84 protein-coding genes, 1 tRNA gene and 28 pseudogenes (2 of these 113 cut by a window edge) are annotated in these 115343 nt (G+C 58.4%); 68 read left to right on the top strand and 45 right to left on the bottom strand.

The window, feature by feature from the left end; translation table 11 throughout:
• From L0Z65_RS13740 to L0Z65_RS13765, 6 genes are all read right to left on the bottom strand, one after another.
• On the bottom strand, positions 1-1357 hold the 5' portion of the coding sequence (locus L0Z65_RS13740) for a long-chain-fatty-acid--CoA ligase (protein WP_405108461.1). The gene continues 263 nt to the left of window position 1, outside the view; only the first 1357 of its 1620 coding nucleotides appear in the window; it begins with the start codon at positions 1355-1357; its stop codon lies off the left edge, out of view.
• Positions 1358-1382: 25 nt separating this feature from the next.
• A complete protein-coding gene (locus L0Z65_RS13745) occupies positions 1383-2999 on the bottom strand; it encodes a GMC family oxidoreductase (RefSeq protein ID WP_405108464.1) in 1617 nt (538 codons plus the stop codon).
• A 144-nt stretch (positions 3000-3143) separates the two neighbouring features.
• A tRNA-Thr gene (locus tag L0Z65_RS13750) sits at positions 3144-3219 on the bottom strand.
• A 71-nt stretch (positions 3220-3290) separates the two neighbouring features.
• Entirely contained in the window at positions 3291-4814 is a 1524-nt protein-coding gene (locus L0Z65_RS13755; RefSeq protein ID WP_096872994.1) for a heme biosynthesis protein HemY, read from the bottom strand.
• 10 nt (positions 4815-4824) lie between these two features.
• Positions 4825-6177: a hypothetical protein gene (locus L0Z65_RS13760; RefSeq protein ID WP_405108467.1), complete on the bottom strand. Its 1353-nt coding sequence runs from the start codon at positions 6175-6177 to the stop codon at positions 4825-4827.
• Between the two features lie 53 nt (positions 6178-6230).
• Positions 6231-6998 carry a uroporphyrinogen-III synthase gene (locus tag L0Z65_RS13765; protein WP_096872992.1) on the bottom strand — a complete coding sequence of 256 codons (768 nt, stop codon included), beginning with the start codon at positions 6996-6998 and terminating at the stop codon, positions 6231-6233.
• A gap of 41 nt (positions 6999-7039) precedes the next feature.
• Between L0Z65_RS13765 and tsaD the strand changes: the two are divergent.
• From tsaD to L0Z65_RS13790, 5 genes and pseudogenes are all read left to right on the top strand, one after another.
• A pseudogene (tsaD, locus tag L0Z65_RS13770) lies at positions 7040-8138 on the top strand (tRNA (adenosine(37)-N6)-threonylcarbamoyltransferase complex transferase subunit TsaD).
• A complete protein-coding gene (locus tag L0Z65_RS13775; RefSeq protein WP_405108470.1) occupies positions 8135-9097 on the top strand; it encodes an NAD(P)H-dependent glycerol-3-phosphate dehydrogenase in 963 nt (320 codons plus the stop codon). The pseudogene tsaD and the gene L0Z65_RS13775 overlap by 4 nt, the downstream one beginning before the upstream one ends.
• A 1-nt stretch (position 9098) precedes the next feature.
• A complete protein-coding gene (locus tag L0Z65_RS13780; RefSeq protein WP_096872989.1) occupies positions 9099-9371 on the top strand; it encodes a YciI family protein in 273 nt (90 codons plus the stop codon).
• A complete protein-coding gene (locus L0Z65_RS13785; protein WP_405108473.1) occupies positions 9371-9793 on the top strand; it encodes an EVE domain-containing protein in 423 nt (140 codons plus the stop codon). The genes L0Z65_RS13780 and L0Z65_RS13785 overlap by 1 nt, the downstream gene beginning before the upstream one ends.
• Before the next feature lie 44 nt (positions 9794-9837).
• The gene (locus L0Z65_RS13790) at positions 9838-10233 is read left to right on the top strand and encodes a DUF1761 domain-containing protein (RefSeq protein ID WP_014881562.1); all 396 of its coding nucleotides are present in this window, start codon (positions 9838-9840) and stop codon (positions 10231-10233) included.
• Positions 10234-10585: 352 nt separating this feature from the next.
• Here L0Z65_RS13790 and L0Z65_RS13795 read toward each other — a convergent pair.
• From L0Z65_RS13795 to L0Z65_RS13810, 4 genes and pseudogenes are all read right to left on the bottom strand, one after another.
• Positions 10586-10929 (bottom strand): annotated as a pseudogene (locus L0Z65_RS13795) (DUF2853 family protein).
• 251 nt (positions 10930-11180) lie between these two features.
• Positions 11181-11840: a PRC-barrel domain-containing protein gene (locus L0Z65_RS13800; protein ID WP_405108476.1), complete on the bottom strand. Its 660-nt coding sequence runs from the start codon at positions 11838-11840 to the stop codon at positions 11181-11183.
• Between the two features lie 254 nt (positions 11841-12094).
• A complete protein-coding gene (gene ahcY / locus L0Z65_RS13805; RefSeq protein WP_040179021.1) occupies positions 12095-13486 on the bottom strand; it encodes an adenosylhomocysteinase in 1392 nt (463 codons plus the stop codon).
• Between the two features lie 145 nt (positions 13487-13631).
• On the bottom strand, positions 13632-13946 hold the full coding sequence (locus tag L0Z65_RS13810; protein ID WP_096869706.1) for a hypothetical protein: 315 nt from the start codon (positions 13944-13946) through the stop codon (positions 13632-13634).
• 272 nt (positions 13947-14218) lie between these two features.
• Between L0Z65_RS13810 and L0Z65_RS13815 the strand changes: the two genes are divergently transcribed.
• Positions 14219-14815 carry an HD family hydrolase gene (locus L0Z65_RS13815; protein ID WP_096872987.1) on the top strand — a complete coding sequence of 199 codons (597 nt, stop codon included), beginning with the start codon at positions 14219-14221 and terminating at the stop codon, positions 14813-14815.
• 42 nt (positions 14816-14857) lie between these two features.
• Here L0Z65_RS13815 and L0Z65_RS13820 read toward each other — a convergent pair whose 3' ends face one another.
• Both L0Z65_RS13820 and L0Z65_RS13825 read right to left on the bottom strand, forming a co-directional pair.
• Complete coding sequence (locus L0Z65_RS13820; RefSeq protein WP_014876423.1) at positions 14858-15412, bottom strand: ActR/PrrA/RegA family redox response regulator transcription factor; 555 nt, start codon at positions 15410-15412, stop codon at positions 14858-14860.
• A gap of 81 nt (positions 15413-15493) precedes the next feature.
• Positions 15494-16114: an SCO family protein gene (locus L0Z65_RS13825; RefSeq protein ID WP_102898079.1), complete on the bottom strand. Its 621-nt coding sequence runs from the start codon at positions 16112-16114 to the stop codon at positions 15494-15496.
• Positions 16115-16502: 388 nt separating this feature from the next.
• Here L0Z65_RS13825 and regB point away from each other — a divergent pair, with 388 nt between their 5' ends.
• The 10 genes and pseudogenes from regB (at position 16503) to L0Z65_RS13875 (ending at position 29292) form a co-directional block, all read left to right on the top strand.
• Entirely contained in the window at positions 16503-17900 is a 1398-nt protein-coding gene (regB, locus tag L0Z65_RS13830) for a sensor histidine kinase RegB (protein WP_405108482.1), read from the top strand.
• A 92-nt stretch (positions 17901-17992) separates the two neighbouring features.
• A pseudogene (locus L0Z65_RS13835) lies at positions 17993-19545 on the top strand (PAS-domain containing protein).
• Positions 19546-19645: 100 nt separating this feature from the next.
• Positions 19646-20126, top strand: a pseudogene (gene tsaE / locus L0Z65_RS13840) (tRNA (adenosine(37)-N6)-threonylcarbamoyltransferase complex ATPase subunit type 1 TsaE).
• Positions 20123-21121 (top strand): aminoglycoside phosphotransferase family protein, encoded by a 999-nt coding sequence (locus L0Z65_RS13845; RefSeq protein ID WP_096872984.1) that lies wholly within the window; start codon positions 20123-20125, stop codon positions 21119-21121. The pseudogene tsaE and the gene L0Z65_RS13845 overlap by 4 nt, the downstream one beginning before the upstream one ends.
• Before the next feature lie 23 nt (positions 21122-21144).
• Positions 21145-21819: a nucleotidyltransferase family protein gene (locus L0Z65_RS13850; protein WP_405112565.1), complete on the top strand. Its 675-nt coding sequence runs from the start codon at positions 21145-21147 to the stop codon at positions 21817-21819.
• Positions 21809-24742 (top strand): annotated as a pseudogene (gene addB, locus L0Z65_RS13855) (double-strand break repair protein AddB). The gene L0Z65_RS13850 and the pseudogene addB overlap by 11 nt, the downstream one beginning before the upstream one ends.
• A pseudogene (gene addA / locus L0Z65_RS13860) lies at positions 24739-28108 on the top strand (double-strand break repair helicase AddA). Before addB ends, addA begins: the two co-directional pseudogenes overlap by 4 nt.
• A 62-nt stretch (positions 28109-28170) precedes the next feature.
• The gene (gene trxA, locus L0Z65_RS13865) at positions 28171-28491 is read left to right on the top strand and encodes a thioredoxin (RefSeq protein WP_014876414.1); all 321 of its coding nucleotides are present in this window, start codon (positions 28171-28173) and stop codon (positions 28489-28491) included.
• Positions 28492-28582: 91 nt separating this feature from the next.
• Positions 28583-28930, top strand: a complete 348-nt coding sequence (locus L0Z65_RS13870; RefSeq protein WP_096872981.1) for a Lin0512 family protein — start codon at positions 28583-28585, stop codon at positions 28928-28930.
• Positions 28927-29292, top strand: coding sequence for a Lin0512 family protein (locus L0Z65_RS13875; protein WP_014881548.1), 366 nt, complete (start codon positions 28927-28929; stop codon positions 29290-29292). Before L0Z65_RS13870 ends, L0Z65_RS13875 begins: the two co-directional genes overlap by 4 nt.
• Before the next feature lie 81 nt (positions 29293-29373).
• Here L0Z65_RS13875 and L0Z65_RS13880 read toward each other — a convergent pair whose 3' ends face one another.
• On the bottom strand, positions 29374-29568 hold the full coding sequence (locus L0Z65_RS13880) for a DUF1127 domain-containing protein (protein WP_024098903.1): 195 nt from the start codon (positions 29566-29568) through the stop codon (positions 29374-29376).
• Positions 29569-29903: 335 nt separating this feature from the next.
• On the opposite strand from L0Z65_RS13880, the pseudogene hslV reads away from it, so the two are divergent.
• The 4 genes and pseudogenes from hslV to L0Z65_RS13900 all read left to right on the top strand — a co-directional run bounded on the left by hslV (position 29904) and on the right by L0Z65_RS13900 (position 34097).
• A pseudogene (hslV, locus tag L0Z65_RS13885) lies at positions 29904-30470 on the top strand (ATP-dependent protease subunit HslV).
• A 1-nt stretch (position 30471) separates the two neighbouring features.
• A pseudogene (locus L0Z65_RS13890) lies at positions 30472-31543 on the top strand (hypothetical protein).
• A gap of 12 nt (positions 31544-31555) precedes the next feature.
• Positions 31556-32866 carry an ATP-dependent protease ATPase subunit HslU gene (gene hslU / locus L0Z65_RS13895; protein ID WP_405108488.1) on the top strand — a complete coding sequence of 437 codons (1311 nt, stop codon included), beginning with the start codon at positions 31556-31558 and terminating at the stop codon, positions 32864-32866.
• Between the two features lie 85 nt (positions 32867-32951).
• Positions 32952-34097, top strand: coding sequence for an alpha/beta hydrolase (locus L0Z65_RS13900; protein WP_405108491.1), 1146 nt, complete (start codon positions 32952-32954; stop codon positions 34095-34097).
• 21 nt (positions 34098-34118) lie between these two features.
• On the opposite strand, the pseudogene L0Z65_RS13905 reads toward L0Z65_RS13900, so the two are convergent.
• From L0Z65_RS13905 to L0Z65_RS13915, 3 genes and pseudogenes are all read right to left on the bottom strand, one after another.
• Positions 34119-34722 (bottom strand): annotated as a pseudogene (locus L0Z65_RS13905) (Smr/MutS family protein).
• A pseudogene (locus L0Z65_RS13910) lies at positions 34722-35781 on the bottom strand (murein transglycosylase A). The pseudogenes L0Z65_RS13905 and L0Z65_RS13910 overlap by 1 nt, the downstream one beginning before the upstream one ends.
• Entirely contained in the window at positions 35778-36434 is a 657-nt protein-coding gene (locus tag L0Z65_RS13915) for a Tim44/TimA family putative adaptor protein (RefSeq protein ID WP_040175100.1), read from the bottom strand. Before L0Z65_RS13915 ends, L0Z65_RS13910 begins: the two are co-directional and overlap by 4 nt.
• A 115-nt stretch (positions 36435-36549) precedes the next feature.
• Between L0Z65_RS13915 and L0Z65_RS13920 the strand changes: the two genes are divergently transcribed.
• Both L0Z65_RS13920 and secB read left to right on the top strand, forming a co-directional pair.
• Positions 36550-37056, top strand: a complete 507-nt coding sequence (locus tag L0Z65_RS13920; protein ID WP_096872974.1) for an FxsA family protein — start codon at positions 36550-36552, stop codon at positions 37054-37056.
• A 79-nt stretch (positions 37057-37135) separates the two neighbouring features.
• Positions 37136-37630 (top strand): protein-export chaperone SecB, encoded by a 495-nt coding sequence (secB, locus tag L0Z65_RS13925; RefSeq protein ID WP_014876402.1) that lies wholly within the window; start codon positions 37136-37138, stop codon positions 37628-37630.
• Between the two features lie 76 nt (positions 37631-37706).
• Here the strand turns inward: secB and dnaQ are convergent, their stop codons facing one another.
• The 4 genes and pseudogenes from dnaQ to L0Z65_RS13945 form a co-directional block, all read right to left on the bottom strand.
• Complete coding sequence (gene dnaQ, locus L0Z65_RS13930) at positions 37707-38444, bottom strand: DNA polymerase III subunit epsilon (protein WP_102898070.1); 738 nt, start codon at positions 38442-38444, stop codon at positions 37707-37709.
• Positions 38437-39031: pseudogene (coaE, locus tag L0Z65_RS13935) on the bottom strand (dephospho-CoA kinase). The gene dnaQ and the pseudogene coaE overlap by 8 nt, the downstream one beginning before the upstream one ends.
• A complete protein-coding gene (locus L0Z65_RS13940) occupies positions 39028-39861 on the bottom strand; it encodes a shikimate dehydrogenase (RefSeq protein ID WP_405108496.1) in 834 nt (277 codons plus the stop codon). Before L0Z65_RS13940 ends, coaE begins: the two are co-directional and overlap by 4 nt.
• Positions 39858-40457 (bottom strand): Maf family protein, encoded by a 600-nt coding sequence (locus tag L0Z65_RS13945; RefSeq protein WP_405108499.1) that lies wholly within the window; start codon positions 40455-40457, stop codon positions 39858-39860. The genes L0Z65_RS13940 and L0Z65_RS13945 overlap by 4 nt, the downstream gene beginning before the upstream one ends.
• Positions 40458-40865: 408 nt before the next feature.
• On the opposite strand from L0Z65_RS13945, the gene L0Z65_RS13950 reads away from it, so the two are divergent.
• The 7 genes and pseudogenes from L0Z65_RS13950 (at position 40866) to L0Z65_RS13980 (ending at position 48275) form a co-directional block, all read left to right on the top strand.
• Positions 40866-41321: a CopD family protein gene (locus L0Z65_RS13950; RefSeq protein ID WP_405108502.1), complete on the top strand. Its 456-nt coding sequence runs from the start codon at positions 40866-40868 to the stop codon at positions 41319-41321.
• Between the two features lie 129 nt (positions 41322-41450).
• A complete protein-coding gene (gene rho / locus L0Z65_RS13955; protein WP_405108505.1) occupies positions 41451-42722 on the top strand; it encodes a transcription termination factor Rho in 1272 nt (423 codons plus the stop codon).
• Positions 42723-42756: 34 nt separating this feature from the next.
• A pseudogene (mnmE, locus tag L0Z65_RS13960) lies at positions 42757-44053 on the top strand (tRNA uridine-5-carboxymethylaminomethyl(34) synthesis GTPase MnmE).
• Positions 44054-44065: 12 nt separating this feature from the next.
• Positions 44066-45940 (top strand): tRNA uridine-5-carboxymethylaminomethyl(34) synthesis enzyme MnmG, encoded by a 1875-nt coding sequence (gene mnmG / locus L0Z65_RS13965; protein WP_405108508.1) that lies wholly within the window; start codon positions 44066-44068, stop codon positions 45938-45940.
• A complete protein-coding gene (gene rsmG, locus L0Z65_RS13970; protein WP_405108511.1) occupies positions 45941-46555 on the top strand; it encodes a 16S rRNA (guanine(527)-N(7))-methyltransferase RsmG in 615 nt (204 codons plus the stop codon).
• Positions 46548-47359 (top strand): annotated as a pseudogene (locus tag L0Z65_RS13975) (ParA family protein). Before rsmG ends, L0Z65_RS13975 begins: the two are co-directional and overlap by 8 nt.
• 20 nt (positions 47360-47379) lie before the next feature.
• Positions 47380-48275 (top strand): annotated as a pseudogene (locus tag L0Z65_RS13980) (ParB/RepB/Spo0J family partition protein).
• Here L0Z65_RS13980 and L0Z65_RS13985 read toward each other — a convergent pair.
• From L0Z65_RS13985 to rph, 4 genes and pseudogenes are all read right to left on the bottom strand, one after another.
• Entirely contained in the window at positions 48265-48618 is a 354-nt protein-coding gene (locus L0Z65_RS13985; protein ID WP_096872965.1) for a YbaN family protein, read from the bottom strand. The pseudogene L0Z65_RS13980 and the gene L0Z65_RS13985 overlap by 11 nt on opposite strands.
• Before the next feature lie 3 nt (positions 48619-48621).
• Positions 48622-49779 (bottom strand): annotated as a pseudogene (gene hemW, locus L0Z65_RS13990) (radical SAM family heme chaperone HemW).
• Positions 49772-50388, bottom strand: a pseudogene (gene rdgB / locus L0Z65_RS13995) (RdgB/HAM1 family non-canonical purine NTP pyrophosphatase). Before rdgB ends, hemW begins: the two co-directional pseudogenes overlap by 8 nt.
• Positions 50385-51099 (bottom strand): annotated as a pseudogene (gene rph, locus L0Z65_RS14000) (ribonuclease PH). Before rph ends, rdgB begins: the two co-directional pseudogenes overlap by 4 nt.
• A 154-nt stretch (positions 51100-51253) precedes the next feature.
• On the opposite strand from rph, the gene hrcA reads away from it, so the two are divergent.
• Together hrcA and L0Z65_RS14010 are read left to right on the top strand one after the other, a co-directional pair.
• The gene (gene hrcA, locus L0Z65_RS14005; RefSeq protein ID WP_024098879.1) at positions 51254-52330 is read left to right on the top strand and encodes a heat-inducible transcriptional repressor HrcA; all 1077 of its coding nucleotides are present in this window, start codon (positions 51254-51256) and stop codon (positions 52328-52330) included.
• A 9-nt stretch (positions 52331-52339) separates the two neighbouring features.
• Positions 52340-52898 (top strand): annotated as a pseudogene (locus tag L0Z65_RS14010) (nucleotide exchange factor GrpE); the annotation flags it as partial.
• A gap of 109 nt (positions 52899-53007) precedes the next feature.
• Here the strand turns inward: L0Z65_RS14010 and mutS are convergent.
• Positions 53008-55631, bottom strand: a pseudogene (gene mutS, locus L0Z65_RS14015) (DNA mismatch repair protein MutS).
• A gap of 162 nt (positions 55632-55793) precedes the next feature.
• Here mutS and L0Z65_RS14020 point away from each other — a divergent pair.
• Both L0Z65_RS14020 and L0Z65_RS14025 read left to right on the top strand, forming a co-directional pair.
• Positions 55794-58050 (top strand): annotated as a pseudogene (locus L0Z65_RS14020) (NADP-dependent malic enzyme).
• A 4-nt stretch (positions 58051-58054) separates the two neighbouring features.
• Positions 58055-58927, top strand: a complete 873-nt coding sequence (locus L0Z65_RS14025; RefSeq protein WP_405108516.1) for a ribokinase — start codon at positions 58055-58057, stop codon at positions 58925-58927.
• A gap of 78 nt (positions 58928-59005) precedes the next feature.
• Here L0Z65_RS14025 and msrA read toward each other — a convergent pair.
• A pseudogene (gene msrA / locus L0Z65_RS14030) lies at positions 59006-59673 on the bottom strand (peptide-methionine (S)-S-oxide reductase MsrA).
• A gap of 144 nt (positions 59674-59817) precedes the next feature.
• Here msrA and L0Z65_RS14035 point away from each other — a divergent pair.
• Both L0Z65_RS14035 and L0Z65_RS14040 read left to right on the top strand, forming a co-directional pair.
• Entirely contained in the window at positions 59818-60726 is a 909-nt protein-coding gene (locus L0Z65_RS14035; protein ID WP_405108519.1) for a D-amino acid aminotransferase, read from the top strand.
• Positions 60726-61439, top strand: a complete 714-nt coding sequence (locus L0Z65_RS14040) for an HAD family hydrolase (protein ID WP_405108522.1) — start codon at positions 60726-60728, stop codon at positions 61437-61439. Before L0Z65_RS14035 ends, L0Z65_RS14040 begins: the two co-directional genes overlap by 1 nt.
• 88 nt (positions 61440-61527) lie before the next feature.
• Here L0Z65_RS14040 and L0Z65_RS14045 read toward each other — a convergent pair whose 3' ends face one another.
• The 3 genes from L0Z65_RS14045 to L0Z65_RS14055 all read right to left on the bottom strand — a co-directional run bounded on the left by L0Z65_RS14045 (position 61528) and on the right by L0Z65_RS14055 (position 63585).
• Positions 61528-61812 carry an SCP2 sterol-binding domain-containing protein gene (locus tag L0Z65_RS14045; protein WP_040175136.1) on the bottom strand — a complete coding sequence of 95 codons (285 nt, stop codon included), beginning with the start codon at positions 61810-61812 and terminating at the stop codon, positions 61528-61530.
• Positions 61813-61903: 91 nt separating this feature from the next.
• Positions 61904-62362 carry a DUF1810 domain-containing protein gene (locus tag L0Z65_RS14050; protein ID WP_405108525.1) on the bottom strand — a complete coding sequence of 153 codons (459 nt, stop codon included), beginning with the start codon at positions 62360-62362 and terminating at the stop codon, positions 61904-61906.
• Positions 62359-63585, bottom strand: a complete 1227-nt coding sequence (locus tag L0Z65_RS14055) for an argininosuccinate synthase (RefSeq protein ID WP_118069287.1) — start codon at positions 63583-63585, stop codon at positions 62359-62361. The genes L0Z65_RS14050 and L0Z65_RS14055 overlap by 4 nt, the downstream gene beginning before the upstream one ends.
• A gap of 134 nt (positions 63586-63719) precedes the next feature.
• On the opposite strand from L0Z65_RS14055, the gene L0Z65_RS14060 reads away from it, so the two are divergent.
• From L0Z65_RS14060 to ilvA, 3 genes are all read left to right on the top strand, one after another.
• Complete coding sequence (locus L0Z65_RS14060; protein ID WP_405108528.1) at positions 63720-64232, top strand: hypothetical protein; 513 nt, start codon at positions 63720-63722, stop codon at positions 64230-64232.
• Positions 64233-64308: 76 nt separating this feature from the next.
• On the top strand, positions 64309-64470 hold the full coding sequence (locus tag L0Z65_RS14065; RefSeq protein WP_405108531.1) for a hypothetical protein: 162 nt from the start codon (positions 64309-64311) through the stop codon (positions 64468-64470).
• 72 nt (positions 64471-64542) lie between these two features.
• Positions 64543-65769, top strand: a complete 1227-nt coding sequence (gene ilvA / locus L0Z65_RS14070; RefSeq protein WP_405108534.1) for a threonine ammonia-lyase IlvA — start codon at positions 64543-64545, stop codon at positions 65767-65769.
• Positions 65770-65781: 12 nt separating this feature from the next.
• Here ilvA and L0Z65_RS14075 read toward each other — a convergent pair whose 3' ends face one another.
• Positions 65782-66105: an Hpt domain-containing protein gene (locus L0Z65_RS14075; protein ID WP_014876374.1), complete on the bottom strand. Its 324-nt coding sequence runs from the start codon at positions 66103-66105 to the stop codon at positions 65782-65784.
• Between the two features lie 177 nt (positions 66106-66282).
• On the opposite strand from L0Z65_RS14075, the gene L0Z65_RS14080 reads away from it, so the two are divergent.
• The gene (locus L0Z65_RS14080; RefSeq protein WP_118069283.1) at positions 66283-67554 is read left to right on the top strand and encodes a PP2C family protein-serine/threonine phosphatase; all 1272 of its coding nucleotides are present in this window, start codon (positions 66283-66285) and stop codon (positions 67552-67554) included.
• A 4-nt stretch (positions 67555-67558) separates the two neighbouring features.
• Here L0Z65_RS14080 and L0Z65_RS14085 read toward each other — a convergent pair whose 3' ends face one another.
• Entirely contained in the window at positions 67559-68059 is a 501-nt protein-coding gene (locus L0Z65_RS14085; RefSeq protein WP_405108539.1) for an NUDIX hydrolase, read from the bottom strand.
• Between the two features lie 78 nt (positions 68060-68137).
• Between L0Z65_RS14085 and L0Z65_RS14090 the strand changes: the two genes are divergently transcribed.
• The 8 genes and pseudogenes from L0Z65_RS14090 to L0Z65_RS14125 all read left to right on the top strand — a co-directional run bounded on the left by L0Z65_RS14090 (position 68138) and on the right by L0Z65_RS14125 (position 77530).
• Positions 68138-69139 (top strand): Hsp33 family molecular chaperone HslO, encoded by a 1002-nt coding sequence (locus tag L0Z65_RS14090; protein ID WP_405108542.1) that lies wholly within the window; start codon positions 68138-68140, stop codon positions 69137-69139.
• Positions 69132-69729, top strand: a pseudogene (locus L0Z65_RS14095) (CoA pyrophosphatase). The gene L0Z65_RS14090 and the pseudogene L0Z65_RS14095 overlap by 8 nt, the downstream one beginning before the upstream one ends.
• A pseudogene (locus tag L0Z65_RS14100) lies at positions 69726-70881 on the top strand (CCA tRNA nucleotidyltransferase). The pseudogenes L0Z65_RS14095 and L0Z65_RS14100 overlap by 4 nt, the downstream one beginning before the upstream one ends.
• A 211-nt stretch (positions 70882-71092) precedes the next feature.
• Positions 71093-72931 (top strand): ABC transporter ATP-binding protein, encoded by a 1839-nt coding sequence (locus L0Z65_RS14105; protein ID WP_405108545.1) that lies wholly within the window; start codon positions 71093-71095, stop codon positions 72929-72931.
• Complete coding sequence (locus L0Z65_RS14110; RefSeq protein ID WP_405108548.1) at positions 72928-74796, top strand: ABC transporter ATP-binding protein; 1869 nt, start codon at positions 72928-72930, stop codon at positions 74794-74796. Before L0Z65_RS14105 ends, L0Z65_RS14110 begins: the two co-directional genes overlap by 4 nt.
• 87 nt (positions 74797-74883) lie before the next feature.
• Positions 74884-76132 (top strand): annotated as a pseudogene (locus L0Z65_RS14115) (class I SAM-dependent RNA methyltransferase).
• Between the two features lie 5 nt (positions 76133-76137).
• The gene (locus L0Z65_RS14120; protein ID WP_096790341.1) at positions 76138-76947 is read left to right on the top strand and encodes an ion transporter; all 810 of its coding nucleotides are present in this window, start codon (positions 76138-76140) and stop codon (positions 76945-76947) included.
• 64 nt (positions 76948-77011) lie between these two features.
• Entirely contained in the window at positions 77012-77530 is a 519-nt protein-coding gene (locus L0Z65_RS14125; protein WP_405108552.1) for a murein L,D-transpeptidase family protein, read from the top strand.
• Positions 77531-77642: 112 nt separating this feature from the next.
• Here L0Z65_RS14125 and L0Z65_RS14130 read toward each other — a convergent pair whose 3' ends face one another.
• Positions 77643-78134 carry a CAP domain-containing protein gene (locus tag L0Z65_RS14130; protein WP_040178959.1) on the bottom strand — a complete coding sequence of 164 codons (492 nt, stop codon included), beginning with the start codon at positions 78132-78134 and terminating at the stop codon, positions 77643-77645.
• Between the two features lie 167 nt (positions 78135-78301).
• Between L0Z65_RS14130 and L0Z65_RS14135 the strand changes: the two are divergent.
• A pseudogene (locus L0Z65_RS14135) lies at positions 78302-78946 on the top strand (L,D-transpeptidase family protein).
• A gap of 141 nt (positions 78947-79087) precedes the next feature.
• The gene (locus L0Z65_RS14140) at positions 79088-79270 is read left to right on the top strand and encodes a hypothetical protein (protein ID WP_014876361.1); all 183 of its coding nucleotides are present in this window, start codon (positions 79088-79090) and stop codon (positions 79268-79270) included.
• 99 nt (positions 79271-79369) lie between these two features.
• On the opposite strand, the gene L0Z65_RS14145 is transcribed toward L0Z65_RS14140, so the two are convergent.
• The 3 genes from L0Z65_RS14145 to L0Z65_RS14155 all read right to left on the bottom strand — a co-directional run bounded on the left by L0Z65_RS14145 (position 79370) and on the right by L0Z65_RS14155 (position 84492).
• Positions 79370-82399: an aminotransferase class III-fold pyridoxal phosphate-dependent enzyme gene (locus L0Z65_RS14145; protein WP_405108556.1), complete on the bottom strand. Its 3030-nt coding sequence runs from the start codon at positions 82397-82399 to the stop codon at positions 79370-79372.
• A gap of 73 nt (positions 82400-82472) precedes the next feature.
• Positions 82473-83534 (bottom strand): ferrochelatase, encoded by a 1062-nt coding sequence (hemH, locus tag L0Z65_RS14150; protein WP_405108559.1) that lies wholly within the window; start codon positions 83532-83534, stop codon positions 82473-82475.
• A gap of 127 nt (positions 83535-83661) precedes the next feature.
• Entirely contained in the window at positions 83662-84492 is an 831-nt protein-coding gene (locus L0Z65_RS14155) for a methyltransferase domain-containing protein (protein ID WP_405108562.1), read from the bottom strand.
• Between the two features lie 14 nt (positions 84493-84506).
• On the opposite strand from L0Z65_RS14155, the gene L0Z65_RS14160 reads away from it, so the two are divergent.
• From L0Z65_RS14160 to L0Z65_RS14175, 4 genes are all read left to right on the top strand, one after another.
• The gene (locus L0Z65_RS14160; protein ID WP_096872942.1) at positions 84507-85235 is read left to right on the top strand and encodes a ComF family protein; all 729 of its coding nucleotides are present in this window, start codon (positions 84507-84509) and stop codon (positions 85233-85235) included.
• 84 nt (positions 85236-85319) lie between these two features.
• Entirely contained in the window at positions 85320-85577 is a 258-nt protein-coding gene (gene grxC / locus L0Z65_RS14165) for a glutaredoxin 3 (protein WP_014881502.1), read from the top strand.
• Between the two features lie 38 nt (positions 85578-85615).
• Positions 85616-86446 (top strand): carbon-nitrogen hydrolase family protein, encoded by an 831-nt coding sequence (locus tag L0Z65_RS14170; protein ID WP_405108567.1) that lies wholly within the window; start codon positions 85616-85618, stop codon positions 86444-86446.
• A complete protein-coding gene (locus L0Z65_RS14175) occupies positions 86446-86886 on the top strand; it encodes a MarR family winged helix-turn-helix transcriptional regulator (RefSeq protein ID WP_027248348.1) in 441 nt (146 codons plus the stop codon). The genes L0Z65_RS14170 and L0Z65_RS14175 overlap by 1 nt, the downstream gene beginning before the upstream one ends.
• Positions 86887-87156: 270 nt before the next feature.
• Here L0Z65_RS14175 and ubiG read toward each other — a convergent pair whose 3' ends face one another.
• Complete coding sequence (gene ubiG, locus L0Z65_RS14180; protein WP_102898041.1) at positions 87157-87903, bottom strand: bifunctional 2-polyprenyl-6-hydroxyphenol methylase/3-demethylubiquinol 3-O-methyltransferase UbiG; 747 nt, start codon at positions 87901-87903, stop codon at positions 87157-87159.
• 49 nt (positions 87904-87952) lie between these two features.
• On the opposite strand from ubiG, the pseudogene pip reads away from it, so the two are divergent.
• From pip to infB, 6 genes and pseudogenes are all read left to right on the top strand, one after another.
• A pseudogene (gene pip, locus L0Z65_RS14185) lies at positions 87953-88934 on the top strand (prolyl aminopeptidase).
• A complete protein-coding gene (locus tag L0Z65_RS14190; protein WP_102898040.1) occupies positions 88931-89776 on the top strand; it encodes an ABC transporter substrate-binding protein in 846 nt (281 codons plus the stop codon). Before pip ends, L0Z65_RS14190 begins: the two are co-directional and overlap by 4 nt.
• 200 nt (positions 89777-89976) lie before the next feature.
• A complete protein-coding gene (gene rimP, locus L0Z65_RS14195; RefSeq protein ID WP_024098844.1) occupies positions 89977-90567 on the top strand; it encodes a ribosome maturation factor RimP in 591 nt (196 codons plus the stop codon).
• Positions 90567-92193 (top strand): annotated as a pseudogene (gene nusA, locus L0Z65_RS14200) (transcription termination factor NusA). The gene rimP and the pseudogene nusA overlap by 1 nt, the downstream one beginning before the upstream one ends.
• A 26-nt stretch (positions 92194-92219) precedes the next feature.
• A complete protein-coding gene (locus L0Z65_RS14205) occupies positions 92220-92840 on the top strand; it encodes an RNA-binding protein (protein ID WP_405108573.1) in 621 nt (206 codons plus the stop codon).
• Between the two features lie 8 nt (positions 92841-92848).
• Entirely contained in the window at positions 92849-95329 is a 2481-nt protein-coding gene (gene infB, locus L0Z65_RS14210; RefSeq protein ID WP_096872936.1) for a translation initiation factor IF-2, read from the top strand.
• A 405-nt stretch (positions 95330-95734) separates the two neighbouring features.
• Here infB and mutT read toward each other — a convergent pair whose 3' ends face one another.
• The 3 genes from mutT to L0Z65_RS14225 are packed head-to-tail and all read right to left on the bottom strand — an operon-like array spanning position 95735 to position 98213.
• The gene (gene mutT / locus L0Z65_RS14215) at positions 95735-96133 is read right to left on the bottom strand and encodes an 8-oxo-dGTP diphosphatase MutT (RefSeq protein WP_096872935.1); all 399 of its coding nucleotides are present in this window, start codon (positions 96131-96133) and stop codon (positions 95735-95737) included.
• Positions 96130-97359 carry a bifunctional glutamate N-acetyltransferase/amino-acid acetyltransferase ArgJ gene (gene argJ, locus L0Z65_RS14220; protein WP_405108578.1) on the bottom strand — a complete coding sequence of 410 codons (1230 nt, stop codon included), beginning with the start codon at positions 97357-97359 and terminating at the stop codon, positions 96130-96132. Before argJ ends, mutT begins: the two co-directional genes overlap by 4 nt.
• A gap of 2 nt (positions 97360-97361) precedes the next feature.
• Positions 97362-98213, bottom strand: a complete 852-nt coding sequence (locus tag L0Z65_RS14225) for a peptidylprolyl isomerase (protein WP_405108580.1) — start codon at positions 98211-98213, stop codon at positions 97362-97364.
• Between the two features lie 177 nt (positions 98214-98390).
• Here L0Z65_RS14225 and secA point away from each other — a divergent pair, with 177 nt between their 5' ends.
• The 3 genes from secA (at position 98391) to L0Z65_RS14240 (ending at position 103748) form a co-directional block, all read left to right on the top strand.
• Positions 98391-101090: a preprotein translocase subunit SecA gene (gene secA / locus L0Z65_RS14230; protein WP_102898035.1), complete on the top strand. Its 2700-nt coding sequence runs from the start codon at positions 98391-98393 to the stop codon at positions 101088-101090.
• 147 nt (positions 101091-101237) lie between these two features.
• Positions 101238-102167 carry a hypothetical protein gene (locus L0Z65_RS14235; RefSeq protein ID WP_405108585.1) on the top strand — a complete coding sequence of 310 codons (930 nt, stop codon included), beginning with the start codon at positions 101238-101240 and terminating at the stop codon, positions 102165-102167.
• Positions 102168-102191: 24 nt separating this feature from the next.
• Positions 102192-103748, top strand: coding sequence for a substrate-binding domain-containing protein (locus L0Z65_RS14240; protein WP_405108588.1), 1557 nt, complete (start codon positions 102192-102194; stop codon positions 103746-103748).
• A 4-nt stretch (positions 103749-103752) separates the two neighbouring features.
• Here L0Z65_RS14240 and radC read toward each other — a convergent pair whose 3' ends face one another.
• The 3 genes and pseudogenes from radC to dnaK all read right to left on the bottom strand — a co-directional run bounded on the left by radC (position 103753) and on the right by dnaK (position 107816).
• Positions 103753-104517 (bottom strand): DNA repair protein RadC, encoded by a 765-nt coding sequence (radC, locus tag L0Z65_RS14245; protein WP_405108591.1) that lies wholly within the window; start codon positions 104515-104517, stop codon positions 103753-103755.
• A 137-nt stretch (positions 104518-104654) separates the two neighbouring features.
• Entirely contained in the window at positions 104655-105818 is a 1164-nt protein-coding gene (gene dnaJ, locus L0Z65_RS14250; RefSeq protein ID WP_102898031.1) for a molecular chaperone DnaJ, read from the bottom strand.
• Positions 105819-105895: 77 nt separating this feature from the next.
• A pseudogene (gene dnaK / locus L0Z65_RS14255) lies at positions 105896-107816 on the bottom strand (molecular chaperone DnaK).
• Between the two features lie 213 nt (positions 107817-108029).
• On the opposite strand from dnaK, the gene L0Z65_RS14260 reads away from it, so the two are divergent.
• Positions 108030-108632 carry an alpha-ketoglutarate-dependent dioxygenase AlkB gene (locus L0Z65_RS14260; RefSeq protein WP_162894096.1) on the top strand — a complete coding sequence of 201 codons (603 nt, stop codon included), beginning with the start codon at positions 108030-108032 and terminating at the stop codon, positions 108630-108632.
• A gap of 19 nt (positions 108633-108651) precedes the next feature.
• Here L0Z65_RS14260 and L0Z65_RS14265 read toward each other — a convergent pair whose 3' ends face one another.
• Entirely contained in the window at positions 108652-109473 is an 822-nt protein-coding gene (locus L0Z65_RS14265) for an ABC transporter permease (protein WP_405108594.1), read from the bottom strand.
• A gap of 134 nt (positions 109474-109607) precedes the next feature.
• On the opposite strand from L0Z65_RS14265, the gene cysQ reads away from it, so the two are divergent.
• From cysQ to L0Z65_RS14290, 5 genes are all read left to right on the top strand, one after another.
• Positions 109608-110405, top strand: coding sequence for a 3'(2'),5'-bisphosphate nucleotidase CysQ (gene cysQ / locus L0Z65_RS14270; protein ID WP_102898029.1), 798 nt, complete (start codon positions 109608-109610; stop codon positions 110403-110405).
• The gene (locus L0Z65_RS14275; RefSeq protein WP_405108597.1) at positions 110405-111205 is read left to right on the top strand and encodes a 3-deoxy-manno-octulosonate cytidylyltransferase; all 801 of its coding nucleotides are present in this window, start codon (positions 110405-110407) and stop codon (positions 111203-111205) included. Before cysQ ends, L0Z65_RS14275 begins: the two co-directional genes overlap by 1 nt.
• 187 nt (positions 111206-111392) lie before the next feature.
• Entirely contained in the window at positions 111393-112286 is an 894-nt protein-coding gene (gene galU, locus L0Z65_RS14280; protein WP_405108600.1) for a UTP--glucose-1-phosphate uridylyltransferase GalU, read from the top strand.
• Between the two features lie 97 nt (positions 112287-112383).
• Positions 112384-113367, top strand: a complete 984-nt coding sequence (gene galE / locus L0Z65_RS14285) for a UDP-glucose 4-epimerase GalE (protein ID WP_405108603.1) — start codon at positions 112384-112386, stop codon at positions 113365-113367.
• Position 113368: 1 nt separating this feature from the next.
• Positions 113369-114430, top strand: coding sequence for a glycosyltransferase family 2 protein (locus tag L0Z65_RS14290; protein ID WP_405108606.1), 1062 nt, complete (start codon positions 113369-113371; stop codon positions 114428-114430).
• Positions 114431-114433: 3 nt separating this feature from the next.
• Here L0Z65_RS14290 and L0Z65_RS14295 read toward each other — a convergent pair whose 3' ends face one another.
• Positions 114434-115249: an ABC transporter permease gene (locus tag L0Z65_RS14295; protein WP_014876330.1), complete on the bottom strand. Its 816-nt coding sequence runs from the start codon at positions 115247-115249 to the stop codon at positions 114434-114436.
• Positions 115246-115343, bottom strand: partial view of an ABC transporter permease subunit gene (locus tag L0Z65_RS14300; RefSeq protein ID WP_040178925.1) — the 3' portion only. The gene runs 784 nt beyond the window's last position; the window shows 98 of its 882 coding nt (coding positions 785-882); its start codon lies beyond the right edge, outside the window; the stop codon is at positions 115246-115248. The genes L0Z65_RS14295 and L0Z65_RS14300 overlap by 4 nt, the downstream gene beginning before the upstream one ends.

Raw genomic sequence — 115343 nt, forward strand, 5'->3', positions numbered from 1 at the left:
CGATATCTTCCAGCTCCACAGTGGAGATCCATTCCCCCCCGGACTTGATAATATCCTTGGAGCGGTCGCGAATGATCATATAGCCGTCACCATCAATTGTGGCGACATCGCCGGTATCAAACCATCCATCCTCTGTCAGGGCGGATTCTCCGGCGCGGAAATAGCTGTCGATCACCCAATGTCCGCAGATCTGCAGGTTACCTTGGGTCTCGCCATCATGCGGCAAGACCGCGCCACTATCGTCGACGATTCGCAGATCGATGCCATACATTGGTCGCCCCTGCCCTTCGCGCAGCTTGGCCTGGGCTTCGGCATCCAACTCATTGTGTTTCTGCAGCAGCTGGTTCAGCGTTCCAATGGGGCTGGTTTCCGTCATACCCCAGGCATGCACCAAATCGACGCCATATTTGTCTCGGAAGGTCGGGATCATGACTGTCGGCAGGGCAGACCCGCCCACAATCGTGCGTTCAAGGCTTTCGGCGGTACAACCGGTTTCCTCCAGCCCCTGCAACAAGCCCATCCAGATCGTCGGCACGCCCAGCGCCACAGTCACCTTTTCCGCATCAATCAACTTGGCCAGGCTCGCCCCATCAAGGTGCGGACCCGGCAGCACCAGCTTTGCCCCAACAGCTGCGGTCATATACGGCGTGCCCCAGGCATTCACGTGAAACATCGGCACCACCGCCAACACCGTATCCCGCGCCCGCAGGGCCAGACCATCGGGTTGATTGCCACCAATCGTGTGCAGCACGCTGGTGCGGTGGGTGTATTCGACGCCCTTGGGGTTGCCGGTGGTGCCTGAGGTGTAGCACAGGCTAGAGGGCAGGTTTTCATCCAGATCGGGCCAGTCATAATCGGCGGTCTCCGCATCCAGCAAATCATCGTAGAACAGCACACCCTCAATCTGCGCTGCGATATCGGCATCTTTCGGTCCCATCACCACGATATGTTGCACAGTGGTGAACTGCGCGCGCAGCTGCGCCACAGCCGGAACAAAGGTGGTGTCAATGAACAGCACCTGATCCTCCGCATGGTTGATGATGTAAATCAGCTGCTCCGGCTTCAGACGCGGGTTAATCGTGTGGCAGACATACCCGCCACCTGACACGCCAAAGTAGATCTCAAGATGACGGCGGTTGTTCCAGGCGATGGTGCCGCAACGGGCGCCCTGAGCGATACCCAAGCGTCCCAATGCCGCTGCCAGTTTGCGGGCATTGGCATCGATGTCACCCCAGGTCACATGCTCGGTTTCACCGGACGTCTCAACCGAGGTGACCGTCGTTGAGCTGTGGAAACGCCCCGCGTGTTCTATCAGCGAGCCTATAGTCAGCTGTTTATGCATCATCTTGCCAAGCATCGTCGTCTTCTCCGAAATTGAAATGTCAGCTGCGGGCCCAAGCGCCGCGTATAATATCTGCGGCTTTTTCCGCGATCATAATGGTGGGTGCGTTGGTATTCCCGCCAATCAGGCGGGGCATGACCGACGCGTCAACCACACGTAGCCCCTGCAGCCCGTGCACCCGAAGCGAAGGATCGACCGCCGACAGCGGATCGGTGCCCATCTTACAGGTGCCAACCGGATGATAAATCGTATCCGCCCGCGCACGAATGTGCTGCTCCAAGGCCGCGTCATCCGGTTCACCGTTTATGAACAGTTCCTTGTGTAAATAGCCCGCCAGAGGCTCTGCCGCCATTATCTGCCGCGTTTTGCGCACACCCTTGATCAACACGGCCAGATCCTCTGGATCGGCAAGGAACTGCGGATCAATTCGAGGGGCAGCCTTGGGATCAGCGCTGTTGAGGCCAACAGAGCCGCGAGACTTCGGTCTCAGTACACAGATATGACAGCTGAACCCATGTCCCATATGCAGCTTGCGCGCGTGGTCATCGACAATTGAGATGACGAAATGCAGCTGTATATCCGCCCGCTTCTCATTGGGGTCAGTCTTTAGAAACGCAGCCCCTTCGGCAAACGGCGTAGCGATCATACCGCGCCCGGTCTTGCGCCAGTTCCAGATATGGCGCAGCAGCGAAACACTGCCAGGCAAGGAGATACCAAAATTATCCCGATCCCGCGACTTATAAGCCAGCGTGAAATCGAGGTGGTCCTGCAGATTCTGGCCAACTCCCGGCAGTTCGTGCACCATATCGATCCCATGCGGGCGTATGTCTTCGGGACGGCCAACACCAGACAGTTGCAGCAGCTGGGGGGAATTGAACGCCCCACCGCTTAGGATCACTTCGCGGCGGGCACGCACCATATGCGCGCGACCACCCTGACTATAGCGCACCCCAACTGCCCGCTTGCCCTCAAACGCAACGGAGGACGCCTGCGCGCGGGTGATCACCGTCAAATTTGGGCGATCCATGACCGGATGCAGATAGGCCGCCGCAGCCGAGCACCGCTCGCCATTGCGATCATCCCGGTGAAACTGCGTCACCTGATAGTGGCCGATGCCTTCGTTATCGCCTGAGTTGAAATCCTCACGGCGCCGGATTTGGAGGGACTGCCCGGCCTTCACAAAGGCGTCTGTAATCGGGCGAGGCGATTTCTGATTGCTGACCTGAAGCGGACCAGCCGCGCCATGCATCGCATCATCACCACGTTCGTTGTTCTCAGACTTTCGGAAATAGGGCAGCACCGATTGCCAGTCCCACCCCTCACACCCCAAGGCCGCCCACTCGTCATAGTCTTTGGCATGGCCACGAATATAGAGCATGGCATTGATTGCGCTGGATCCACCCAACCCCTTGCCACGTGGCTGATAACCCCGCCGCCCGTTCAGACCCGGCTGCGGCACCGTCTCATAGGCCCAGTTATTGATCTTTGGGCGACCCGGCAGCATGGCAACAACCGCGGCCGGGGCTCGAACTAACAAACCATCACCGCGCCCACCGGCCTCCAGCAGGCAAACCGTCACATCGGGATCTTCACTCAGTCGGGACGCCAGCGTCGACCCCGCTGAGCCACCGCCAACGATCACATAGTCCGCCTCCATCACGACCTCCCCGCACACCTACATCAACAGCCCTCCCAGGCTGCCAGCAGATCAGCGCCGCTTTTGTGAGAACTGTCCACTCTGACGGTACGTCATCGCGCGGGCGGAGTGGGTGGACAAAAGTCGGTCTTGAAAAAGAGAAACTGGTGCCGCTGAAGGGACTCGAACCCCCGACCCCATCATTACGAATGACGTGCTCTACCATCTGAGCTACAGCGGCGACTGGTGCAGGTGAGCCCCGCAACGGTCTGTGCGGCGCGCTTTAGCATCGGCGCACCGCTTGGAAAAGATCTATTTCACGCTTTGGGTTGTGGATTCCCTGTCACCCGTATCAGGCGTCTGGGGCACAGTTTCGCCCATATCGGACGCAGAAGTATCGTCCCCCTCCAACAGTTCCACGTCTGGAATATCGGAGGCATCCGGGCCAGCTGCGCCTTCCGGCGTGCCGGTGATCAATGGCAGAACCTGCGCCCCTGTGGCACCAACAACCTCCGGTGCCTCCGGACGGCGCCAGCTGAGGGTATCAAAGCTGGCACAGTTCTCGCAGACCGGCGCCCATTCTGCATGGATGTGGTTGCAGTTTCCACAGACCCACTGCGGCCCGCGTGGCGCATTCAGCGCCCGTGCCAGCCAGCCCTGGATCACCGCATCGCTGGCGCCCTCACCCTTTTCGATCGCCGCCATTAGGGTCAACGCACGTGCGTCCGGCTCGCGTTCAATCAGATCGCCCAGCGCGCGGCGCGCCTCTGGGAAATCCTCAGCCACGATATGCAGTTCGGCCATCAGCAAACGGGTCTCATCATGTTGCGGCGCAAGACGTGACAGCTGGGCAAACCGTTTCACCCGCTCCTGTGCAGTTTCAGTCGGCTCAACCTCTGCAAACGCGTGGGCCAGATCAGGGTGCGGCTGCGCCTCCCAGGCTTTCTTCAGCACCCGGATTGCATACCGTTTCTTGTCCCGAGCCAGATATGCCCGCGCCGCCATGGCTGCCGCCGGAACCAAATCCGGCGAAAGCCGGTTGGCTTCAATCGCCTGTTCCTGCTGCTCGACCGTCGCGCCCTCTTCAACGATCGCCTTGGAGGCCGACAGCGCCAGCACAGCATCGCGGCGTTTGTAGACATCACGTGGCAGGGTGCCGGTCTTCAGCTTGGTGGTCAGCGTCTTGCGGGCCCCAGCCCAGTCCTGCGCCCGTGCCTGAAGCGTCAGCAGGGTATCCTGCACCTCCTCATGCTTGGGCCGCAGGCTAAGCGCCTTTTCCGCCAGCTGGCGCGCGGTGTCGGTATCCCCTTCAGACAGCTTTTGCTTCATGATGCCTCGGACACCAACAAAGCGGGTCGACTGGTTGCTTACCAAGCGTTTGTAGGCCTCGGCCGCCTTCTTCGTGTCCCCGGCCAGCTCTGCTGCTTGTGCCGTCAACAAATCCGTCAGTTCCGGCTTCTCCAGATATTTCTCCGCCCGCGCAGCCTTGGCCATCGCCAGACGCCCCTCACCGGATGCCAGCGCCATCAGACCGTCGGACAGCGCCTGATAGCCCTTCCGCTCGCGACCCTTGTCAAAATAGCGCGAAATTGCGGTTTCATCTCCATTGAGGAACCGCAGCGTCGCCAGCAACAGTGACAACAGTTTGAACAGGACCCAGACTGCAAACACCAGAATGGCCAGTGCGATTACCGACTGCAGCGCACTCAGGGTATATTCAGTACCGGCGACAGTGATCTGCACGCCCCCTGCCGTCTCCGTCAGCAAGGCAGCACCAAAGGCCAGCACCGCCACGATGGCGACAAATACGAGGATCTTCAACAACGACCAGAGCATGGCAGCTTCCTTATTTGGCGTTCAGGCTTTGGGCCAGTTCATTCACGGCAGCAACAGCGGCCAGACGGGCGCGCGCAGCGGCCTCCCAATCGGCCAACGGTGCACGGGCGGTTTCCGGCAGAGCCTGCAACTCAGTCAGGGCGCCTTGCAGATCGCCGCTCTGCACAGCGGCTTCGGCGCGCGAAAGCACCGCATCGGGATCATCTCCGTCACGCGGGGCGACCGAACGCGCACCGAGCTGACGCCGCACATAGGCGGTAATGCCACCTGTTCCCTTGGTTTCCTGACGGGCTGAAGCCAGGGCCTCACGCGCAGCCGGGGCAAAACCATCACGCAGGCTGGCACGCGTGCTAACGCCCGCCTCTGCGGACCCGGTCAATGCCTCCGGCGCGGTCACGCCAACGGCCTGCAACTCTTCGATCAACCCGCCAAAGCTGGTACCCGCATCAATCGACGACCGCAGCCGGGCGACGATTGTCTGGGCGCTTGCAATACGGGCGGCTTCGGCGCTGGCCGCGTCCATCGCCCGCGCTTCCTCGACCATCTTTTCCACTTCGGCGCGCTGTTCGGCGAGGCTGTCCTGCAGCTTGCTTAGCTCAGCCTCAAATGCAGCTACAGCAGCGGGGCTGGCAGCATCCGTGATGGGGCGGCTCTCCAGAGCATCCACACGGACCGCCAGCGTCTCAATCTTCGCTGCCAATTCATCAGATCCAGTCGCCGTCTCACTGGCCCGCAGGGAGGCAACCTCTTCTGTCAACGCATCTATCTGCTGCGTGAGCGGCGCGATATCCGGGGCATCGTCAGCGGCAACCCGCTCTTCCAGCTCCGCAATCTGAGCGCTGAGGCTTTCCTTCAACTGCTCAAGCGCGGCTGCATCGACTGGCGCTGAACTGCGCCAAGAGGGCGGCATAAAATCATTCAGCACATTCGACTGTCCCGCCACAAAGCCAAGCCCGGCGGCAACGACCCCCCCTAGGAGAGCGGCTCCAAAACCACCGCGTTTTTCGACGACACGTTCGACCTCATGGACCGGTGCCGCAGGCGGGTTATCAACTGTTTGGTCCCCCGACGCATTTTCAGCAGTCTTGCCCTCAGCTGTCTCAATGGGATCGAGATCCGCGTCCCCGAGCGCCGGGTCGTCATCCGACACATTGGAGACAGCATCCTCTTCGGCAGGCGCGGGATCCGTGTTGTCCGGATCGGTCAAGTCCGCCACAGCAGCCGTATCGGATGTATCATCATCTTCAACACTCAAGCTGTCAGAGACCGCATCACCAGCAGTTGTGTCGTCGATATCCGGTTTGGAGACAGACGTCTGGCTCTCTTCTGCCTGCGTCTCATCGGATGTTTTCTTGTCAGCCACGCCGACGTCCCCCTCGATTCTCAAAATCTCTTAACAGCAACTCAGCAATAAACTTACTGTGCCGATGGTCCACCCTCAACCCGCGCCAGACCAGCTGCGGCATCACGCACCAGTGTACGCATTGTCGCCGCGGTTGGAGACTTACATATCTGTAAGCCCTTGCATTTCAAGCCTTTCAGAGGCTCTGCAACCGCCTCGCTGAATGCGATCAGATGCAGGCCTGCGCGATATGGCGCCAATTTGACAAATTGCTGAGCGGTCCGCGGTGAAAAAAGCGGCACGATCAGCGACGCTTGCGCATCCATCGCAATCCGCGCCTCGTCTTCATAGGGAAGCAAGATCTGATCATAAATCACCTGTTCCCGGCAATTGACCCCGGCCAGGCGAAGCCGCTCGGCTATGTCGCCGCGGCTATGGACGCCGCGCAAATGGATCAGCGGACCTGCAGGTGGAACCTCGGATAAGGTCTGCACCAACGCGTCCGCATCCTGACCACAGCAAATCGCGCGCCACCCTTTCGCCGCTGCGGCCTGCGTTGTGCGTTGCCCGACACAATAGGCGCTCTGCCCCGCAAACGGCGCAGGTGCATAGCGCACCCCATTGGCGGATGAAAAGATCACATCCCCTGACGAAAGCCCCTGTTCAGAGGCATCAGGTCGCGGGTTCAGCGGAATTGTTTTGATTAACGGCGCGTAGATCACCTGCACAGTCGCTCGAGTCGAGGCGGGCAGATCTTCGACAAATCGCTCTGCCACCCCACGGGGGCGCGTCATCAATAGGCCGACCATCACACGCCCCTCGGGATTGTTCGCCACTGTCATAGGTGGTAGCCCCGGCAGGGACAGGATGCAACGGTAACGCCATGGAACAAAGCCTCACCCTTCTAGGATTGGAAAGCAGCTGCGACGATACGGCGGCTGCCGTGGTGCGCCAGTCCGGGCAAGCCCCGGCAGAGGTGCTCTCCTCCGTCGTGTTTGGCCAAACCGAACTCCACAGCGCCTTCGGCGGTGTGGTGCCGGAAATCGCAGCCCGCGCCCACGCGGAGAAGCTCGATCACTGCGTCCGCGATGCGCTGACCGCAGCCAACTTGCGCTTGCAGGATATGGATGCCATCGCCGTCACCGCAGGTCCGGGACTGATTGGCGGCGTGATTTCCGGCGTGATGTGCGCCAAGGGGCTGGCGGCCGCAACCGGGCTACCGCTGGTTGGCGTCAACCATCTGGCTAAGCCATGCGCTCACGCCCCGACTGACGGATGCGGTCCCCTATCCCTATCTGATGCTGCTGGTCTCAGGTGGGCATTGTCAGTACCTGATCGTGCGAGGGCCGGATGAGTTCAAACGACTGGGCGGGACAATCGACGATGCGCCCGGCGAGGCCTTTGACAAGACCGCCCGCCTGCTCGGCCTGCCGCAACCCGGCGGCCCCTCGGTGCAGAAAGAGGCCAAAAGCGGAGATCCCCGCCGCTTCCGTTTTCCCCGTCCGCTATTGGACCGTCCCGATTGCAACCTCTCATTCTCCGGCCTGAAAACCGCACTGATGCGCATGCGGGATCAGGTGATGGCTGAGAAGGGCGGTTTGACACGACAGGACCGCGCTGATCTCTGCGCCGGTTTCCAGGCCGCTGTCGCTGACGTCCTGGCGGAGAAAACGCGTCGCGCAATCCGGCACTATCTTGAAGAAGACCCGGCGGCCCGCACCGTTTCCGTCGCAGGTGGCGTCGCAGCGAATACTGCTATTCGCGCCGCGTTAGAGACTGTTTGCACTGAGGTGGACGCACAGTTCCTTGCCCCGCCTCTGGCGCTGTGCACGGACAATGCCGCGATGATTGCCTACGCCGGGCTTGAACGGTTCCGCAGTGGCGCGCAGGACGGCATGGACCTGACCGCCCGGCCACGTTGGCCACTGGATCAGAGCAGCCCCGCCATGTTGGGCAGCGGCAAAAAGGGCGCAAAGGCATGAGTGTTTCGGTACTGGGATCCGGCGCGTTTGGCACGGCGCTGGCAATTTCTCTCGCAGGCAATGGTCCGGTTACCCTATGGGCGCGGGACGCTGATCAGGCGCGCGATATGCAGGCGACCCGGCGCAACACCCGGCGCCTGCCCGGCGCTGATCTGCCCGAAACACTGACGGTGACCAGTGATCTGGAGCGCGCTACGCAGGCTGATACCATATTGCTCGCCGTGCCGATGCAGACCCTACGGAGTTTTGTCAGCACCCATGCTGATCTGCTGCGCGACCGGGCTCTTGTGGCCTGCTGCAAGGGGATTGAACTCAAGACCTGTCAGGGTCCCTTGGTGGTTCTCCACGGCTGCCTTCCGACGGCCCGGACCGCCTTGTTGACCGGCCCCAGCTTCGCCGCCGACATCGCAAAAGGCCTGCCAACGGCGCTGACTTTGGCCTGTCGTGACCCGGAAACGGGGGCGCAATTGCAACAGCAGCTGACCACGAAAAACCTTCGGCTCTACCGTACTACGGACACAAGCGGCGCCGAAATTGGCGGCGCGCTGAAAAACGTGATGGCGATTGCCTGCGGTGCCGTCATTGGCGCTGGACTTGGCGACAGCGCCCGCGCCGCACTGATGACCCGCGGCTATGCCGAAATGCAGCGTATGGCACTGGCCTCCGGCGCGCAGGCCGATACGCTGGCAGGTCTTTCCGGGTTTGGCGATCTCACTCTGACCTGCAGTTCAGAGCTGTCGCGGAACTATCGTCTTGGGCTGGCGATTGGGCGGAACGAAACCTTTGACCCCAATATCACGGTTGAAGGCGCCGCTACGGCGCGTGCCGTCCACGCCGAAGCTCAGGCGCGAAATCTGGACATGCCCATCACCGCCATTGTCGTGGCTCTGCTCGATCAGCGCTTGACGATTGCCGACGCCACCGCTCAACTGCTTGCAAGACCATTGAAAGAGGAATGACATGCTGATTGCCCTGATCGCGCGCGATAAACCCGATCATTTGCAGACCCGGATGGACAACCGGGCGGCGCATCTCGCGTATATTGAGGAAACCGGTGTTGTGGCGCAGGCCGGTCCCCTGCTGGACCAGGATGGTGGTATGGTTGGCTCGCTGATCATCCTTGATGTCGAAGACATGGCCGCCGGTCAGGCCTGGGCCGACAACGACCCCTACGCGAAGGCAGGTCTGTTTGAGGCGGTTGAGCTGATCACCTGGAAGAAAGTCGTCGGCTGATGGCGTATTGGCTGTTCAAATCCGAGCCCTCCACCTGGAGCTGGGCTGACCAGCAAGCCAAGGGCGAGACGGGTGAGGAATGGGACGGCGTGCGCAACTATCAGGCGCGCAATTTCATGCGTGAGATGAAGCTTGGCGATCGCGGGTTTTTCTATCATTCGATGAAGGAAAAATCCGTGGTCGGGATTGTTGAAATCTGCGCTGAGATTCATCCGGACAGCACCACAGATGATCCCCGCTGGGAATGCGTTGATATCAAAGCGGTGCGCAGCTTTGCTGTGCCAGTGACGCTTGATCATATCAAGGGGGACTCCCGTCTTGAGAATATGGTTCTGGTGAAGAACTCCCGGCTGTCAGTACAGCCTGTCACCGCAGAGGAATGGGCCCATATCTGCGCGTTGGGGAAGACAGATCCTAATTGATCTGACAAAATTCTCTCACTGATGCTGGTTTCAGGGAGAGATCAATGGAAATTCTGAATGTTGTCGCCGCGGCTATCGCTGGCTTTGTTCTAGGCGCAGTCTGGTATGGCCTGCTTGCCGAACCCTGGATGCAGGCGGCGAAAGTGCCGCGTGATGAGGCTGGCAAGCCTACGGGCGGGCAGACACCAGCAGTGTTCGCCGCGACGTTTGGTCTGCAGATTGTCGTGGCCGGTATGATGCGCCATGTCTTTGCGCTCTCGGGTATCGATACGGTTGGCGGCGGTCTGGTCAGCGGTCTGGGCATCGGATTGTTTTTCATTACGCCGTGGATCATGATCAACAACCTCTACGCCGTTCGCCCATTGCGTCTCTCGATGATCGACGGTGGCTACGCGACGCTTGCCTGTGGCGCCATCGGTCTGGTCCTGACGCTATTCTAAGATCCGTGGCCAGCAGCCGTGCAATAAAAAAGGGAAGATCCGAGCATATGCCAGGATCTTCCCTTTCACCCCACGTGCTCCAATTCCACCACACGTGTTCGTAAATCTGTGATCCTGGCCATCCTGACCGATCTTTAGACGATAGTCCGGTCACCGGTGATTCCGCAAAGGCAATACAGGTAAAATGCAACACATGTACAACCTGAGACTGTCTTCTTGGCGTTGCAGCGTCCTGCGAAGCCCACTGGATCACAGACGTGCCTCCAGTGTTTCAGAGGCAAGATGGCAACGACGAAAAAAGCCCGCCGGATCCGTCCGACGGGCTTTTTCGATCGACCGTTCGGCTGATTGATCAGCCGTAGACGGATTCTTTTCCGAAGTGCTTGGTCAGCATATAATAGACGACGGCACGATATTTGTTCCGCTCTGATTTACCGTAGGTTTCAATCACGCTGTCAATCGCGGACATCAGCTCAGGCCCATCAGACAGTCCCAGCTTTTTGATCAGGAAGTTGTTTTTGACGGTTTCCAATTCCGCTGCAGCTGACTAGAGGCCACGGTCGATGCATCGGCATCGTAGATAGCCGGACCACAGCCGATGGTGACCTTTGTGAGCAGATCCATGTCCGGATCCATGCCGCATTTGGTTTTCAGATCATTTGCATATTGCTCGATCAGATCGTCGCGTTTTCCCAAAACTCTCTCTCCCATGTTACTCAACGGAACTATTGTTATCGTCAGGCCTAGCGCCTGATCGGTTCTTATTCCAACAGCTTAGCCGCAGATCGGAACAGGGCAACTGGGAATTTCTGCGACCACCTCTCATTTCTGCGAACACGCCCTGGATTACCCGCTACCAAATGCAAAAAGGCGCCCCCCACAAGAGGGGCGCCAGTTGCTTCAGCAGGCACCGTAATCAGGTGCCAGATCAAAAGATCAGAGCGTCATTAGACCCTGTTACCGATCAGGCGATCATCCTGCAGCGGCTTGATCATGTCTTCGTCGATCTCCGGCATGGAACGCAACGCCGCTTCGGTGCGGGTGCTCAGCTTCAGCTGACCATTGCGGGTGAAATCCATATCGGACAGCGGCACGGCGACAGTATATTCGTTCATACCAAGAAAGCCGCCAACACCGATGACACCTGCGATTTTGCCATCCTGCTCGATCACATAATCGATTTCACCGACGTCCTTACCAGTGGCAGAAAATACGTTTTTCCCAACCAGATCGGCGACGGTCATCTCATCCAGGGGCGGCAGTGGTTCACCCGCCGCGTCCGAGCTGTCGTATTCGCCGCGTGGGATGGTGGTGGAAGCGTCAGAACTTGCATTGACGTTTACATCGCCATCCGCAGGCATTTCGTCGTTCACGGTCTCCACGCCGCTGTCGATTTTATATTCACCACGCGGGATGGTCGTGCCCTCGGTGGTGTCAAGCGACGCGCCGCTGGTGGTGTCTTGACCGCCAACAGTCTCGATCTCGGTGTCCGACTTGCTTTCACCGCGCGGGACGGAAGTGCCCGCCTGTGCGATCCCTGCGCCCGCCATCAACGCAGCAGCAGTAACACCAGCCAGAATACGGGTTTTGGTTTTCAGTTCGGTCATGTCGTTTTCTCCTTCGCTTGAAGTACGCCAACCAAACGTCACCAACCTTGCAGACGTTCCAAGATTTCCGCGGAATTTCGTCCCTAAATTTTTGGAACTTCTGCGTGCAGGATTGCGTTGCGCGTCCGCAGCGCGCGTTAGATCAATCCAGCCAAAAGGCAATTAAAATACAGTCACATAACCGAAAACACCCCGCCAATGGCGGGGTGTTGCTTTGCTCACTCGACTGCGCAGTTGCACAGGGTGACTGATGATCAATACCGGTAGTGCTCAGGCTTGAACGGGCCTTCCGGTGTGACGCCGATATAGGCGGCTTGTTCAGGCGCCAGTTTCGACAGTTTTACACCGATCCGCTCCAGATGCAGGCGGGCGACTTTCTCGTCCAGATGCTTGGGCAGAATGTAGACATCGTTTTTGTAGGTCTCACCACGGGTCCACAGCTCAATCTGGGCCAGAACCTGGTTGGTGAAAGAGGCCGACATCACAAACGACGGGTGCCCGGTTGCGTTGCCAAGGTTCAACAGGCGACCTTCGGAGAGCAGGATCAGACGGTTGCCCGAGGGCATCTCGATCATGTCGACCTGCTCTTTAATGTTCGTCCACTTGTGGTTCTTCAGATTGGCAACTTGGATCTCATTGTCGAAATGGCCAATGTTGCCAACAATCGCCATATCCTTCATCTCGCGCATATGCTCGATCCGGATGACGTCTTTGTTGCCAGTCGTGGTGATGAAGATATCGGCGCTGTCGACAACATCCTCCAGCAGTACCACCTCAAAACCATCCATGGCCGCTTGCAGGGCACAAATCGGGTCGACTTCGGTAACCTTGACGCGGGCGCCAGCACCACGCAGCGACGCGGCGGAGCCTTTGCCCACATCGCCATAACCGCAAACCACTGCCACCTTGCCAGCCATCATCGTATCGGTGGCGCGGCGGATCCCGTCGACCAGAGATTCCTTACAGCCGTATTTGTTATCAAACTTCGACTTGGTGACCGAATCGTTCACGTTGATCGCTGGGAAGGGCAGTTGCCCCTCTTTCACCAATTCATACAGGCGATGGACACCAGTTGTGGTTTCCTCAGAAACGCCTTTGATCGCGTCGCGGGTCTTGGTGAACCAGCCCGGGCTTTCGGCCATGCGCTTCTTAATCTGGTTAAAGATCGCCTCTTCCTCTTCCGAGGTGGGAATTTCGATCAGATCCGTTTCACCCGCCTCAACGCGCGCACCCAGCAGCACATAGAGGGTGGCATCACCACCATCGTCCAGAATGAGGTTGGCACCTTCGGGGAACTGGAATGAGCGATCCAGATAATCCCAATGTTCAACAAGGGTCTGACCCTTGATCGCAAACACGGGCGTGCCACCAGCGGCGATGGCGGCTGCGGCGTGATCCTGTGTCGAGAAGATGTTGCAGGAGGCCCAGCGCACATCGGCGCCCAGCGCCACCAGCGTTTCGATCAGAACTGCGGTCTGAATGGTCATGTGAAGCGACCCGACGATCCGGGACCCTTTCAGCGGCTTGCTGTCGCCGTATTCGTCACGCAGGGCCATCAGCCCCGGCATTTCTGTCTCAGCGATATCGAGTTCCTTGCGGCCAAACTCGGCCAGCGCGATGTCCTTGACGATATAATCCCCGGGCATTGCGTGCTCCATTCCGGTTACATTTTGTCTACCGCAGCAGGTAACACCGCAATGGTTTATAAGCAACGAAGATGCCCCAAGAGCGCCGGGGCGCGGTGACCAGCGGTCATGCGCCCCGGCCTTCCCAACGGTCCGGGGGGACAGGTCAGCTGGGTGTGCCTTGCGGTTCGGGGTCATCCGTCACTTGGAAAAACCCCGTACCGGAGGCCACAACACAGCTGAGCCCGTTGGGATGGGAAACCAGCACCGTGAAGGTGCCGGTTGTCGCAGAAGCCCAGAATTCAATCACGGTGGATACTGGCTGGCTGGCTTGTAGCCCGCCAGCGGTCAGACGTTCCGCGTAGGAGGATTGCAGGCGATCCACAAGATGATCGCGCGGACTACACCCCGACGCCAGCGCAGGTGGTGCGGTCGCGAGCATTCCAAAGACAAGCGAGGTACAGGCTAGACGTTTAAACATGGCAATCTCCTTTCGTGTGCGTCTCAGCGACGAAAGAGGCTTGCCAAGGGAGCAAGAGCCCCTGTCGTACCTATAAATATGGGGTCATGGCATGGCGTTATCAAATGCCAGGCGGTCAACTGTTTGTGGTGATCCACGTGATCGGGCTGAGGCGACCAACCCCATTTTCTGAGAAACCGCACCGTTGATCACCGCCCACTGCACCGCAAGCAATTGCGCGACCTTCCCCCAGCGGCTAGTCAGAGGGCACCGTCAACAAGAAGGGACAGACCATGCCCCCCAAACCTCCGCGCGCCTGGCAACGGATGCTTTCCGGACGTCGGCTGGACCTGCTTGACCCAACGCCAGTTGATGTCGAGATTGAGGACATCGCCCACGGTCTGGCCTTCGTGGCGCGCTGGAATGGTCAGACCATCGGTGATTTTGCGTATTCCGTCGCAGAGCATTCGCTGTTGGTTGAGACGATCTATGGTCGCCTCAACCCCAAGGCTCCGGTGCGCTGGCACTTGGCCGCACTGCTGCATGATGCCCCGGAATATGTCATCGGCGACATGATCTCACCCGTGAAAAACGCAGTCGGCCCCAGCTATGGCGAACTCGATCAGAGGCTGACGGCTGCGATTCACATCCGCTTTGGCCTGCCTGCGGCCCTGCCCAAAACAGTTAAAGCACAGATCAAAAAGGCAGACCGGATCAGCGCCTGGATGGAAGCGGTCGAAATTGCCGGATTTTCCCGTAGCGAAGCAGACCGCCTGTTTGGCAAACCGGATCAAACCCTGCTTGAGGGGCTTTCGATCCGCCTGCGGCCGCCGGTTGAGGTGCGTAGGGATTACGTGACCCGTCATGCCAATCTTCTGGCGCAGCTCTGATCCCAAGAAAAAAGCCTCTCCTGATCAGGAGAGGCTTTGATGTTATTTGGGGCTGCGCTTGGCGAGAATACGCTGCAACGTGCGCCGATGCATATTGAGCCGCCGTGCGGTCTCGGAAACGTTGCGATCACAAAGCTCGTAGACCCGCTGAATATGCTCCCAACGGACACGATCCGCGCTCATCGGGTTTTCCGGCGGGGGCGGCAGCTCTTCCTCATTGGCGAGCAGCGCATTCATGATGTCCGACGCGTCCGCAGGTTTTGACAGGTAGTCAGTTGCACCAATCTTCACTGCCGCGACGGCGGTCGCAATCGCCCCGTAGCCGGTCAGTACAACCACACGACTATCCGGGCGGCGTTCCCGCAGGATCTCAACCACATCCAGCCCGTTGCCATCTTCAAGCCTGAGATCCACCACCGCAAAGGCGGGTGGGCGCGCTGTGGCAATCGCACTGCCTGCCGCGACGGAGCCAGCGGTTTCAACCTCAAAACCCCGTTTTTCCATAGCTTTGGCCAGGCGCCGCAGAAAGGGCTCGTCATCATCGACCAACAAGAGTGTCTTGTCTGGTCCTATCTCCTGCATAGCAGCTTCGCCCATACTGTCGGTCCCCCGCAATGTCGTCAGGTCGTGAGGCTTGATATTACGTCTCACCCCGGAAACGTCAAACCTTCATCCAGGTTACAGATTTTCCAGGAAGCAACCGACCTTATCGGCAACCTGCTCTGGCGTCTCATCGCGGCGGAAGAATTCGACAAACCCCTGCTCTGGCAAGACCAGATAGGAAAAGGTCGAATGATCAACAAGATAGTAGTCTTCATCACCATCCTGTTTCTTGTAGTAGGTCTTGTAGGCACGGCTGGCGGCCTTGACCTGCTCATGCGATCCGGTGAGCCCGATCATACGCTCATGCAGATTGGCCGCGAAGTCGCCGACCACTTCAGGCGTATCGCGATCCGGGTCGATGGAGATGAACACCGGCGTCACATCCTGCCCGCGTTCATCCAGCAGATCGATGGCCTCCGCATTGCGTGCAACATCCAGCGGGCAGACGTCAGGGCAGAAGGTATAGCCGAAGTAGACCAGCGACGGCTTGGCGATCACATCCTTCTCAGTCACGGTTTCACCCTTGGCGTTCAACAGCTCAAACGGGCCGCCAATGGTATCCGAGCCGCCAGCGATCTGACTGGCGCGGCATTGCGCGAAGTCATCGCCCGCGCCGCCACCTCGTGTGGCAAACCAGGCGCCGCCCACCAGGGCAGCAACAACAACAGCAGCAAGGATAGCGTAGAGACGGGTCATGAGATCACACTTTGCGCAAGGAATAGATTTGTCGACAGGTTGCGCCAGACCTACCAAGAATTTCAGGCGATGCAACGGGCGGAGCGACGCAACCGCCGCGCATCAACCAGACCGGATCATGGCGATTCTGCGCGGGGTCGGACCTATCGCAGGCCACCCCCCAATGACCAGACGGACAAAACAGCGCAGCCGGGGTTAATACACAGGGTTTCACGCCAAAGAAGGGCCTATAAATCTGCTGATCAATTGTCTGTGAGCGCCAGGAGTGCGAGACTACCGCGACGGTTCTGCTTCGTCGTTTTCGGTTTCACCTTGCTAGGGACCGGCCTGTATGCAAGCAGATTCCAACAAGACCAACAATGCCCCCCTTTTCGCCATGGAGTGCGAGATGAGCGCGACAAATATCGATCTGCTGAGCGGTCAGGAACGCAGCCACTGGATCCGCCTACGCACCTTGATCCTACTACGCTGGGTGGCGATTGTTGGTCAGGTTTCAGCGATCACCGTGGCCCAGCAGCTGTATAACCTGCAGCTGGAACTGGTGCTGTGCTATATCGCTATCGGTGTGTCCGTACTCGGCAACCTGATCGCCATTATCCTGTTTCCTCAGAACAAACGCCTGTCGGAGTTCGAGAACTTTCTGATGGTTCTGTTTGATCTCTTACAGCTGAACTTCCTGCTGTATCTGACCGGCGGGCTGAACAATCCCTTCGCGCTTCTGGTATTGGGCCCTGTGACCATTTCAGCCTCGATGATGCGGCTCCGCTCTACGCTGATCATTGGGGCAACCGCGATCATTCTGGTGACACTGCTGGCAGAATTTCATCTGCCATTGCGCACACCGCAAGGTTTTGTGCTGCGGGTGCCGGACATCTTTGTCTTCGGCAACTGGACCGCCATTGTGATCGCGGTACTGTTCATCGGCGCCTATTCCTATCGCATCAGCGCCGAGATCCGGTCGATGTCTGATGCGTTGGCCGCAACCCAGATGGCCTTGTCCCGCGAACAAAAGCTCACCGATCTTGGCGGTGTGGTTGCTGCCGCAGCGCATGAGCTGGGCACGCCACTGGCCACAATCAAACTGGCCAGTGCAGAGCTGATTGATGAGCTGGATGACCGACCGGATCTGCGCGAAGACGCTGCGTTGATCCGCGAGCAGGCAGACCGCTGCCGCGATATCCTGCGCAGTATGGGCCGCGCTGGCAAGGACGACCTGCATCTGCGTCAGGCCCCCCTCTCCACCGTGATCAACGAGGCGGCTGAGCCCCATATGTATCGCGGCAAGACCATCCAGTTCGAAGAGGCCCCCGAAAGCGATGGCGATCCGCAGCACCCGACTATCCTGCGCCAGCCAGAGATCATTCATGGGCTGCGCAATCTGGTTCAGAACGCCGTGGATTTCGCCCGGTCAACTGTCTGGATTGATGCCAGTTGGAATGATGAGACGATCACACTGCGCATCTGCGATGACGGGCGCGGATACCCGTCGCACCTGCTGGGCCGAATTGGCGATCCCTTCGTGCGCCGCAGACGCAGCGACAGCGACCGGCGCCAGCGGCCGGAGTATGAAGGTATGGGTCTGGGATTGTTCATTGCCAAAACTCTGCTGGAGCGCAGCGGCGCTCAGCTGACCTTTGCAAACGGCTCAGATCCAAATCAGACGATGACCCGTGATCCGGCGCGGCGCGGCGCATTGGTGCAGGTCAGTTGGCCCCGGAGCAAAATTGACGCTCTGACGGGCGAAAATGCCGTTCCCATCGGAGAAAATAAACGTATAGAAATTTAACTATTCACTTTTAGGCAACCAATTAAACTTCATTTAACCATTATCAGGAAACATCGGGGGCAAGAGCGAAACACTTGTGGGTAACGGACATCATGCAGCAGATCTTATCGACCGACTGGCTTGTATTGGCGACGCTTTGTGCGGCAACGGCAGCGACCGCTGTCTGGTGGCTGTCTCCAAACCCCAAACCCAAGGGGTTTGAGCAGGACCTGCTGCAGGGGGATGGACGGTCTGACGCCGTGTTTCTCTTTGATGATACAACGCTGATCGGCTGGTCCTCCGGCGCGCGCCGTTTCATTGGTGAACAGGCCGAAACCTTCAGCTGGGCGAACCTGCGCGAACAACTGGCCCGCAGTTATCCCGGCTTGCCGCAGTCCCCCGGCTTCCTGAAGGATGTCGGCCCGCTTGTGCTCTCTGGCACAGCCAACGCCGAAAGCCGCGAAGCGCTTTGCGAATGGATCGACGGTGTGACCCGCGTGCAGCTGCGCAGCACCTCATCCGAAGAGCACAATCACAGCATCGACCAAGAGCTGACCACCCTGCGCTCCGCCGTGCATCAGGCGCCCTATCCGGTTTGGTTGCAATCCGATGACGGTGCCGTCACCTGGTCCAACCTCGCCTATGATGATCTCAGCCAGAAGATCCGTGGTCGCAATGTCGATTTCTCCGAACCTTTGTTCACTGATCTCGATGACCCGATGGCCAGCGGCAAGCCTGAGCGGATCTCGATCCCGCTGCCCGAGAGCAAGAAAAAACTCTGGTACAATATCTCGACCACCGAAACCGAGTCTGGCTGGCTCTGTCATGCGGTCGATGTAAACGCGGTTGTTGACGCCGAGATCGCCCAGCGCAACTTTGTGCAGACACTGGCAAAAACCTTTGCCCAACTGTCCATTGGTCTTGCGATCTTTGACCGCAATCGCCAGCTGGTTCTGTTCAACCCCGTGCTGATTGATCTGACCGCCCTGCCCGCCAACTTCCTCAGCTCGCGCCCAAATCTGCTGACCTTCTTCGACCGGCTGCGCGATCAGCGCATGATGCCGGAACCAAAAAACTATTCCAGCTGGCGTCACCAGATGGCTGATCTGCTGGAAGCAGCGGCTGAGGGGCGCTATCAGGAAACATGGTCGCTGCCATCAGGATCGGTCTATTCTGTTTCTGGTCGCCCGCACCCCGATGGGGCCATCGCCTTCCTGTTTGAGGATATCACCGCCGAGATCACCCTGACCCGACAGTTCCGCTCGGAGTTGGAAATGGGTCAGTCGATCATGGATCAGATGGACGAAGCCATCGCGGTTTTTGCCAATGATGGCACGATGACCTTCTCCAATGCGGCCTATCATCATCTCTGGCAGATGGATCCCGACGGCAGCTTTGCCAAGATCACCATCATGGACTCCAGCCGCGTCTGGCAGGACATGTGTGCTGCAACGCCTGCCTGGGGCGAGATCCGGGATTTTGTTGCTTAAGCAGCGAGAATCGCACAGCCTGGTGGGCCGATGTACAGCTGCGCAGTGGCACGCCTCTGGTCTGCAAAGTCAGCGCCATTCAGAACGGGGCAACCATGGTCAGCTTCCGCTCCCCGGAGCCAGCCCCCGCCCCGGTTGATCAGCAACGGTTTGCGATTACCAAACAAGGCAAATAGAACAGCCCTCATTGTCTGAAATCAAAGAGATTGCCCGGTTCGATGCCGGGCTTTTTCGATCCAGCTTGCAGCGCCGCGCGCAGGGCGGCATTGTCGCGCCATGACAATCCAGAAGACCCTCGTAATCCCCCTGCCCTCGCCCGAAGCGACTGCCGATCTGGCCACCCGTTTGGGCGCAGAACTGAGCAATGGTGACTGTCTGCTTCTGTCGGGCATCATCGGCGCTAAGCAAAACGCATTTTGCCCGCAGCCTGATCCAGTCGCAGATGACGGTGCCTGAGGATGTTCCCTCACCGACATTCACCCTTGTTCAGACCTATGATCTGCCAACTGGCCAATTGTGGCATGCCGATCTCTATCGCCTGTCGTCGCTGGATGAGATTGAGGAACTTGGCCTGATCTCCGCCTTTGAGACCGCCATATGTCTGATCGAATGGCCGGATCGGCTGGCCGAACTGACGCCAGCTGCCGCTTTGCATATATCGCTGGCCTTGGATCCGGAAGAAAACGACGCCCGTACCGCTACGCTGCGCTGGAGTGATGCGCGTTGGGAGCCCCTGATGAAGCAGATTGCCGCATGACCGACCGACAGAACCTCATTGCCACCTTCCTCACCGATACCCCATGGCACAGCTGGACCCGCGTGCCGCTCGCTGGGGACGCCTCCAACCGGCGCTATGAGCGGCTTCGCGATGCAAATGGCGCCACGGTGGTGCTGATGGACGCACCACCGGATCAGGGAGAGGACGTCGCCCCATTTGTCGCGATTGCGACCTACCTGCGGGAGCAGGGTCTGAGTGCGCCGGAAATTCTGGCCGAGGATCATGACAATGGCCTCCTGATCATCGAAGATCTGGGAGACGCGTTGTTTGCGCGCGTGATGCGCGACACCCCGGCGCAGGAGCGTCCACTATATCAGGCGGCGACCGATGTGCTGGTCGCGTTGCATGAGGCCCCGATGCCGGAACTGGAACCGCTCGGACCACGGTTGATGGCGGAACTCTCCAGCCTCGCCTTTGCCAAATACCGCGATGTGATACGTGAGGAGGCCTCACCGGAACATGCCGCCCGCTTCACTGATCAGTTCGAGGATATTCTACGCCGCACGATCAAAGGCGACGTGGTGCTGGTTCAACGCGATTACCACGCCGAAAATCTGATCTGGTTGCCGGAGCGCAGCGGCGTTGCACAGGTCGGTCTGCTGGATTTTCAGGCCGCGCGCGCCGGTCATCGCGCCTACGATCTTGTGTCACTGCTACAGGACGCCCGCCGCGATGTCCCTGCGGTGATCGAAATGCAGATGATGGAACGGTATATCGCTGCAACCGGTGTCGATGAGGGCAGCTTTCGCGCCGCCTACACCGTGCTGGGCGTGCAGCGCAACATGCGTATCTTGGGCGTTTTTGCCCGCCTCGGACGTGACTATGGCAAACCGCATTACGTCGATCTGATCCCCCGGGTCTGGGACCATTTTCACCGCGGGTTGGATCACCCGGCGATGGCACCACTGGCGGAATTCCTGCATCAGGAAATGCCTGCGCCCACCCCCGATGTACTGGACCGGTTGCGCGGCTGATGGCAGAGATCGCTTATCCCGTTATGATCTTCGCTGCCGGATTTGGCACCCGGATGCGGCACCTGACCAAACACCAGCCCAAACCGATGATCCCGGTCGCCGGTCGCCCCCTGATCGACCATGCGCTGGATCTGGCGCGAGAGGTCACACCGCCGGTGATCGTGGCCAACAGCCACTATAAGAGTGACGTTCTGGCTGACCATCTTGCAAACAGCGAGGTGGCGATCAGCCGTGAGGATCCTCAGATCCTCGACACCGGTGGTGGGCTGCGACATGCGCTGCCGCTGCTCGGAACGCAATCGGGACCGGTCTATACCGTGAACCCCGATGTGGTCTGGCGCGGGCCGAACCCGCTTTGCCTGTTGCGCGACGCGTGGGACCCTGCGCGCATGGATGCGCTGCTGACCTGTATTCCCATCAGCCGAACTGTCGGACGCAGCGGCGGTGGTGATTTCCACACGGACGAAGACGGGCGACTGCATCGCGGCGGCGACCTTGTCTATGGCGGTGTTCAGTTGCTGCGGACCAACAGGCTGGACGAAGTCAACGAGACCGTGTTTTCGCTGAACACCCTGTGGGATTTGATGGCTGCCAAAGGACGCCTGTTTGCGCTGGAATATCCCGGCCATTGGTGCGATGTCGGCACCCCCGAAGGGATCCCCCTGGCTGAGGACCTGATAGCCCAAGATGAGATTTGAGCCGCAAGACACGCCACGCCTTTTTGCCGTTCCCTGCGGCGTCGATTTCCCACGCGCTCTGGTCGACGGGCTGGTTGCCCGCAGTCGGAACACGCCGCCAGAAGCCCTGGCCAAGGTCGAACTGATCGTCAACACCTCCCGCATGGCACGCCGGGTGCGGGATCTGTTTGATCAAGGGCCAGCTCTGCTTTTGCCGCGGATCTCGCTGCTGAGTGATCTCGACATGCGCGCCACCTTACGGGGTCTGCCGCCAGCCCTGCCGCCATTGCGGCGACGGCTGGAGCTCTCACAGCTGATTGCCAAATTACTGGAAGCACAGCCAGATCTGGCCGCCCGGTCCTCCCTCTATGATCTCTCAGATAGTCTCGCAGCATTGTTTGATGAAATGCAGGGCGAAGGCGTCAGCCCGGAGACGATCCGCTCGTTGGATGTCTCCGACATGTCCGGCCATTGGGCGCGCGCGCAGCAGTTCATCGCCATCGCCGACGACTTTGCCGAGACCCACGAACACGCAATGGATGCACAGGCCCGTCAGCGACAGGTTGTGCTTGATCTGATCGAAGAGTGGCAGGACTGCCCACCGCAACACCCGGTCATCCTGGCTAAGCTCCACCGGATCGCGTGGCACCACGCTGATGCTGATGGAGGCAATTGCGCGCCTGCCGCAAGGCGCGGTGATCCTACCCGGTTTCGATGACCAGCAGCCGGGCCACGTCTGGGAACATCTAGATGATCCGCTGATGTCAGAAGACCACCCGCAATATCGGTTTTTCAAGATCATGCGCGATCTAGACATGACCCCGGAACAGGTGCGTCCATGGGTCGATGCACTACCAGCCTCCACGGCGCGCAATCGGCTGGTCTCTCTGGCGCTGCGCCCGGCGCCTGTTACGGATGCCTGGATGCGCGAAGGGCCGGAGCTGCGCGATATCGATCAGGCCACCGCCGATGTGACCTTGGTGGAGGCCCCCAATCCCCGCGCCGAGGCGCTGACCATTGCCCTGCGACTGCGCAAGGCTGCCGAGGATGGACAGACAGCCGCGCTGATCACACCCGATCGTATGCTGACCCGCCAGGTGGCGGCCGCGCTGGATCGCTGGGATATTCTGCCGGACGATTCCGCCGGTCAACCACTGCAACTGTCACCTCCGGGCCGGTTTCTGCGCCACATCGCGGAACTGTTCTGCAAGCCGCTGGCCTGCGATACGCTGTTGACGCTGCTGAAACATCCGCTTTGTCATGATGGGGCAGGGCGCGGTGATCACCTGCGCCACACCCGCGAGTTGGAGCTGCGGCTGCGCCGCTACGGCCCCCCTTTCCGGATGCCGACAGTTTTGCCGCGTTTGAAATTGGGCGGGAGCTGATGCCCGGGTGGACCGCCTGGCTGACGCAGTGTTTTGCCGACAAACCCATCCGTGGCACGCGGCCCCTGTCACAATGGGTTGATGCCCTCAGGAACCTCGCCGAAGCAATCAGCCGTGGCAGTCAGGAGGCCGCTGAGGGTGGCCTGTGGGACAAGAAGGCTGGGCGCAAAGCACTGGAAATCATGAATAACCTTCAGGCGGAGGCTGGCTATGGCGGTGAGATGACCGCCCGCGATTTTGCCGATCTTCTGCGCGCGCTGCTGTCACAGGGTGAGGTGCGGGACCGCGATGCGCCCTATGGCTCCATCCTGATCTGGGGAACGCTTGAGGCGCGCGTGCAGGGGGCCGATCTGGTGATCCTTGGCGGCCTGAACGAAGGCAGCTGGCCGGAAGCTGCTGCACCCGATCCCTGGCTGAACCGACAACTGCGCCATCAGGCGGGGTTGTTGTTGCCGGAACGTCGCATCGGGCTGTCGGCGCATGATTTCCAACAAGCCATCGCCGCACCCGAAGTCTGGTTGACCCGCTCCGAACGGTCGGATGAAGCAGATACAGTGCCATCACGCTGGCTCAACCGGATGACCAACCTTCTGTCCGGCTTGCCGGGGCAGGGCGGCCCTGAAGCGCTGACAGATATGCGGACCCGTGGTCAGGAATGGTTGGGCTGGGCGGAGGTGTTGGAGGCACCTATCTCTCTGCCCCCCGCCAAACGACCGGCACCTCGGCCCCCCATCGCCGCGCGCCCCCGCCGCCTGACGATCACAGAAATCCCACGTTTGATCCGCGATCCTTATGCGATTTACGCCAAACATGTGTTGAAGCTGCGTCCGCTTTATCCGCTTGTACAGGAACCCGACGCCTTGCTGCGCGGCATCGTGCTCCACAAGATCCTGGAGGATTTTATCAAGGCAACCGTCGCTGACCCCAGTAAACTGACAGCGCAGGATTTCCTTGCGACAGCGGCAGCCCATCTGGAGGCAAAGGTTCCATGGCCCATAGCACGCAGCCTCTGGCTGGCCCGGCTTGAACGCATTTCAGATGACTTCATCAATGGAGAGCGCCAACGGCAGGCAACCGCGCGCCCGACTGGTTTTGAAGTCTCCGGTGCCGTGCGCGTTGCGCCGCTTGATTTTGAGATTGCAGGCACCGCCGATCGAATTGATGTGGATGAACGCGGCGGCCTGCATTTGTTTGACTACAAAACCGGCGATCCGCCAACTGAAAGCCAACAGAAAACCTTTGAAAAACAACTGCTGATCGAGGCCGCCATGGCCGAACGCGGTGCGTTTGAGCGCTATGGCGAGGGCAGGGTGGAACGGGCGCTGTTCCTTGGCCTCAAAAGCCCGCTGAAAGAGGTCGCAGCCCCGCTCATGGATGAGCCGCCGGGTAAGGTTTGGGAAGAATTGACCAAGCTGATTTCAGCCTATTTCGAGCCAGATCAAGGGTATAGCAGCCGTCGCATGGTGTTTCAGGACACCCAGACGGGCGATTACGATCATCTGGCACGCTACGGAGAATGGGACCGAAGCGATCAACCGGCATCGGAGCTTTTGACATGACCGCCCGCGACGCCGCCTCAGAGGCGCAGTTTCGCGCCGCGCGCCCCGATGCCTCAACCTGGCTGGCCGCAAATGCTCGGCTCTGGCAAGACCAAGGTGCTGACAGATCGCGTGGCCCGTCTGTTGCTGCGTGGGGTCCAGCCGCAACACATCCTGTGCCTGACCTACACCAAGGCCGCTGCCAGCGAGATGCAGAACCGCCTGTTCAAACGGCTCGGCGAATGGGCCATGCTGGGCGACGATGCGCTCACTTCTGCACTGACAGATCTGGGCGCCCATGATGTGATCTCGGCCGAGGGCATGGCGCAAGCCCGCACCCTGTTTGCGCGTGCGATTGAGACGCCCGGTGGCTTGAAAATCCAGACCATCCATTCCTTTTGCGCCTCGCTGCTGCGCCGGTTCCCACTAGAGGCTGGCGTCAGCCCACAGTTTTCCGAAATGGACGACCGCGCCGCAGTGTTGCTGCGGGGCGAGGTGGTAGAAGCCATCGCAAACAGCGAAAACCCGGAGGAGGCCGGTCTGATCGCCAGACTGGCCCGGCAGGTGACCGATAGCGATTTTGAGACGCTGACCGCCGCAATCTGTCAGCGCCGCTCCGATTTTGAGGTGCCACTGGACCGCGCCGGATTGCGCAGGTTGTTCGATCTTCCGACGGACTTCGATGCCAAAATGTTGGAGCAAAGCGTCTATCTGGGCGGCGAGGGGGACCTGCTGACGCGCACCTGTACCATGTTGGAACAGGGTGGCAGCACCGATGCCAAAGCCGCTGCGAAGCTGCGCAAAATCACCGATCCGACGCTTGCGGATTTACCCGTTCTTGAATCGGTGTTTCTGACCGGGGCCTCTGCCAAGGCGCCTTTTACCGCCAAAATCAATGCCTTTCCCACCAAGAAACTGCGGGAAAGCAATGTCGCGCTGATGGATCAGCTGGAACCACTGATGCGACGGGTAGAGGCGGCCCGCGCCCAGCGCCTCGCGTTGGCCGCAGTTGAGAAATCGCTGATCCTGCATGACTTCGCCGCCGCATTCCTGCCGGAATACGATCGCCGTAAACAGCTGCGTGGCTGGCTCGACTTTGACGACTTGATCCTGAAGGCACGTCAGCTGCTGAATGATCCGGCGGTGGCTGCTTGGGTTCTCTACCGGCTGGACGGCGGCATTGATCACATACTGGTGGATGAGGCGCAGGATACCAGCCCGGTGCAATGGGATGTGGTTGAGAAGCTGGCGCAGGAGTTTACCGCCGGAGAGGGCGCGCGATCCGAGGTCGAACGTACGATTTTTGTCGTCGGCGATAAGAAACAGTCGATCTATTCCTTTCAGGGGGCAGATCCGGACGCCTTTGACAGGATGCAGGCCGAATTCGCCGACCGGCTGGCGGAAACCGGCAGTGCGCTACAGAACGCGGCGCTGGAATTCTCGTTCCGGTCCTCCGCGGCGATCCTTGGGCTGGTTGATCTTGTGTTCAAGGATAGCCCCGGCGCCGGGTTTCACCGCGATGCCCTACACCGCGCCTTTAAATCGGAATTGCCGGGACGGGTCGATCTCTGGCCTGTCGTGGACAAAGTTGACTCCGAAGAAGAGCGTGACTGGACCGATCCGGTGGATCGCCCCGGCGCGCGCCATCACACTGTCATTCTGGCTGACCGGATCGCGACCACGATCAAGGAGATGATAGACAGCAAGGTTACCCTGCCGGAGGATGGGCCCGAGCGTGGCAGCTTCCGCCGTCGCCCGGTACAGGCTGGTGATTTTCTGATCCTCGTGCAGCGCCGGTCCGAGCTGTTCTCGGAAATCATCCGCGCCTGCAAAGCTGCAAGACTGCCTATCGCCGGCGCGGACCGGTTGAAGATCGGCGCGGAACTGGCGGTGAAGGATCTGGCGGCGCTGCTGTCCTTTCTGGCCACGCCTGAGGATTCCCTGTCGCTGGCTGCAGCGCTGAAATCGCCGCTGTTTGGTTGGGACGAACAGACCCTGTTCGATCTGGCCCACCGGCGCGAGGGCGGCAGTTATCTCTGGACCGCGCTGCGGGATCGCGCAGCGGAATACCCTGACACGATGGCCATCATAGATGACCTGCGCAGTCAGACCGATTTCCTGCGTCCCTATGACCTGATTGAGCGGATCCTGACACGTCACGGCGGACGTCAGCGCCTGCTTGGCCGGTTGGGACCGGAGGCGGAGGATGGCATTAACGCTTTGCTCAGTCAGGCACTGGCCTATGAGCGCACAGATATTCCCAGCCTCACTGGGTTCTTAGTCTGGATGCAGGCCGACGATCTGGAAATCAAACGCCAGATGGGCGCGGCGGGAAATATGATCCGGGTGATGTCGGTGCATGGGTCAAAAGGCCTGGAAGCACCGATTGTGATCCTGCCTGATACCGCAAAACGCAAACCTCCACGCGATGATGAGATCATGCGCGCCGAGGCTGGGCCGATGTGGAAACTGCCCAGCGCCCAGATGCCCGATGTGATGCAAGCCGCCCGTGAGACTGCGCAGGAGAAGGCACGGAATGAACGTCTGCGGCTGCTCTACGTGGCGCTGACACGCGCAGAAAAATGGCTGATTGTTGCCGCTGCGGGTGAGCTGTCCAAGGATGGGGACAGTTGGTACCAGATGGTTGAGCGCGCGCTGCAAGAGGCCGGTGCCAACCCTTATGAGACCGGCAATGGCGAGGGCCTGCGGTTGCAGCATGGGGATTGGGACGGGCTGCCGTTTCACGCAGATCCCCCAGTGATCACGTCCACGCCGCAACTGCCGGAGGTGTTCAAACAGTTGCCACCGCCCTATCAGCCACCAACCTCAACACTCAGCCCGTCGGAATTGGGCGGGGCCAAGGCTTTGCCGGGGGATCTGGGACAGGACGAAGATATCGCCAAGGCACGCGGCAGTCGGCTGCACAGCCTGCTGGAACATCTGCCACTGGCGGATCAGGATAGCTGGCCCCAACTGGCGGAGGCTTTGCTCGCAGGACATGAAGACACCGCAGATCTGCTGGCTGAGGCAACACGTGTTCTGACCAATTCGGACCTGGGTACGATCTTCGCTCCTGACACATTGGCGGAGGTTGCGATAACCGCAGATCTGGATGGCCGTCGCATCCACGGCGTGATTGACCGGCTGATCGTGACGCCGGACCGGGTTCAGGCGGTTGATTTCAAATCGAACGCCACCGTTCCCACCAGCGTGGAGGCCTGTCCGGAGGGGCTGTTGCGGCAAATGGGGGCCTATGCCCATGCGCTGGCAGCCCTCTACCCTGATCGGCGGATTGACACTGCGCTGCTTTGGACCCGTACCGCGACGTTGATGGACCTGCCACACGATATTGTGTCATCCGCCCTTAAGCGCCGCCAGATACCTTGACGATCCGTTAAGGCGTTCATAGGTTCACAGCCGAACTGCCACACTCTTAGGGAGACATTCCAATGTCCACCGTCGCCGTAACCGATGCCACTTTCGATGCCGAAGTGAAGAATTCCGAAGTCCCCGTCGTGGTGGATTTCTGGGCCGAATGGTGCGGTCCCTGCAAACAGATTGGCCCCGCTCTGGAAGAGCTGGCGGCTGAATACGGCGATAAGGTCAAGATCGCCAAGGTCGATGTCGACAGCAACCCCAACGCAGCTTCGGCCATGGGTGTACGCGGCATTCCTGCGCTGTTCATTTTCAAGAACGGCGAGGTTGTCTCCAACCGCTCTGGTGCCGCGCCCAAGGCTGCGCTGCAAAGCTGGATCGACGAGTCGATCTGAGCCAGACAGACGATCAGAAATATCGGAAGGCGTCCCATTGGGGCGCCTTTTTCACAACTGGCTTCAGAGCGACAGAATTGGAGGAGGGATCATGGCTGAAACGCGGGTGTTGGTAGAGTTCGGGATGGGGACGTCGCTGCGGCGACAGGACTATACCGAGGCTGCAAAACGGGCGATCAAGGACGCGCTCTGGCACAACTCGGTCAATGTTGCCGAACTGTTCGATTTCCCAAAATCCGCCATGCGCATCCGTGCTGAAATCGGCGTGCAAAACCCCGACGCCATCGACCGCGACGCGCTCAGCGCGGTCTTTCCCTATGGAACAGCGGAGATTCATGTGGCCAAGGGCGGCCTTGATATCGACAAACCCGGCATTGGCCACACGGTGATCGCCAATGCAGCCATCATCGTCTCATTTGACATGGAGCCGACAGAATGACCGAAAAACGCATTATTCTGGAAATGGGCACCGGCAACGATCTTTATGGGCAGGATTACACCAAGGCGGCCCGCCGCGCGGTGCAGGATGCGCTGCACCACTCCTCGATCACGCTTTTTGCGAAACTGGGTATAGACCATACCGAAATGCGGGTTGAGGTCACAATCGGTGTTCAGGAACCTGACAAGGTAGACTGCGATCTGGTCGCCGCCGATCTGCCACGTGGACGCGCCACTGTGCGGGCGGTTTTCGGCGGGTTGAATGTGGATGATCCTGCGGACGGCGGCAAACATGTGGTCGCCACAGCTGCAGTAGAAGCCTGGTTACCGGATCAGGCAGGGCGCTATCAATTGCGCACCTGATCGAAAAAAACAGGCTCTAACAAAAGAAAAAGCCGCCCTGAAAGGAGCGGCCAAATCATCTTGGTGCTGAGGAACCTATCCTCAGATCTTTGCGATATCCGCGCGTGTCAGGCCGATGTCTTCCAGCTGGGTATCGGTCAGCTCGGACAGGGCGTTGCGGGTGTCGCGTGCTTCTTTCCACGCCAGGATCGAAGACTTGGCGTTGAAGACTGCGTCCACCAGGCGGAGTACGGTCACTGCACCGATCGGCGCATGGATGTTTGCTGTGGTAGCCATTTGCGCATTCCTTATGAGAACCAGCCGACACCGTGTCGGTTGTGAGCCTCATGTAGGGTGGGCTGCCGAGTCTCACAATTGCCGGTTCGACAGCCCCGAATTGCAGTTTTTGCATAGCACGTTTTTTAGGCAGCCTGCCCGCATACCGGGCACAAGTCTCTTCTCAGCCATCGTCGGCGAACGGTCGTCGTCCACTCGACAGGCGCTTGTCAGATGGGTCGGCGCAAGGCGCCGGAGGTGGCTATTCACTTGATCCCCGGCCCCCGCACCGGATAGCACCCGGTTGAGGTATAAATGGCCAGTGCCCATATAGGCCTGGAAACGAGGAGAACATGATGGCAGACGATCAATTTCCGGGCTGGCACGGCACCACGATCATTGGCGTGAAAAAAGACGGCGAAGTCGTCATCGCTCGACGACGGGCAGGTGTCCCTGGGCCAAACCGTGATCAAGGGCTCTGCCCGCAAGGTGCGCCGCCTGTCGCCTGGTGGATTTGATGTCGTGGCAGGGTTTGCCTAGCTCCACCGCCGATGCCTTCACTCTGCTGGAACGGCTGGAGGCGAAACTGGAAGCCACTCCGGGGCAGCTCGCCCGCGCCAGTGTTGAACTGGCCAAGGACTGGCGCACCGACAAATACCTGCAAAAACTGGAAGCCATGCTGATCGTGACCGACGGGGCGGATATGTTCGTGATCACCGGCGCCGAGCGATGTGCTGGAACCCGAACATGATGTTGCCGCCATCGGATCAGGCGGCAACTTCGCGCTGGCGGCCGCACGCGGCATGATGGACAGTGACCGCAACGCCGAGGCTGTGGCCCGGGATGCCATGGCGATTGCCGCTGATATCTGCGTCTATACCAACGGTCGTCTGACAGTTGAAAGCATCAGCCAAAAGGACTGACATGAGCCATATCGATCAAAACGATATTCGCGCAGCGGTTGGCTCAGGTCTATTGAGCGAGGCCCAGGCGGCCTCTCTCATGGCCTTGGCACATAGCCGACGGGGCGCGCGTGAAAATCTCGCTCCCGGTGATGAACCTTTTGAGCTGTTCAAAGGGTTCAACGAGATCTTCATTGTCATCGGTTTGATCATTCTGGCCACCGGATGGGCCGCCGTCACCGGCATTTCCATGGCCGAAGGGTTGGGTGGTCTGGTTCAAAAGGCGACCATGTCCTCCCTGGTTGGGGCCGTGGTATTATGGGTGCTGAGTGAGTATTTCATCCGCCGTCGTCGTATGGTCGCGCTCAGCGATTGCGCTTTCGATCCTTTGGACCCTGAATGCCGGCGTCGGACTTTCGGCGGAATATTCGCAGGTGTTCATGGTCGCGCAGGGCGACTATTCCAGCCTGCCGCTGGCTGTTGCGCTGACCACCATCTCAATTGCGATCTACTGGCTGCGGTTTCGCGTTCCCTTTGCGATGGCGCTGATCGCGCTTGGCGTGTTCACGCTGGCGCTGATGCTGGCTGCAAACCAATCCGGCAGCCTGACCGGCATGAGTGATCTGTTCCTGCTGTCAGCCTCCGGCCCCTTTGCCTGGGTAACCCTGCTGGTTGGCGCTGGCGTCTTTGCGGTGGCGATGCTGTTTGATCTGAGCGATCCGCACCGGGTGACCCGGCGCTCTGCGCAAGGTTTCTGGCTGCACGTGGTCGCCGCCCCCGCCTTGGTCAACACCATCGCTCTCAGCCTGCTGGACAGCGGCACATCCAGCGCAAATCTGGCGCTGATGGCCGTGCTCTTCGCCTTCGCGCTGGTTGCCATCATCATTGACCGTCGGTCATTTCTGATTGCTGCGATCGGTTACAGCGTTACTTTGGCGGCCACAGTCTTCGACGGCGACGGCGCCGCGACAACCATTCTTGTGCTGGGCCTGTTCCTGGTGATCCTTGGTGCCTTCTGGGCGCGGATCCGGGCCTTGCTGATTTCCCCTCTCTCACGGGTGTTGCCGCTTGACCGGCTGCCGCCCGCTCATTGAAACGGACCTCTCATGACTGACCTCACCCCCCGCGAAATTGTCTCAGAACTTGATCGCTTCATTATCGGCCAGACTGATGCCAAACGCGCGGTTGCCGTGGCGCTACGCAACCGTTGGCGCCGCAAACAGCTGGGCGATGACCTGCGCGACGAAGTCTACCCCAAGAATATTCTGATGATCGGGCCCACCGGTGTCGGCAAGACCGAGATCTCTCGCCGACTGGCAAAACTGGCCCGCGCGCCCTTCATCAAGGTGGAGGCCACCAAATTCACCGAGGTCGGCTATGTCGGTCGCGACGTGGAACAGATCATCCGGGATCTGGTGGATATCGCCATAGTCCAAACGCGCGAACACATGCGCGATGACGTAAGGGCCAAGGCCCGTCAGGCTGCTGAAGAACGGGTGATCGATGCCATCGCCGGCACCGATGCCCGAGATGCCACCCGCGATATGTTCCGCAAGAAGCTGAAAGCCGACGAGTTGGATGATACCATCATCGAACTGGATGTTTCTGACACCTCCAACCCGATGGGGGGCATGTTCGAAATCCCCGGCCAGCCGGGTGGCAACATGGGCATGATGAACCTCGGCGATCTATTCGGGAAAGCGATGGGCGGACGCACCACGCGCAAGAAGATGACTGTTGCTGACAGCTATGATGTGCTGATCGGCGAAGAAGCGGACAAGCTCTTGGACGATGAGACCGTGACAAAGGCGGCGCTTGAATCTGTTGAACAGAATGGCATCGTGTTTCTCGACGAAATCGATAAGGTCTGCACCCGCCAAGACGCGCGTGGCGGCGACGTCAGCCGCGAAGGGGTGCAGCGCGATCTGCTGCCTCTGATTGAAGGCACCACAGTGTCGACCAAGCACGGTCCGGTTAAAACCGACCATATCCTGTTTATCGCTTCGGGTGCATTCCATATTGCCAAACCGTCAGATCTGCTGCCCGAACTGCAGGGCCGCCTGCCGATCCGCGTCAATCTGCGCGCGCTTAGCGAAGAGGATTTCGTGCGTATCCTCACCGAGACGGACAATGCGCTGACGCTGCAATATACTGCTCTTCTGGGTACTGAGGAGGTGACTGTCAGTTTCACGGATGACGGGATCGCATCGCTGGCAAAGATTGCAGCTGAGGTCAATCAGACCGTTGAGAACATCGGCGCACGGCGCCTTTATACGGTGATCGAACGTGTGTTCGAGGAACTGTCCTTCAGCGCGCCGGATCGCTCGGGTGAAACGGTCACCGTGGATGCCGCATTTGTCCGCAAAAACCTGGGTGAGCTGACCAAATCCGCAGATGTCAGCCGTTATGTGCTCTGATCGCCGTTAGGGCACCTGCGCAATCAGTGGACATGGCGGTGGGCGCCCAGTAGCCTGCCGCCATTGTCAATTGGTGGTCCGAAACATGCGTTTTTCACGAGTCCTTTCCCGTCTTTGCATTGTGTTGATTGTTGCGACTGGGTGCACCGACAGGTCCTTTACACCAACCGTTCCGGACGCGTTGGAGGTTGGCAAAGCCAAAACCATATTCGGCGCAACCACTCGTGAGCCGCTGCCCAATGGCACCTTTGGCCCGGAACGATCTGATACTCTGCGCCTGCTGGAACTGACAGTATCCATCCCGCCCACTCATTCGCCGGGGCAGTTGGATTTTGCCTATGCCGAGCCCAACCCCGAAACCCAGTTCACCATGGCCGGTCGGCAGCGGCTGGATGGGATGGCTGAGCTGAACCGTCGGATCGCTCAAGAACTGTCAGCCTATCCTGTCGGGGAGCGCGACATTACGGTGTTTGTGCATGGGTTCAACTCAACCCAGGCCGAGACTGCATTCCGGGCCGCACAGCTAACCAATGACATTAACATTCCCGGCGCCACGATCATTTATTCCTGGCCCAGTCAGGGCAATCCTCTGGGCTATGCCTACGACGGCGACAGCGTGTTATTTGCACGCGATGGCTTGGAACAATTGCTACGCAATCTGAAACCCGGTGTGTCCAACCGCGTGGTTCTGGTGGCACATTCCATGGGATCGCAGCTGGTGATGGAAACCATGCGCCAAATGGAGATCAAGACACCCGGCTGGAGCAGCAAAAACCTTGGTGCGGTGATCCTGATGTCACCGGATCTGGATGTCGAAGTCTTCCGCAGCCAGATGCGCAGGATCGATCCGGTACCGCAGCCATTTGTCGTAATGGTCTCGCGCAAGGACAATGTGCTGAACCTGTCGCAGCGCCTGCGTGGAACCCACAACCGGGGTCGGCTCGGCAATCTGAAATCACTGGATGACGTGTCTGAGCTGCCCATCGAAGTGGTCGATACAACGGCCTATGCCGATACCGCGGAATCCGGGCATTTCGTGGCTGCAACCTCACCGGCGGTGCTGTCCATCCTCAATTCAGCCCGCCAGACTGCTGCGGCCTTCGACCGCGAGGCGCTCTCGATCCAGCGACTTTTCCCCGGCCGACTGGTCGTCGACAAGGAGGACAACGCCGTCGAGATTACACTGTCAGAAAACTATCAAGCAAATGTCTATCGCGGCGAAGATCGCTGAGCCAAGGGCCTTGAACCGGTCTCAGCGGTGGCGGCGCAGATAGACGTAATACGCCCCACCGCCACCATGGCTGACATGGGCTGAGCGTCACCTGAAGCACCACCTGCGACAATGGCGGCAGGGACAACCACTGCGGCACCTGATGCCGCAACACGCCACGGGGAACCGGCATCGGGCCGGGTTCGTCGCGATCCTTCCCCTTGCCGGTGATCACCAGCACCAGCCGCTTGCCGGCAGAATGCGCTGACAGGACAAAACCAACCAGCGCCGGATGGGCGGAATCAACCCGCATTCCATGCAGATCCAGCTTACCCTCTGGCTTCAGTTTGCCGCGTTTCATCTTACGGTAGGCCTTGCCGTCCATCTGCATCGGCGCGGCGATCAGACCACTGGTGACACTGGGCTTCAGATCATGCCTGGCTAGCTTTGATCCCGCCTTGGACCCCAACTCGAACAGCTCTGGCGTGAACCGCTCTTGCGGCGGAAGCGGCGATTTTGTCGGCTTTGGTTTTGGCAAATGGGCAGTGGCAGGAGCGGTGCGTGTTTTGGGGTGTAGCCGCTCCGCCTGTTTGGCGACGCGGTGCCAGAGGTCGATTTCCTCAGATGTCAGTTTGCGGCGGGTCATCAATCGTCTCCCGGTAGCAACGCATAGGCACGCTGAATAGGCAGAAGCACCACCATGCGGCCGGGATCTCGCAGCTTGCTGGCCTCAATCCCGGCTTCGTCACCGCTGCCAAAAAACACATCGGCCCGCTGCGCGCCCTTGATCGCTGATCCGGTATCCTGCGCAATCATCAGCTTAGCGCATCGGCTTCGCTCCGTCTTTTTCCAACCAGACCGGCGCACCCAGCGGCGTGAAACGTGGATCAACTGCCAGACTGCGCAGGGTGGTCACAGAACGGTTCATTGCCCCCAGCGGGCTAAGCAGAGGCGGGGATGCGGCTCACCTCGCGGAAAAACACATACGAGGGGTTGTGCATCAGGAGATCCTCGCTGCAGCGAGAGGGTTGCGCCGCACCCAGCGTTTGATCACTGCGGCGCTGACCTGATGGATATTGTAGATACCTCGACGGACCAATTCGGTACCGATGGACCGGTATTCATGGCCGTTTGCACCACCGTAGCCGACACGGATCGACGACCCATCAGGAAGGCGAATTCGCCCAGATCCCTGAATTTGCAGAAAAAACAGCTCTACCGGATCGTCGACCCAGGCGATTTCCAATCCGCGCCCCTCCATCACGCCGCTTGTCAGCATCTCGCGTCGTGTCAGCCACTGGCTGATCTTGCGCGCCTCCGGTGGCTGGCGATAAACCGGGTACCGGTAGCGCGAGCTGGGTCGGCGCGCACCCGAGAGTTCGGGTTCAAAATAGCCGGTGAACAGCGCTGGCGCGCCGTCTTCAATCAGGACTGGGCGAAAGAACAGCTGGAAGAAGCCGCGCGCGGCCTTTGGGTCTTGTTCGTTGGCCAACGCACAGAGCGCACGCCAGTCGGGATCATTCAGATCCCGGCAAGTCTGCAGAAATGCACCCAGCGCCGCTTTGTGGTCATCCTCTGCCCAGCCCTCCAGCTGAGAGAACGACAGCATGGTGTAGCTGGTTTCCGCCTGTCCGCCCTGCGGAAACAAATATGCGCCAGCTCCAAGAGCCAGCGCACAAAGTGCCCGCCGAAGCCCACGCATCATGCGTCCGTGGCGACCAGATGCCAGTTCGGGTCCGCGCTGCCCATGGTACGGCCAAAGACCCAAGTGTCTTTCTGGCGTTTCACCGCCTTGGGATCACCCTCAACAATATCTCCACCGCGATCACGCACAACCGAGGTCAACTCAGCGACAAACCGCATCGTAATCTGTGCATCGCCAGTTGCCGGATCAAAGCTGGTGTCGGTCAACGTCGTCTCGCGGACACCGATAAATTCCGCCTCAATCGTCAGCCCCTGATCCTCACGGTGGGCAACAGCGGTGACAAAACTGTCAAAGACGTCCGGCGCGAGGAAAGCTTCAATATCATCCAGCTCGCCGCGTTCAAAGGCCATCAGGATCATTTCATAGGCGCCGCGGGCACCCTGCACGAACTCGCGCACCTCGAAGGATGGTTCGGCCTTCTTCATCGCGGCAAGATCGCTGGCCTGGGGGCTGTCCTCGGGGACGTAGTCAACGATGTCGTGATCCGGCCCGCCTTCGATCACCTCAAGTTCGGGGCGTCGGTTCTGGCGATCAGCCTGCGGCACAGCCGGCTTTTCAAACCCTTCACGGGTGCCCAAAACGCTTTTCAGGCGTAGGATCAAAAACACGGCAATACCGGCCAAAACCAACAGCTGAATCACGGGCGACTCCATAACAACCTCTACGGTAGATGTTCATGCTTCGTTTGAAACTAAAGCGTTCCAACCTTATGTAGGTGACGGGTCGGCGCAAGTCCACCGTCCCGCGCAAGTTCTGAGGAAACCCAGCATGTATCTCTTTCTCGCCTTTCTGATGGTTCCGATCATTGAAATCGCACTTTTTATTCAAGTCGGTGGCGCGATCGGCCTCTGGCCAACGCTGGCCATCGTGGTGCTGACAGCCGTGTTGGGAACCTGGCTGGTTCGAACACAGGGGCGGTTGGCCCTCGGCCAGCTTCGTGCCTCTTTCGAGCAGTTGAACGACCCCACCGAGCCGCTGGCGCATGGCGCCATGATCCTGGTGGCCGGTGCCCTGCTGCTTACGCCCGGGTTTTTCACAGACGCGGTTGGCTTCGCCCTTCTGGTCCCGCAGATACGTATTGCCGTCTATCGCTACCTCCGCTCAAAAGTGACGGTGGCCCGGTTCCAGATGGGCCCCGGCAGCATGCACGGCCGCAGCTATCCGAGCGACAATTCCCCTAAACCGCAGGGCGATATCATTGATGCAGACTATGAAGATGTCAGCAAGGATCGACCGCGAAAAGGCCCCTCCGGCTGGGTTGATGGGCAGGGCTAGGCGGGTGGCGCGACACCCCCGTTGAGGTACCGCCGCCAAGCTGATAAGCACGGGCAAAACATAGTTTAGGAGTAGCTTCATGGCCGAAAACGGCGCAACAGAAGGCGTGCAGCAGCCGCAAGTCCAGATGAATATCCTGGGCCAGTTCATCCGCGATATGTCGTTCGAAAACGTCATGGCACAAAAAGGCGTCGGCGCTGACGTTCAGCCCGATGTCAGCGTGCAGGTTGCCCTTGATGCAAAGAAGCGTCAGGCGGAAAACCAGTATGAGGTGATGACCAAACTGAACATCGAGTCCAAGGACAAAGAAGGCAATGTCGTTCTCTTCGTTCTGGAACTGGAATATGTCGGGATTTTCAACATCTCCGGCATTCCCGAAGATCAGCTGCACCCGTTCCTGCTGATCGAATGCCCGCGTATGCTCTTCCCGTTCCTGCGTCGCATCGTGTCCGACGTCACCCGCGACGGTGGTTTCCCGCCGCTGAACCTCGACAATATCGATTTCGTCGCGATCTATCGCAACGAACTGGCGCGCCGTCAGCAGGCCGAGGCCGCAGAACAGCCGCAGCAATAAGAGCTCGCCAAATTCGAATATGAAAAACGCCGCTGTTTTCAGCGGCGTTTTTGCATTCTGGGCCTGAAGTCAGGGATCAGCTACCGGCGCCGTTCCACAGGGCGTCATCCCCCATTTTCGCAACAAACTTGGCATGCGCTTCCTGTTCCTGCTCTGTCAGCCGCGACGGCAGCGGGGAGGGCCGGGCGGTCGGGCGCCAGTCATCTGTCACCGTCGCCCCGCTGCTAGCCTTGTCATTGGAGGTTGAAAGGCCAAAATCAGGCTGCCGCCCCCCGATCAGTTCCAGATAAACATCGGCCAGGATTTCGGAATCGAGCAACGCGCCGTGCAATGTTCGATTGCTGTTGTCGATATTGAAGCGGCGGCAGAGCGCATCCAGCGTCGCCGGCGAGCCGGGAAAGCGTTTGCGGGCAATCGCCAGCGTATCAACCGCCTGTTCCATCGGCAGCTTTGGCAGCCCCATCCAATCCAGCTCCGCATTGAGGAACTTCATATCGAAAGCCGCGTTATGGATCACCATTTTGGAATCCCGGACGAAATCCAGAAATTTCTGCCCCACTTTCGCGAACACGGGCTTGTCGCGCAGTGTTACAGCGCCCGGACCGGGTTGCTGTGGCGGCTCCAGAAGATCCGGCCCGATGCCGTGCACCTTAAACGCATCCTGCGGCATGGAGCGTTTGGGGTTGATATAGACGTGAAATGTCTCGCCCGTCGGCATGTGATTGAACAGTTCAACCGCACCGATTTCGACAATCCGGTCACCAGAAAACGGATCAAAGCCGGTGGTTTCCGTATCAAGAACGATTTCACGCATCTGCGATCTGCCTTCTAATTTGTGCGAGGATGGACCGTACCTGTGCTTTGGCGTGGTTCGGGGTGTCAGTCTCGATCAGATAATCGGCCCGCGCTTTCTTATCCTCTATCGGCATCTGTTTTTGCAGGATTTGTTCAAATTGCTCAACCGTCATCGTCTGGCGCGCAAGGACCCGCTGGCGCTGGGTCTCGGCATCGATCCAGACACAGGCGACGGCATCCATTCCTGCGTCACCACCAGTTTCAAACAGCAGCGGGATATCAAACACCAGAACATCATGCGACGACGACGCTCTGAAAGCCTCGCGGTCAGCCGCGACAAGCGGGTGCACGATTTTCTCAATCCGGGGCAGGGCGCTGCGATCGCCGCACGATGATGTCACGCAAGCGACCCCGATCAACCCGTCCTTCGATAACGGCCGCTGGCCATGCATTCCCGATGGGGGCAACCGCTGCGCCGCCCACATCATAAAGACGGTGAACCGCAGCATCCGCGTCCCAGACTGCGCAGCCTTCGTCGGCAAAGATTTGCGCAGTTGCGCTTTTCCCCATGCCGATGGATCCGGTTAACCCTAACGCGTAGCTCATGCCAATGCGGCCTCCCGCGTTGCGGCGTCAACCTCAGGTCGTTTGCCAAACCAGCGCTCAAACCCCGGTACGGCCTGATGTAACAGCATTCCCAGACCATCAACGGTGGTACAGCCGATATCCTCGGCCCATTGCAGCATATCCGTTTTCAGCGGTGTATAGACCAGATCCGTCACAACAGTGCTGGAGCGCAACCCGTCCAAGGGCACACGCAAACGCGGCTTTCCAACCATCCCAAGAGAGGTTGTATTCACCAGGAGTGCAGCCTGTTCGATCACATTGCCAACCTGCACCCAGTCGACGACCTGAATGCGGGAGCCAAACTCACTGCGGAACTGATCCGCGCGTTCCCGCGTGCGATTGCTCAGCAGAATCTCTGGTACGCCTGCCTCTAGCAGTGAAGCGATCACCGCGCGACTGGCGCCGCCTACCCCAAATACTACGGCAGGACCGGTGGCAGGATCCCAATCCGGCGCGGCCTGGTGTAGATTGGTGATAAACCCGTAACCATCTGTATTATCAGCAAGAATTGAGCCGTCGGGACGGAAGATCAGCGTATTGGCAGCCCCAATCAATGTCGCACGATCCGTCACCTGATCGGCGATCTCCATGATCTGTTCTTTATGCGGGATGGTGATGTTGGCCCCGACAAACCCCATCTTGGGCAGACTGCGGACAACCTCCTCCAACTGACCGGGTTCGACATGCAGCGGCACATAGTGACCAGCAATCCCATAAGTCTGGAGCCAATGGCCGTGCACCAATGGCGATCGGGAATGGGCCACCGGGCTACCGATCACGCCAGCCAGCGGAATCCGAGTATCATTCATTGCTCAATCACTCCCTGAAGGGCCAGATAGTTCAGCAGCTCCAACAACGGTAATCCAAGCACGTTGAAATAGTCTCCCTCGATGGCGCTGAACAATCGAACCCCTTCTTCTTCCAGCTTATATGCGCCAACTGCATGCTGAATGCTGTCCCAGTTTCGCGCAACATAACTGCGCAGATACGCATCCGAACTGGACCGCATCCTAAGCCGCACCTGGCCGATATGCCGCCACAGCGGCTCATTGTCGCGATAGATGACCGCAGCGGACAATAACATATGTCGCTTACCGCGCATCATCTTCAGCTGAGCAAAGGCGTCATCCGAATCTTTTGGTTTTGATAACAATTTTCCATCAAACTCGAGGACCTGATCACAGCCCAACACCAGGGCACCGGGGAACTTGGCGCTGACCTTGCGCGCCTTCGCCTCTGCCAGCGTATCGGAGATATCACGCGGCGTGGCCTCCTCAGCCAGAAGCGCCGCCTTGATCGCCGCTTCGTCGATACGGGCCGCGGCGACCTCAAACGGAACGCCAGCCTGCCGCAGCAGCTGGGCGCGTATCTGCGATCCGGAAGCCAGAACGATGTGGGTAGACATGTGGAAAACCCCGTGGGCAAGAGTGTGATGATCTTAGGATGGTTTGTATGAAATTTCGGCCATTTCGCAAGCCGTGGAGAACCTCAAAATCCCCATTTGCTTGCTAAGCAGATTCGCCCTGAGAGGATAGGGATAACTTAGAAATCGTGGATATCTCAGTTGCTCCGATTTCACCCCAGGTTTATCCCCACATCCAAACCCCAAAGTGAACGTGATATTTCTCATGTTTTTATAGCCTGCCTAAGCAAGGGGCATCATGTCGCTGGGGGTAAAGCTGGTAAGTTATCCCAAGCGGGGATAAGCCGGTGGACGAGTCAGTTATCCACTGTTTTTAGGGTGCACTACTAAAACATCATCCTTTTAAAATACTTATATTTTAAGGGGAGAGAGGGAACCGAGAGGCCAGCCATGGATCTGAGCGATCTGCTCTTTGAAATTTACCCCTACGCCAAATCTCTGCACATCATGGCAGTGATCAGCTGGATGGCAGGTCTGTTCTACCTCCCGAGGCTTTTCGTCTATCACGTGGAGCAGGCAGAGAAGGTGCCGGACAGCCTTCCTATCTTTGTCATGATGGAAGAGAAGTTGCTCCGCATCATCATGAGGCCCGCTATGTACGTCAGCTGGGCTGCAGGGGCGTTAATGGTGCTGACGCCGGGGTTGGTCGACTGGAGTAGTCTTTGGCCCTGGACGAAGGGCCTGAGCGTTCTGGGGATGACCTGGTTTCACCACTGGCTGCTGATCCGTCACCGTGACTTCGCAAATGGGAAGAACACCCGCAGTGGTCGCAGCTATAGAATGATGAACGAAGTCCCGACACTGCTGATGGTGGTCATCGTCATATCGGTCATTTTCAAGTTCTGAGCGGGGATTTGACTCAGCAGGGTGGACCCCTTATGTATGCGGCTAACGGGCCCGTCCGGGCACTCGTGTCTTCCTTATACCTATGACACCGCTCCCCAGATTTCAGGGGAGAGTAAAGGCCGTATATATATGACCGTTCAATCCCTGAACCTTTCCGATCTTAAGGCCAAGAGCCCTAAGGACCTGCTGTCCATGGCCGAAGAGCTGGAGATCGAAAACGCCTCCACCATGCGCAAGGGCGAGATGATGTTCCAGATTCTGCGCGAACGCGCGGATGAGGGCTGGGAAATTGCTGGCGATGGTGTGCTTGAGGTTCTTCAAGATGGCTTCGGGTTCCTGCGCTCGCCTGAGGCCAACTATCTGCCGGATCCCGACGATATCTATGTTTCGCCCGATATGATCCGGCAATATGCGTTGCGGACCGGTGATACGGTTGACGGTCAGATCAAATCGCCGCTGGAAAACGAACGGTATTTTGCGCTGACGAATGTCACCAAAATCAACTTCGAAGAGCCGGAGAAGGCCCGTCACAAGATCGCTTTTGACAACCTGACACCGCTTTATCCTGATGAGCGCCTGAAGATGGAGATCGAAGATCCGACCATCAAAGATCGCTCTGCCCGCGTGATCGATTTGGTCTCCCCGATTGGTAAAGGCCAGCGATCCCTGATCGTGGCGCCACCGCGGACCGGTAAGACAGTGATTCTCCAGAATATCGCGCATTCCATCGCGAAGAATCATCCGGAATGCTATCTGATCGTTCTCCTGATCGACGAACGTCCGGAAGAGGTCACCGATATGCAGCGCTCGGTTAAGGGTGAGGTCGTGTCCTCCACCTTCGACGAACCTGCGACCCGCCACGTTGCGGTGTCCGAAATGGTGATCGAGAAGGCCAAGCGTTTGGTGGAGCATAAACGAGATGTTGTTATTCTTCTCGACTCGATCACAAGACTTGGTAGGGCATTCAACACAGTCGTGCCGTCTTCTGGTAAAGTCTTGACCGGCGGTGTTGATGCAAACGCGCTGCAACGCCCCAAACGATTCTTTGGTGCGGCCCGAAATATCGAAGAAGGCGGCTCTTTGACGATCATCGCGACAGCTCTCATCGACACCGGTAGTCGGATGGACGAGGTGATCTTTGAAGAATTCAAAGGGACGGGTAACTCTGAAATCGTCCTGGATCGGAAGATCGCAGACAAACGCGTGTTCCCAGCGATCGACATCCTCAAATCCGGTACACGGAAAGAGGATCTGCTCGTCGATAAAGGCGATCTCGCCAAGACATTTGTGTTACGCCGGATTCTGAACCCAATGGGTACCACCGACGCGATTGAATTTCTTTTGTCTAAGTTGAAGCAAACAAAGACAAATTCTGAATTCTTCGATTCAATGAACACCTAGTAGACTGGCCTAAGCACGAAAGGAAGGTCACCTGATGGACACGATCTTTGCGCTGGCCTCCGCCCAAGGGAAGGCTAGGCGTTTCGGTTATTCGCCTCTCTGGCCCGAAGGCTATCAGCACCGCTTCTGTTATCAGTGGCGGTGCTTTGCCCTGTCCTGGTCGGGCGTTGCGCGTTCTGTCTGATCGCAGCGAGGCGCGTATCGACGAAGCCTTGGTGCTCACTTTCGCTCAGCCCGAATAGCTTTACTGGTGAGGACACCGTTGAATTTCAGGTCCACGGCAGCACGTCGGTTGTCAGCGCCATGCTTGATCTATTGGGTCAGTTTGAAGATGTCCGGCTGGCAGACCCAGGTGAGTTTACCCGTCGTGCGCTTGAAAATGGTAAACTGGACCTCTCCCAGGTTGAGGCATTGGCGGATTTGATCGATGCAGAGACCGAGGCGCAGCGGGTACAGGCGCAAGCCGTGCTTGCCGGTGGGCTTTCTGATTTGGCTGAGCGCTGGCGAAAAGACCTTATTCGTGCTGCATCCCTGATTGAGGTAACAATCGATTTCGCCGATGAAGATGTCCCCGTAGATGTCACTGAGGAAGTCAAAGAGCTTTTGGCTAAGCGTGACAGCAGATTTGGAACCTCAAATTTCTGGCGTACAGATGGCTGAACGGATTCGCAGCGGGTTTGAGGTTGCAATCATCGGCGCGCCAAACGTTGGCAAGTCAACACTACTCAACGCTCTGGCTTAGCCGCGAGGCTGCTATCACATCGGAATATGCCGGGACGACCCGGGACGTGATCGAGGTAAGGATGGATTTGGCGGGTCTGCCTGTCACTCTTCTTGATACCGCTGGCCTGCGCGAGACTGACGATCATGTCGAAGGGATCGGCATCAAAATAGCGAAGAAACGGGCAGAGGCGGCAGACCTTCGCGTGTTTTTGACCAAGGATCGACATGCAATTGATATCGATATCCTTGAGGATGATATTGTTGTTACCCCAAAGGCGGATCTGATCGGCAATGATACTTCTGAAAAAGCGGTTTCCGGACAAACCGGGCAGGGCATAGACGTGCTGATCGCGGATATCACCAAAGCGCTGAAAAATCGTGCTGGTAAAGCAGGTATTGCGACGCGTGCACGGCATCGAGAGACAATGAAGACGGCATATGACCGCCTGAAAGCCGCGCAAGATGTTCTAAAATACGGCCCAGAGTTTTATGATGTTGCTGCTGAAGACCTGCGTTCGGCCATTCGCGCCCTGGAGATGCTGGTTGGCCGTGTAGGGGTAGAGAACCTGTTGGATGAAATCTTCTCCAGTTTTTGCTTGGGAAAGTAAGGAGTGTTTCACGTGAAACATCCAGATTACGACGTCATCGTTGTTGGTGGTGGTCATGCAGGGACAGAGGCCGCCCATGCGGCCGCCCGTATGGGGGCCAAGACAGCTCTTGTCACTCTTACGAAGGAGGGCATTGGCGTGATGTCGTGCAATCCTGCAATTGGCGGATTGGGTAAGGGGCATCTGGTTCGAGAGATCGACGCACTCGATGGCGTTATGGGGCGTGTCGCTGATAAAGCAGGCATACAATTCCGCCTCCTTAATAGGCGCAAAGGGCTGACTGTGCAGGGCCCAAGGGCGCAGTCAGATCGGAGGATCTATCGTCGCGAGATGTTGGCTGAGACAGAAGCCCAGCCGAACCTCGATATTATACCAGGCGAAGTCACCGATTTTCTTATGACTGCTAACAAGGTCAATGGCGTCTGTCTGGCTGACGAAAGCCAGATCAAAAGTCACGCCGTCATTCTGACATCCGGAACCTTTCTGAGGGGCGTTATTCACATCGGTGATGTGACTAAGCCGGGCGGCCGTATGGGAGATAAGCCTTCAATCCGACTTGCAGAGAGGCTCGACAGTTTCGATTTACAACTTGGTAGATTGAAAACAGGAACGCCACCTCGACTGGATGGCCGTACCATCGCATGGGAAAAGCTGGAGGGTCAGCCCGGAGATGATGATCCTACGTTCTTCAGTTTCTTGACAACATCTACATCGGCAGCTCAAGTCGTTTGTGGGATTACACATACCAACACGCAGACACATGATATTATTCGGGAGAATCTCGGAAAATCGGCCATGTATGGCGGGCACATCGACGGCGTCGGTCCGCGCTATTGCCCGTCAATTGAAGATAAAGTGGTACGATTTGCTGACAAAGAAAGTCATCAAATTTTCCTCGAACCGGAAAGTGTAGATGATCATACCGTCTACCCAAATGGTATTTCGACAAGTCTGCCACTAGATATCCAAGAGAGTTATGTTCGCTCCATTTTTGGTTTGGAAGACGCCGTGATCTTGCAGCCAGGGTATGCAATTGAGTATGACTATGTGGATCCGCGCGCTTTGGGATTAGATCTGGCCCTAAAGTCGCATCAGGGTCTATATCTTGCGGGGCAAATTAACGGTACCACAGGATATGAGGAGGCTGCGGCACAGGGGCTCGTAGCAGGATTGAATGCAGCACGGTATTCAAAAGAGATGGAACCGGTCACGTTTAGTCGCTCCGACAGCTATATTGGCGTGATGATCGATGATCTCACAACAAATGGGGTGACGGAGCCTTATCGGATGTTCACGTCTCGGGCTGAATTCAGGCTGTCTCTGCGTGCCGACAATGCTGATCAGAGGTTGACCGGTATCGGGCTAGATCTGGGGTGTGTCGGTGAGACGCGTCGTGAGTTCTTTTCCCAAAAAATGGAAAAACTTGAAGCGGCCCGATCCCAAATGGACAGCCGACGGTTCACCCCAAAGGAGATCAATGAAGCTGGTATCACGGTAAATCAGGACGGAAACCGACGGACGGCGACCGACGTATTGGCATTTACTGATGTGGTGTTCGAAGATATCTTGCGCCTGCTACCCGATCTTGGAACCTGCGAAGACCCTATACGACGTCAAATCGAGCGAGATGCCCTGTACGCGAACTACATCATTCGCCAGAAACGGGAGATCGAAGCGCTGAAACGCGACGAGGGGTATCGTATTCCATTTGACTTTTCCTACGATTTTGAGGGCTTGTCGAACGAGCTGCGTGGAAAACTGGAAAAATCCAGACCTGAAACCCTGGCCCAAGCGGGGAGGGTCGATGGAATGACACCAGCGGCGCTGGCACTGATCCTGGCAAGGCTACGCCGCGGCGATACCACGAGCCATGGGAAGACTGCATAAATGGGTGAGATCAATATCGGAGAGTCATATGTTTCACGTGAAACATATGAGCGACTTAAGCACTACGAAGCTCTTGTTAAAAAGTGGTCTCCGAAAATCAACCTTATCGCCAAATCCACATTGGCCGATGTATGGGATCGCCACATCGTAGATTCGGTGCAGATTTGCCAAGGGATTGATTTTCCGCGGTCCTGGCTTGATATCGGGAGTGGCGGTGGCTTTCCAGGTGTTGTTGTCGCGATTCTGGCCGCGGAGCGAGCACCAGATTGCGCTATTACTCTGATCGAAAGTGATCAGCGAAAGTGCGCATTTCTTCGTACGGCTATTCGTGAATGCGGTGTAAAGGCAACGGTGGTATCTGAGCGCATCGAAAAAGTCCCGCCGATGGCGGTTGATGTCATCTCAGCACGCGCACTGGCCGATCTTTCGACGCTGCTTGGCTTTGTCGAACGGCATCTCCACCCGGAGGGAATCGCGCTTTTTTCCAAGGGGCTACAATGGAAAAAAGAAGTGGATAACGCGCGGAGCCAATGGCAATTTGACCTGAAATCCACTAAGAGTTGGACTGAACCCGACGCGGTTGTTTTGGAAATCAGGGGAGTGACGCGTGTCTGATTTGTCCCGGCTTAGCTGGGCCTCGAATTATAGCAGTGGCCAATCAAAAGGGTGGGGTCGGCAAGACAACAACCGCAATCAACTTGGCGGCAGCTTTAGTTGAGACTGGATATCGGGTCCTTGTTGTTGACCTGGATCCGCAAGGTAATGCCTCAACCGGTCTTGGAATCGAAGCGACAGATCGCACCCGTACAACCTATGATCTTCTTGTAGATGATGTTGCGTTGAATGATGTCATTCGGGAGACGGAGATTGAAGATCTTTGCATTATCCCGGCGACGGTTGATCTGAGTTCGGCGGATATTGAGCTTTTTACAAATGAGAAGCGCAGCTTTCTATTGCACGATGCGTTACGTCAGCTCGGCGATGGATGATTATGATTGGGACTATGTCCTGATCGATTGCCCTCCATCTTTGAACCTATTGACCGTCAACGCGATGGTTGCGTCCCATTCTGTGCTGGTCCCATTGCAAAGCGAATTTTTCGCACTCGAGGGGGTCTCACAACTGATGCTCACAATCCGTGAGGTGCGCCAGACAGCAAACCCGAACCTTCGGATTGAGGGGATTGTGCTGACGATGTACGACCGGCGGAATAACTTGTCTCAGCAGGTAGAGCAGGACGCCCGTGGGCATCTGGGGGAATTGGTCTTTGAAACGAAGATTCCTCGGAATGTGCGTGTCAGCGAGGCGCCGTCGTATGCGTTGCCCGTGTTGAACTACGACACGAACTCGCTAGGGGCGAATGCGTATCGCGCCCTTGCAGAAGAACTGATTGCGAGACATCAGAAACTCGCAGCCTAACCACAGCTGGAGGCGCAGTAATGTCAGAAAAGAAAAACAAACCCAGAGGATTGGGAAGAGGCTTGTCAGCTCTAATGGCGGATGTGAACCCGGAACCTGTTAGCACAGAAAAACAGGCAGTCAGAAGCACCGAAGTCATGGTGCCAATCGAGAAAGTTATCGCGAACCCGGATCAGCCGCGTCGCCAGTTTTTACAGGAAGATCTGGATGACCTGACCGCGTCGATCCGGGAGAAAGGGGTTCTTCAGCCCCTTATCGTGCGACCGCGTCCGGGTGGACAGTATGAGATTGTTGCTGACGAACGCCGCTGGCGTGCTGCGCAAGGCGCAAAACTGCACGAAGTGCCGGTCATCATTCGGGACTATTCCGATGTCGAGATGATGGAAGTTGCCATCATCGAGAACATTCAACGCTCTGACCTCAACGCGATGGAAGAGGCGCAGAGTTACAAACAACTGATGGATAAATTCGGCCATACGCAAGAGAAAATGGCAGAAGCGCTTGGTAAGAGCCGGAGCCATATCGCGAATCTGGTCAGGCTGCTGCATCTGCCGGATGATGTACAGTCTCTGGTTCAAGAACGTCGTCTCTCAGCGGGTCATGCCCGTGCTCTTATCACTTCTGACAATGCGTCAGATTTGGCGAGGAAGATCGTTAAAGGTGGTCTATCAGTACGTGCGACTGAGGCATTGGTGAAAAAGGATGCCGCTGCAGCCTGCAAGTTGCAACAGCGCGTTCGGCAAAGAAAACAGCCGAGAAAGATGCGGATACGCGCGCCTTGGAAGCAGATCTCTCAGCCGCGCTGCGTATGAAAGTGACGATTGATCATCGTGCTGGTGGTGAAAATGGCGTTCTTTCAGTCAGCTACGCATCTCTGGATGAGTTGGATGATCTTTGCGGGCGTCTTAGCCGTTAGGGCGTGACCAGATAAATATCATCACGGCACCAAGTGTGATGGCCTGAATGATCAGGACGTGGCTTGGTGCCGAGAAAATAACTGACAAACCGAATACGGCGGCAACTGAAATGGTTGCCGCCTTTTTTGCGGCGGGTCGAATGGCGCCTCGTTCCTGCCAATCCTGGATCATAGGGCCAAACAGGCGATGGTTTATGATCCACTCGTGCAGCCGCTCGGAAGAATTGGCAAAGAAAAAACTGGCGAGCAGCAAAAATGGAACGGTGGGTAAGAGAGGAAGGACGACACCGATAAGCGCCAATCCAACACACAGAAGCCCAAGCGCAGCGTAGAGAAGACGCATAAGCTACTCCACTAGAAGATCGCGGAGGACGGCATTTAGGACCGCGCGGCTTAGCGTCAGTTGCCTGAATACGATTTTCAGAGAGCTCTAACATTCCAATTTCGCAGAGGTTGGAGATCCGCTCGGAAGAGAGAGCATGACCGGACAAGGCACGGAACCGATCTAATTCGAGCCCCTCGACCAATCGCATCCCCATCATAAGGTATTCAGCACTCGCATCTTCAGGAGTAAGTGGCGTGCGTGAAGACTCCCCGGTTTGGCCTTCTGCAGCTGCCAGCCAGGCGCCAGGTTGCAGATAGGTTTCCGTGGCGTACCGGGTGCCGTCCAAAGTCAGGCGCCCATGCGCTCCTGGCCCAATACCAAGGTAGTCGCCATAGCGCCAGTAGATCAGATTGTGCCGCGACTCCGCGCCGGGGCGCGCGTGGTTGGAGACCTCATAGGCGGGCAGACCATGCTTGTCGCATATGTCCTGGGTGGCGAGATACATATCAGCGGCGTTGTCGTCGGTAGGAAGATCGCGCAACTTGCCTCGCGCGTATCTATCGCCGAACGCTGTGCCCTCCTCAATGGTCAATTGATAGAGGGACAGGTGGTCAATCGCCATGGACAAGGCTTGATCGAGTTCCTGTTGCCAGCTATAGCCAGTGTCTGACCCTGACGCGCATAGATCAGGTCGAAACTGACTCTGTCAAAGCAGTTCCGAGCCACATCAAAGGCCTTTTGTGCCTCAGAAACACTGTGCATCCGCCCAAGACGGCGCAGGTCATTGTCGTTAAGCGCCTGAATACCCATAGAAATTCTGTTGACGTCAGCATCCCGGTATCCCGTAAAACGACCAGCCTCGACTGAGGTTGGGTTTGCTTCAAGAGAGATCTCTATGTCATTGGAAAAAGGCCATATTTCCCTAGCAGTCTCAACAATTGTGGCCACAGTATCGGGATGCATCAGGGACGGTGTCCCACCCCCGAAAAAAATCGTATTCAGAACGCGTCCCGATAGAGACGGGGCCGCGCGCAGCATGTCCGCTCGATAGGCTGCAGCCCAACGGTTTTGGTCGATCTGCGCGGTGACATGACTGTTGAAATCGCAATAGGGGCATTTGGCCTGACAGAAGGGCCAATGCACATAGAGACCAAACCCCCCGTTGCGCCAATCATCCACCGAAACACGCCTCGACAAATTTTGCGACGGCCTGACCGCGATGGCTGATTTTGTTTTTGGCCCAACGATCCATTTCGGCACAGGTCTGATCATGTCCATCTGGCTGGAACATTGGATCATAGCCAAATCCATCCTTGCCGCGAATAGGCCAGACCAGTTGGCCGGGCATCACGCCTTCGAACACCTCATCATGACCATCGGGCCAGGCGAGAACAAGCGTGCAGCGAAATTGGGCAAGGCGGGGGTGGGCTGCACTCTTGGCTTCCAGTTCATTATGGGCGCGGGTCATGGCCATCATGAAATCGCGCCCATCACCGGTTTCCGCCCAGTCAGCGGTGTAAACGCCGGGGGCGCCATCTAGCGCATCAATGGTGATTCCGGAGTCATCGGAGAGAGCTAGGCAAACCAGTCGCCTTGGCGGCGGCATGGGCCTTGATCCGGGCATTCCCGACAAATGTATCTTCGGTTTCGGCGGGTTCAGGGAGTTCCATCTCACCGGCACCAACGACACTTACGCCAAAGGGTTGGAGGAGATGTTTCATCTCCTCCAGCTTGCCTTTGTTATGGGTGGCGACCAGCAACCGGTCGCCGAGCAAATTTGCGGGTCATGCGCAGGCTGCCTTCTGCAGTTCTGCCAGTTCGGCGGTGCCCTTGGTTGCGAGATCCATTAGCGTGTCCATCTGCTCGCGGCTGAACATGGATCCTTCAGCGGACATCTGCACTTCGATGAGTTGGCCAGAACCTGTCATGATGAAGTTGCCATCGACGCCAGCCTCTGAATCTTCCGGGTAATCGAGGTCCAGCACTGGCTGACCCGCGTAGATACCGCAGGAAACTGCGGCTACGGGATCAACAAGGGGATCAATCTTGACCTCACCGGTTTTCATCAGCTTGTTCACCGCAAGACGTAGGGCAACCCAGCCGCCGGTGATGGAGGCACAGCGGGTGCCGCCGTCGGCCTGCAGCACATCACAGTCAATGCTGATCTGCCGCTCGCCGAGTGCAACGCGGTCGACAGCCGGCGCGCAGTGCGCGTCCGATCAGGCGCTGAATTTCGACGGTGCGGCCGCCCTGTTTGCCCATCGCGGCTTCGCGGCGCATACGGGTGTTGGTCGCGCGGGGCAGCATGCCGTATTCAGCGGTTACCCAACCTAGACCTGAGCCTTTGATAAACGGCGGCACACGATCCTCAATGGTGGCGTTGCAGAGCACATGGGTATCACCCATCTTGATCAGGCAGGATCCCTCAGCGTGTTTGGTGAAACCGGTTTCGATGGAAACGGCGCGCATTTGGTTCAGATCTCGTCCGGAGGGTCGCATGGGTCATCCTTTGTTTGGTTACCCATCGGGATAGCGTCCGCAGGGTCGGCGATGCAAGCATGATTGACCTTTTGGTGCTGCGCTCTTTAATGACAACTGTAGGACAGGGAGCCAAGGCTTGCGGAACTTCGGCAGTGACCACACATAGAATGCGATGAACAGCAGTACCGACATATTGAAGGATATGAACGACCGGTCACGGGATGTGTTCCGTGCGGTCGTGGAATCCTATCTGGAGACGGGAGATCCCGTCGGCAGCCGTACTCTGACGCGATCGCTGAATGAGAAGGTGAGCGCCGCGACTGTGCGCAACGTGATGCAGGATCTGGAGCATCTTGGATTGCTGAACAGTCCGCACACCAGCGCCGGTCGGGTTCCCACGCAGGTCGGATTGCGGATGTTTGTGGATGGTCTGCTTGAAGTTGGGGATTTGAACACCCAGGACCGCCAGAAAATTGATGAAACCATGGGCGGGACTGCTGGCGGTGGGGCTGCGGGTCTGGCCGGTATGCTGGATCGTGTCGGATCGGCCCTGTCGGGGGTGACACAGGGGGCATCTCTGGTGCTGACCCCGAAACATGAAGCCGAAATTCGCCATATTGAGTTTGTCACACTGGCCCATGATCGTGCGCTGGTCGTTCTGGTGTTTTCAGATGGTCACGTGGAAAATCGCCTGTTTACGCCGCCGCCCGGGCAGACGCCCAGTTCAATGCGGGAGGCAGCGAATTTCCTCAACGCGCTGATCGAGGGGCGCACATTGGGCGACGTGCGCGGTGCCATTCAGGAAGAGATCAAGGCCCGGCAGCAGCAGATCGATGTTCTGGCCCGTGAAATGATCGAAAGCGGTTTGGCCGCTTGGGAAGATGACGGCAGCGATTCTGCGCGGCTGATTGTGCGCGGTCGGGCGAATCTCCTGTCGGACGGAGGGGCTGCGGAGGAGCTGGACCGGATCCGGAACCTGTTTGATGACCTGGAACGCAAACGCGATATCGAAGAGTTTCTTCAGCTGACCGAAGATGGCGAAGGTGTGCGCATTTTTATCGGTTCGGAGAACAAACTTTTTTCACTTTCGGGTTCCTCTTTGGTGGTGTCTCCCTATATGAACGCGGATCGAAAGATCATTGGTGCGGTGGGCGTGATTGGCCCGACCCGCCTGAATTACGGCCGGATCGTGCCGATTGTGGACTATACGGCGCAACTGGTCGGGAAGCTGCTTTCCGACCGGAGTTAGAGGTGAAATATGGCAGAGCCCAAGAACGACGATTTTTTGGACGACATCACAGAAGCCGAAGCAGAGGAGCTCTCTGCGCAGACTGAAGAATTTGATGATGCAGCGCTGGAGCTGGACAGCCTGCGGGCTGAACGGGATGAGCTGAAAGATCGGTTCATGCGGGCCCTGGCTGATGCGGAAAACGCACGTAAGCGTGGCGACAAAGCGCGCCGTGAAGCTGAGCAATATGGCGGCTCCAAGCTGGCGCGGGACATGCTGCCGGTTTACGACAATATGAAACGTGCGATCGAAGCTGCCAGCGATGAACAGCGCGAAGTTTCCGCCGCTTTGATTGAAGGCGTGGAACTGACCATGCGCGCGCTGCTTGGTGTGTTTGAAAAGCACGGTATGCAGGTGATCGCGCCGGAAGTTGGTGAGAGATTCGATCCGCAGGTGCATGAGGCGATGTTCGAGGCCCCGGTGCCAGGTACCAAAGCCGAGCGATATCATTCAGGTTTCTGCCGAGGGCTTCATGCTGCACGACCGTCTGCTGCGCCCGGCGCAGGTTGGTGTTTCCTCGACGCCGAGCGGGCTGAACCGCAGCAGTGACGGGCCTTGTGGCCCGTGCCTGCGGCGCGAGTATTTTTTGAAAGATGACAAGCGGCCCCGTGGTGATCCACGGAGGCCGCTTTTCTGTATCAGCTCGCGGCTTCTTTCAGACGATAAAGCGCTTCCAGTGCTTCCCGTGGTGAGAGATCATCAGGGTGGATGTCGTCCAGAAGCATTTCGACTGGTGAGGGGCCGACCGGTGCTGATGGTTGCGGCGGTGGGGCGGCAGCGAAGAGGGGAAGATCGTCGATCTGGATTTTGCCTAGCGCCACTGCGGCTGCCCTCTTCCAGCATGTCCAGAACGTCCCGAGCCCGTGCAACAACCGATCCGGGCAGGCTCAGCAAGCTGCGCGACCTGTACCCCGTAGGAGCGATCTGCCGCGCCTTTCTTGACCTCGTGCAGAAAGATGACTTCGCCTTCCCATTCCTTGACCGAAACGGTGGCATTATCGACGCCGGGCAGCTTGCCGAGCGAGCTGGGTGAGTTCGTGGTAATGTGTCGCAAACAGCGCGCGGGCGCGATTGACCTCATGCAGATGTTCCAGCGTGGCCCAGGCGATCGACAGCCCGTCATAGGTCGCAGTACCGCGCCCGATTTCGTCAAGGATAACCAGTGCGCGATCATCTGCCTGATTGAGGATGGCTGCGGTTTCAACCATCTCAACCATGAAGGTCGAGCGCCCGCGTGCCAGATCGTCCGATGCCCCAACCCGGCTGAACAACTGGCTGATCAGTCCGATATGGGCGCGGTCGGCTGGGACGTAGCTCCCCATTTGGGCGAGGATGGCAATCAGGGCATTCTGGCGCAGAAAGGTTGATTTACCGGCCATGTTCGGACCTGTCAGCAGCCAGATGGCGGCCCCTGTATCGGCGGTGAGGTCACAGTCGTTGGCAACGAAGCTGCTGCCACCCTGTTGCCGCAGTGCCTGTTCCACAACGGGGTGTCGCCCCCCTGAAATACTGAACTCGCGCGAGGTGTCTACCGTTGGACAGGACCAGTTTTCGCCTAGAGCGAGATCGGCCAAGGCGGTGACCAGGTCAAGTTCTGCCAGTCCCCGCGCTGCTGCATTCAGCAAGGCCGCATTTGCCAGAATAGCGTCTGCTAGCCTGGTATAGAGCCGCTTTTCAATCTCCAATGCCAGATTGCCGCAGCATTCAGAATACGGGTCTCGATTTCGCTCAACTCCACCGTTGTGAACCGAACCTGATTGGCTGTTGTCTGGCGGTGAATATAGGTCTCCGACAGGGGGGCGGAGAGCATTTTCTCGGCATGGGTCGCGGTGGTCTCGATGAAGTAGCCGAGCACATTGTTGTGCTTGATTTTCAGCGAGTTGATGCCCGTGTGATCGGAGTATTTCTTTTGCAGCGCTGCAATGACGGAGCGACCTTCATCACGGAGTGTGCGGGCCTCGTCCAGCTCGCTGTCGTAGCCCCCTGCAATAAACCCGCCATCGCGGGCCAAGAGGGGGGCTCTGCAATCAGCGCGGCATCAAGCAGGGGTAGCAGATCGTCAAATCCGGTGAGCCCGGAGAGCGCCTGTTGTAGAAGTGGCGGCATCTCTGCCCTGTCACAGAGGTCCGAAATAGCTTCGGACTGGATCAGGGTGTTGCGTACCGCAGCGAGATCCCGAGGGCCGCCGCGATCCAGGGCAAGCCGGGACAGGGCCCGGTCCAGATCGGGTGTCTTGCGCAGAGCAGCGCGCAGAGATTGCGCGAGTTGCGTTTGCTCCACCACGAAGTCCAGCGCCGTCAACCGGGATCGGATCACATCGAGGTTGCGCGATGGGCTGGACAGCCGCTGTTCAAGAAGCCGACCATGCCGGCATGGGGGTTACGGTGCGATCCACCACCGCAAGCAGTGAGCCGCCGCGCCCACCTGTTAGTGAGCGGGTGAGTTCTAGGCTACGACGGGTCGCTGCGTCGATCTGCACAACCCTGTCCTCGGCCTCTTGTTGTGGGGGCTGAAGCAGTGGCAGCTTACCCTTCTGTGTGATGTCGAGATAGTCGATGACCGCGCCCATGGCCGAAATCTCTGCCCGGTTGAAGGAGCCGTAAGATTCCAGTGTTGAGACTTTGAAGAGATCACAGATGCGTTTTTCAGCGGCGGTGCTGTCGAAGCTGGATTTCGCCAGAGGGGTCACCGGGATCTGGTGGTCCTCTGCAATGGCGCGCAGCTGGTCCAAGGCAGGGCCATCGGGGACAATCAACTCCGATGGCGCCAGCCGGGCCAGTTCAGGGGACACCCGGACGGACGCGACGGGCATCACATGGAACGCGCCTGTGGAAATATCTGCCCAGGCGAGGGCGGACTGATCGCGCATCTCGCAATAAGCGGTGAGGAAATTGTGACGGCGCGCCTCCAGCAGGGAATCTTCGGTGATGGTGCCGGGGGTGACCAGTCGCACGACATCCCGTTTCACAACCGATTTGGAGCCACGCTTCTTGGCCTCTGCCGGGCTTTCCAATTGTTCGCCGACCGCGACGCGAAACCCCTTTCGGATCAGGGTCAACAAATAGCCCTCGGCGGCATGGACCGGGACACCACACATCGGAATGTCGTTGCCATCGTGTTTGCCGCGTTTGGTCAGCGCGATGTCGAGGGCCTCTGCCGCGTTGACGGCATCGTCAAAGAACATCTCGTAGAAATCGCCCATGCGGTAGAACAAGAGGGCATCCGGGTACTGCGCCTTGATGTCGAGGTATTGGGCCATCATCGGCGTGACTGTGGACAAAGTTCGGCTCCGTAAAATGGGGGATTTCTTTGGCGCGACCTTACAAATCAGGCGACTGCGACGAAAGGTGAAAACGCAACTTCGTTGAGAAGAGGCGCGCGCTGGGCTATGACGCTTGGGACAGTGAGAGGACACCCTAAGCCAATGCCCAAAGCGAAGATTACCAACGAAGAGGCGCTTGCCTTCCATCTGGAACCGACCCCCGGCAAATGGGAGATCAACGCAACGGTCCCGATGACCACGCAGCGGGATCTGTCGCTGGCCTATTCCCCCGGTGTTGCGGTGCCCTGCGAGGCGATCGCGGAGAACCCGGAAACCGCTTATGACTATACAAACAAGGGCAATCTGGTTGCGGTCATCTCCAACGGGACTGCGGTTCTGGGGTTGGGCAATCTTGGGGCGTTGGGCTCCAAACCGGTGATGGAGGGCAAATCTGTCCTGTTCAAACGGTTTGCCGATGTGAATTCCATCGATATTGAGCTGGATACCGAAGACCCGGATGAGTTCATCAAGGCGGTGCGCCTGATGGGGCCAACGTTTGGCGGGATCAATCTTGAGGATATCAAGGCGCCGGAATGTTTCATCATTGAGCAGCGCCTGAAAGAAGAGATGGACATCCCGGTGTTCCACGATGACCAGCACGGTACAGCGGTGATCTGTGCGGCCGGTCTGATCAATGCGCTGCATATCTCCGGCAAGAAGATCGAGGATGTGAAAATCGTCCTCAACGGAGCCGGTGCCGCAGGTATCGCCTGTATTGAACTGCTGAAGGCAATGGGCGCGCGGCATGAAAATTGCATCGTCTGCGACACCAAAGGCGTGATCTATCAGGGCCGTACCGAGGGGATGAACCAGTGGAAGTCCGCCCATGCGGTCAAGACGGATCTGCGCACGCTGGAAGAGGCGATGAAGGACGCGGATGTGTTCCTTGGCGTATCTGTCAAAGGGGCGGTGACACAGGACATGGTGAAATCCATGGCCGACAATCCGGTGATCTTTGCGATGGCAAACCCGGATCCGGAGATCACCCCGGAAGAGGCGCACGAGGTGCGTGTGGATGCGATTGTCGCCACCGGCCGGTCTGATTATCCCAATCAGGTCAACAACGTCCTTGGCTTTCCCTATCTGTTCCGTGGCGCATTGGATATCCACGCCCGCGCCATCAATGACGAGATGAAAATTGCCTGCGCCCATGCGCTGGCCGGTCTCGCACGGGAGGATGTGCCGGATGAGGTGGCGCTGGCCTATGGCAAATCGCTGTCCTTTGGCCGGGATTACATCATCCCGACACCGTTTGACCCGCGCCTGATCCACCGGATCCCACCCGCCGTGGCAAAGGCAGGGATGGACACCGGCGTTGCGCGTCGTCCGATCATCGACATGGATGCCTATGAGCATGGGCTGCGTGGCCGGATGGATCCGACCCAGTCGATCCTACGTGGTCTGAACGCCCGTGCCCGTGCTGCACAGTCGCGTATGATCTTTGCCGAGGGCGACGACCCTCGCGTTTTGCGTGCGGCGGTGATGTATCAGCGATCTGGCTTCGGCAAGGCGCTGGTTGTTGGTCGTCCGGAGGATGTCCGCAGCAAGCTGGAAACAGCGGGCCTCGGCGATGCGGTGCGTGAGCTGGAGATTATCAACGCGGCCAATACCCAGCATTTCGAGACCTACAAGGACTTCCTCTATGAGCGGCTGAACCGCAAAGGCTTTGATCGTAAGGATGTTCACCGCTTGGTTGGGCGCGACCGACATGTGTTTTCAGCGCTGATGTTGGCGCATGGGCATGGCGACGGTCTGGTCACCGGAGCCACCCGGAAGTCGGCGCATGTGCTTGATCAGATCAACCATGTATTTGATGCCGATGCGACCAATGGATCGGCTTAGCGTCACGGCGCTGCTGCACAAGGGGCGCATTGTGTTGATTGGCGATACGCTGGTGCATGAATGGCCGGATGAAAATGACCTCGCCAATATCGCTGAACATGCCGCAGGCGTGGCCCGGCATATGGGGCTTGAGCCTCGGGTGGCGTTTGTCAGCTTCTCGACCTTTGGCTATCCAGTGTCGGAGCGTGCGGAGAAGATGCATATCGCCCCCACGGTGCTGGACCAGCGCGGTGTCGATTTTGAGTATGAAGGCGAAATGACCGTCGATGTGGCGCTGAACGCCAAGGCGCAGGAGGCCTATCCCTTTCAGCGCCTGACCGGTCCGGCCAATATCCTGATCGTACCCGCGCGCCACTCCGCGTCGATTTCGGTCAAGCTGATGCAGGAAATGGGGGGGGCAACTGTTGTTGGTCCGATCCTGTCTGGTGTCGATAAGCCGATCCAGATCTGCTCGACCACCTCGACGGCAAATGATGTTCTGAACATGGCGGTTCTGGCTGCCTGCAATATCGGGTGATCTAATGGCGTTCTGGAACCTAGGCTCAATCAATGCCGACATGATTTATGCGCTGCCTCATATGCCGACCGCGGGGGAAACCCTCGCGGCGAGGGGGCTGGAGCAGTTTCTGGGCGGCAAAGGCGCCAATATGTCGGTCGCGGCGGCGCGTGCTGGCAGCCATGTTTGTCATTTGGGTGCCGTCGGGCCGGAGGGAGGCTGGGCTGTCACGCGTTTGTTGGAATACGGTGTCGATACGCGGCATATCGCCCAGTTGGAGGTGCCGACCGGCCACGCCATCATTGCCGTGGATCCAACAGGTGAGAACCAGATCATCCTGTTCCCGGGTGCAAACCGTGAGATCAGTGCGGATCAGGTTGGCGCCGCGCTGTCTGCCGCAAGTGCTGGTGATATTCTGGTGATGCAGAACGAAACCAACATGCAGGCCGAGGCAGCCCAAATGGGGCGTGACCTGGGATTGAAGGTGGCTTATGCCGCGGCGCCGTTTGATGCCGCGGCGGTTCAGGCGGTCCTGCCCTACCTCGACTATCTGTTCCTGAATGAGGTTGAGGCCGAACAGCTGCGTGATGCGACAGGCAAAACGCCTGAGGCGCTGGGCGTTGCGGATGTGATCGTCACGCTGGGCGCCAAGGGCGCGCGCCACTACGATACGACGGCGGGAACCACCCATGATGTCGCGGCGCATTCCGTTGTCCCGGTTGATACAACAGGGGCTGGTGATACCTTCACGGGCTATGTGCTGTCCGGTCTGGATCGTGGACTGCCGATGGCGCAGGCGTTGGCGCAGGCCAATCGCGCCGCGGCATTGATGGTGACGCGTAAAGGCACCGCCGATGTGATCCCTGACCTGAAGGAGGTTCAGGACGCAAGTTTTTGATCCTGCCAACAGGGTCCGCATAGGAAAAGGCGCGGTGTCATCCGCGCCTTCTTCATTTCAATCGCCTTAGGTCCGTTGTTAGTGCCCTTTTGCAAAAGGCGCAGAATCCCCCCAAAGCTGCAACACACGGGCATCCCGCCCACAGGCCTTTCGATAGCGCTTATAGGCCTCTGACTGACGTTTGGGGCCAAAGCGTGTGAGAACCAGTTTGCGACCCTTGTAGTAGTCCTGATGGTAGGCTTCGGCCGGGTAGAAGGCCGTTGCTGGCAGAATGGGCGTGACAATAGTCTGACCGAGTGCCGACTGCGCCTCGGTCTTTGCGGTCTTGGCGATGGATGTCTGATCTGCGCCAGAGACAAATATCGCGGTTCTGTAGCTGTCGCCACGATCACAGAACTGACCACCCGCATCCGTCGGATCAACGGAGCGCAGGAACATCGACAGCAGTTGCTTGCGCGTCACCTTGGTCGGATCAAACCGGATCTGGACCGCCTCAAAATGACCAGTTCCACCGGCGGTGACCTGTTTGTAGGTGGGTGATTTGGTGCTGCCGCCGGTATAGCCGGATACTGCCGAGAGCACGCCGGGGACGCTTTCGAAATCACTCTCAACACACCAGAAGCAACCGCTGCAGCGACGGTGAGTGTTTCAATATTCTGGGCATGGGCCTGATGTCCCTTCAGCGCTACGGCAAGCAGCATGAATAGGGTCAGGACAATTGGTCTTGCGGTGTTTGTCGAACGCATCATCGCCTCCATCGTTGCGCTACATTGGCCCGTGGGTTGTTCAGGCTCAATCACATGACATGGTTTGTCACGGCTTGGTGACGGGAAGTTACCGCTTGGAAATAGGATCCAATCCTTCTAGCGTGCGCCTCGCAGGAGGAGCAGATGACCGAAAAAATGAGCACGCATCAAGCGCAGGAAGATCAGCGCAACGAAGAGATCCTGATCTATCTGAATGGTGAGATTGTTCCCAAAGCCGAGGCCAAGGTCAGCGTCTATGACAGTGGTTTCATGCTGGGGGATGGCGTCTGGGAGGGGCTGCGGCTCTATAACGGGACCTGGACGTTTATTGACGAACATCTCGACCGCTTGTTCGAGGCTGCGAAGACTATCGATCTGGACATCGGGATGGACCGGGATCAGGTCAAACAAGCTGTGTTAGACACACAAAACGCCAATGACATGATCAGCGATGCCCATGCGCGCCTGATGGTGACGCGGGGGGTGAAGTCCCGCCCGTTCCAGCATCCATCGCTGTCGCAGCAGGGGCCAACCTTCACCATTATCATGGAGCATTCGCGCCCGAACCTGCCGCGCCCGATCCGGCTGGCGACAGTGCCGCATCTGCGCGGACTGCCGATGACACAGGATCCGAAGCTGAATTCGCATTCCAAGCTGAACTGCATTCTGGCCTGTATCGCGGCAGAGAAAGCTGGCGCCGATGAGGGGCTGATGCTGGACGTGAACGGGTTTGTGAATACGACCAATGCCTGCAATTTCTTTATCGTGCGCAAGGGGGCGGTTTGGACCTCGACCGGCGACTATTGTATGAACGGGATTACCCGGCAGAAGGTCATCGATTTGTGCCGTGCCAATGACATTCCGGTGTTTGAGCGCAATTATTCCTTGGTGGATACCTACGGCGCTGATGAGGCGTTTCTGACCGGCACATTTGGGGCACAGACGCCGGTGGGTGACATTGACGGACGGCAGATTGGCGACGGCGAGATGGGGCCGGTGACCAAGCGTCTGCGCGCGCTCTACAAGGATCTGATCGCGCAGGAGTGTGCCTGATGCGGATTGCCATGTGGTCTGGGCCACGCAACCTGTCGACTGCAATGATGTATGCCTTTGGCAACCGTGGCGATTGTGCTGTGGTGGATGAGCCGTTCTATGCCGCCTATCTGGCAAAGACCGGGCTGGAACACCCCATGCGGGCTGAAATCTTGGACAGCCAGCCAAGGGATGCTGAAGTTGTTGCCGCATCTCTGCTGGGGCCAGTGCCCGCTGCAAAACCGTTTTTCTATCAAAAACACATGACCCAGCATATGATAGACGGGGTGCCGCGCGCCTGGATGCGGGAGGTCACAAATGTGTTTCTGATCCGCCATCCGGCACGGGTCATCGCCTCATACGCCGAGAAACGGGAGAATCCGACGCTGGATGATATCGGGTTTCGTCAGCAGGCGGAGCTGTTTGATCTGGTGACACGCTGGGGTCAGTCGCCCGTGGTGGTAGACAGCGATGATATCCGCAGCGATCCCGCAACGGTATTGGAGCGGCTCTGTGAGAGCCTAGGTGTCCCGTTTTCCCCGAAGATGCTGTCATGGCCAATGGGTGGACATAAGGACGATGGAATCTGGGCCGCGCATTGGTACGGGTCCGTCTGGCAGTCGACCAAATTTGCAGGACCCGAGGGGCCGTTGCCTGAGGTTCCTGCAACTTTGCAGCCGGTTTTGGACGCCGCTATGCCCTATTATGACCGGTTGAAAGCGCAGAAAATCTGATCGCGTCGGGGGCGCTGCCCCCTCGCGCCTCTGGCGCTTCACCCCCGGAGTATTTTCGGAAAGATGACACACGTAGAGTGCGTTTCGCCTAGCTGATCAGCTTGCCCAGCTTCATCGCCACGCCCATATCACCTGAAATTTTCAGCTTACCCATCATCACGCCGGTCATCGGGTTCAATTTCCCGGTCAGCAGCTTTTTCAGATTTTCGGTGCTGATGCGGATGGTGCAGTCAGTATCGCGATTTTCCATTGAAGCATCGCCATCCGCAAGGACGATGACACCATCATCACCGCAGTCGAATTTCAGCGATCCGTCAAAGGTTTTCCCGGTCAGCCCGGCGCGGATGCCTTCTGCCAGTGGTTGTAATGCCATGATGTCCCCCTCGGTGTCTTCCTTTACGCCAAGGGTTAGGCACCGGGGTGTCAGCGGGCAAGGGTGACCAAAGGGGAGGTCGCGTCAACTGTCAGCCAAGCGCATCATGGGTGAGGGGGCAGGGGGCGCCATCGAAAAACGTCTTCAACACCGCGTCGAACACCAGTGGAGCGTCGGGCACAGCGGTGAAAAGCGTCATGGAGGAGCGCAGTTTCTTGGCATCGGTTTCGCCCAAGATATCCTCAGCGCTGCGGTCGGTGTGGCTTAGCAGCAGCTCGCTGGCTTCGGTCAATCGTGTGCGCAGAACGGGGTGGGCAAGGTAGGCGGTCGCCTCTGTCAGGTCCTCGATCCCGTAAAGCTGGGCCATATGGGATTGACCAAGGTCGGCCAGTTGCGGAAAGACGAACCACATCCAGTGGCTCGTCTTTTTTCCCGCAGAGAGTTCGGCGCGGACATCGTTCCAGACGGTGTCCTGCGCTTCGACGAACATCTCCATCTCTTCGGTCAGATCGTCGTCTATATCGTCTGTGATATCGACGCGGTCGCTCATTTTTTCAACCGACGCTCGCGGGCGGCAATGAGCTTCAGTCGCAGCGCGTTCAGCTGGATGAAGCCAGCAGCGTCTTTCTGATCGTAGGCGCCCGCGTCATCTTCAAAGGTCACATGGGCCTCTGAATAGAGCGAGTGATCAGACCAGCGACCCACGGTGGTTGCGGAGCCTTTGTAGAGTTTCACGCGGACCGTGCCAGTCACATGCTCCTGGCTGCGATCAATGGCGGCCTGCAGCATTTCACGCTCTGGCGAGTACCAGAAACCGTTGTAGATCAGTTCAGCATATTGCGGCATCAACTGGTCTTTGAGGTGCATCGCGCCGCGATCCATGGTGATGGATTCAATGCCGCGATGGGCCTCAAGCAGGATGGTGCCGCCGGGTGTTTCGTAGATGCCGCGGGATTTCATGCCGACAAAACGCCCCTCGACAAGGTCGAGACGGCCGATGCCGTGTTTGCCACCGTATTCATTGAGCTGGGTCAGGATGGTTGCAGGCGACATTGCTTCGCCGTTGATGCTGACCGCGTCGCCTTTTTCAAAACCGATCTCGATGAATTCGGCCTCGTTCGGGGCGTCTTCCGGGTGGACGGTGCGCTGGTAGACGTAGTCGGGCGCCGCCACGGCGGGATCCTCCAGTACTTTGCCCTCAGAAGAGGTGTGCAGAAGATTGGCATCAACAGAGAAGGGAGCTTCGCCGCGCTTGTCCTTGGCCACCGGGATTTGATGAGCCTCTGCGAATTCCAGCAAGCGAGTCCGCGACGTCAGATCCCACTCACGCCAGGGGGCAATCACCTTGATGTCGGGGTTAAGCGCATAGGCGGCCAGTTCAAAACGGACCTGATCGTTGCCTTTGCCGGTGGCGCCATGGGCGACCGCATCAGCACCGGTGGCTTCGGCGATCTCAACAAGGCGTTTGGAGATCAGCGGCCGGGCGATGGAGGTGCCCAGAAGATAGAGGCCCTCATAGACGGCGTTGGCGCGGAACATCGGGAACACGAAATCCCGCACGAATTCCTCCCGCACATCTTCGATGTAGATGTTTTCCGGCTTGATACCCAGAAGCTCGGCTTTCTGGCGTGCGGGCTCCAGTTCCTCACCCTGACCGAGATCGGCGGTGAAAGTCACAACTTCGCAACCGTATTCGGTCTGCAGCCATTTCAGAATGATTGACGTATCAAGACCGCCGGAGTAGGCGAGGACAACTTTCTTGGGCGCGGACATTGGATTTCCTCTTGATCAGAACGCCTGCGGCCTACCCGGTTTTTGTCAGAAGGGCAAGGTTTTCCCCGGATCGGAACCTGAGCGTGCGCATTATGGTCACGCGCGACGATTGAGCAGTATTGGAGCATGAATAAATGATTGGCTGGAAGCTATTTCTACACTCGGTCAGCATGGTGCAGCGGAACGTGCCGCAGTTGTTGCGGATCTTCCTTGTGCCCGCGCTGATAGCGTTGGCGATCGCCTATTTGGCCATTGGTGGCCTGCTTGGCGATGTCGGACTTCAGGCGCGAGGGTTTGACAGCGATATGTTCTTTTCAGTTCTCTGGCGTATCGTTGGACTGTGGCTGGTGATTGGACTGATTGGCGCGTGGACCGTGGTGGCCTGGCATCGCTACGTCCTACTGGAAGAACATCCGCAGGGGTGGATTCCGGCATTTCGCGCGAAGGAGGCTCTCTGGTATTTTCTGCGTCTGCTTCAGCTGGTCGTAATCGGTAGCGTTGTTTACGGCGTGGCGATGTTTGTTGGTATCGCCCTGATCAGCGGCATGGGGATGGTTGGCCTCGCTTTCTTGCTCGTGATCGCCGCACTGATTGCTGTTTTTATGTATCGGCTTGTTCTGATCTTGCCGAGCGGCGGCGCTGGGTAAACCCATTGGGGTCAGTGAGTCGCTGGAACTGACAACAGGAGCTTTTGGAACGCTGTTTGTCCTTGCGCTTTGCCTTTTGGGTCTGCAACTGCTGTCCGAACTGATCCTGTATCTGCTGATCGATGCCGTGCTGATTTCGACCGTCCTGCAACTGATATTCTCTGTTGTGCTTGCGGTCTTGAATATCAGCGCTCTCACCACGCTTTACGGCTACTACGTCGAGAAACGGCCGATCTGATCGGCGGTATTCTTCCGTATGCTTTGACCTTGCCCCCTTGTCTTGGGGGCGGGGTTGGGTCACTCAAGTGACATGAGTGATTTTCAGACCCAGGCCCGGGCCGCCGAACAGGCCATGCGCGCGATTTTCCCTGCCACACCGCTGCAGCGTAGCGCGCTATTGTCAGAGCGGTTTGGCGCTGAAATATACCTCAAGCGCGAAGACCTGAGCCCGGTGCGATCCTATAAGATCCGCGGCGCCTTCAATGCGATGCGCAAGCAGCTGGAGCAATCGCTGTTTGTCTGCGCGTCAGCAGGCAATCACGCGCAGGGCGTCGCCTATATGTGCCGCGAGTTGGGTAAGCGGGGCGTGATCTTCATGCCGGTGACCACGCCGCAGCAGAAGATCCAGAAAACCCGGATGTTTGGTGGCGACAGTGTCGAGATCCATCTGATTGGCGATTATTTCGATGACACTTTGGCTGCGGCGCAGAAGTGGTGCGCGGATGAAGGTGGCCATTTCCTCTCGCCGTTTGACGATGACGATGTGATCGAGGGGCAAAGCTCTATCGCGGTCGAGATTGAGGCCCAGCTGGGTGCGGCTCCGGACCATGTGATCCTGCCAGTTGGTGGCGGGGGTATGTCGTCAGGTGTGGCCCGTTGGTTTGGGGATCGGGTGCATTGCCTGTTTGCGGAACCTGCTGGCGGGGCATGTCTGCGGGCGGCGCTGGCTGCAGGGCATCCCGTCGCATTGGATCATGTTGATACATTTGTTGACGGCGCGGCCGTTGGGCGTGTTGGCGCACGGCCGTTTGAGGTCCTGAAACAGGTCCCCTTGCCCGATGTGCTGTCGATTGCCGAAGATCGCATCTGCACAACAATCCTCGAGATGCTGAACGTCGAAGGTGTGGTGTTGGAACCTGCCGGGGCGCTCGCGATCGAAGCCCTGCGCGATGTGCGCTCCTGGGTTCGCGGCAAAACCGTGGTCTGTCTGACGTCTGGCGGCAATTTTGATTTTGAACGCCTGCCGGAAGTGAAGGAGCGCGCGCAGCGCTACATGGGGCTGAAGAAGTATTTTCTACTACGCCTGCCGCAGCGGCCCGGTGCGCTGAAAGAGTTTCTGGGCATTCTGGGGCCTGAGGATGATATCGCCCGGTTCGAATATATGAAGAAATCCGCGCGCAACTTTGGCTCGGTGCTGATTGGTATTGAAACCAAGCGACCTGAGAACTTTGCGGATCTCTATGCCCGTCTGGACGCCGCAGGCTTCGCCTATACCGATATCACCAGCGACGAAACCCTGGCACAGTTTGTGATCTGAGCCGGTGTCGGCTCAGAGTTGGCTGCTCATATCGCGTAGAAACTCTTCCTTGGAGTTTTCATAGCTGGCAATGATGGCACCGGTGTCGACGTCTTTGGCTTCGCCTTGGGCCGAGCGACGCTCGCCCTCTTGGCAGAGGCGGGAAAACTGACGGAACCCCAGATTCAATGCGCTGCCCTTCAGGAAATGGAGGTCCTGTTCCAAAGTTGCCAAATCGGGGGATCGCAGCTTTTCGATGACACCTTCGACCTCCTCCAGGAAAATTTCGACAACCTCAGAGAAGTCTTCAGCGCCGACTTCCTCGTGCAACTCTTTCGCGCGTGACCAATCAATCATCTTTGCAAACCTTGTTTTGATATCGCATTTTACGATTGCTTTACTTATAAACTCGTAAATCACCGATTAACGCGAGGCTAGGCCGATAATTCGCAAACTTCACCTCCTGTTAAGCGAAGAGCGCGATAGTGACTTGCGTTTAGGGTATCTTGCGCCGTTTTTTGTGGGGTTCACTCGGTGTTGCCAGACAGTTCGATCGAAATAAACCAAGAGGTTGCGACCAATTCGATCCGCCGTGTTCTGGTGGTCGATGACAGCCGTCTGCAACGGCGAATCTTGGTCGCATCGCTGAAAAAATGGGGATTCGAGGTTGTCGAAGCCGAAAGCGGCGAGGCCGCGATGGAGATTTGCGAGAGCGATCCACCGGATTTGATTCTCAGCGACTGGATGATGCCGGGGATGAACGGTCTGGAGTTCTGCCGGGCGTTTCGGACCCAGTCTCAGGACAACTACAGCTATTTTATCCTGCTCACCTCCAAGAGCGAAAAGAATGAGGTGGCACAGGGGCTGGATGCGGGTGCGGATGATTTCCTGACCAAGCCGGTCAGTTCGGACGAGCTGCGCGCCCGGATTTCCGCAGGGGAGCGCATTCTGCGGATGCAGCGTGAGCTTTCCGAGAAAAACCGGATCGTATCAGACACGCTGGATGAACTGCAGCGGGTCTATGACGCGATTGACAAGGATCTGATTCAGGCCCGGAAAATTCAGGAGTCTCTGGTCCCCGAACTTTCCCGCGATTTCGGGTCCTCCACTGTGAGCCTGTTGTTGAAACCCTGCGGCCACATCGGCGGCGATCTGGTTGGTATGTTCTCACCCGGAGTGAACCGGATCGGGTTCTATTCGGTCGATGTCTCCGGGCACGGCATTACGTCTGCGATGATGACGGCGCGGCTCGGTGGGTATCTGTCGTCGACCTATTTTGATCAGAATGTCGGGATGGAAAAGCGGTTCAACCGCTTTTATGCGCTGCGCCAGCCGGAAGAGGTCGCCAGCCTGTTGAATGCGCGACTGATCGCGGACACCGGGATCGAAGAATATTTTACCATGGCCTATTGCATCGTTGATCTGCGCAGCGGCGTGCTGAAGATGGTGCAGGCAGGTCATCCGCACCCGCTGTTGATCCGCAAAGATGGCAGCACGGAGTTTATCGGCAAGGGTGGCGTTCCGGTTGGTCTGGTGCCGGATATCACCTATTCGCAGGAAGATGTGGTGATGGAGAAGGGTGACCGCCTACTGCTGTACTCCGATGGCTTTACCGAGGCCCGTCTGGAAAATGGCGAGATGCTTGAGGCGGAAGGTCTGGTTGAGCTTATTGGAAAGTGCAACGCGGAGCAGACCGGCCAGGAATTCCTGGATGACCTCTATTGGAACCTGACACAGGTGATGTCCTCGCAATACGGGCTGGAGGATGATGTCTCCGCGACCTTGTTTGAGTATGAAGGCCCTTAAAACGTCAAGCGGCGCGCCACAGACGCCCGCTTTTGCACGTTTTCTGATAGGTTAGGTCTGCCCCATCCATCGCGCTATGATGCTTAGCGAAATGTCGATCACCCGCATTCCCAAGGATTTCGCATGCGACGTCCGCGCGCACCCACATCGCATCATGCAACGGTTCGGTAGGTGCGCAGATCCGACGTGCCGGACGCGCGATATAGATGTGGCAGAGTTTCTCTGCCCAGAGATCATACTCGGGCATATAGGCAAATCGGCGAAACGCGCCCAGCTTGCGTGGCTGAGAGATGGTCCAGCCGGTTTCCTCCATCACCTCACGGTGTAACGCCGGAATGGGCGACTCTCCCGGGTCAATTCCCCCTCCGGGTAGCTGAATATCTGGGCCGGGTTCACGTTGACAGGTCAGCAGCAGTTCGCCATCGCGTGGCAATAGCGCATAGACCCCTGGCCGTCGCCAATAGCTTTGCGATTTTTTCGGTGTATCGCCAAAACGTCTGATCACGGCGCTGACCTCTTCACTCTGATGATGTAAACCCTATATAGGCCCGATATGCCAATCCACGGCGCGTAAGGAAACCCCATGACACTTGTATCGAAAATCGCGTGGGACGATACCGTCCTGCCCTTCCAGCTTGATGTATCGGACATGCGCGGCCGCGTCGCGCGGTTGGATGGTGTGCTGGATGGCATTCTGAAGCAGCATAACTATCCGCCCGTTGTCGAAGCCCTGGTCGCTGAAATGGCGTTGCTGACGGCGTTGATTGGTCAGACCATGAAATTGCAGTGGAAACTGTCGTTGCAGGTCCAGTCCAAAGGGGCCGTGCGCATGATTGCCACCGATTATTACGCGCCCGCAGCCGAGGGCGAGCCAGCGCGTATTCGTGCCTATGCAAGCTATGATGATGCGCGGCTGACCAATGGGGCGCCGTTTGATCAGGTGGGCGAGGGGTATTTTGCCATTCTCGTCGATCAGGGCGAGGGCATGAAGCCCTACCAAGGGATCACACCACTTGCTGGTGGGTCTTTGGCGTCCTGTGCCGAGGCGTATTTTGCACAGTCCGAGCAGCTGCCGACACGTTTCTCGCTCAGCTTTGGTCGCTCGGCTGAGCCTGGGGTTCCGGAACACTGGCGCGCTGGCGGTATCATGCTGCAGCAGATGCCAAAGGCCTCTCCGTTCGTTGCGGATGGTGAAGGCACTGGTGCGACGCTTGCCGCAGAGGATCTGGTCAGCGGCGAAGAGGGCGAGAACTGGAACCGTGTAATGCACCTGCTGGCAACCGTAGAAGACATGGAGCTGATCGGCCCGTCCGTGACGCCGACAGATCTGCTTTTGCGATTGTTTCACGAGGAACAACCGCGGGTCTTTGATGCGCAGGCGGTCAAGTTCGGCTGCACATGTTCCACTGATCGCGTGCGCGAAAGCCTGTCGATCTATTCGGCCAAGGATATTGCAACCATGACAACCGACGAGGGGCGCGTGACAGCCGATTGCCAGTTCTGTGGTGCACATTACGACCTCGATCCGGCAACGCTGGGTTTTGAGGCAGATGTAGGCGACAGCGAACAGGGTAAGAGTGCCTGATCTTCGGGCACAGCTGACCGCCGCGCTGGGCACGAAGGGGGAGGGTCCTCGGATTTCGACCTGAATCCCGACGTGGTCCTGCCCGCTGACCGCAAACTGCGGCCAGCAGGTGTCCTCGTGGCGATCAGCACCGCGGCGGGCGCGCCGCGTGTTATTCTGACCAAACGCTCGTCTGCATTGAAGCACCATCCGGGTCAGATCGCCTTCGCCAGCATGGAAAGCAGGACGCTGCAGACGCGAGCGTGACCGATGCCGCCCTCAGGGAAGCCTGGGAGGAAATCGGCCTGCCGCGCCACCTGCCGCAGATTGTCGGGGCACTGCCGATACATGAAACTGTCACCGGGTTTACGGTGACACCGGTTGTAGCGCTGGTTGACCAACCGTTTGATATCGTGGCCGAAGCGGGCGAGGTGGCCGAAGTGTTCAGCGTGCCGCTCTCGCATCTTTGCGATCCGTCGAACTATCAGATTCAATCCCGGCGTTGGCGGGGAATACGGCGGCATTACTTTGCTGTGCCCTACGGCCCCTATTACATTTGGGGCGCCACCGCACGCATGTTGCGCGGCCTTGCCGAACGGATGCAGGGATGACCCATATACAGGCCAAATGGCTGGAGGATCCAGCTGTGCAGCACGTCTGCGACATCCTGACAAAGGGCGGGGCAGAGGTGTATTTTGTCGGCGGCTGTGTGCGCAACGCGCTATTGGGAGCGCCGGTTTCGGATCTTGATCTTTCAACCAACGTGCCACCGCAGCGTGTCATGGCGCTTGCTGAAGGGGCCGGGATCAAGGCCATACCAACAGGCATTGACCACGGCACCGTGACATTGGTCCATCGCGGGATCCCTTACGAAATCACCACGTTTCGCCGTGATGTCGCCACCGATGGCCGACGCGCTGTTGTGGCATTTGCCGACCGGATCGAGGAGGACGCTGCGCGGCGCGATTTCACCATGAATGCGCTTTATGCCCGTCCCGATGGGGGGCTGGTTGACCCGCTGAATGGCCTACCGGATCTGTGCGCAAGACTCGTCCGGTTCATTGGCAGTGCGGCGCAGCGCATTCGTGAGGACTACCTACGCTCGCTGCGCTATTTCAGGTTTCATGCCTGGTATGGCAACCCAGATGCCGGATTTGACCCGGACGCCCTATCGGCCATCGCTGAAAACCTGGATGGGATTGGCAGCCTCTCGCGTGAACGGGTTGGCAGTGAGGTGCTGAAGCTGCTTTCGGCGCCGAATCCGGCGCTCAGCGATTGCGGTGATGCGGCAGGTCGGGCTGCTACCTCTGATTCTTCCGGGAAGCGATGATCGCGCCCTGGGGCCGCTCGTCCATCTGGAAGCGGGTAGGCTTGCCGACCCGCTTTGCCGTTTGGCCGCGCTGGGCGGAGATGCGCCATGGCAGGCCTTGCGCCTGAGTAAAGCCCAAGCTTCGGATGTGCGTCTGCTGCGCGCAGCTGCCGAAGGTACGGATGGACCGGCGGCACTGGCTTATCATCACGGCGCGACCACCGCGCGCAACGTGATGCTGCTGCGATCTGCTTTGTTCGAGGTACCGGTTGCCCCTGATTTAGAGGCTGAAATTACCAAAGGAGCCGCAGCTGTATTCCCGCTTTCCGCCAAGGATTTGATGCCAGACCTGCAAGGCCCGGCGCTGGGTGCAGCACTCAAATCCTTGCAGAAGGACTGGATCAAATCTGGGTTCATGCTTGACCGCGATGCGTTGCTGAAACGGCTGCTCTAACCTGCCCGATTGGTCGCGCCCCATCAAAAGGGGTGACAGAGCGGATTTTTTTTCCTACCCATAGGGGACCATCTTATGACGGGAGGAATACGCATGTACCACGGGATCTGGCACGACTGACGCCTGACCTGTCCGACCCATGTCGGGGGGGCCACGGCGATGGCCTCTATTCGCATGACTATTCCCTACGCTCAATTATTGGAGCACCCGTATGTTTCGTTTTTTCGAAAACCTCATCGACCCTTATTGTGACTATCCGGAAACGGACACGCCGCCGCGGCAGCTGTGGCAGTTTCTGAAGGATTACTCGCAGCCTTTCAAAAAAGTGTTCGCAGTGACCGCGCTGATGTCGGTGATTGTCGCTGGCGTCGAAATTGGCCTGATCCATTACATGGGGCGGGTGGTTGACCTGTTGTCTGGTGAACCGGCCAAAGTGTGGCAGGACCACGGCACGGAATTCATCCTGCTGGCGGTTTTCATTCTGACCGTGCGCCCGCTGTTGCAGCTGTTCGATGTGCTGTTGCTGAACAATGCGATCCTGCCAAATTTCGGCACGCTGATCCGTTGGCGGTCGCATAAACATGTTCTGCGTCAATCGGTTGGCTGGTTTGAGAATGATTTTGCCGGACGGATCGCCAACCGGATTATGCAAACCCCACCCGCCGCCGGGGAGGTGGTGTTTCAGGTTTTCGACGCGATCACCTTCGCGCTTGCCTATTTGGTGGGGGCTGCGCTGTTGCTGTGGCTTGCGGACGTCCGGCTGTTGCTGCCGCTCTTAATTTGGTTCGCGCTCTATGCGGTGTTGATCCGCTGGACCGTGCGCCGGGTTGGACCGGCCAGCCAGGCGGCATCTGATGCGCGCTCCACCGTAACGGGCCGGGTTGTGGACAGCTATTCCAATATTCATTCGGTGAAGATGTTTGCCCATCACAACACCGAACTGACCTATGCCAAAGAAGCCATCGAAGGCACGCGCAAGACGTTCCAGGCTGAGATGCGGCTCTACACTATTATGGATGCGGCATTGGTGACGTTGAACGGACTGTTGATCGTCGGTGTTGTCGGTTGGGCAATCCTGTTGTGGATGCAGGGGCTTGCCTCGGTCGGGGTGGTTGCGGCTGCGACTGCGCTTACGCTGCGCCTCAATGCGATGACGGGTTGGATCATGTGGGCGCTGACCACTTTCTTCCGCCAGCTGGGTGTTGTGGCGGAGGGGATGGAAACCATCGCCCAGCCGATCGATCTGGTGGATGCGGCCAATGCAACACCGCTTGATCTGCGTGACGGCGCGGTGGAACTGCGTGAGCTTTCGCATCACTACGGGCGCGGCTCTGGTGGTCTGGATCGGATCAACCTGAACATCCGCGCAGGCGAAAAGATCGGCCTGATCGGGCGCTCCGGTGCGGGGAAATCTACACTGGTGAAGCTGTTGCTGCGGTTCTACGATCCTGAAGGCGGGGCGATCCTGATCGACGGTCAGGATATTCGCATGGCGACGCAGGATAGCCTGCGCAGCCAGATCGGCATGGTGCAGCAGGATAGCGCATTGCTGCACCGGTCAGTCCGGGACAACCTGCTTTACGGTCGGCCCGATGCCACCGAGGCGGAGATGATCGAGGCGGCCAAGCAAGCGCGGGCGCATGAGTTCATCCTTGATCTGGAAGACCCCGAAGGCCGTCACGGCTACGACGCACATGTCGGGGAGCGCGGGGTGAAATTGTCGGGTGGCCAGCGGCAGCGGGTTACCTTGGCCCGAGTCATTCTGAAAGATGCGCCCATTCTGATCCTGGATGAGGCCACATCTGCTCTGGATTCTGAGGTGGAGGCTGAAATTCAGCAAACGCTTTATGGGATGATGCAGGGCAAAACGGTGATCGCGATTGCGCATCGCCTGTCCACCATTGCTCAGATGGATCGCATCCTGGTGCTGGATGATGGGCGGATTGTTGAAGAGGGGACGCATGACGTGCTTTTGCGCTCAGAGGGCCTATATGCCCAGTTCTGGGCACGTCAATCCGGCGGGTTCCTGAATATCGAGGCAGCAGAATGAAACTCGGCAATCTGATCGACGCATTTCAACCCGCCAAAGGTCCGCCGCCCAATCGACTGGGGGGCTTTCTGCGCTGGTGCCTTTCAGGTGCCTGGCCAATGCTTGCGCTTGCTGCGTTCTGCTCGGCGCTGGCTGGCGGGATGGAAGCAGGGACGGCCTATATATTGGGTCTGGTGATTGACACCGCGATTTCCAGCGGGCCGGGGCAGTTTTTCTCTGCCGGTAATCTTGTGATTATTGCCGGGGCGCTGGGATTTTTCCTTCTGCTGCGGCCGATCCTGTTTGGCCTGTCTGCGGCATCCAATGCAATCATCGTCCAGCCAAACGTCAACCCGCTGGTGCTGTCGCGGCTTAATCGCTGGACCATGGGTCAATCGGTGCGCTTTTTCGACGATGATTTTGCAGGTCGTATCGCGCAGAAGCAGATGCAGACAGCCAATGCCGTGACCTCGGTTGCGGTTGAGATGATCAACGTGGTTGCCTTTGCGCTGGCCTCGCTTCTGGGGGCACTGGCGCTCTTGGGGGCGATTGACTGGCGGATTACTGGCCTGTTCGTGGTTTGGCTGGTTGGCTATTTCGCCACCATCCGCTGGTTTCTGCCACGTATTCGCAAACGCTCCGCTGCGCGCGCTGGGGCGCGGGCAATGGTGTCGGGGCAGGTGGTTGATACGATCACCAACATCAAAACGGTGAAGCTGTTTGCGCATGCCGATTTTGAGGAACGTACGGCGCAGGATTCCATGGCGGATTTCCGCACCAAGGCACTGCATTTCGGGTATCTGTCGGCGAGTTTCCGGTTTTGTCTGATGACGCTGGCGGGTGTGCTGCCGGTGTTGCTGATTGGTGCGACGCTGGTGCTGTGGCGCGATGGGCTGGCGAGCGAAGGTGATATCGTCGCAGCAGGTGCGGTGTCCGTGCGCATTGCCCAGATGACCGGGTGGGTCAGTTTCACCCTGATGGCGATCTATTCCAACATTGGTGAGATTGAAAATGGTATGACGACCCTGACCCGTCCCGACCGGGTTGAGGATCAAACCGAGGCTGAGGTGCTGACAGTCACCGAGGGGCAGATTGAGTTTCGTGAGGTCGGTTTTGCCTATGGGCGCGATATCGGCGGTATTCAGGATGTATCGCTGACCATTGCGCCCGGGGAAAAACTGGGGATCGTTGGCGCTTCCGGGGCGGGGAAGTCGACGCTCGTTTCGCTTTTGCTACGGCTCTATGATGGGGAATCTGGTCATATCCTGATCGACGGAAAGGATATAGCAGAGGTCACCCAAAACTCGTTACGCAGTCAGATTGGCATGGTCACGCAGGAAACTGCGATGTTCAATCGTTCGGCGCGGGACAACATCCTATATGGTCGACCTGACGCCAGCGAGTTGGAGCTGATCGCCGCCGCGCAAAAGGCCGAAGCGCATGAGTTTATCCTTGATCTGGAGGATGGGCAGGGTCGCACCGGCTATGATGCTCATCTTGGCGAACGCGGAGTGAAGCTGTCTGGTGGTCAGCGGCAGCGTATCGCCCTGGCGCGCGCGATCCTGAAAGATGCGCCTATTCTTGTGCTGGATGAGGCAACCTCGGCCCTGGACTCAGAGGTGGAAGCAGCCATTCAGTCCGCGCTTGAGCGGGTGATGCAGGGGAAAACCGTTCTGGCGATTGCGCACCGGCTGTCCACGTTGAGCGAAATGGACCGGATCATCGTCATGGATCAGGGCCGCGTCGCGGAAGCGGGCACGCATGACGCATTGCTGGAACAGGGCGGTTTGTATGCCCAGTTCTGGGCGCGGCAGTCTGGTGGTTTCATCCGGACGGAGGCTGACGATCAGGCCGGAAGCTCACTGCCGCGGGATGCTGCGGAATAGGCGCCGTATGACCCACCGCAGCCGTCGTTCCCGCGAGGGCTGCGCATTTTTCTTTTGCATGCGGCGGTCGCAGGGTATGCAGCGGCCATGACACATGCAGCTAGAACCACAGCCACAATCATTCGTCTGGGCCATCAGGGCGACGGGGTCGCCGAAGGCCCGCTTTTTGCACCGCGCACGCTACCGGGAGAGACCGTCAGCGGTATTCGCGACGGGCACCAGCTTAGCGATATTCGCATCGAGAGCCCGTCGGAGATGCGCGTCCAGGCGCCCTGTCGACACTATAAATCCTGCGGTGGTTGCCAGCTGCAACATGCGACAGATGATTTTGTCGCGAACTGGAAAGTCGACATCGTTCGTAATGCGCTGGCGGCGCAGGGGCTTGAGGCGGAGTTCCGCCCGATCCACACCTCACCACCACAATCGCGTCGCCGCGCCACCCTGTCCGTGCGCCGCACCAAGAAAGGGGCGATGGCCGGGTTCCATGGGCGCGCCTCCGGGGTGATCACGGAAATTCCTGACTGCCAATTGCTGGCGCCACGGCTGCTGTCCGCCATCCCCATGGCTGAGGCACTGGCCATGGTTGGCGCCAGTCGCAAGGCGCCGCTCTCGGTGACCGTGACTCTGTCTGAGGTTGGCGTGGACGTGCTGGTGACCAATGGCAAACCGCTGGACGGTCCCTTGCGTATTGCGTTGGCCCAAGTTGTTGATGCCCATCATATCGCACGTCTGACCTGGGAGGATGAGCTGATCGGTATGGAGCAGCCACCAACCCAACCGTTTGGACCGGCCCATGTTTGCCCGCCGCCCGGTGCGTTTCTGCAGGCGACGCGCGACGGTGAAGCGGCCCTTCTTGCGGCGGTTAAGGACTGTGTGGCCGGTGCGAAACGCATCGTGGATCTATTCGCTGGCAGCGGCACCTTCACCCTGCCACTTGCGAAACATGCAGAGGTGCACGCGGTCGAGGGCGAAGGCAGCATGCTGCGCGCGCTTGATGTCGAGCTGGCGACAGGCCAAGGGGTTGAAAAAGGTCACAACCGAAACCCGTGATCTGTTTCGTAATCCACTGCTGGCAGAGGATCTCAACCCTTTTGGGGCGGCGTTTGATGTCGCCGTGATCGACCCGCCCCGTGCAGGTGCCGAAGCACAGGTAACGCAGTTGGTTGCCGCACGGACCAAGCGGGTGGCCTATATGTCCTGCAATCCCGTCACCTTTGCCCGCGATGCCAAAATCCTGACGGATGGCGGCTACCGTCTGGATTGGGTACAGGTGGTTGATCAATTCCGCTGGTCTTCGCATTGCGAACTGGCGGCCAGCTTTTCCTACGTGGGGTGAAACCGGTGAGCATCAGCGCAAAACAATCCCTGACCCAGCGGCTCGGGACGCTTATTTCCAGCGATGGCTTTGGCAACTTCATCACGGCGGTGATCCTGATCAATGCGATCACGCTGGGGATGGAAACCTCCGATACGATCATGTCCCGATTTGGGGCCGCTGTCCTATTCGTTGATCAGCTGTGCTTGGCGATTTTTGTTGTCGAGCTGCTGGCGAAACTTTGGGTGCAGCGGCTGCGGTTTTTCCTGCGCGGCTGGAACATCTTCGACTTTGTAATTGTCAGCATCGCCTTTTTGCCTGGTGCACAGGGAATTTCGGTGCTGCGGGCGCTGCGTATCCTGCGGGTGCTGCGCGTCATCTCCGTCGCGCCGCGCCTGCGCCGCGTGGTCGAAGGGTTTATCACCGCTTTGCCGGGCATGGGATCGGTGTTCCTGCTGATGGCGATCATCTTCTACATCGGGTCAGTTATCGCGACGAAGCTCTTTGCGGAGAGTTTTCCTGACTGGTTCGGCAATCTTGCACTAAGCGCCTATTCTCTGTTCCAGATCATGACCTTGGAAAGCTGGTCCATGGGGATCGTGCGCCCGGTGATGGAGATCTACCCCTACGCCTGGGCTTTCTTCGTGCCATTTATCATGGTGACCACCTTTGCGGTTGTGAACCTGCTGGTGGGTCTGATCGTGAATTCCATGCAGGATGCCCATCACGAGGAAGAAGGCGAACGCACCGATGCCTACCGCGATCTGGTTTTGGCCCGGTTAGAGGCAATTGAGCAGCAAATCGCAGCCTTGCAACCGCCGCACGAGAAGAAGTGATTTTGTTTTTTCCGACGAAGATAGTAGTTGGAAATTGAGGCAAATCAGGCAGAGACCTAATATAATGGACAGACGTACATTCGGACTGGGCGCTGCGGCGACCCTTGGGTTGGCAGGGTGCAGCTCCGGTCCAAGCAAATTTCGCAGCTATAACGGGCCCGAGGTCACCTCGGTCGTCGTGAACAAGGGCGCGCGCAAGGTCTATCTTCTTCATCATGAGGATATTCTGCGCGAATATGATATGGAGCTGGGTTTTGCTCCGCTTGGTCATAAGCAGATTGAAGGTGACGGTAAAACACCCGAAGGCACCTATCTGATTGACCGGCGCAACCCCAATAGCCGCTATCACCTCTCAGTCGGGATCTCTTATCCCAACGGGCAGGACCGGGCCAAAGCTGCGGCGATGGGTAAAAAACCGGGAGGTGAGATTTTCATCCACGGTGAGCCTAATATTGCAAAAGAACGCAAGCGCGCGGCGCGCGTGGACGACTGGACCGCGGGCTGTATTGCCGTCACCAATGATGAGATTGAAGAGATCTACGCGATGGTTCGCGATGGTACGGTGATCACCCTACGCCCGTAACCGCGTGGACAGCATGTCCATCACCGCAGGTTGCAGCTCAATAGAATAGGCCCGATTGCCTGAATGGCAGATCGGGCCTTTTCCATTTTTGGTTTTAGGCGAAAGCGCTGGATCAGCTGCCCATCACCAGGGTCCACCAGATCTTGCCGTTGGATTCCTGAAACCAGGAAAAGCCCATTGTGCGCGCTTTGGGATCCATAATGACTGACCGGGTTGCGGATTGTTCCATCCAGGCCGTGAGTGTCTGCAGCTCGGATTCATAGGTTTCCGAAATCGTCTCGCCGATCATGGTGCCGGTGAAGCCTGCTCGGGCCACACGGTCCAGCGGCGACGAGCCATCGGAGCCAAAATGCCAGGGACGGTTCTGCACGGACATATCGCGTGAATGGGTGGCCGCCGCAGCGGTTAGCTGCGGGTTCAGCTGGACAGTGGGGCGACCTGCTGCTTCGCGGAGGGCATTGACCGAGTCGAGCATCCGCAGCTGCACCTTGTCGGCGTTACGGATCCGGTACACGTTGCCGCCTGTGCTGCCATCGGGAGCAGGGGCACAGGCCGCGACGAGGGTCATCAGCCCGGCGATAAGGATCAGAAATACACGTGTCATACTACACCTTGCTTCATTTGCTGGCTGCTCCAATACCCCGGCTGTGACATAGGCGCAAACCTGTCAGCGGTGAATTGATCATCGCCGGATTGTTTGATTTGCGACTGAGGCATTCGCGCCATAAGATACGGCATAACGAATGCATATCTCCGCAGTTTGGAAAAGTCATGACCCGCAGTCCCTTCGATCCTCTCTCAAGACGGCAGTTTATTGCCGGTTCCGCGTTCGCTTAGGCGCCTCGCTGGTTGGTGGTGGTGTTGCCAGCACAGGCTGGGCCCAGGATGCAGCGGATACCGTCGCGGAGGGGTTTGACCCCCTGCGCCCGCCGCCTGAGCCCGAGCCGCCGGTGCAGCGTAATATCTCCGCCTTCCGATCCAAGGACTGGCGCCCCTATTTCGACAGCCTGCGCAATGGTGCGGTGCTGGTTGATATCGACAGCCGTGCCCTGCATTTCTGGTCTGAAGATCAAAGCGTCTATAAGCTGTTCCCATCTTCGGTACCGCTTTCGGATGATCTGACGCGGCGCGGCCGGACAAAGATCATTCGCAAGGTTGATGGGCCCGGCTGGGCGCCAACTCCGAATATGCGCAAACGCAATCCTGAGTGGCTAAGCCTATATTCCGCCGGGGCCGGACAATCCGCTCGGAACCCACGCTTTGTATCTCAGCTGGAAGTATTACCGAATTCACGGAACCCACGACACACGCAAGATCGGACGCAAGTCGTCCAATGGCTGTATTGGCCTTTATAATGAGCATATTTCAGAGCTATTTGGGCTGACGAAAGTGGGCACTCAAGTGTTGCTAATTTGACGACATCGGCCCATTCCGGGGGCCGAATCATGCAACAAGCAATTGCAATGCCGGGATTTTGCTGATTAGAAAAATATCACGAGGTAAGTCTTGGGCGCGTGGTTCAGGTGGACTGAACTGCGCATATTTTTGGAGGTTAACATGAAAAAACTCGTTATCGCTGCTGCTCTGACTGCTGCTGCTTCGACCGCTTCCGCGGGCAACCTGGCTGAGCCGATCGTTGAGGCGCCGGTTATCGTTGAGCAGACCGAAAGCTCCTCCAGCGGCATCCTTCTGCCGCTGCTGCTGCTGGTTGTTGTCGGCGCGGCTGTTGCAAGCAACTAATTGCTTGTATCAGAACGTTAAGAAAGGCGGTGGATTTCCACCGCCTTTTTTCGTGGGAACTGATGGCATCGGAACAGGCCGATGCCGTCTGCGCGTGACCTAGTTTTCAGACAGCTCTGACAGGATGCTGTCCAGTGTTTTCAGGATCATCTCAATCCCCTCTGCATCTATCGTCAGCGGCGGGCGGATTTTCAGAATATTGTCTTTGGGACCTTCGCTGCCAATCAGGATGCGATGATCGCGCATCCGGTTTTTGACATAGGCGCAGATCTCGGAGGCCTCTGATCCATCGGCGCGGATCAACTCGACCCCGACAAAAAGCCCCATACCGCGCACATCACCGATTGCCTGATGGCGCGACTGCAGGTCACGCAGACCAGTGATCAGATCTGCCCCGCGCTGGCGGGCGTTTTCCTGCAATCCTTCGTCGTCGACAATATTCAACACTTCGGTACCGATGCGGCAGGACAGGGTGGAGCCACCAAAGGTTGAGAAAAACTCCGGCCCCTCGGCAAAGCTATCGGCGATGGCGCGGGTGGTGACGAGGACGCCAAGCGGATGGCCATTGCCAATCGGTTTGCCCAGAACAACGATATCCGGTGCAGCCCCCTGGTGTTCAAAGCCGAAGTAATAATCGCCTAAGCGCCCAAGCCCGGTTTGCACCTCATCGGCGATACAAATCCCGCCTGCAGCCCTGATTTTCTCATAGACTGCTGGCAGATACCCTTTGGGCGGGATGATCTGCCCGCCCACCGAGGGGAAGGTTTCGGCGATAAAACCAGCAACACCGTGACCGCTGGCCTGTAGCTTCGTAATGGCGGGATCAACCAGATCAGCGTATTTCTGCGCACGCTGCGGATCATCACGACGGTAGGTGCCGCGATAGTCATCGGCGACCTCTACCAGCTCAACCCAATCGGAGGGGCCAACCCCGCCTTTGGCATTGAACTTATAGGCCGAGATGTCGATGACACCGGTTGTATTGCCGTGGTAGCCGTGGTCGGGGGTCACCATTCCCTTGGCGTTGGTGTGCGCCCGTGCCAGCCGCAGGGCCAGCTCGTTTGCTTCAGTGCCGGAGTTGACGAAGAAGCAGACCTCCAGATGATCCGGCATTTTGGACAGTATTTTATCCGCAAAAGCGGTCTGTGCCGGATGCAGATAGCGGGTGTTGGAGTTCATTCGTTTCAGCTGGTCGGCTGCGACCGCCTGAATGCGCGGATGGGCATGCCCGACATGCGGGACATTGTTATAGGCGTCCAGATAGGGGCGTCCCCATTCATCAAACAAATGATGCTTCCAGCCGCGCAACAACATCACCGGGTCGCGGTATGTCAGGCTGAGGTTGCCACCAAAATGAGCACGCCGCCCGGCCAGAACCGTTGCTTTATCGGCTGGTTGATAGCTGACCCGAGCGGTGGGCAGGTTCAAGAGTGGCGCCGGGTTGGGGCAGAGCGCGGTCCAGAGTGCGAGGTCGTCCGGGTCCGCAACCCCGGGCCAGTCAGCTTCGATGCCTTCTGTTGACAGGGCAAGCTGGAAATGAACATGCGGCGCCCATCCCCCGTTTTGGTCAGCCGTGCCGAGCTGGCAAAATGGTGCGCCCTTGGCAATTTTGTCGCCAGCAGACAGACGCGTGCTGCACTCCGGATCAAGGTGACCATAGAGCGTATAAAACGCGTCGCCGCTGTCTGTGTGGTGTTTCAGGATCACAACACCACCGTAGTCCAGGTGATTGGCGCGATCTTCAACAACCAGCACTTCCCCTGCCAATGGGGCATGAAGCGGTTGTCCGGCGGGGGCGAAAACATCCACTGCTAGATGCACGGTGCGCCGATCGCTGGCTTTATACTCGCCGTTGCGGAAGGCAGGCGCAGTGTAGATCAGACGGGGCTCGCCGTAGTAGCCAAGCCACCAATCGCGGCCATCCTCGCCGGAAAACTCACGTCCAACCTCCGCAGCCTCGGCCAGTGGCATGTCAAACGGGTTCTGCGGCCAAGTGGACTCTTCGACAGAGAGGGATCCCATTGGCAGATCCGCCAGATCCCGCCCCATCAGGGGGGCGAAATCAGCTGAATGTTTCTCTAAATAGGCCAATACGCGGTCTGCGCCATCGACGACCGTCAGGCCGCAGGTTGCCCGCAGTCGCGCTGTGATCAGGGCGGGATGTTCACTCGGCTGGTCCAGAAACCGCCACGCCGGTTCCTGCGATATTGTGACATAGGGATCATCAGGATTGTCTTGAGCCTCCAAGGTGGAGTTGACGACACTGACGGCCAGCCGCATCCGCAGCAGCGGCCAGAGAAGACCCAGTTCTTCTGCCGTTAGCGGGGTCACAGTGTGATATCCCGACACCAGCGCCGCAAGCGCTCTCTGCGGTTGGGGGTGGTCAAGCACGATATAGGCAGCCGCAATGGCGAGATCACAGATCCGCGGTGCGGCACACATATCGCCAAGGTCGATCAGGCCGCTGACGGCGCGTGGCTCCGACAGTGCACCAGTGACCAGGATATTGTAGTCATTTGCATCATTGTGGATCGCCTGTTTTGGCAGAGCATTGAGCTGCGGTTTCAGGGATGCAAAATCGGCGTAGATCTCCGCAATCACCTGCTGCCTGCGGTTATCCGTGATGCAGGTTATGTCATCCTTGATCCAGTCTGCGGTCATCAAATCCCATTTGAACCTGCGCTCCAGTGCGGGATGCGCAAACTCTTTGAGCGCGCGGGTGGTTCCGGCAAGGGTCGCGCCGACCTCGCGGATCAGCTCTAGGGATTTTGGCGCGCTTTTGGCATAGCAGCGGCCGGGCAGCAGGGTTTGCACCCACACCAGCCGGTCTTCGCCGGTATCATCCTGGAGACTGAGGCACAGCTCTCCGGTGGTTGCAGCAACGGTGCGGGGGACCGGCAGACCAGGATCAGTTTTGTGGATATGCGCCAGTGCCGCGATTTGCATATCGACAAGATCGGAGGCGCAGCCGGGGCGCATGGCTTTCAGGATATAGCCCCGGCCGTCAGACGTGAGCGCGCGATAGTTAAGGTCATATTCCCCGTCCAACCGGGACAATTCGGCACGGATGCCCCAGTGGTCGTGCAGGACGGCGGCCCAGTGATCTTCGGCCAAACGGATTGCGGTCATGAAATGCCCCTGTTCAAAACTCCCAAGCCCCGTTGGCCGGGGCGTTTGGGCTATTTGGACCGGGGCGTGGCGATTAGTCCAGCCACCCTTTCAAATTGCGTTCGATCACACCGGACAGCGCGTCGATATGCTCCGCATCGTCGTTCAGACAGGGGATATAGAGAAACTCCTCTCCGCCTGCATGCTCAAAGCTCTCACGGATTTCCTCGTTGATTTCTTCAAGTGTTTCAATGCAATCGGCCGAGAAGGCCGGGGCGATCACGGCGATATTCTTCTTCCCATCCTTGGCGAGAGTGGCGACGTGATCCACGGTGTAGGGTTTCAGCCATTCCTCAGGCCCAAAAACCGATTGGAACGTGGTTGTGATCTCGGTGTCGGTCCAGCCGAGACGCTCTTTCAGAAGGCGTGTCGTTTTCTGGCACTGGCAATGGTAAGGATCACCCTGCATCAGATAGCGTTTTGGCATGCCGTGATAGGAAACCACGAGGATTTCGGGCTTTTTCTCAGCGGCGGCGTAGGCCTTCTCGACCGAGCGGGCCAGCGCGTCGATATAGGCAGGATCGTCAAAGTAGGGGGCTACTGTGCGCGCAGTCAGCTGCCAGGTCTCCTCCATCAGGGCGCGGAAAAACTGGTCATTGGCAGTTGCTGAGGTGGCGCCCGCGTATTGCGGATAGAGCGGCACGAAGAGGATTTTCTGGCAGCCCGCCTCAATCATTTCGCGGACCTTCGATTTTGTCGACGGATTGCCGTAGCGCATACAGAAATCCACCATAACCTCGTTGCCGTAGCGGTCTTGCAACGCTTCCGCCATAGCAGCGGTCTGGTCTTTGGTAATGGTCATCAGGGGGCTTTCGCCCTTGTCGTGGTTCCAGATGGATTTATAGGCCGCCCCCGATGTGAAGGGCCGTTTGGCCAGAATGATCAGCTGAAGCAGCGGCTGCCATTTCCAAGCCGGATAATCGATCACCCGTTTATCAGAGAGAAACTCGCTGAGATACCGGCGCATGGGCCAGTAACTGTAGTCGTCAGGCGTGCCGAGATTGGCCAACAGAACGCCAACTTTCGCCGGGGCGATTTTTGGGTGATCTGCCGGAGCGTGAGCGGGGCAGGTGGCGGGGGCAGTGGCGTCCAGCATCTGTCAGGGTCCTGTGCGGTAATCGGTCAGCGGATCGTGGTCCGCCCTAGCAATATGAAGATACGGCGGAAATAGCCAATTGGATCATTCCACCAGAGCCATAGGATAGACCTATGACCGGGACTGTCTACTTGGGCAGCGGTGTTTCTGGCACCTTAAGCGCATCTGCCAGACGGGCCTTCGCCGATCCAGGGCGCAGCGGTTTCTGCTGGGTTTCCGATGGCGACCAACCGGTCAAGCAAATCAGTTCGAATGTAGCGGGCAAAAGACCGTCCGCAGTGGCGTAAGTGGTGCGATAGATTTCTTCTGCTTCTGCAAAGAGACGGCGCGAGGGCGGCATCTTCTGTCGTTGGGTCATCGCATTGGTTTCGCCCATGCCACGCAATTCATGCATTAAATGTCGCAGGTCGCGGTATTTTGCCGTCAGCGGCACCACATCCGCAACGGGCAGCGCAAATCCGGCCCGCTGCAACAAGGCGCCCAGATCACGCACCTCGGCCATTGGGGCCACACGTGGGGAAAGCCCGCCTAGAAGCCGTGTTTCGGCGGTTGCCAGGGCGCTGCGCAATTCATGCAGGGTTTGCCCACCCAACATCACTACCAGCAGCAGCCCATCTTCGCGCAAGGCGCGGTGACATTGGATCAGCTGACCCACCGGATCATTGGCCCAATGCAGAGACATTGCATGGACCACAAGATCATGCGCGCCCACCGCCAGATCCAAGGTTTCGTCATCGGCCACATGTTTCGCATCGGGCAGACAACTCTCCCAGCCTTCGGCGAAAGGCGCCACCAGCGCTGGGCTGGTAAAGCTTCTGTTAACCATGGATAGCCGATCCTCAATCTCATCGCGGGCGATGTCATGCAGGAACAAGGCCTGAGGCGTCAGGCGGTTGCGATGGGCGGCGATGGCGCGGCGGTCGAACAGCTGCGGGCGGGGCGTCGTGGCTTGGGTCATGAGGGCTATTTAGGATGTTGAAGGCGCGGATACAAACGGCTGTTTCATTGATCTACCCCCCGCGTTGTCTGGCCTGCGGAGATTGGGTCGACAGTGACTTCGGACTCTGTGGTCCCTGTTGGCGCGACACCCCTTTCATCAGCGGAACCTGCTGTGACGGTTGCGGCGTTGCACTGATGGGAGAAGAGGACGGTTTCCGGCTTGAGTGTGATGACTGTATGGAACATCCGCGCCCTTGGCAGCAGGGGCGCGCGGCATTGTCTTACGACGGCACCGCGCGGCGTTTGATTCTGGCCTTGAAGCACGGAGACCGCACAGAAATCGCACGGCCTGCGGCGCGCTGGCTGGCGCGGGCCGCAACTACCTTATTGGCAGATACCCCGCTGGTGGCGCCGGTGCCGTTGCATTGGTCGCGGTTTTTGCGCCGTCGCTACAATCAGTCTGACCTATTGGCAAAAATCATAGCCCAAGACGCCGACTTGGACTATTGCCCGGATCTATTGCGTCGGACACGGCGTACCCCTTCGCTGGAGGGGCAGAGTCGCCATCAGCGCTACACGACATTGACGCAGGCGATCGCTGCGCATCCCAAACATGCCGAGCGGATCAGTGGCAGAATTGTCCTGTTGGTGGATGATGTGATGACCAGCGGCGCGACGCTCAGCGCGTGTAGCGAGGCCTGTCTTGACGCCGGGGCGACGGCGGTGCGTGTCGCGGTGCTTGCACGGGTCACGCACTCGTGATCTGAACGCGCTGGGGCTGGCAATTTCATCATGGACTGCCCAAGTTCGTGCCAAGCCAACAGATATGTTCAAACGGAGACCCGAATGAAACCGGTCGAAATCTACACATCCCCGCTTTGCGGGTTCTGCCATGCCGCCAAACGCCTTCTGACGCAAAAAGGTGTAAGCTTTGATGAAATCGACGTTTTGGCAAACCCGGACCGCAAGGCTGAAATGATTGAGCGTGCCAATGGCGGACGCACAGTGCCGCAGATTTTCGTGGGTGAGACCCATGTGGGCGGATGCGACGATCTTTATGCGCTGGACCGCTCCGGGAAGTTGGATCCGCTGCTCGCAGCCTGAGTTGCGGTATATAAAGTGATAGCCTGAGGAGGTGACAGATGCGTGCTGCTCTGCTTCAAATGACGTCAAGCGACCAACCCGCCGATAATCTGGCGATGGTGCAGCAGATGATCGCCGATGCTGTCGCGGGCGGCGCGGGGTTTGTGCTGACGCCGGAGGTGACCAATTGCCTGTCCGGCAGCCGCAGTCATCAGCAATCCGTCCTGCATCACGAGGCTGATGATCCGATATTGTCGGCCTTACGGGACACGGCGGCGCAGCATGGCATCTGGCTGTCGCTGGGGTCACTGGCGCTGAAGACGACGGACGCAGACGGGCGCTTTGCCAACCGCCAGTTTTTGATTGATCCGAAGGGTGAAATTGTCGCCCGTTATGACAAGATCCACATGTTTGATGTGGACGTCACGCCTGAGGAAACCTACCGCGAATCCGATGGATACCGTCCCGGTCACGAAGCGGTGGTTGCAGAAACCCCTTTTGCCGCGTTGGGGATGACCATCTGCTATGATGTGCGCTTTCCCTATCTGCATCGGCGACTGGCCAAGGCAGGGGCGCAGGTTCTCTTGGCGCCTGCGGCGTTTTCCCATGTCACAGGCGCCGCCCATTGGCACGCCCTGCTACAGGCGCGGGCCATCGAAACCGGCTGCTACGTGCTGGCTGCGGCACAGACTGGTACACATCCGGCCGCTCGTGGGCCGTCACGTCGCACCTATGGGCATTCGCTTGTTGTTTCGCCTTGGGGGGAAATCCTTGCTGATGGTGGCACGGATATCGGCATCACCTACATTGATCTTGACCTTGAAAAAGTGGCACAAGCGCGCCGACAGGTGCCTTCCCTGTCGCATGATCGAGAGTTTGACGGCCCCTGATGGATGATACAAATTCCCTTGCGGTTTCGCTGTTTAGCGAAATCCTGATGGCAGATCAGCTGGCGCGAACGCGGCTGGGACAGGTGCTGCCCAAGGGAATGGAGCTGTCGCATTTTTCCGTACTGAACCATCTGGCACGTACGGGCGTGGAGCGTTCCCCCGCGCAGCTGGCGAAGGCGTTTCATGTGACCCGTGGCGCGATGACCAACACGCTGGGCAAGCTGGAGGCCGCCGGATATGTCCATATTCGCCCGGATTGGGACGATGCGCGGCGTAAAATGGTCGCCATCAGCCCCGCCGGGCGGCAGGCACGCGATGCGGCGCTGGCGAGCATTGTGCCGATGATCTCCGAAGTGGTGGAGGAACTGGGCGGTGACCGGGTCAAATCCGCACTGCCAATTCTGCGAGAATTTCGCATCAAACTGGGCAGTCGCGACTGAACAGAGATATTTGCGCTGGGCGCGGCTCCCTCACAACGGAAAAGGACGCCTGCGAACAGACGTCCTTGGTGCCCCCCGTCAGGCTGGTCCGTGAGTGGTAGGCTTAACGACAGGGCGGCCCGGAACAAGGGCCTCTGTGCATTCACTCGGTGACAGGTCGGAACTTTTCGACCCTTGCCACTGGTTTACCACGGGTGGCGTATCGGCCCAACGGCGCAGAAGGATGATCACCTATCCTTAAGTATAGGAGCAGCTGGTTTTCGGTGCGTATCAGCGTGGTTTTGTGCTTGCGGTGACGTAGTTAACGCTGAGATCTCGGTCCGAAAGGGACCATGTCCAAAATACCGGGTTGAAGACAAATCCCTTGCGATCGACCGGCGTCAGTCCAGCCTTTGCCAGCAGGTCGAATAGCTCATCTGGGGTGATGAACTTCGACCATTCATGGGTGCCGCGCGGCAGCCAGCGCATCACCACTTCTGCACCAAAGATGGCCATCGCATAGCTCTTGGGATTGCGGTTGATGGTTGAGCAAATCTGCAATCCGCCGGGTTTCAGCAATTGCCGCGTGGCGGTTAGATAGCTGAGCGGATCGGCCACATGTTCGACCACTTCCATGTTGAGAACCACATCGAATTGTTCGCCCGCCTCGGCCAGTGCCTCAGCTGTGGTATGGCGATAGTCTATATCCAGCCCGGATTGCTGGGCGTGGACCTGCGCCACCGGGATATTGCCCGCTGCGGCATCCGCACCGACGACCTCCGCGCCCAAGCGCGCCATGGGTTCGCTCAAAAGACCACCGCCACACCCGATATCAAGCAGGCGCAGACCTGAAAATGGCGCATCTGACGACAGGTCACGGTCGAATTCTGCTGCGATCTGCTGCGTGATGTAATCAAGGCGGCAGGGGTTCAACATATGCAGAGGCTTGAATTTTCCGGTCGGATCCCACCATTCAGCAGCCATGGCTTCGAATTTTGCGATCTCGGACGGATCTACCGTGGATTGAGGCGCTTGCATTCCTGTCTCCGTGTGTTCTTTTATCAGTCAGGACTAAGTTAGGTCAGTAATGGACAAATACCCGTATCAAAAGCGCGCAGTGCAGTATTTGTACCCGCCCATCGAACCCTTCGACCAGCGTATGATCGATGTTGGGCAGGGGCACCATATCTATATGGAGCAAAGCGGCAATCCGGATGGCATCCCTGTGGTGGTCTGTCACGGGGGGCCGGGTGGCGGATCCAGCCCGGCGATGCGACGGTATTTTGATCCGGAGCGTTACAGGATTATCCTTTTCGATCAGCGGGGGTGCGGGCGGTCGCGGCCACATGCCTCCTGCGAGGACAATACCACCTGGCATCTGGTTGCGGATATGGAGATCATTCGACGCCTGATCGGAGTGTCGCAATGGATGGTGTTCGGTGGCAGCTGGGGGGCGACGCTGTCGCTGATCTATGCCCAGACCCATCCAGAGAGAGTGCGCCAGCTGATCCTGCGCGGCGTTTTCCTGATGACCAAGTCGGAACTGGACTGGTTCTACGGAGGCGGCGCCGGTCGGTTCTGGCCGGAAACCTGGTCGCGATTTGTCTCGCTGATCCCCGACGATGAGCGCAGCGACCTGATCGCGGCCTATAATCGGCGGTTGTTTTCGGGCGATATGGCAGAGGAGATCCGGTTCGGGCGGGCTTGGTCCGCGTGGGAGAATGCTCTGGCCTCTATCCACTCCAACGGCGTCTCAGGGGAAAGTCCCGGCGACTACGCCCGTGCCTTTGCCCGGTTGGAGAATCACTACTTCATCAACGGCGGCTTTCTCGACTACGACGGCCAGATCTTCGCCAATATGAGCCGCATATCGCATATTCCGGGCATCATCGTGCAGGGGCGGTATGATATGATTTGCCCGCCAACCTCGGCCTGGCGATTGAAGGAGCTGTGGCCAAATGCAGAGTTGAAGATGGTACGCAATGCTTAGCCATGCTCTGTCGGAACCGGGAATCAGCGCGGAACTGGTGCGCGCGATGGACCAGATTGCCGAGGAGCAGGAGCCATGACACGGATCGACAGACGTGCGCTGTTCACATCGGGGGCCGCCGCAGCCTTGTTGGCTGCCACAGGTGCGGCGCTTGCGGATGCCCCGCGGCCGGGCGGAATCCTGCGATTGGCTGTGCCGCGGGATGGTGATCTGATGGATCATGTGGCTCGTGGTGCTGTCTTTGATACGTTGACGGAAATTGGCCCGGATGGGTCATTGCGCCCTGAGTTGGCCACCCGGTGGAGCAGCAGCCCGGATGCGCGAATCTGGCGATTTGATATCCGGTCCGATGTGGCATTTCATAGCGGGGCGCAGCTGCAAGCCCAGGATGTGGCCGCCAGCCTGCGCAATAGCATTGTTGAGGCTGGTCATGTGGCGCGGGTTGAGGTGCTTTCCAAGGAGAGTATTCAGATTGTGCTGGGCGCCTCGAACCCGCATCTGCCTTATCTCTTGGCGGATGGCCGCTTTTCCATCGCTGCGGGGGGAGAGGTTTCATGCGATCTTTCTGCCGCAGATGGCACCGGATGCTACCGGGTGGAACGCGCACGCGCTGGGCGCGATTTTCGGGCGACGCGGGTGATGGATCACTACAAATCCGGTCAGGCCGGTTGGGTCGACACGGTCGAGCTGATTGTGATTCCGGATGCAGAGGTTCGGGCAGAGGCCCTGCGGGAAGGCTACGTTGATGTTGCGGCCTTACCTGCGCCCGATGGGGTGTTGTCGCGCGGCAGTTTTCACTACCATCCGTCGGCGAGTGATATGGCCTTGGCGGCGCGCCGGGATGTCGGCCTTCCCCGCAGGATCGGCGCCCGCTCAGCGCTGGATGATGGCCGTATCGCTGAACGCTGGTGGCGTGTCTGATCTGTGAAATTGCGATGTCTGGCTTGCGGGCCGCCTGGCCCCTGGCAGGCGACTGGGATCTGCCCCTTGCAGTTTGACCTGATACGGCGTATATGCCTTTCGTAACAGCGGCGCGTCGGGTTTTCCCCACAGCTCCACCGGAAAATTCAACGGGCCGCGCGCCCGTTTTTTTGTGCCCGAATCACAGATCTGGAATTCGTATGACCAATGACCTGATAGCCAAGGCAGCCATCGACCGTCGGCTTGCCGAGATCATCACTCCGGTGATCGAAGATCTCGGTTTTGAGCTGGTGCGTATTCGGCTGATGTCTGGCAAGACCACCACGCTGCAAATCATGGCGGATAAGCCGGACGGCGGCATTGAGGTTGATGGCTGTGCCGAGATCTCCAATGCGGTTAGTGCGACGCTGGATGTAGAGGATCCGATCCTCGACAGCTACGCACTGGAAGTGTCCAGCCCCGGCATCGATCGTCCTCTGACTCGCCTCAAGGATTTCGAGATGTTCGAAGGCTATGAAGCCAAGATTGAAACCAGCGAGCTGATCGATGGCCGTCGCCGTTTCAAGGGCGAGCTAGCGGGTGTCGAGGATGACGAAGTTCTGATCAACATCGAAGAACATGGCGAGACTGTCACCATCGGCTTGAAATTCGATTGGTTGAGCGACGCCAAGCTGGTTCTGACCGACGATCTGATCAAAGAAATGCTGCGCCAGCGCAAAGCTGCGGGCACCCTGAACGAAGACGCATTCGACGAAATCGAGGCCGATGGGTCCGAAGAGGAGAAAAAGTAATGGCTATCACATCAGCAAACCAGTTGGAGCTTCTGCAGACCGCAGAAGCCGTGGCGCGCGAAAAGATGATCGACCCTGGTTTGGTTGTCGATGCGATGGAAGAGAGCCTGGCGCGGGCCGCCAAGAGCCGCTACGGCAGCGAAATGGACATCCGTGTATCCATCGACCGCAAGACTGGTCGTGCGACCTTCACCCGCGTCCGCACCGTGGTCGAAAATGACGCTCTGGAAAACTACCAGGCGGAAATGACTGTTGAGCAGGCCAAGCAATATATGGCCGATCCGTCGGTTGGCGATGTTTTTGTCGAGGAAGTGCCTCCGGTCGAAATGGGCCGTATTGCCGCCCAATCCGCCAAGCAGGTGATCCTGCAGAAGGTGCGCGAAGCTGAGCGTGATCGTCAGTACGAAGAGTTCAAGGATCGTGCCGGCACCATCATCAATGGTCTGGTAAAGCGCGAAGAATACGGCAATGTTATCGTAGATGTGGGCGCTGGCGAAGCCATCCTGCGCCGCAACGAGAAAATTGGCCGCGAGAGCTACCGCCCCAATGATCGGATCCGCTGCTTCATCAAGGATGTGCGCCGCGAGCCCCGTGGCCCGCAGATCTTCCTGTCGCGGACCGCGCCGGAATTCATGGCTGAGCTTTTCAAGATGGAAGTGCCGGAAATCTATGATGGTGTCATCGAGATCAAGGCCGTGGCCCGCGACCCCGGTTCGCGCGCGAAGATCGCTGTGATCAGCTATGACGGGTCCATTGATCCGGTCGGCGCCTGTGTCGGTATGCGCGGTTCGCGGGTGCAGGCCGTGGTCAATGAGCTGCAGGGTGAAAAGATCGACATCATCCCGTGGAACGAAGATCAGCCGACCTTCCTTGTGAATGCGCTGCAACCTGCTGAAGTGTCGAAGGTTGTTCTGGATGAAGAAGCTGGCAAGATCGAAGTTGTCGTGCCCGAAGAGCAGCTGTCGCTGGCCATCGGCCGTCGTGGTCAGAACGTGCGTCTGGCGTCCCAGTTGACTGCGCTGGACATCGACATCATGACCGAGGAAGAGGAATCGGCCCGCCGTCAGAAGGAATTCGAGGCGCGCACCAAGCTGTTCATGGAAACCCTGGATCTGGATGAGTTCTTCGCCCAGTTGCTGGTCTCCGAAGGCTTCACCAACCTCGAAGAGGTTGCCTATGTCGAGCTGGACGAACTGCTGGTCATCGACGGTGTTGACGAAGGCACCGCCCAAGAGCTGCAGGCCCGTGCTGCGGACTATCTGGAAGCGCAGGCAAAAGCAGCAATTGACGCGGCCCGTGCCTTGGGTGCTGAGGACAGCCTGATTGACTTTGACGGTCTGACGCCCCAAATGGTTGAAGCGTTGGCCAAGGATGGCATCAAGACGCTGGAAGATTTCGCCACCTGCGCGGATTGGGAACTGGCTAAGCGGCTGGACCACCAACAAAGGTGAGCGCGTCAAGGACGATGGTATTCTTGAACCCTTCGATGTGTCGCTGGAAGACGCCCAGACGCTTGTCATGACTGCCCGCGTTCTGCTGGGTTGGGTGGATCCCACCGAACTGGAAGCAGACGCTGAAGAAGACGCCGACATCGAAGACGGCGAAGCAGAAGAAGGCGAAGCCTGATATCAGGCCTCGCAGCGAGGGTAGCAATGGCACGCGGTGGCAGTGACAAAGACCGGTCCGACGGACCGGAGCGAAAATGTCTGGCGACAGGCGAGATTCAGCCCAAGGAAGGGCTGATCCGCTTTGTTGTTGGTCCTGAAGGTCAGGTCGTCCCTGACGTGATGGGGAAGTTGCCCGGGCGCGGGGTCTATGTGACCTCAACCGAGACTGCGCTTCGCACCGCGATAAAGAAGAAACTCTTTGCGCGCGGCTTCAAGGCGCCGGTAACGGTGCCTGATGGGCTGGAAGATGAAATCAAAGGTCAGGTGCTGCGGCGCCTGATCGAACTGATCAGCCTGGCGCGCAAGTCGGGCGATGCGGTCTCTGGCTATGAGAAGGTCAAGGACTGGCTGGCTAAGGAACATGCTCGTGTCTTGATTCAGGCTTCGGATGGATCGGGACGGGGCAAATCAAAATTAAGCACGCCGCACCGTGGGAAATTCATCGGATGCCTCACTGCGGATGAGCTGGGCATGGCCTTTGGGCGCCAAACTGTGATACATGCGGCGCTGGCCTCTGGTGGACTCGGCAAACGTGTTGTAGAGGAAGCGCAACGACTACAAGGTTTGCGCGAAACGGTGGGCGGCAAGGGCCGCACGGAAGGATAAAGAGCTTTATGAGCGATAGTGACGGCAAAAAGACGTTGGGTCTTCGTGGTGGGTCCCGGCCCGGGAATGTGAAACAGAGCTTCAGCCACGGTCGGACCAAGAATGTCGTGGTGGAAACCAAGCGCAAACGCGTTGTGGTCCCCAAGCCGACCGCGGCAAAAGGGGGCTCCGGTGCGACGCCCTCCGGCGACGCATCGCGGCGTCCGGCTGGCATCAGCGATGCAGAGATGGCGCGCCGCCTGAAGGCGTTGCAGGCCGCCAAGGCCCGCGAAGTGGAAGAAGCGGCACAGCGCGAAGCTGAGGAGAAGGCCCGCGCTGAAGAGCGTGAGCGCCGCCGGGCTGAGCAGGAAGCCAAGGAACGCGAACAGCGCGAAGCTGAAGAGCGCGCCCGTCAGAAGGCCGAAGACGAAGAGCGCAAGCGCGTCGAAGCCGAAGCCGCTGCAAAACGCGCAGCCTCTGACGCTGAAAAGAAAAAATCTGAACCAGCCTCGGCACGCCCGGCCCCCGGCCCGTCCTCGCAGCCCCGCAAGGGCGACCGCGATCGCGACGACCGGCAGAACCGCAATGCCAAAGGTCGCAATGATGGTGGCGGTCGCCGCTCCGGGAAACTGACACTTGGTCAGGCCACCGGTGGCGAAGGCGGTCGTCAGCGCTCCATGGCGTCAATGAAGCGTAAGCAGGAGCGTGCGCGTCAGAAGGCGATGGGCTCGGTTGAGCGTGAGAAGGTAATCCGTGACGTTCAGCTGCCTGAGGCGATTGTTGTCTCTGAGCTGGCCAACCGGATGGCGGAGCGTGTCGGCGAAGTTGTGAAATCGCTGATGAACATGGGCATGATGGTCACGCAGAACCAGACCATTGACGCCGATACCGCTGAGCTGATCATCGAAGAATTCGGCCACAAGGTTGTGCGCGTTTCCGATTCGGATGTCGAAGACGTCATTAAAGAGGTCGACGACAAAGACGAAGATCTGCAGTCGCGTCCGCCTGTGATCACCATCATGGGTCACGTTGACCACGGCAAAACCTCGCTGCTGGACGCAATCCGTGATGCGCGGGTTGTTGCTGGTGAGGCCGGTGGCATCACCCAGCACATTGGTGCCTATCAGGTGAAAACCGAAGGTGGCGCCGTGCTGAGCTTCCTCGATACACCGGGTCACGCGGCCTTTACCTCCATGCGGTCGCGTGGGGCGCAGGTCACGGATATCGTGGTCTTGGTTGTTGCTGCGGATGATGCTGTGATGCCTCAGACGATTGAAGCGATCAACCACGCCAAGGCGGCGCAGGTACCGATGATTGTCGCGATCAACAAGATCGACAAACCGGCAGCTGACCCGAACAAGGTCCGTACCGATCTGCTTCAGCACGAAGTGATCGTGGAAGCCATGTCCGGTGAGGTTCAGGATGTCGAAGTCTCTGCCGTCACCGGCCAGGGTCTTGACGAGCTGCTGGAAGCGATTGCGCTGCAGGCGGAAATTCTGGAACTGAAAGCCAACCCTGATCGTGCCGCGCAAGGTGCCGTGATCGAGGCGCAGCTGGATGTGGGCCGCGGCCCCGTTGCCACCGTTCTGGTTCAGAACGGGACGCTGCGTCAGGGCGATATCTTCGTTGTGGGTGAGCAGTACGGTAAGGTCCGTGCGCTGATCAACGACAAGGGTGAGCGCGTGAAGGAAGCTGGTCCCTCGGTACCGGTTGAGGTTCTTGGCCTCAACGGGACACCCGAAGCGGGCGATGTTCTGAACGTGACCGACACTGAGGCGCAGGCCCGTGAGATCGCCGAATATCGTGAGCAGGCGGCGAAAGACAAACGCGCTGCTGCGGGTGCTGCGACCACGCTGGAACAGCTGATGCAGAAGGCCAAGGAAGACGAGAACGTCTCCGAGCTGCCCATTCTGGTCAAGGCTGACGTGCAAGGCTCCGCCGAAGCTATCGTTCAGGCGATGGAAAAAATTGGCAACAACGAGGTGCGCGTACGCGTGCTGCACTCAGGCGTGGGTGCGATCACCGAGACCGATATCGGTCTGGCCGAGGCCTCCGGCGCGCCGGTCATGGGCTTCAACGTCCGTGCCAACACATCGGCGCGGAACTCCGCCAACCAGAAGGGTGTGGAGATCCGTTACTACTCGGTCATCTACGACCTTGTGGACGACGTGAAAGCTGCTGCCTCTGGTCTGCTGTCCGCAGAAATCCGCGAGAACTTCATTGGCTACGCCGAGATCAAGGACGTTTTCAAAGTGTCCAACGTGGGCAAGGTTGCGGGCTGTCTGGTCACCGAAGGTGTGGCACGCCGCTCCGCCGGGGTTCGTCTGCTGCGCGACAACGTCGTGATCCACGAGGGCACACTGAAGACCCTCAAACGCTTCAAGGACGAAGTGGCTGAGGTTCAGTCGGGTCAGGAATGCGGCATGGCGTTTGAAAACTACGATGATGTCCGCAAGGGCGATGTGATCGAGATCTTCGAGCGCGAGGAAGTGACCCGCACGCTCGACTGATCGGCAGTTCGACGATGAAAATAAAAAAACCCCGGCCAATCTGGTCGGGGTTTTTTGTGGCAGGTTTGGGGGAGGACAAACCCGCCAAGGAGGGGCTGTGTTGGTGCCGTCAGGCCGCGCGGCTGACGGGTTCACCTTCGTAGGTTTTGTTGCCGACGCGGACTGAGATCTTCCCATTGGGCAGGCTTCGGACAAACGTGCCCTGTATAAAAATGAACGCGCCCTGTTTGATTGTTCGGATCATGATCGCTGCCACCTTTGGTCGCCAAGACTTCAGTAAGTTACTCCCGCTTGGCTCTCAGGGTTGACGAAAAACGTTAACGATTGATTGACGCGAGGATCGAAGCCCCGCCACAGAAGCTGGCGGAGCCACGCGATCGCGACATGAAACAGGGGAATTCCGAGCTACAGCCAGTCGCGCAGAATCGGGATCAGTGGAATGTCGGCGGCTGGCATCGGGTAGTCCCGCAGGTTCTGCGCGCGCACCCACTTCAGGGTTTGCCCTTCTTTGGCTTGTGGGATGCCTTCCCATTTTCGGCAGGCAAACAGGGGCATCAGCAGATGAAAATCATCATAGCTGTGGCTGGCAAACGTCAGCGGCGCCAGGCAGGATTCCCAGGTGTTGATGCCAAGCTCCTCTTCCAGTTCACGGATCAATGCGGCCTCTGGGGTTTCGCCCGCTTCCACCTTGCCGCCTGGAAATTCCCATAGGCCTGCCATGGATTTCCCTTCCGGGCGTTGCGCGAGCAGCACACGACCTTCGACATCAATCAGGGCGACGGCGGATACAAGAACCATCTTCATGACCGGTAATCCGCGTTGATGGAAATGTACTGATGGGTCAGGTCGCAGGTCCAGACGGTACTCTTCCCTTCCGCCAGTCCCAGATCAACCTTGATGACAATCTCTGTTTTTGCCATCTCGGCGGCGCCGTCGGCCTCTTTGTAGTCAGGCGAAACCCAGCCTTTTTCAGCGACCAGCACCTCTCCGAAGGAGATCGACAGTTTGTCCCGGTCGGCAGCAGCTCCGGATTTACCGATGGCCATCACCACGCGGCCCCAGTTGGGATCCTCTCCCGCGATGGCGGTCTTCACCAAAGGTGAATTTGCAATCGAGAGGCCGTGGACCTTGGCGTCGTGATCATTCATCGCGCCTGTGACTTGGATTTCGACAAATTTGGTCGCGCCTTCACCATCACGAACCACCTGATGCGACAAGTCCAGCATCACGCCGTCCAGCGCGAGGGCGAAATCTGCATTGCCGGTTACATCAACGCCAGCGGCGCCAGAGGCACAGAGCATCAAACTGTCAGAGGTCGAGGTATCGCTGTCCACAGTGATGCAGTTGAACGTGCGATCGCAGATCTGCGACAGGAGGGCTTGCAGGTCTTCCTGTGCGATCTTTGCATCAGTGAAAATGTAGACAAGCATGGTGGCCATATCTGGCGCAATCATGCCGGAGCCTTTGGCAATCCCCGCAATAGAGACTGTTTTACCGTCGACCTCAACCGTGGCGCTAGCCCCTTTGGCGAAGGTGTCCGTCGTCATGATGGCTTCGGCAGCGCCTTCAATCGCGGACCCGTCCAACCCGTCGTTCAGGGTCGCAATCTGCGACACGATCCGATCATGGGGCAGCGGTTCACCAATGACGCCGGTGGAGGCGGTGAACACCCGTGCTGCCGGAATACCCGTGATATCCGCAACCGTGCGGGTAATCTCAGCAACGGAGGTCTGGCCATAGTGCCCGGTAAAGGCATTTGAATTGCCTGAGTTAACCAGAATGGCAGCGCCATGCGCGGTGTCATTGTCGTTTGAGGCCAGTTTTGCCTGACAGTCCAGAACCGGGGCAGAGCGGGTCGCGGACCGGGTGAACACGCCTGCCACGGCGCTGCCCGGATCCATCACGGCGAGCATCACATCTGTGCGATCTTTGTATTTTACACCAGCCGCAGCGGAAGCAAATCGAACCCCAGCGATTTGCGGAAGCGTGGGAAAATGATCCGGTGCAAGCGGAGAACGGGGCAATGCCATTGTCAGTTCCTTACCAGATCGAGGTTTTTCAGGATTGAGGGATCCAGATCTTCGATTTCCGGGCGTTCAATGGTGGCGGCTGTGGTCAGAGAGAGCACGCGCTCTTCTACCGCGTCCTGACGCATCTGCGTCGCCAGTTCTTCGCGAACCTCATCAAAGGTTGGCGCAGCGGAAGTACGCCGATCATTGAGCTTGATCACGTGCCAGCCAAATTGGGTCTGAACTGGAGCGGAGACATCGCCCGCCCCCATCACCAGAACCGCTTCCTCGAATTCCGGGACCATGCGGCCCTTGCCGAACCAGCCCAGCTCACCGCCGTTGGGACCGGACGGGCCGGTGGAGCGTTCGCGCGCCAGTGTGGCGAAGTCTGCGCCGGCATCCAGTTCAGCGCGAATTTCGGCGGCATCTTCTTCGGTCTCGACCAGAATATGCGAGGCGTTGAATTCATCGCCGCCTGTGCCGTCGGTATATTTCTCATCATAGGCCGCGCGCAGATCTTCGTCCGAGGCTGCGTTTTCCATGACCTTTTCAATGACATCTGCCGCCAGCAGGGACCGCGCCTCGTTCTCCAGCGACAGAGCCACGTATTTCGGCACCTCGCCATTCAGCTCCTGCTTCAGACTGGTCTGCTGGATCAGCTGATCCAGGATTGCATCATAGAGAACATCATCGGGCAACTGCTGATACTGCTGGGGCAATGTCGCACGGGCAATGATCATGTGACCGATTGTGATCTCTTCACCGTTTACCGTAGCCACCACCGTGTTGGCATGGGGTTCAGCAGTTGCGGACATGGGCAGTGTCAAAGCGGCTGCCAGGGCCAGTCCTGACAAATAAGTGAGACCTTTGCGCATTGAATTCTTCCTATTATCTGGCCACGGCGAGGCGTAGCGTTGACACTGTATTTGCGGGACCTTACATCGCCATGAGGCCTTTGGCAGGACCGCTGTTCCATCATTGTTTATGGGTTGCGAGCGGGGCGGGCAAGCCTGCCAACGCCAGGGGTCAATGACAGGACGGTTGGAGAACACATGCTGGGTATCGGAACACTCGCCAAAAAGGTTTTCGGCACGCCGAATGACCGCAAAATCAAGGCGACACGGCCGCTGATTGCCAAGATCAACGCGCTGGAGCCCGAGTTCGAGAAACTCAGCGATCAGGATTTGCAGGACAAGACCGCCGAGCTGCGCAAACGCGCGCTGGACGGGGAAAGCCTGGATGACCTGCTGCCAGAGGCGTTCGCCAATGTACGCGAAGCGGCGCGCCGGGCGTTGGGTCTGCGGGCCTTTGACACCCAGCTGATGGGTGGCATCTTCCTGCATCAGGGCAATATCTCTGAGATGAAGACCGGCGAGGGTAAGACCCTTGTTGCGACCTTCCCGGCCTACCTCAATGCGCTGACCGGCAAGGGTGTGCATGTTGTCACGGTCAACGAATACCTAGCCAAGCGCGACAGCGAATGGATGGGCAAGGTGTTTGCACAGCTGGGCATGACCACCGGTGTGATCTGGTCGGGTCAGCCTGACGCCGAAAAAATGGCTGCCTACCAGAGCGATGTCACCTATGCGACCAACAACGAGTTGGGCTTTGATTATCTGCGGGATAACATGAAGCCGTCGTTGGATCAGGTGTTCCAGAAACATCATAACTTCGCGATTGTGGATGAGGTAGACTCCATCCTGATCGACGAGGCCCGCACGCCGTTGATCATCTCCGGCCCGGCGGAAGACCGTTCCGAACTCTACTCTACCATCGACAAGCTAATCCCGCTGCTGAGTGATGATCACTACGAGCTGGACGAGAAAACCCGCGGCGTCACCTTCACCGAGGATGGCAACGAATATCTCGAACAGCAGCTGATCGCCCATGGTTTGCTCGAAGAGGGTGCGTCGCTCTATGATCCTGAGAGCACAACAGTCGTGCATCACGTCAATCAGGCCCTGCGCGCGCACAAGCTGTTCCAGCGCGATAAGGACTATATCGTGCGTGATGGTGAAGTGGTCTTGATTGATGAATTCACCGGACGGATGATGGCGGGCCGCCGTCTCTCCGAGGGTCTGCATCAGGCCATTGAGGCCAAGGAAGAGGTGAAGATTCAGCCAGAAAACACAACGCTGGCTTCCGTGACCTTCCAGAACTACTTCCGCCTGTATGGCAAGCTGTCCGGCATGACCGGTACCGCAATGACCGAAGCCGAAGAATTTGCCGAAATTTACGGGCTTGGTGTTGTCGAAGTGCCAACCAACCGTCCGATTGCACGCAAGGATGAGGACGATCAGGTCTATCGCACTGCGATGGAAAAATACCAGGCGATGATCAATGAGACCAAGAAAGCCCATGAAAACGGGCAGCCGGTTCTTCTGGGCACCACCTCGATTGAGAAATCTGAACTGCTCAGCCAGCTTCTCCAGAAGGAGGGCATCAAACACAACGTGCTGAACGCCCGCCACCACGAGCAGGAAGCACAGATCGTCGCTGATGCCGGTCGTCTGGGGGCGGTGACCATCGCCACCAATATGGCGGGCCGGGGCACCGACATCAAACTGGGCGGCAACGTTGAGTTTAAGGTGCTTGAGGCGATCGCAGAGACCCCTGATGGGGACCATGAGGCCATTCGCGCCCGCATCGAAGAGGCGCATATCGCCGATGAGGAAGCCGTCAAACAGGCCGGTGGTCTGTTCGTCATGGCCTCTGAGCGTCACGAAAGCCGTCGCATCGACAACCAGCTTCGGGGTCGTTCTGGCCGTCAGGGGGATCCGGGCCGCACGGTGTTCTACCTCAGCCTTGAAGATGACCTGATGCGGATCTTTGGGTCTGAGCGGCTGGATAAACTGCTCTCAACCCTGGGCATGAAGGAAGGCGAAGCGATTATTCATCCGTGGGTGAACAAATCTCTGGAGCGCGCGCAGGCGAAAGTCGAAGGCCGCAACTTCGACATGCGCAAGAACGTGCTGAAATTCGACGATGTCATGAACGACCAGCGCAAGGTGATCTTTAACCAGCGTCGTGAAATCATGGCGGCTGAGGATCTCTCGGAAATTGTCGCTGACATGCGCCACGAGGTGATCGACGACCTGCTGGATGTACACATGCCCGCCAAGACCTACGCGGATCAGTGGGACAGCGAAGGGCTGCAGGAGCAGGTTCGCGAGAAGCTGGGTCTGGATGTTCCAGTTGTGGATTGGGCCGCTGAAGAAGGTGTCGACGACGAGCAAATTCGCGAACGTCTGGTAGAAGTCAGTGACGCAAAAATGGTTGAGAAGACCGAAGCCTTTGGCCCGGAAACCATGCGCAACATCGAAAAACAGGTTCTGCTGCAGACAATTGATGCGAAATGGCGCGAACATCTGCTGACGCTGGAGCATTTGCGCTCCGTCGTGGGTTTCCGTGGCTACGCGCAGCGCGATCCGCTCAACGAGTATAAGAACGAGAGCTTCCAGCTGTTCGAGAATATGCTTGATACGCTGCGGGAAACCGTCACTCAGCAGCTGGCCCATGTACGCCCGATCAGCGAAGACGAGCAGCGCCAGATGATGATGCAGATGGCCACGCAACAGGCCGAACTGCAGAAGGCTGCGGCGGGTGGTAGTGCTGCAGCAGCGCTGCAAGAAGCACCAGCAGATGGTTTTGTCGAGGACGATCCGTCCACTTGGGGCAATCCATCACGTAACGATAAATGCCCCTGTGGCTCCGGCAAGAAGTTCAAACACTGTCACGGCAGCCTCAGCTGAGGTTTCGAGGCGGAAGTATTTGGCGACAAAATTCGGAGAAATCAGTGACAATTGCACGGTTTCGCCAGATTCTCTGCAAGGGGCGGCCATCAATTGGCCGCCTTTCTGCGTCACGGTTCCTTAACCTTTTTGGGTAAGGAGTCGGTAATGATCAGCAAACGCACAGCCCTGATGAGCGCGGCGACCCTCTGTAGCGCCCTGGCGATTGGTCTTGCTATGCAGCATACCGCTGGCCCGTCGCGGACGGCGGCAGCGATGGTAATTCCTACTCCCGATCCAGCAGGCATTGCGGAAACAGCGCTACCTGAACTGCCGACGGATGCTCCGCTTCAGATTGACGCCATCAGCCTGACGGCAGCAACACCCGAGGCAGATGACAGCGACGCTCGGCAACTCCTGCGTCAGGATCCCGAAACCTCCTGCGAGATGACGGCTGAGGCGGTGCCCAGTCCGATGGCTGAGGTTCGGTTGACGGTGTTGTCACTGTGTCGGCCGGGCGAACGTTTGACCATTCATCACAATGGGATGATGTTCTCCAGCCGGCTGGATGCAACGGGCGCGCTGACGGTGCAGATCCCAGCTCTGTCGTCTTCCGCGGTGTTTATCGTTGAACCCAAAAGCGGTCGTGGCGCGGTGGCGACAACATCGGTTCCGGATCTGGATCTTGTCAGCCGGGTCGTGCTGCAATGGGCGGGCAACAGCGGGTTTGAATTGCACGCGCGGGAATTTGGCGCGGGCTATGGCAGTGCCGGTCACGTTTGGCATGGCGCCGATCTGACGGCGGGGCGTGGAAGCGTCGTGCAGCTTGGTGACGCCACGCAGTTGGCCCCGCGTTTGGCGGAGGTCTATAGCGTGCCACGTCTTGGCGGCGAGCAAAGCGGTGCGATTGATCTGACGGTGGAGGCCGAGGTGACAGCAATCAATTGTGGTCGTGATGTTTCGGCGCAGACGCTGGAATTGCGCGATGGGAGATTGCGGACCCGTGACCTGACCCTGGCAATGCCGGATTGTGCTGCCACAGGTGACTTTCTTGTGTTGAATAATCTTCTGGAAACCCTGAAAATCGCCGCAAATTAACTCGCGGTTTATTCAGGATTTCTCATGGCTTTGTTTCGTGCGGCAATATGCGCTGCACTCTTTCTTGTCACCGGGATCCTGCCGCTGAAGGCGCAGGACGTGACACTTTCGTCGCCGGATGGAGCTGTTGAGATCACCGGGAATATTCTGGGGTTCGATGGCGAATTCTATCGCGTGGATACCAAATTTGGAGAGCTGACAGTCGACGGCTCCGGGGTGAGCTGCGAGGGGCCGGGCTGCCCCAGCCTGTCAGATTTCGTAGCAGAGATCAGCCTGTCGGGATCCTCGACCATGGCAGAGGTCCGCTTGCAAGCCCTGATCGAGGGGTTTGCGCTGCGAAACGGGTTTCAGACACGGCGCGATCCGATGCCTGACAATAATTTCGACTATGTCCTGCTGCGTGATACTGGACGGGTTGCGGCGAGGTTCAGCTTCTTTGTCAGCAACACGGACGAGGGATTTGCCGACCTCCTCGCAAATGAGGCCGACATTGTCATGGCCTTGCGTGAGATTCGCAGTGCCGAGCGTGAGCGGGCCCGTGAGGCGGGGATGGGCGACATGACCGGCGCGCAGCGTAGCCGCGTTCTGGCTCTGGATGCGATGGTGCCGGTTGTGGCACCGGGCAATCCCGTCCGCTCAATCTCGGTCGCAGATCTCGCAGGGGTGCTGTCTGGTAACCTCAGCAATTGGTCGGAGCTGGGGGGGCCGAATGCGCCGATTTCACTTCATCTGCCGGTGGCAGGCTCCGGCCTGGCGCAGGCTATCTCGGACCGGTTGGAGACGCCGAACATAGCGGCACTGGGGACCCGCCTGCGGCGCCACGATCGTGGCAGTACTCTGGTGCGCGTGGTTGCAACGGATCCCTTTGCGCTTGGGCTGGCCAGTTTCGCCGAGACATCGACTGCGCGGGTCCTGACCTTACGAGGCGCCTGCGGGTTTTCGCTGCGCGCCAACCGCCGTTCGATCAAGACCGAAGATTATCCGCTGACCGCGCCCATGTTTCTTTACCTGCCGTCCCGGCGGCTGCCCAAACTGGCGCGGGATTTCCTAAGCTATGTGCGTGGTCCCGGTGCGCAGATCGTGATTCGCAGGGCTGGCTTCGTCGATCAGGCGCCCGAGCGCATCTCCATGAACGTACAGGGCGACCGCCTGGCCAATGCGATCACCGCGGCGGGGTCGGAGGTGCCGCTGGAGGAGCTTCAGCGGCTTGTCTCTCGTTTGGATGGCTTACAGCGTCTGACCACGTCTTTTCGGTTTGAGCCGGGCTCGACCCGCCCGGATGCGCAATCGAGGAGCAATATCACGCAACTGGCGCGCTCGCTGGAGGCGGGTGCTTATGATGCGCGGGAACTGGTTTTTGTTGGCTTCTCAGACGGGGATGGACCGGCGAGTGGGAATAGAGCCATCGCCATGAAACGTGCAGAGGCGGTGCGTGACGCTGTGATTGCAGCTGCGGAAACGGCGAATTTGGAGCGTACAGAAATTGAGATTGCAGCATTCGGTGAAGCGCTGCCAATGGCCTGCGAGGATCAGCGGTGGGGCCGTCAGGTAAATCGCCGGGTTGAGGTCTGGGTGCGTTAGCCAGCTATAGGTACCCCGCCGACCGAAAGCTGAGTTCGCTGGATTTGCCGATGATCAGATGATCATGCAGCACGATATCCAACGCGGCGAGGGCGCGGGCAACCCGGTCGGTCATTTCAATGTCGCTGGGCGATGGTGTCGGATCGCCTGATGGATGATTATGCACCAATATCAGGGCACTGGCGCTGATCTCCAAGGCACGCTTTGCGATTTCGCGTGGGTAGACAGGCACATGGTCGACGGTGCCTTTGGCCTGTTCCTCATCCGCAATCAACGTGTTCTTACGATCAAGATATAACACCCTGAATTGCTCAGTTTCGCGGTGGGCCATGACCGTATGGCAATAATCCAGCAATGCGTCCCAGGAGGACAGGATGTGGCGTTGCAGGGCCTTTGCGCGGGCCATGCGATGGGCGGCGGCCTCCAGCACCTTAAGATCGGTGATCACCGCGTCGCCAACTCCTGCAATCTGGGAGAGCCGTTCGGGGGGCGCTGTGATCACGCGGTTGAAATCGCCAAAACTGTCAAGCAACTGACGCGCTAGCGGTTTCACATCCCGGCGCGGGATAGAGCGGAACAGCACAAGTTCCAGCAACTCGTAATCCGGCATCGCGGCGGCACCCCCTGTCATGAACCGGTCTCGCAGTCGGGCGCGATGATCCTTGATGTAGGAGGGGGGCGATGGTGGTTTTGCGGAAGGTGCAGTGAGTTCTGCGCTGTCTGGAAACAGCGGCAGAGAGACGTCCTCGAATGCGGGCTCCTTGGGCATGACGCAATGCTCGCGCCATCAGGGTTGCGAAAGGGTTAATCCGTCAGGTCAAAGCAGTCCGGTACCAAAAAACCATCAAAAAAAGCGCCCCTTTTGAGGGCGCTTTATCTTGGTCTAATGGGGTGAGCGAGCTGGTCTTAGCCTTTCATCCCGTCCCAGAAACTTTTGACTGAGGAGAAGAAACTCCGCGATTCCGGGTTGGTGTTGTCCTCGGAAAGATCCTCGAATTCCCGCAGCAGCTCTTTTTGCCGGGAGGTGAGGTTCACCGGGGTTTCCACCGCCAGTTCGATGAACATGTCGCCGGTTGCCCCACCGCGCAGCGCAGGCATACCTTTGCCGCGCAGGCGCATCTGGCGGCCAGATTGACTGCCTTCGGGGATCTGAACCCGCCCGCGACCACCGTCGATGGTGGGCACTTCGATCGCTCCGCCAAGGGCGGCCTTGGCCAAGGATACCGGGACGCGGCAATAAAGATTGTTGCCGTCGCGTTCAAACAGTTCATGCGCAGCCACTTCTACGAAGATGTAGAGATCACCGGGCGGGCCGCCACGCATACCGGCCTCACCTTCGCCAGCAAGACGGATGCGGGTGCCGGTTTCCACGCCAGCAGGGATATTCACCGACAGGGAGCGATCTTTCTCGACGCGACCGTGGCCCTGGCAGGATTTACAGGGATTCTTGATGATCTGGCCAAGGCCGGAACACGTGGGGCAGGTGCGCTCCACCGTGAAGAAACCCTGTTGCGCGCGCACTTTGCCCATGCCGGAGCAGGTCGGGCAGGTGGTTGGCTCCACGCCGCCTTCGGCGCCAGTGCCCTCGCAGGACCCACAGGCCACAGCAGTCGGCACGTTGATGGTTTTGTGCATCCCTGCAAAGGCATCCTCGAGCGAGATGCGCAGGTTATAGCGCAGGTCGGAGCCGCGCGCGGCCCGTTGCCGTCCGCCACCCTGACCACCACGACCACCCATGAAGTCGCCGAACAGATCGTCGAATACATCGGAGAAAGCAGAGGAGAAGTCACCGCCGCCAAAGCCCTGGCCGCCCTGACCACCGCGCTGACCGCCGCCCATGCCGTTTTCAAAGGCCGCGTGGCCGTAGCGGTCGTACGCGGCCTTCTTCTCTGGATCTTTTAGAACATCGTAGGCCTCATTGGCCTCTTTGAACTGCCCCTCGGATTCGGGATTGTCCTTGTTCCGATCGGGGTGCAACTCTTTGGCCTTCTTGCGAAAGCCTTTCTTGATTTCATCGGCGGTGGCCCCTTTGGACACCCCGAGAATGTCATAGTAATCTCGTTTGGACATCGGAATACCCTTCTTGCCGCAACGAAAGCGGGCTAGGCCCGGAGTTCGGACCGGCCCGCTCTGGCCAAAATCAGACCTTAACGCTTGTTGTCGTCCAGATCTTCGAATTCGGCATCGACAATGTCATCATCACCGGGGCCTGCCGCATCGTCTGCGGCGGTAGGTTCATCCGCAGCCTCTTCTTGGCTCGACTTGTAGATCGCCTCACCCAGCTTCATCGCAGCTTCGGTGACGTTCTGAACGCCGGATTTGATCTTCTCGGCGGTGGACTTCTCATTCTCGAGATCGTCCTTCAGTGCGGCAATCGCCAGTTCGATGGCTTCGATGGTGGTCGGATCCACCTTGTCGCCATGCTCTTCCATCGATTTCTCGGTGGAGTGGATCAGGCTTTCGGCCTGGTTCTTGGCTTCGATCAGCTCGCGGCGTTCCTTGTCCGCCTCGGCATTGTCCTCGGCATCCTTGACCATCTTTTCGATATCGTCATCGGACAGACCACCGGAGGCCTGAATGGTGATGTTCTGCTCTTTGCCGGTTGCCTTGTCCTTTGCGCCGACCGAAACGATGCCGTTGGCGTCGATGTCAAAGGTGACTTCGATCTGCGGCATGCCGCGCGGTGCGGGCGGGATGTCTTCGAGGTTGAACTGGCCGAGCATCTTGTTGTCAGCCGCCATCTCGCGCTCACCCTGGAACACACGAATGGTCACGGCGTTCTGGTTGTCTTCCGCGGTAGAGAACACCTGGCTCTTCTTCGTCGGGATGGTGGTGTTGCGGTCGATCAGACGGGTGAACACACCGCCGAGGGTTTCGATGCCCAGCGACAGCGGCGTCACGTCGAGCAGAACCACGTCTTTCACGTCACCCTGCAGAACAGCCAGCCTGAATGGCGGCACCCATGGCAACAACCTCATCCGGGTTCACACCCTTGTGCGGCTCTTTACCGAAGAATTTGGTGACCTCTTCGATGACCTTTGGCATGCGGGTCATACCGCCAACCAGAACAACTTCGTCAACGTCAGATGCGGAGAGGCCCGCATCCTTCAGCGCAGCGGCACAAGGCTTCATGGAGGCTTTGATCAGATCGCCAACCAGGCTTTCCAGCTTCGCACGGGTCAGTTTCATGACCATGTGCAGCGGCTGGCCCGAGGACGGATCCATCGAGATGAACGGCTGGTTGATTTCGGTCTGGCTGGAGGAGGACAGCTCGATCTTGGCTTTTTCAGCGGCTTCTTTCAGACGCTGCAGGGCCATCTTGTCCTTGGTCAGATCGACGCCGTGCTCTTTCTTGAACTGCTCCGCCAGATAGTTGACGATGCGCATGTCAAAGTCTTCACCACCGAGGAAGGTGTCACCGTTGGTGGATTTCACCTCGAACAGGCCGTCGTCGATTTCCAGGATGGTCACGTCGAAGGTACCGCCGCCAAGGTCATAGACCGCGATGGTTTGGGTTTCTTCTTTGTCCAGACCATAAGCCAGGGCGGCGGCAGTCGGCTCGTTGATGATGCGCAGCACTTCAAGGCTGGCAATTTTGCCTGCATCCTTGGTGGCCTGACGCTGAGCGTCGTTGAAGTAGGCAGGCACGGTGATGACGGCCTGGGTTACTTCTTCGCCGAGGTAGGATTCGGCGGTCTCTTTCATTTTGCCCAGGATGAAGGCGGAGATCTGCGACGGGGAGTATTTCTCACCCTTGGCTTCGACCCAGGCGTCCCCGTTGCCGCCGTTGATCACGGCGAAGGGCAGGTTTTTCTTGTCTTTGGCCAGATCGCTGTCGTCGAACCGGCGACCGATCAGGCGCTTCACGCCAAAAACGGTGTTGTCCGGGTTGGTGACGGCCTGACGTTTGGCCGGTTGGCCCACCAGACGTTCATCGTCGGTGAAGGCTACGATCGACGGCGTGGTACGGGCGCCCTCAGCGTTTTCGATAACGCGAGGCTGCGAGCCGTCCATGATGGCCACACAGGAGTTGGTGGTCCCGAGGTCGATTCCGATAACTTTGCTCATGTTCGATCCCTTTTTTACTTTCTAAGGCGATTACCCGAGGTCTGAACCCATTTTGGCATTCCGGCCCCGATTCAGTTGCGGTTTGGTCTGCACCTCACCGCTTCCCGGCGTATATAGGGAGCGTAAATGCCCCCTGCAACCGCCAGATCGCGTCCTGTTTCGCGAATTACAGCGGTTTTTGACAGGGGAGCGGTTAAGAACGGGCTAACAGTGATGATGAAGTTGCGATTGCGGGGGTTTGAGCTGACAAAACCCCTTCTGGATATGGACGGGCAGCAGCGGCTGATTGAGTGCCTGCGTCCGGTTCTGCGCGCCGCACCGCTGTTTTCACCCGAGGTGCCCGGTGGTGGGAAGATGTCTGTGCGGATGACGTCGGCCGGGGACTATGGCTGGGTCAGTGACCGGGACGGGTACCGGTACGAAGAGCGCCATCCGGCCGGGCGCCGCTGGCCTGAGATCCCAACAGAGATCCTGGACATCTGGCACGCGACGACCGGTTTGGAGCGGCGCCCTGATTGCTGTCTGATCAACTATTATGGCGAAGGGGCTCGGATGGGCTTGCATCAGGATAAGGATGAGGCGGATTTCTCCTATCCGGTGGTGTCAATCTCTCTTGGCGACGATGGTCTGCTGCGGATTGGCAATCAATCGCGCGGTGGCAAGACTGATACAGTCTGGCTGAATTCGGGCGATGTGGTTGTGATGGGCGGGGATGCCCGGCTGACTTATCACGGGGTGGATCGCATTCGGTTCAAATCCTCACGTCTGCTGCCAAAAGGCGGGCGGATCAATCTGACCCTGCGCGTGGTGACCTGAATGGTGGGCTCTCCGTGGTCTAGCGCTTAGCTCCCCAACTGATCGAGGCACGGCGGCGCGTGTAAAACTCCCCCATCAGGCCAATCATGATCAGTATCAGGGCGACCCAGCAGGCATATTGCCAATTGCTGAAATGCGGATTGTAGTTGATGAACACAAACCCGCGGGCCTGATCAATGCAGTGAAACAGCGGGTTCCAGTCAAACATCGACAGCATGAAACTGGGCAGGGTATTGGCCAGAAACATCTTGCCCGAGGCGATCATATTGGCTCGCTGATAGATCGTGGAAATAATGCCCACGGTCCCTGGTGACCATGGTTTCATCACCAACAGGATCAGGCCAACAGCCGCACCTGTAATCCACGACAGCAAGACCATGCCAAAGGCGGCGATGGGCTCTTCGATTTCAATCGGGGTGAAGGCGACGTGATAAACAAACAGGATGATCAGCATCGACAGCACCTGAATGTAGAGAGAGCCGAGCGCTGCTGAAAGAATGGCAACAATTGTGTTCATTGGCGCATGTTGCATCATTGGGCTGCTCGGCCCCTCGGCGCCTGAGACAGCCGCGACAGCCTTGGTGTGGGTCAGAAACAGAAAGACGCCTGACATGACATAGAGCAGGAAATCACCACGAATGGCTGCGCCGCGCAAACCAAGCAATGAGAACATCAGATAAAAGACAACGACGAACATCACGGCCTGCGTCAAATTAAGGGCAAGCGCCATGAAGGCATTGTTATGCTTGGACCGCACACTGCGCGCCACGGAATGAAACACCACCTCACCCATGGCGATGAGGCTGCTGAGGGGGGACCGTTTGTGGCGCTGCTCGAACATAAAGTTGCTTAGCCTGACCTGCTTTAGGTGAAACTCTGCTTATCGTTACCACGGAAATCTTGCTGTTCCCTTTCCCCGCGACCATAAGGGGGACAACTGCTGTAATCAACCAAACCCGGTCAGGGAGAGCGTTTGTGACATATGATGACCTTATTCCGGTGATCCGCCGATTGGCGATCGAAGCCGGAGAGAAGATCATGGAGATCTACAACTCGGATGAATTCGAGGTGAAGGTGAAGTCGGATGAAAGCCCGGTCACCGCCGCCGATGAGGCCGCAGATGCACTGATCTCCGCCGGGCTTCGGGCGGCATTTCCGGATGTAATGCTGGTCACCGAAGAACAGGCCGACTCGCATAGCAAGAGCGGCGACACCTTCCTGATCGTTGACCCCTTGGATGGAACCAAGGAGTTCATCCATCGCCGCGGTGACTTCACCGTCAATATCGCACTGGTCGAAAACGGCGTGCCGACCCGCGGTGTGGTCTATGCTCCGGCGCGGTCGCGAATGTTCTTCACCTTGGCGGATGGCTCTGCGGTTGAGGAAACCGGTGCGTTTGATCCCACAGCCATTGGAGAGATCAAACCCATTCGCGTTGCAGATAGCGACAATGATGCATTGATGGTGGTTGCCTCCAAATCGCACCGCGATCAGGCGACTGATGACTACATCAATAAATATGCGGTGAAAGACAGCAAAAGCGCAGGCTCGTCGTTGAAGTTCTGTCTGGTCGCCACCGGGGAAGCCGATCTGTACCCACGGGTTGGCCGCACCATGGAATGGGACACCGCAGCTGGTCATGCCGTTCTGGGGGGCGCCGGTGGTCAGGTGGTGCGTTTCGATGACCACAGCCCACTCACCTATGGCAAGGAAGGATACGCAAATCCCTTCTTTATTGCCTATGCGCCGGATGTGGAGCTGAAGAAAGCCTGATGTCCGTTCTGATTGTCATCCCCGCCCGTTTCGCCTCCACACGGTATCCTGGCAAGCCGCTTGTTGCCTTGACCGGTGCCAGCGGAGAAAGCCAAACGCTGATTGAACGATCCTGGCGCGCTGCCATGGCGGTCAATGGTGTCGACCGTGTTGTGGTGGCCACCGATGATGAGCGGATTCGCGACGCTGCGACAGGGTTTGGCGCTGAGGTGGTTATGACTTCCGAAAGCTGCGGCAACGGGACCGAGCGCTGTGCGGAGGCGTTGGCCAATCTTGGCGGTGGCTATGATATCGTCGTGAACCTGCAAGGGGACGCGCCGCTGACGCCGCATTGGTTTGTTGAAGATCTGATCTCGGGTCTGCGCGGTGCCCCTGACAAGGGGCTGGCAACACCGGTGTTGCGTTGCGATGGGGCGACGCTGAACAGCCTGCTGGCCGACCGTAAGGCCGGTCGCGTCGGAGGCACCACGGCTGTGTTCGGGCGGGATAACAACGCGCTCTACTTCTCGAAGGAAGTGGTGCCGTTCACCTCGACGACGTATGAGGCCGATCAGGACACCCCGGTGTTCCATCACGTCGGGGTCTATGCCTACCGGCCAGACGCGCTGAGTGCTTATCCAGGGTGGCCTGTCGGTCCCCTTGAGACGCTGGAGGGGCTGGAGCAGCTGCGCTTCCTTGAAAATGGTCGCAAGATCCTCTGCGTTGAGGTCGAGCCGCGCGGACGTGAATTCTGGGAGCTGAACAACCCCGAAGACGTACCGCTGATTGAGGCGATGATGAAAAAGATGGGTCACAAATAGGCCTGAATTGTCGATAAAATGAAACATCTTATGGAAGGTCGTGAGCGAAATGTGACTGGGGGTATATTTTCTGAATTGCCTGCGGAATACTTGGGCTTAGCCTTTCGAGGCAGGTTTTGTCACCAAATCGGCCACCACTGACAAACCGCATCAGAACGGTTTGAGAATTAGACAATGAGAGTGCGATATGCGTAAAAAAGTAACGAAGGCAATTTTTCCGGTGGCCGGTCTTGGAACGCGGTTCCTGCCAGCCACCAAATCTGTTCCCAAAGAAATCATGACGCTGGTAGATCGTCCGTTGGTCCAATACGCCATTGATGAGGCGCGTGAAGCTGGGATCAAGGAATTCATCTTTGTCACCTCGCGTGGCAAAGGCGCGCTTGAGGACTATTTCGACCACTCGCCCATGCTCGAACAGGAGCTGCGCAAGAAGGGCAAGGACGACCTGCTGGATATCCTGAAGGCGACCAATATGGACTCCGGTGCGATTGCCTATATTCGTCAGCATCAGGCGCTGGGTCTTGGCCATGCGGTCTGGTGCGCGCGCCGCCTGATTGCGAATGAGCCCTTTGCGGTGATCCTGCCCGATGACGTGATCGCGGCGGAAACGCCCTGCCTCAAGCAGATGGTGGAAGCCTATGAAGAAACCGGCGGCAATATGGTTGCGGCCATGGAGGTTCCGCCGGAGCAGACATCCTCCTATGGCGTGCTGGATGTGCGCGATGACATGGGATCGGTCGTGTCCGTGAATGGCATGGTCGAAAAACCCAAATCTGAAGAGGCGCCATCCAATCTGGCGGTGATTGGCCGCTATATCCTGGCGCCTTCTGTGCTGCGCAATCTCAACAAGAAAAAACAGGGCGCTGGCGGTGAGATCCAGCTGACTGATGCCATCGCGGAAGACATTGCCGCTGATGTTCCAGTCTATGGCTACCGGTTTCGTGGTCAGCGATTTGATTGCGGGTCCAAGGCGGGCTTTTTGCAGGCAACGGTTGCTTTCGCGCTGGCGCGCGAGGAGCTGCGTGATGATCTGATGTGCTATATCAATCAGATTGCCCAAGTCGATAAGGCGGCGCAATAAGACCTGCCACTTCGCCGCGATGGGCGAGGATTGGTGACATGTGAATTTTGGGTGGCCGGGCAGCAACGTCCGGCCTTTTGATCAGGAAAACGCTGTTTTGACATATGTTCTGGTGACCGGTGGGGCTGGTTATATCGGCTCCCACGCTTGCAAGGCGCTGCGCGCGGCTGGGTTCACGCCCGTGACCTACGACAATCTGGTAACAGGCTGGCAGGACGCGGTGAAATTCGGTCCCTTCGAGAAGGGGGATCTGAGCGATCGCGCGCGATTGGACGAAGTTTTTGCCAAGTATCAGCCTGCGGCGGTTATGCATTTTGCCGCGCTGAGCCAGGTCGGCGAAGCCATGAGTGAACCTGGCCGCTACTGGGCCAACAATGTAGGTGGCTCGCTGACGTTGATTGAGGCTGCGGTCGCAGCCGGTTGCCTCGATTTCGTCTTTTCCTCCACCTGTGCGACCTACGGTGAGCACGACAATGTGGTGCTGGACGAAAGCACACCGCAGGTGCCTTTGAATGCCTACGGTGCCTCCAAACGCGCGGTTGAGGATATTCTGCGCGACTTTGGCGCGTCGCACGGTCTGCGATCGGTGATCTTTCGGTATTTCAACGTGGCGGGTGCTGATCCGGAGGCTGAGGTGGGCGAATTCCATCGCCCTGAGACTCACCTGGTGCCGCTGGTTCTGGATGCGATTGACGGCAAACGCGATGCGCTGACCATTTTCGGAACCGATTACGACACGCCGGATGGGACTTGCGTACGCGATTACGTGCATGTTTGCGATCTGGTTGATGCCCATGTTCTGGGTCTCAACTGGCTGAAAGATGGTAAGGGCAGCCAAGTCTTCAATCTGGGGACAGGCACCGGGTTTTCTGTGCGCGAAGTGATGGACAAGGCCGAAGCGACAACCGGCAAATCTGTGCCGCATTCCATCGGGCCGCGGCGTGCCGGGGATTGCACCAAACTGGTCTCAGGCTCTGTGCGGGCGGCAACGCTGCTGGGGTGGGAGCCGACCCGGTCCGACCTTGAGACGATGATTGCGGATGCCTGGGGCTGGCACAAAGCTGGCGCATACGAGCGCTAGGGTGACGGGGCCTGTTTTGGCTCCGGGCTCTGTGCCGCTGCCGGAGATTTCACTGGCGGCGGCCTATCGATTGAGGTGGCAGCGCCGTCGGCTTCTCTGGCGGGCATTTCGATCACGCCACCAACTGCACAGGGTGACGGATCATACCGCCATCCTGCCAGACAACGCGCTGATCGCCATCACAGTGCTGCGGAACGAGGCGACCCGGATCCCCTTTTTCCTGCAGTATTACCGTGAGTTGGGTGTTGATCACTTCCTTATTGTCGACAACGACAGCGACGATGGGGGCGCGGAATATCTTGCCGCCCAGCCCGATGTCTCGCTCTGGCACACGACCGCCAGCTACCGTGATGCGCGGTTCGGTCTGGACTGGGCGACCTGGCTGCAGATCCGCCACGGTCACCGTCGTTGGTGCCTGAGCGTTGACGCAGATGAATTGCTGGTGTTCGGCGGCGATGCGCAACACGGTTTGCGCGGATTGACCCATTGGCTGGACCGTCAGGGCAGAATTGGCTTTGGCGCGCTGATGCTGGATCTTTTCCCCAAGGGGCCGCTGGGAAAGGTGAACTACTCGCCCGGCGATGATCCCCGCACTGTGTTGCCGTGGTTTGATCCCGGCCCTTATCGCATTACGCGTCAGGCACCGCGCGGCAATCTGTGGGTGCAGGGCGGCACGCGGGACCGGGTGTTTTTCGCTGCTGAGCCGCAGCGGGCACCGACGTTGAACAAAATCCCGTTGATCAAATGGGATCGCCGCTACGCCTACACCAATTCCACCCATGCGGCGCTGCCGCGACGGCTTAATGCGCTCTATGATGGACCGAACGGTGTGCTGCCATCCGGGGCGCTTCTGCACAGCAAATTCCTGCCCGAGATCGCGGAGAAAGCGCGGATCGAAAAACAGCGCGGTCAGCACTTTGGCCAGCCGCATCAGTTCGAAGGCTACTACGATCAATTGGCGGCTGGGCCGGACCTCTGGCACGACAAGGCGTTGCGCTATGAGGGGCCGGATCAGCTTGAGGCGCTGGGGCTGGCCCGCGCCCCGGAGTGGGACGCGGACTGATGCTTAGCTGCGTTCGGCGTTTTGCTCATCGCGGCGCTGGCGTACCAGCTGGCGTTTGGTGACCAGCGAGGCAGTGACTACCCCGACGGTTACAATGGCGATCATGATCGTGGAAAGCGCGTTGATCTCCGGGCTGACCCCCAGCCGCACGGCTGAGAAAATCTTGATCGGCAGGGTCGTTGCGGCTGGACCGGAAGTGAATGACGCGATCACCAGATCGTCCAGCGACAGAGTAAAGGCCAAGAGCCAGCCAGAGATGACCGCAGGTGCGATGATCGGCAACGTCACAAGGCGGAATGCCTCAGCCGCGGAGCAGCCCAGATCCAGCGCAGCCTCTTCCAGCGACCGATCAAAGGTCACCAGCCGTGACGACACGACAACCGAGACGTAGCACATTGAAAAGGTCGTATGTGCCAGCACGATGGTCATCACGCCGCGATCCAGTCCGATGCCGATGAACAGAAGCAGAAGCGACAGGCCGGTGATCACCTCTGGCATAACCAGCGGCGCATAGATCATGCCGGAAAACAGCGTACGGCCCAAAAACCGCCCGCCGCGCACCAGAACATAGGCCGCCATGGTGCCCAGAACCGTCGCGATGGTCGAGGACATCACAGCCACCTTCAGCGTTACCCAGGCCGCATTCAGAAACGCCTCGTTCTGCAACAATTCACCATACCATTTGACGGAGAACCCCGCCCAGACGGTGACCAGTTTGCTTTCATTGAAGCTGAAGATGATCAGGATCACCATCGGGATATAAAGAAACGCAAACCCCAGTGTCAGCGAAACGGTGTTGAACCAGCTCAATCGGGTCATTGGTCCGCCTCCTGTTGTTTCTGCTGGTTGCGCTGGAACAGCACGATGGGCACGATCAGGATCAGCAGGAGCACAACCGCCACCGCTGACGCCA

Source organism: Phaeobacter sp. BS52 (assembly GCF_045040595.1).
Taxonomy (GTDB): Bacteria; Pseudomonadota; Alphaproteobacteria; order Rhodobacterales; family Rhodobacteraceae; genus Phaeobacter; species Phaeobacter piscinae.

Excerpts from the sequence above, each read along its gene's own strand:
- L0Z65_RS13880 (WP_024098903.1), bottom strand. The coding sequence starts at position 29,568 with ATGGCTACCACAGCAAACATCCATGCGCCGATCGGTGCAGTGACCGTA.
- galU (WP_405108600.1), top strand. The coding sequence starts at position 111,393 with ATGCGTAAAAAAGTAACGAAGGCAATTTTTCCGGTGGCCGGTCTTGGA.
- trxA (WP_014876414.1), top strand. The coding sequence starts at position 28,171 with ATGTCCACCGTCGCCGTAACCGATGCCACTTTCGATGCCGAAGTGAAG.
- argJ (WP_405108578.1), bottom strand. The coding sequence starts at position 97,359 with ATGGCATTGCCCCGTTCTCCGCTTGCACCGGATCATTTTCCCACGCTT.
- regB (WP_405108482.1), top strand. The coding sequence starts at position 16,503 with ATGAGCGCGACAAATATCGATCTGCTGAGCGGTCAGGAACGCAGCCAC.
- L0Z65_RS14175 (WP_027248348.1), top strand. The coding sequence starts at position 86,446 with ATGGATGATACAAATTCCCTTGCGGTTTCGCTGTTTAGCGAAATCCTG.
- radC (WP_405108591.1), bottom strand. The coding sequence starts at position 104,517 with ATGCCCAAGGAGCCCGCATTCGAGGACGTCTCTCTGCCGCTGTTTCCA.
- L0Z65_RS13870 (WP_096872981.1), top strand. The coding sequence starts at position 28,583 with ATGGCTGAAACGCGGGTGTTGGTAGAGTTCGGGATGGGGACGTCGCTG.
- ubiG (WP_102898041.1), bottom strand. The coding sequence starts at position 87,903 with ATGCAAGCGCCTCAATCCACGGTAGATCCGTCCGAGATCGCAAAATTC.
- L0Z65_RS13755 (WP_096872994.1), bottom strand. The coding sequence starts at position 4,814 with ATGCTCTGGTCGTTGTTGAAGATCCTCGTATTTGTCGCCATCGTGGCG.
- L0Z65_RS14055 (WP_118069287.1), bottom strand. The coding sequence starts at position 63,585 with ATGTCCGCGCCCAAGAAAGTTGTCCTCGCCTACTCCGGCGGTCTTGAT.
- rsmG (WP_405108511.1), top strand. The coding sequence starts at position 45,941 with ATGGGTGAGATCAATATCGGAGAGTCATATGTTTCACGTGAAACATAT.
- L0Z65_RS14110 (WP_405108548.1), top strand. The coding sequence starts at position 72,928 with ATGAAACTCGGCAATCTGATCGACGCATTTCAACCCGCCAAAGGTCCG.
- secA (WP_102898035.1), top strand. The coding sequence starts at position 98,391 with ATGCTGGGTATCGGAACACTCGCCAAAAAGGTTTTCGGCACGCCGAAT.
- ilvA (WP_405108534.1), top strand. The coding sequence starts at position 64,543 with ATGAGTGATTTTCAGACCCAGGCCCGGGCCGCCGAACAGGCCATGCGC.
- L0Z65_RS14140 (WP_014876361.1), top strand. The coding sequence starts at position 79,088 with ATGAAAAAACTCGTTATCGCTGCTGCTCTGACTGCTGCTGCTTCGACC.
- L0Z65_RS13845 (WP_096872984.1), top strand. The coding sequence starts at position 20,123 with ATGACCGACCGACAGAACCTCATTGCCACCTTCCTCACCGATACCCCA.
- mutT (WP_096872935.1), bottom strand. The coding sequence starts at position 96,133 with ATGAAGATGGTTCTTGTATCCGCCGTCGCCCTGATTGATGTCGAAGGT.
- L0Z65_RS14035 (WP_405108519.1), top strand. The coding sequence starts at position 59,818 with ATGACCGAAAAAATGAGCACGCATCAAGCGCAGGAAGATCAGCGCAAC.
- L0Z65_RS14075 (WP_014876374.1), bottom strand. The coding sequence starts at position 66,105 with ATGATTGATTGGTCACGCGCGAAAGAGTTGCACGAGGAAGTCGGCGCT.
- L0Z65_RS13810 (WP_096869706.1), bottom strand. The coding sequence starts at position 13,946 with ATGTTTAAACGTCTAGCCTGTACCTCGCTTGTCTTTGGAATGCTCGCG.
- dnaQ (WP_102898070.1), bottom strand. The coding sequence starts at position 38,444 with ATGCGTGAAATCGTTCTTGATACGGAAACCACCGGCTTTGATCCGTTT.
- L0Z65_RS13825 (WP_102898079.1), bottom strand. The coding sequence starts at position 16,114 with ATGACCCGTCTCTACGCTATCCTTGCTGCTGTTGTTGTTGCTGCCCTG.
- L0Z65_RS14145 (WP_405108556.1), bottom strand. The coding sequence starts at position 82,399 with ATGACCGCAATCCGTTTGGCCGAAGATCACTGGGCCGCCGTCCTGCAC.
- L0Z65_RS13950 (WP_405108502.1), top strand. The coding sequence starts at position 40,866 with ATGGATCTGAGCGATCTGCTCTTTGAAATTTACCCCTACGCCAAATCT.
- L0Z65_RS13780 (WP_096872989.1), top strand. The coding sequence starts at position 9,099 with ATGCTGATTGCCCTGATCGCGCGCGATAAACCCGATCATTTGCAGACC.
- L0Z65_RS13800 (WP_405108476.1), bottom strand. The coding sequence starts at position 11,840 with ATGACCGAACTGAAAACCAAAACCCGTATTCTGGCTGGTGTTACTGCT.
- L0Z65_RS13920 (WP_096872974.1), top strand. The coding sequence starts at position 36,550 with ATGTATCTCTTTCTCGCCTTTCTGATGGTTCCGATCATTGAAATCGCA.
- L0Z65_RS14235 (WP_405108585.1), top strand. The coding sequence starts at position 101,238 with ATGATCAGCAAACGCACAGCCCTGATGAGCGCGGCGACCCTCTGTAGC.
- L0Z65_RS13900 (WP_405108491.1), top strand. The coding sequence starts at position 32,952 with ATGCGTTTTTCACGAGTCCTTTCCCGTCTTTGCATTGTGTTGATTGTT.
- L0Z65_RS13745 (WP_405108464.1), bottom strand. The coding sequence starts at position 2,999 with ATGGAGGCGGACTATGTGATCGTTGGCGGTGGCTCAGCGGGGTCGACG.
- L0Z65_RS14295 (WP_014876330.1), bottom strand. The coding sequence starts at position 115,249 with ATGACCCGATTGAGCTGGTTCAACACCGTTTCGCTGACACTGGGGTTT.
- rimP (WP_024098844.1), top strand. The coding sequence starts at position 89,977 with ATGACCAATGACCTGATAGCCAAGGCAGCCATCGACCGTCGGCTTGCC.
- L0Z65_RS14025 (WP_405108516.1), top strand. The coding sequence starts at position 58,055 with ATGGCGTTCTGGAACCTAGGCTCAATCAATGCCGACATGATTTATGCG.
- L0Z65_RS13790 (WP_014881562.1), top strand. The coding sequence starts at position 9,838 with ATGGAAATTCTGAATGTTGTCGCCGCGGCTATCGCTGGCTTTGTTCTA.
- L0Z65_RS14090 (WP_405108542.1), top strand. The coding sequence starts at position 68,138 with ATGACACTTGTATCGAAAATCGCGTGGGACGATACCGTCCTGCCCTTC.
- rho (WP_405108505.1), top strand. The coding sequence starts at position 41,451 with ATGACCGTTCAATCCCTGAACCTTTCCGATCTTAAGGCCAAGAGCCCT.
- secB (WP_014876402.1), top strand. The coding sequence starts at position 37,136 with ATGGCCGAAAACGGCGCAACAGAAGGCGTGCAGCAGCCGCAAGTCCAG.
- L0Z65_RS14130 (WP_040178959.1), bottom strand. The coding sequence starts at position 78,134 with ATGACACGTGTATTTCTGATCCTTATCGCCGGGCTGATGACCCTCGTC.
- L0Z65_RS14240 (WP_405108588.1), top strand. The coding sequence starts at position 102,192 with ATGGCTTTGTTTCGTGCGGCAATATGCGCTGCACTCTTTCTTGTCACC.
- L0Z65_RS14105 (WP_405108545.1), top strand. The coding sequence starts at position 71,093 with ATGTTTCGTTTTTTCGAAAACCTCATCGACCCTTATTGTGACTATCCG.
- L0Z65_RS13785 (WP_405108473.1), top strand. The coding sequence starts at position 9,371 with ATGGCGTATTGGCTGTTCAAATCCGAGCCCTCCACCTGGAGCTGGGCT.
- L0Z65_RS14160 (WP_096872942.1), top strand. The coding sequence starts at position 84,507 with ATGTTGAAGGCGCGGATACAAACGGCTGTTTCATTGATCTACCCCCCG.
- L0Z65_RS14045 (WP_040175136.1), bottom strand. The coding sequence starts at position 61,812 with ATGGCATTACAACCACTGGCAGAAGGCATCCGCGCCGGGCTGACCGGG.
- L0Z65_RS13875 (WP_014881548.1), top strand. The coding sequence starts at position 28,927 with ATGACCGAAAAACGCATTATTCTGGAAATGGGCACCGGCAACGATCTT.
- L0Z65_RS13820 (WP_014876423.1), bottom strand. The coding sequence starts at position 15,412 with ATGGGCGAAGCTGCTATGCAGGAGATAGGACCAGACAAGACACTCTTG.
- hemH (WP_405108559.1), bottom strand. The coding sequence starts at position 83,534 with ATGCTGGACGCCACTGCCCCCGCCACCTGCCCCGCTCACGCTCCGGCA.
- L0Z65_RS13775 (WP_405108470.1), top strand. The coding sequence starts at position 8,135 with ATGAGTGTTTCGGTACTGGGATCCGGCGCGTTTGGCACGGCGCTGGCA.
- L0Z65_RS14190 (WP_102898040.1), top strand. The coding sequence starts at position 88,931 with ATGACACGGATCGACAGACGTGCGCTGTTCACATCGGGGGCCGCCGCA.
- L0Z65_RS14225 (WP_405108580.1), bottom strand. The coding sequence starts at position 98,213 with ATGCGCAAAGGTCTCACTTATTTGTCAGGACTGGCCCTGGCAGCCGCT.
- L0Z65_RS14265 (WP_405108594.1), bottom strand. The coding sequence starts at position 109,473 with ATGTTCGAGCAGCGCCACAAACGGTCCCCCCTCAGCAGCCTCATCGCC.
- dnaJ (WP_102898031.1), bottom strand. The coding sequence starts at position 105,818 with ATGTCCAAACGAGATTACTATGACATTCTCGGGGTGTCCAAAGGGGCC.
- ahcY (WP_040179021.1), bottom strand. The coding sequence starts at position 13,486 with ATGCCCGGGGATTATATCGTCAAGGACATCGCGCTGGCCGAGTTTGGC.
- hrcA (WP_024098879.1), top strand. The coding sequence starts at position 51,254 with ATGAACAGCAGTACCGACATATTGAAGGATATGAACGACCGGTCACGG.
- L0Z65_RS13815 (WP_096872987.1), top strand. The coding sequence starts at position 14,219 with ATGCCCCCCAAACCTCCGCGCGCCTGGCAACGGATGCTTTCCGGACGT.
- L0Z65_RS14040 (WP_405108522.1), top strand. The coding sequence starts at position 60,726 with ATGCGGATTGCCATGTGGTCTGGGCCACGCAACCTGTCGACTGCAATG.
- L0Z65_RS14260 (WP_162894096.1), top strand. The coding sequence starts at position 108,030 with ATGATGAAGTTGCGATTGCGGGGGTTTGAGCTGACAAAACCCCTTCTG.
- L0Z65_RS13945 (WP_405108499.1), bottom strand. The coding sequence starts at position 40,457 with ATGTCTACCCACATCGTTCTGGCTTCCGGATCGCAGATACGCGCCCAG.
- L0Z65_RS14155 (WP_405108562.1), bottom strand. The coding sequence starts at position 84,492 with ATGACCCAAGCCACGACGCCCCGCCCGCAGCTGTTCGACCGCCGCGCC.
- L0Z65_RS13985 (WP_096872965.1), bottom strand. The coding sequence starts at position 48,618 with ATGCGTCTTCTCTACGCTGCGCTTGGGCTTCTGTGTGTTGGATTGGCG.
- L0Z65_RS14125 (WP_405108552.1), top strand. The coding sequence starts at position 77,012 with ATGGACAGACGTACATTCGGACTGGGCGCTGCGGCGACCCTTGGGTTG.
- L0Z65_RS14060 (WP_405108528.1), top strand. The coding sequence starts at position 63,720 with ATGATTGGCTGGAAGCTATTTCTACACTCGGTCAGCATGGTGCAGCGG.
- grxC (WP_014881502.1), top strand. The coding sequence starts at position 85,320 with ATGAAACCGGTCGAAATCTACACATCCCCGCTTTGCGGGTTCTGCCAT.
- L0Z65_RS14050 (WP_405108525.1), bottom strand. The coding sequence starts at position 62,362 with ATGAGCGACCGCGTCGATATCACAGACGATATAGACGACGATCTGACC.
- L0Z65_RS13940 (WP_405108496.1), bottom strand. The coding sequence starts at position 39,861 with ATGAATGATACTCGGATTCCGCTGGCTGGCGTGATCGGTAGCCCGGTG.
- L0Z65_RS14205 (WP_405108573.1), top strand. The coding sequence starts at position 92,220 with ATGGCACGCGGTGGCAGTGACAAAGACCGGTCCGACGGACCGGAGCGA.
- L0Z65_RS14170 (WP_405108567.1), top strand. The coding sequence starts at position 85,616 with ATGCGTGCTGCTCTGCTTCAAATGACGTCAAGCGACCAACCCGCCGAT.
- L0Z65_RS14275 (WP_405108597.1), top strand. The coding sequence starts at position 110,405 with ATGTCCGTTCTGATTGTCATCCCCGCCCGTTTCGCCTCCACACGGTAT.
- hslU (WP_405108488.1), top strand. The coding sequence starts at position 31,556 with ATGACTGACCTCACCCCCCGCGAAATTGTCTCAGAACTTGATCGCTTC.
- L0Z65_RS13765 (WP_096872992.1), bottom strand. The coding sequence starts at position 6,998 with ATGACAGTGGCGAACAATCCCGAGGGGCGTGTGATGGTCGGCCTATTG.
- L0Z65_RS13850 (WP_405112565.1), top strand. The coding sequence starts at position 21,145 with ATGATCTTCGCTGCCGGATTTGGCACCCGGATGCGGCACCTGACCAAA.
- L0Z65_RS13915 (WP_040175100.1), bottom strand. The coding sequence starts at position 36,434 with ATGGAGTCGCCCGTGATTCAGCTGTTGGTTTTGGCCGGTATTGCCGTG.
- infB (WP_096872936.1), top strand. The coding sequence starts at position 92,849 with ATGAGCGATAGTGACGGCAAAAAGACGTTGGGTCTTCGTGGTGGGTCC.